This is a genomic window from Roseibium album, from assembly GCF_965233825.1.
GTDB lineage: Bacteria > Pseudomonadota > Alphaproteobacteria > Rhizobiales > Stappiaceae > Roseibium > Roseibium album.
In genome coordinates this window covers 1-115,343 of the sequence record NZ_OZ247583.1, presented here as the reverse complement: position 1 = coordinate 115,343, position 115,343 = coordinate 1, and the positions used below count along the sequence as shown (strand labels likewise).

Annotated in this window: 102 protein-coding genes (1 of these 102 running past the window's edge); 55 read left to right on the top strand and 47 right to left on the bottom strand. The window is 57.2% G+C overall.

The genetic code is table 11. The annotated features are described in order from the left end of the window. Together ACO6TI_RS00510 and ACO6TI_RS00505 are read left to right on the top strand one after the other, a co-directional pair. On the top strand, nt 1-843 hold the 3' portion of the coding sequence (locus ACO6TI_RS00510; protein WP_422384149.1) for a phosphotransferase. Its footprint begins 75 nt before the window's first position; the window shows 843 of its 918 coding nt (coding positions 76-918); its start codon lies beyond the left edge, outside the window; it ends in the stop codon at nt 841-843. Between the two features lie 59 nt (nt 844-902). Further along, entirely contained in the window at nt 903-1,949 is a 1,047-nt protein-coding gene (locus ACO6TI_RS00505; protein WP_196901142.1) for an ATP-binding cassette domain-containing protein, read from the top strand. An 11-nt stretch (nt 1,950-1,960) separates the two neighbouring features. Here the strand turns inward: ACO6TI_RS00505 and ACO6TI_RS00500 are convergent, their stop codons facing one another. After that, the gene (locus ACO6TI_RS00500; protein ID WP_422384148.1) at nt 1,961-3,682 is read right to left on the bottom strand and encodes an ABC transporter permease; all 1,722 of its coding nucleotides are present in this window, start codon (nt 3,680-3,682) and stop codon (nt 1,961-1,963) included. A gap of 67 nt (nt 3,683-3,749) precedes the next feature. Continuing rightward, nucleotides 3,750-4,730: an ABC transporter substrate-binding protein gene (locus ACO6TI_RS00495; RefSeq protein ID WP_104700927.1), complete on the bottom strand. Its 981-nt coding sequence runs from the start codon at nt 4,728-4,730 to the stop codon at nt 3,750-3,752. Nucleotides 4,731-4,951: 221 nt separating this feature from the next. Here ACO6TI_RS00495 and gndA point away from each other — a divergent pair, with 221 nt between their 5' ends. Next, nucleotides 4,952-6,376, top strand: a complete 1,425-nt coding sequence (gene gndA / locus ACO6TI_RS00490) for an NADP-dependent phosphogluconate dehydrogenase (RefSeq protein ID WP_422384147.1) — start codon at nt 4,952-4,954, stop codon at nt 6,374-6,376. Nucleotides 6,377-6,433: 57 nt separating this feature from the next. Here the strand turns inward: gndA and ACO6TI_RS00485 are convergent, their stop codons facing one another. The 5 genes from ACO6TI_RS00485 to ACO6TI_RS00465 all read right to left on the bottom strand — a co-directional run bounded on the left by ACO6TI_RS00485 (nt 6,434) and on the right by ACO6TI_RS00465 (nt 11,320). Beyond that, nucleotides 6,434-6,856: a thioredoxin domain-containing protein gene (locus ACO6TI_RS00485; RefSeq protein ID WP_422384146.1), complete on the bottom strand. Its 423-nt coding sequence runs from the start codon at nt 6,854-6,856 to the stop codon at nt 6,434-6,436. 22 nt (nt 6,857-6,878) lie between these two features. Then, a complete protein-coding gene (locus tag ACO6TI_RS00480; RefSeq protein WP_422384145.1) occupies nt 6,879-7,595 on the bottom strand; it encodes a cytochrome c biogenesis CcdA family protein in 717 nt (238 codons plus the stop codon). Nucleotides 7,596-7,750: 155 nt separating this feature from the next. Continuing rightward, nucleotides 7,751-8,569, bottom strand: a complete 819-nt coding sequence (locus ACO6TI_RS00475; protein WP_422384144.1) for a sugar phosphate isomerase/epimerase family protein — start codon at nt 8,567-8,569, stop codon at nt 7,751-7,753. Between the two features lie 81 nt (nt 8,570-8,650). Beyond that, a complete protein-coding gene (locus ACO6TI_RS00470) occupies nt 8,651-9,598 on the bottom strand; it encodes a 2-hydroxyacid dehydrogenase (protein ID WP_055113698.1) in 948 nt (315 codons plus the stop codon). 117 nt (nt 9,599-9,715) lie between these two features. Then, nucleotides 9,716-11,320 carry a TolC family outer membrane protein gene (locus ACO6TI_RS00465; RefSeq protein ID WP_422384143.1) on the bottom strand — a complete coding sequence of 535 codons (1,605 nt, stop codon included), beginning with the start codon at nt 11,318-11,320 and terminating at the stop codon, nt 9,716-9,718. A gap of 768 nt (nt 11,321-12,088) precedes the next feature. On the opposite strand from ACO6TI_RS00465, the gene ACO6TI_RS00460 reads away from it, so the two are divergent. Continuing rightward, a complete protein-coding gene (locus tag ACO6TI_RS00460; RefSeq protein WP_196878656.1) occupies nt 12,089-12,760 on the top strand; it encodes a GntR family transcriptional regulator in 672 nt (223 codons plus the stop codon). Nucleotides 12,761-12,821: 61 nt separating this feature from the next. Here the strand turns inward: ACO6TI_RS00460 and ACO6TI_RS00455 are convergent, their stop codons facing one another. After that, a complete protein-coding gene (locus ACO6TI_RS00455; RefSeq protein ID WP_196878657.1) occupies nt 12,822-13,859 on the bottom strand; it encodes a LacI family DNA-binding transcriptional regulator in 1,038 nt (345 codons plus the stop codon). A 248-nt stretch (nt 13,860-14,107) separates the two neighbouring features. Between ACO6TI_RS00455 and ACO6TI_RS00450 the strand changes: the two genes are divergently transcribed. The 10 genes from ACO6TI_RS00450 (at nt 14,108) to ACO6TI_RS00405 (ending at nt 25,959) form a co-directional block, all read left to right on the top strand. Next, nucleotides 14,108-15,475 (top strand): ABC transporter substrate-binding protein, encoded by a 1,368-nt coding sequence (locus tag ACO6TI_RS00450; protein WP_055113694.1) that lies wholly within the window; start codon nt 14,108-14,110, stop codon nt 15,473-15,475. Nucleotides 15,476-15,616: 141 nt separating this feature from the next. Beyond that, nucleotides 15,617-16,858 (top strand): carbohydrate ABC transporter permease, encoded by a 1,242-nt coding sequence (locus ACO6TI_RS00445; RefSeq protein ID WP_055113692.1) that lies wholly within the window; start codon nt 15,617-15,619, stop codon nt 16,856-16,858. Beyond that, nucleotides 16,858-18,006: a carbohydrate ABC transporter permease gene (locus ACO6TI_RS00440; protein WP_055113689.1), complete on the top strand. Its 1,149-nt coding sequence runs from the start codon at nt 16,858-16,860 to the stop codon at nt 18,004-18,006. The genes ACO6TI_RS00445 and ACO6TI_RS00440 overlap by 1 nt, the downstream gene beginning before the upstream one ends. Nucleotides 18,007-18,039: 33 nt before the next feature. Continuing rightward, a complete protein-coding gene (locus ACO6TI_RS00435; protein ID WP_055113687.1) occupies nt 18,040-19,131 on the top strand; it encodes an ABC transporter ATP-binding protein in 1,092 nt (363 codons plus the stop codon). A 653-nt stretch (nt 19,132-19,784) separates the two neighbouring features. Then, entirely contained in the window at nt 19,785-20,573 is a 789-nt protein-coding gene (locus ACO6TI_RS00430; protein ID WP_196878658.1) for a DeoR/GlpR family DNA-binding transcription regulator, read from the top strand. Continuing rightward, nucleotides 20,573-21,643, top strand: coding sequence for an ABC transporter ATP-binding protein (locus tag ACO6TI_RS00425; protein ID WP_197000032.1), 1,071 nt, complete (start codon nt 20,573-20,575; stop codon nt 21,641-21,643). The genes ACO6TI_RS00430 and ACO6TI_RS00425 overlap by 1 nt, the downstream gene beginning before the upstream one ends. 67 nt (nt 21,644-21,710) lie before the next feature. Beyond that, nucleotides 21,711-22,994, top strand: coding sequence for an ABC transporter substrate-binding protein (locus tag ACO6TI_RS00420; protein WP_196878659.1), 1,284 nt, complete (start codon nt 21,711-21,713; stop codon nt 22,992-22,994). Nucleotides 22,995-23,124: 130 nt separating this feature from the next. Next, entirely contained in the window at nt 23,125-24,012 is an 888-nt protein-coding gene (locus tag ACO6TI_RS00415; RefSeq protein WP_197000033.1) for a carbohydrate ABC transporter permease, read from the top strand. Next, entirely contained in the window at nt 24,009-24,830 is an 822-nt protein-coding gene (locus ACO6TI_RS00410; RefSeq protein ID WP_422384142.1) for a carbohydrate ABC transporter permease, read from the top strand. Before ACO6TI_RS00415 ends, ACO6TI_RS00410 begins: the two co-directional genes overlap by 4 nt. Before the next feature lie 220 nt (nt 24,831-25,050). Beyond that, nucleotides 25,051-25,959, top strand: coding sequence for a sugar kinase (locus ACO6TI_RS00405; protein WP_422384141.1), 909 nt, complete (start codon nt 25,051-25,053; stop codon nt 25,957-25,959). Nucleotides 25,960-26,086: 127 nt separating this feature from the next. Here ACO6TI_RS00405 and iolB read toward each other — a convergent pair whose 3' ends face one another. From iolB to ACO6TI_RS00365, 8 genes are all read right to left on the bottom strand, one after another. Then, the gene (gene iolB, locus ACO6TI_RS00400) at nt 26,087-26,908 is read right to left on the bottom strand and encodes a 5-deoxy-glucuronate isomerase (RefSeq protein ID WP_055113677.1); all 822 of its coding nucleotides are present in this window, start codon (nt 26,906-26,908) and stop codon (nt 26,087-26,089) included. Next, on the bottom strand, nt 26,905-27,801 hold the full coding sequence (iolE, locus tag ACO6TI_RS00395) for a myo-inosose-2 dehydratase (RefSeq protein WP_108875942.1): 897 nt from the start codon (nt 27,799-27,801) through the stop codon (nt 26,905-26,907). The genes iolB and iolE overlap by 4 nt, the downstream gene beginning before the upstream one ends. Before the next feature lie 20 nt (nt 27,802-27,821). After that, nucleotides 27,822-29,663, bottom strand: coding sequence for a 3D-(3,5/4)-trihydroxycyclohexane-1,2-dione acylhydrolase (decyclizing) (gene iolD / locus ACO6TI_RS00390; protein ID WP_422384140.1), 1,842 nt, complete (start codon nt 29,661-29,663; stop codon nt 27,822-27,824). Continuing rightward, nucleotides 29,660-31,606, bottom strand: a complete 1,947-nt coding sequence (locus ACO6TI_RS00385; protein ID WP_422384139.1) for a bifunctional 5-dehydro-2-deoxygluconokinase/5-dehydro-2-deoxyphosphogluconate aldolase — start codon at nt 31,604-31,606, stop codon at nt 29,660-29,662. The genes iolD and ACO6TI_RS00385 overlap by 4 nt, the downstream gene beginning before the upstream one ends. Nucleotides 31,607-31,633: 27 nt before the next feature. Beyond that, a complete protein-coding gene (locus tag ACO6TI_RS00380) occupies nt 31,634-32,413 on the bottom strand; it encodes an ATP-binding cassette domain-containing protein (RefSeq protein WP_055113425.1) in 780 nt (259 codons plus the stop codon). Between the two features lies 1 nt (nt 32,414). Beyond that, a complete protein-coding gene (locus ACO6TI_RS00375) occupies nt 32,415-33,542 on the bottom strand; it encodes an ABC transporter permease (protein WP_055113424.1) in 1,128 nt (375 codons plus the stop codon). A 230-nt stretch (nt 33,543-33,772) separates the two neighbouring features. Beyond that, nucleotides 33,773-34,714, bottom strand: coding sequence for a sugar ABC transporter substrate-binding protein (locus tag ACO6TI_RS00370; protein ID WP_055113422.1), 942 nt, complete (start codon nt 34,712-34,714; stop codon nt 33,773-33,775). 137 nt (nt 34,715-34,851) lie between these two features. After that, nucleotides 34,852-35,709 carry an SIS domain-containing protein gene (locus tag ACO6TI_RS00365; protein ID WP_104704841.1) on the bottom strand — a complete coding sequence of 286 codons (858 nt, stop codon included), beginning with the start codon at nt 35,707-35,709 and terminating at the stop codon, nt 34,852-34,854. Nucleotides 35,710-35,828: 119 nt separating this feature from the next. Here ACO6TI_RS00365 and iolG point away from each other — a divergent pair, with 119 nt between their 5' ends. The 5 genes from iolG (at nt 35,829) to ACO6TI_RS00340 (ending at nt 41,731) form a co-directional block, all read left to right on the top strand. Further along, nucleotides 35,829-36,827: an inositol 2-dehydrogenase gene (gene iolG / locus ACO6TI_RS00360; protein ID WP_055114285.1), complete on the top strand. Its 999-nt coding sequence runs from the start codon at nt 35,829-35,831 to the stop codon at nt 36,825-36,827. Nucleotides 36,828-36,998: 171 nt separating this feature from the next. Continuing rightward, a complete protein-coding gene (locus ACO6TI_RS00355) occupies nt 36,999-38,129 on the top strand; it encodes a Gfo/Idh/MocA family protein (protein WP_422384138.1) in 1,131 nt (376 codons plus the stop codon). Nucleotides 38,130-38,514: 385 nt separating this feature from the next. Then, nucleotides 38,515-39,132, top strand: coding sequence for an NAD(P)H-dependent oxidoreductase (locus ACO6TI_RS00350; protein WP_422384137.1), 618 nt, complete (start codon nt 38,515-38,517; stop codon nt 39,130-39,132). Then, nucleotides 39,132-41,033, top strand: a complete 1,902-nt coding sequence (locus tag ACO6TI_RS00345) for a monovalent cation:proton antiporter-2 (CPA2) family protein (RefSeq protein ID WP_422384136.1) — start codon at nt 39,132-39,134, stop codon at nt 41,031-41,033. The genes ACO6TI_RS00350 and ACO6TI_RS00345 overlap by 1 nt, the downstream gene beginning before the upstream one ends. A 26-nt stretch (nt 41,034-41,059) precedes the next feature. Continuing rightward, complete coding sequence (locus ACO6TI_RS00340; protein WP_197000802.1) at nt 41,060-41,731, top strand: DsbA family oxidoreductase; 672 nt, start codon at nt 41,060-41,062, stop codon at nt 41,729-41,731. A gap of 46 nt (nt 41,732-41,777) precedes the next feature. Here the strand turns inward: ACO6TI_RS00340 and ACO6TI_RS00335 are convergent, their stop codons facing one another. The 9 genes from ACO6TI_RS00335 to ACO6TI_RS00295 form a co-directional block, all read right to left on the bottom strand. Then, on the bottom strand, nt 41,778-43,679 hold the full coding sequence (locus ACO6TI_RS00335; RefSeq protein ID WP_422384135.1) for a beta-galactosidase: 1,902 nt from the start codon (nt 43,677-43,679) through the stop codon (nt 41,778-41,780). 8 nt (nt 43,680-43,687) lie between these two features. Beyond that, on the bottom strand, nt 43,688-44,527 hold the full coding sequence (locus ACO6TI_RS00330) for an SMP-30/gluconolactonase/LRE family protein (RefSeq protein ID WP_422384134.1): 840 nt from the start codon (nt 44,525-44,527) through the stop codon (nt 43,688-43,690). Between the two features lie 5 nt (nt 44,528-44,532). Continuing rightward, on the bottom strand, nt 44,533-45,147 hold the full coding sequence (locus ACO6TI_RS00325; RefSeq protein WP_422384133.1) for a 2-dehydro-3-deoxy-6-phosphogalactonate aldolase: 615 nt from the start codon (nt 45,145-45,147) through the stop codon (nt 44,533-44,535). Further along, the gene (locus ACO6TI_RS00320) at nt 45,144-46,064 is read right to left on the bottom strand and encodes a 2-dehydro-3-deoxygalactonokinase (protein WP_422384132.1); all 921 of its coding nucleotides are present in this window, start codon (nt 46,062-46,064) and stop codon (nt 45,144-45,146) included. The genes ACO6TI_RS00325 and ACO6TI_RS00320 overlap by 4 nt, the downstream gene beginning before the upstream one ends. Further along, entirely contained in the window at nt 46,061-46,825 is a 765-nt protein-coding gene (locus ACO6TI_RS00315; protein ID WP_104704850.1) for an SDR family NAD(P)-dependent oxidoreductase, read from the bottom strand. The genes ACO6TI_RS00320 and ACO6TI_RS00315 overlap by 4 nt, the downstream gene beginning before the upstream one ends. A 61-nt stretch (nt 46,826-46,886) precedes the next feature. After that, nucleotides 46,887-48,965, bottom strand: coding sequence for an alpha-galactosidase (locus ACO6TI_RS00310; RefSeq protein ID WP_422384131.1), 2,079 nt, complete (start codon nt 48,963-48,965; stop codon nt 46,887-46,889). Nucleotides 48,966-49,019: 54 nt separating this feature from the next. Continuing rightward, complete coding sequence (locus ACO6TI_RS00305; protein WP_055113650.1) at nt 49,020-49,868, bottom strand: carbohydrate ABC transporter permease; 849 nt, start codon at nt 49,866-49,868, stop codon at nt 49,020-49,022. Nucleotide 49,869: 1 nt separating this feature from the next. Then, on the bottom strand, nt 49,870-50,787 hold the full coding sequence (locus tag ACO6TI_RS00300; protein ID WP_055113648.1) for a carbohydrate ABC transporter permease: 918 nt from the start codon (nt 50,785-50,787) through the stop codon (nt 49,870-49,872). Between the two features lie 85 nt (nt 50,788-50,872). Further along, nucleotides 50,873-52,132 (bottom strand): ABC transporter substrate-binding protein, encoded by a 1,260-nt coding sequence (locus ACO6TI_RS00295; protein ID WP_055113646.1) that lies wholly within the window; start codon nt 52,130-52,132, stop codon nt 50,873-50,875. A 118-nt stretch (nt 52,133-52,250) separates the two neighbouring features. Here ACO6TI_RS00295 and ACO6TI_RS00290 point away from each other — a divergent pair, with 118 nt between their 5' ends. Further along, entirely contained in the window at nt 52,251-53,039 is a 789-nt protein-coding gene (locus tag ACO6TI_RS00290; protein ID WP_055114279.1) for an IclR family transcriptional regulator, read from the top strand. Nucleotides 53,040-53,063: 24 nt separating this feature from the next. Beyond that, nucleotides 53,064-54,125: an ABC transporter ATP-binding protein gene (locus tag ACO6TI_RS00285; protein WP_422384130.1), complete on the top strand. Its 1,062-nt coding sequence runs from the start codon at nt 53,064-53,066 to the stop codon at nt 54,123-54,125. Between the two features lie 204 nt (nt 54,126-54,329). Here the strand turns inward: ACO6TI_RS00285 and ACO6TI_RS00280 are convergent, their stop codons facing one another. Beyond that, complete coding sequence (locus tag ACO6TI_RS00280) at nt 54,330-56,675, bottom strand: putative bifunctional diguanylate cyclase/phosphodiesterase (RefSeq protein ID WP_422384129.1); 2,346 nt, start codon at nt 56,673-56,675, stop codon at nt 54,330-54,332. 536 nt (nt 56,676-57,211) lie between these two features. On the opposite strand from ACO6TI_RS00280, the gene ACO6TI_RS00275 reads away from it, so the two are divergent. From ACO6TI_RS00275 to ACO6TI_RS00250, 6 genes are all read left to right on the top strand, one after another. After that, nucleotides 57,212-58,411, top strand: a complete 1,200-nt coding sequence (locus ACO6TI_RS00275; RefSeq protein ID WP_422385356.1) for a substrate-binding domain-containing protein — start codon at nt 57,212-57,214, stop codon at nt 58,409-58,411. A gap of 132 nt (nt 58,412-58,543) precedes the next feature. Then, complete coding sequence (locus ACO6TI_RS00270; protein WP_282047603.1) at nt 58,544-59,314, top strand: ABC transporter ATP-binding protein; 771 nt, start codon at nt 58,544-58,546, stop codon at nt 59,312-59,314. Further along, on the top strand, nt 59,314-60,039 hold the full coding sequence (locus tag ACO6TI_RS00265) for an ABC transporter ATP-binding protein (RefSeq protein WP_422384128.1): 726 nt from the start codon (nt 59,314-59,316) through the stop codon (nt 60,037-60,039). Before ACO6TI_RS00270 ends, ACO6TI_RS00265 begins: the two co-directional genes overlap by 1 nt. After that, nucleotides 60,036-61,064, top strand: coding sequence for a branched-chain amino acid ABC transporter permease (locus ACO6TI_RS00260; RefSeq protein ID WP_422384127.1), 1,029 nt, complete (start codon nt 60,036-60,038; stop codon nt 61,062-61,064). Before ACO6TI_RS00265 ends, ACO6TI_RS00260 begins: the two co-directional genes overlap by 4 nt. A 9-nt stretch (nt 61,065-61,073) precedes the next feature. After that, complete coding sequence (locus ACO6TI_RS00255; RefSeq protein WP_104704858.1) at nt 61,074-62,135, top strand: branched-chain amino acid ABC transporter permease; 1,062 nt, start codon at nt 61,074-61,076, stop codon at nt 62,133-62,135. Then, nucleotides 62,132-62,926, top strand: coding sequence for an alpha/beta fold hydrolase (locus ACO6TI_RS00250; protein ID WP_104704859.1), 795 nt, complete (start codon nt 62,132-62,134; stop codon nt 62,924-62,926). The genes ACO6TI_RS00255 and ACO6TI_RS00250 overlap by 4 nt, the downstream gene beginning before the upstream one ends. A 139-nt stretch (nt 62,927-63,065) precedes the next feature. Here ACO6TI_RS00250 and ACO6TI_RS00245 read toward each other — a convergent pair whose 3' ends face one another. The 10 genes from ACO6TI_RS00245 to hemA form a co-directional block, all read right to left on the bottom strand. Next, nucleotides 63,066-63,317: a hypothetical protein gene (locus tag ACO6TI_RS00245; RefSeq protein WP_055113631.1), complete on the bottom strand. Its 252-nt coding sequence runs from the start codon at nt 63,315-63,317 to the stop codon at nt 63,066-63,068. Beyond that, complete coding sequence (locus ACO6TI_RS00240) at nt 63,314-64,081, bottom strand: hypothetical protein (protein WP_422384126.1); 768 nt, start codon at nt 64,079-64,081, stop codon at nt 63,314-63,316. The genes ACO6TI_RS00245 and ACO6TI_RS00240 overlap by 4 nt, the downstream gene beginning before the upstream one ends. Then, a complete protein-coding gene (locus ACO6TI_RS00235; RefSeq protein WP_422384125.1) occupies nt 64,078-65,145 on the bottom strand; it encodes a Rieske 2Fe-2S domain-containing protein in 1,068 nt (355 codons plus the stop codon). The genes ACO6TI_RS00240 and ACO6TI_RS00235 overlap by 4 nt, the downstream gene beginning before the upstream one ends. Next, nucleotides 65,142-65,315 (bottom strand): hypothetical protein, encoded by a 174-nt coding sequence (locus tag ACO6TI_RS00230; protein ID WP_422384124.1) that lies wholly within the window; start codon nt 65,313-65,315, stop codon nt 65,142-65,144. Before ACO6TI_RS00230 ends, ACO6TI_RS00235 begins: the two co-directional genes overlap by 4 nt. Next, nucleotides 65,312-65,533, bottom strand: coding sequence for a hypothetical protein (locus tag ACO6TI_RS00225; protein ID WP_422384123.1), 222 nt, complete (start codon nt 65,531-65,533; stop codon nt 65,312-65,314). Before ACO6TI_RS00225 ends, ACO6TI_RS00230 begins: the two co-directional genes overlap by 4 nt. 76 nt (nt 65,534-65,609) lie before the next feature. Continuing rightward, on the bottom strand, nt 65,610-67,586 hold the full coding sequence (locus ACO6TI_RS00220) for a thiamine pyrophosphate-dependent enzyme (protein ID WP_422384122.1): 1,977 nt from the start codon (nt 67,584-67,586) through the stop codon (nt 65,610-65,612). A 30-nt stretch (nt 67,587-67,616) separates the two neighbouring features. Beyond that, nucleotides 67,617-69,227 (bottom strand): glutamate synthase-related protein, encoded by a 1,611-nt coding sequence (locus ACO6TI_RS00215; RefSeq protein ID WP_055113620.1) that lies wholly within the window; start codon nt 69,225-69,227, stop codon nt 67,617-67,619. 69 nt (nt 69,228-69,296) lie between these two features. Beyond that, on the bottom strand, nt 69,297-70,550 hold the full coding sequence (locus ACO6TI_RS00210; RefSeq protein WP_196901464.1) for a cation:proton antiporter: 1,254 nt from the start codon (nt 70,548-70,550) through the stop codon (nt 69,297-69,299). Nucleotides 70,551-70,693: 143 nt separating this feature from the next. Continuing rightward, complete coding sequence (locus ACO6TI_RS00205; protein WP_281931178.1) at nt 70,694-71,449, bottom strand: DUF1194 domain-containing protein; 756 nt, start codon at nt 71,447-71,449, stop codon at nt 70,694-70,696. 194 nt (nt 71,450-71,643) lie between these two features. After that, the gene (gene hemA, locus ACO6TI_RS00200; RefSeq protein ID WP_055113615.1) at nt 71,644-72,861 is read right to left on the bottom strand and encodes a 5-aminolevulinate synthase; all 1,218 of its coding nucleotides are present in this window, start codon (nt 72,859-72,861) and stop codon (nt 71,644-71,646) included. 359 nt (nt 72,862-73,220) lie between these two features. Between hemA and ACO6TI_RS00195 the strand changes: the two genes are divergently transcribed. The 7 genes from ACO6TI_RS00195 (at nt 73,221) to ACO6TI_RS00165 (ending at nt 77,819) form a co-directional block, all read left to right on the top strand. Beyond that, nucleotides 73,221-73,847, top strand: a complete 627-nt coding sequence (locus ACO6TI_RS00195) for a TetR/AcrR family transcriptional regulator (RefSeq protein WP_104704868.1) — start codon at nt 73,221-73,223, stop codon at nt 73,845-73,847. Then, nucleotides 73,844-74,629, top strand: coding sequence for an enoyl-CoA hydratase/isomerase family protein (locus ACO6TI_RS00190; RefSeq protein ID WP_196879898.1), 786 nt, complete (start codon nt 73,844-73,846; stop codon nt 74,627-74,629). The genes ACO6TI_RS00195 and ACO6TI_RS00190 overlap by 4 nt, the downstream gene beginning before the upstream one ends. Nucleotides 74,630-74,670: 41 nt before the next feature. Further along, nucleotides 74,671-76,218, top strand: coding sequence for an AMP-binding protein (locus ACO6TI_RS00185; protein WP_422384121.1), 1,548 nt, complete (start codon nt 74,671-74,673; stop codon nt 76,216-76,218). Beyond that, nucleotides 76,215-76,601 carry a MaoC/PaaZ C-terminal domain-containing protein gene (locus ACO6TI_RS00180; RefSeq protein WP_196879900.1) on the top strand — a complete coding sequence of 129 codons (387 nt, stop codon included), beginning with the start codon at nt 76,215-76,217 and terminating at the stop codon, nt 76,599-76,601. Before ACO6TI_RS00185 ends, ACO6TI_RS00180 begins: the two co-directional genes overlap by 4 nt. Next, nucleotides 76,598-76,969: a hypothetical protein gene (locus tag ACO6TI_RS00175; RefSeq protein ID WP_055113605.1), complete on the top strand. Its 372-nt coding sequence runs from the start codon at nt 76,598-76,600 to the stop codon at nt 76,967-76,969. Before ACO6TI_RS00180 ends, ACO6TI_RS00175 begins: the two co-directional genes overlap by 4 nt. An 84-nt stretch (nt 76,970-77,053) precedes the next feature. After that, nucleotides 77,054-77,401, top strand: coding sequence for an ArsR/SmtB family transcription factor (locus ACO6TI_RS00170; RefSeq protein WP_055113603.1), 348 nt, complete (start codon nt 77,054-77,056; stop codon nt 77,399-77,401). Beyond that, nucleotides 77,394-77,819 (top strand): SRPBCC family protein, encoded by a 426-nt coding sequence (locus ACO6TI_RS00165; protein ID WP_055114274.1) that lies wholly within the window; start codon nt 77,394-77,396, stop codon nt 77,817-77,819. Before ACO6TI_RS00170 ends, ACO6TI_RS00165 begins: the two co-directional genes overlap by 8 nt. Before the next feature lie 232 nt (nt 77,820-78,051). Here ACO6TI_RS00165 and ACO6TI_RS00160 read toward each other — a convergent pair whose 3' ends face one another. Beyond that, nucleotides 78,052-78,441, bottom strand: coding sequence for a DUF427 domain-containing protein (locus ACO6TI_RS00160; RefSeq protein ID WP_196879902.1), 390 nt, complete (start codon nt 78,439-78,441; stop codon nt 78,052-78,054). A gap of 205 nt (nt 78,442-78,646) precedes the next feature. On the opposite strand from ACO6TI_RS00160, the gene ACO6TI_RS00155 reads away from it, so the two are divergent. The 4 genes from ACO6TI_RS00155 to ACO6TI_RS00140 all read left to right on the top strand — a co-directional run bounded on the left by ACO6TI_RS00155 (nt 78,647) and on the right by ACO6TI_RS00140 (nt 82,551). Next, a complete protein-coding gene (locus ACO6TI_RS00155) occupies nt 78,647-79,903 on the top strand; it encodes a glycerate kinase type-2 family protein (RefSeq protein ID WP_196879903.1) in 1,257 nt (418 codons plus the stop codon). A gap of 60 nt (nt 79,904-79,963) precedes the next feature. Next, nucleotides 79,964-81,145, top strand: coding sequence for a GAK system CofD-like protein (locus tag ACO6TI_RS00150; RefSeq protein ID WP_196879904.1), 1,182 nt, complete (start codon nt 79,964-79,966; stop codon nt 81,143-81,145). Nucleotides 81,146-81,428: 283 nt separating this feature from the next. Further along, nucleotides 81,429-82,025: a VPLPA-CTERM sorting domain-containing protein gene (locus ACO6TI_RS00145; protein ID WP_422384120.1), complete on the top strand. Its 597-nt coding sequence runs from the start codon at nt 81,429-81,431 to the stop codon at nt 82,023-82,025. Nucleotides 82,026-82,179: 154 nt separating this feature from the next. Beyond that, nucleotides 82,180-82,551: a VOC family protein gene (locus tag ACO6TI_RS00140; protein ID WP_055114272.1), complete on the top strand. Its 372-nt coding sequence runs from the start codon at nt 82,180-82,182 to the stop codon at nt 82,549-82,551. A 75-nt stretch (nt 82,552-82,626) separates the two neighbouring features. On the opposite strand, the gene ACO6TI_RS00135 is transcribed toward ACO6TI_RS00140, so the two are convergent. Continuing rightward, the gene (locus tag ACO6TI_RS00135; protein ID WP_196901456.1) at nt 82,627-83,352 is read right to left on the bottom strand and encodes a hypothetical protein; all 726 of its coding nucleotides are present in this window, start codon (nt 83,350-83,352) and stop codon (nt 82,627-82,629) included. Nucleotides 83,353-83,584: 232 nt separating this feature from the next. On the opposite strand from ACO6TI_RS00135, the gene rbsD reads away from it, so the two are divergent. From rbsD to ACO6TI_RS00100, 7 genes are all read left to right on the top strand, one after another. Further along, the gene (rbsD, locus tag ACO6TI_RS00130; protein WP_108875101.1) at nt 83,585-83,995 is read left to right on the top strand and encodes a D-ribose pyranase; all 411 of its coding nucleotides are present in this window, start codon (nt 83,585-83,587) and stop codon (nt 83,993-83,995) included. A gap of 417 nt (nt 83,996-84,412) precedes the next feature. Beyond that, nucleotides 84,413-85,519 carry a substrate-binding domain-containing protein gene (locus ACO6TI_RS00125; protein WP_196901455.1) on the top strand — a complete coding sequence of 369 codons (1,107 nt, stop codon included), beginning with the start codon at nt 84,413-84,415 and terminating at the stop codon, nt 85,517-85,519. Between the two features lies 1 nt (nt 85,520). Next, nucleotides 85,521-86,870: an ABC transporter substrate-binding protein gene (locus ACO6TI_RS00120; protein WP_348316276.1), complete on the top strand. Its 1,350-nt coding sequence runs from the start codon at nt 85,521-85,523 to the stop codon at nt 86,868-86,870. Nucleotides 86,871-87,072: 202 nt separating this feature from the next. Continuing rightward, on the top strand, nt 87,073-88,377 hold the full coding sequence (locus tag ACO6TI_RS00115; RefSeq protein ID WP_055113589.1) for a carbohydrate ABC transporter permease: 1,305 nt from the start codon (nt 87,073-87,075) through the stop codon (nt 88,375-88,377). After that, nucleotides 88,374-89,606 (top strand): ABC transporter permease subunit, encoded by a 1,233-nt coding sequence (locus ACO6TI_RS00110; protein WP_108875044.1) that lies wholly within the window; start codon nt 88,374-88,376, stop codon nt 89,604-89,606. Before ACO6TI_RS00115 ends, ACO6TI_RS00110 begins: the two co-directional genes overlap by 4 nt. 40 nt (nt 89,607-89,646) lie before the next feature. Next, complete coding sequence (locus ACO6TI_RS00105) at nt 89,647-90,936, top strand: MGH1-like glycoside hydrolase domain-containing protein (protein ID WP_422384119.1); 1,290 nt, start codon at nt 89,647-89,649, stop codon at nt 90,934-90,936. A 20-nt stretch (nt 90,937-90,956) separates the two neighbouring features. Next, entirely contained in the window at nt 90,957-92,015 is a 1,059-nt protein-coding gene (locus ACO6TI_RS00100) for an ABC transporter ATP-binding protein (protein WP_422384118.1), read from the top strand. 51 nt (nt 92,016-92,066) lie between these two features. Here ACO6TI_RS00100 and ACO6TI_RS00095 read toward each other — a convergent pair whose 3' ends face one another. From ACO6TI_RS00095 to ACO6TI_RS00085, 3 genes are read right to left on the bottom strand one after another with little or no spacing between them, the layout of a single operon-like run. Beyond that, nucleotides 92,067-92,942: a transglutaminase-like domain-containing protein gene (locus tag ACO6TI_RS00095; RefSeq protein ID WP_196879909.1), complete on the bottom strand. Its 876-nt coding sequence runs from the start codon at nt 92,940-92,942 to the stop codon at nt 92,067-92,069. 42 nt (nt 92,943-92,984) lie between these two features. Next, nucleotides 92,985-95,390 (bottom strand): circularly permuted type 2 ATP-grasp protein, encoded by a 2,406-nt coding sequence (locus ACO6TI_RS00090; protein WP_422384117.1) that lies wholly within the window; start codon nt 95,388-95,390, stop codon nt 92,985-92,987. Nucleotides 95,391-95,431: 41 nt separating this feature from the next. Beyond that, complete coding sequence (locus tag ACO6TI_RS00085; RefSeq protein WP_422384116.1) at nt 95,432-98,764, bottom strand: DUF2126 domain-containing protein; 3,333 nt, start codon at nt 98,762-98,764, stop codon at nt 95,432-95,434. Nucleotides 98,765-99,088: 324 nt separating this feature from the next. Between ACO6TI_RS00085 and ACO6TI_RS00080 the strand changes: the two genes are divergently transcribed. From ACO6TI_RS00080 to ACO6TI_RS00035, 10 genes are all read left to right on the top strand, one after another. Further along, nucleotides 99,089-100,111, top strand: a complete 1,023-nt coding sequence (locus ACO6TI_RS00080; protein ID WP_422384115.1) for an ABC transporter substrate-binding protein — start codon at nt 99,089-99,091, stop codon at nt 100,109-100,111. Nucleotides 100,112-100,328: 217 nt separating this feature from the next. Beyond that, nucleotides 100,329-101,126: a tryptophan 2,3-dioxygenase gene (gene kynA, locus ACO6TI_RS00075; RefSeq protein WP_055114267.1), complete on the top strand. Its 798-nt coding sequence runs from the start codon at nt 100,329-100,331 to the stop codon at nt 101,124-101,126. A gap of 549 nt (nt 101,127-101,675) precedes the next feature. Beyond that, a complete protein-coding gene (locus ACO6TI_RS00070; protein ID WP_055114265.1) occupies nt 101,676-103,412 on the top strand; it encodes an ABC transporter substrate-binding protein in 1,737 nt (578 codons plus the stop codon). A 125-nt stretch (nt 103,413-103,537) separates the two neighbouring features. Continuing rightward, complete coding sequence (locus ACO6TI_RS00065; RefSeq protein WP_104704884.1) at nt 103,538-104,602, top strand: ABC transporter ATP-binding protein; 1,065 nt, start codon at nt 103,538-103,540, stop codon at nt 104,600-104,602. 12 nt (nt 104,603-104,614) lie between these two features. Next, entirely contained in the window at nt 104,615-105,706 is a 1,092-nt protein-coding gene (locus tag ACO6TI_RS00060) for an ABC transporter ATP-binding protein (RefSeq protein ID WP_422384114.1), read from the top strand. Continuing rightward, entirely contained in the window at nt 105,703-106,569 is an 867-nt protein-coding gene (locus tag ACO6TI_RS00055) for a carbohydrate ABC transporter permease (RefSeq protein ID WP_055113570.1), read from the top strand. The genes ACO6TI_RS00060 and ACO6TI_RS00055 overlap by 4 nt, the downstream gene beginning before the upstream one ends. A gap of 11 nt (nt 106,570-106,580) precedes the next feature. Continuing rightward, nucleotides 106,581-107,378: a carbohydrate ABC transporter permease gene (locus tag ACO6TI_RS00050; RefSeq protein ID WP_029064752.1), complete on the top strand. Its 798-nt coding sequence runs from the start codon at nt 106,581-106,583 to the stop codon at nt 107,376-107,378. After that, nucleotides 107,378-107,656 (top strand): DUF2160 domain-containing protein, encoded by a 279-nt coding sequence (locus tag ACO6TI_RS00045; RefSeq protein ID WP_196917667.1) that lies wholly within the window; start codon nt 107,378-107,380, stop codon nt 107,654-107,656. The genes ACO6TI_RS00050 and ACO6TI_RS00045 overlap by 1 nt, the downstream gene beginning before the upstream one ends. Before the next feature lie 144 nt (nt 107,657-107,800). After that, nucleotides 107,801-108,196, top strand: a complete 396-nt coding sequence (locus ACO6TI_RS00040) for a BlaI/MecI/CopY family transcriptional regulator (RefSeq protein ID WP_055113567.1) — start codon at nt 107,801-107,803, stop codon at nt 108,194-108,196. After that, nucleotides 108,183-109,340, top strand: coding sequence for a M56 family metallopeptidase (locus ACO6TI_RS00035; RefSeq protein WP_104704885.1), 1,158 nt, complete (start codon nt 108,183-108,185; stop codon nt 109,338-109,340). Before ACO6TI_RS00040 ends, ACO6TI_RS00035 begins: the two co-directional genes overlap by 14 nt. A gap of 18 nt (nt 109,341-109,358) precedes the next feature. Here the strand turns inward: ACO6TI_RS00035 and ACO6TI_RS00030 are convergent, their stop codons facing one another. The 6 genes from ACO6TI_RS00030 to ACO6TI_RS00005 are packed head-to-tail and all read right to left on the bottom strand — an operon-like array spanning nt 109,359 to nt 115,212. After that, nucleotides 109,359-109,634: an amphi-Trp domain-containing protein gene (locus ACO6TI_RS00030; protein WP_422384113.1), complete on the bottom strand. Its 276-nt coding sequence runs from the start codon at nt 109,632-109,634 to the stop codon at nt 109,359-109,361. Continuing rightward, the gene (locus ACO6TI_RS00025; protein WP_422384112.1) at nt 109,631-110,980 is read right to left on the bottom strand and encodes a metallophosphoesterase family protein; all 1,350 of its coding nucleotides are present in this window, start codon (nt 110,978-110,980) and stop codon (nt 109,631-109,633) included. Before ACO6TI_RS00025 ends, ACO6TI_RS00030 begins: the two co-directional genes overlap by 4 nt. Before the next feature lie 21 nt (nt 110,981-111,001). After that, entirely contained in the window at nt 111,002-111,703 is a 702-nt protein-coding gene (locus tag ACO6TI_RS00020; RefSeq protein ID WP_422384111.1) for a histidine phosphatase family protein, read from the bottom strand. After that, nucleotides 111,700-112,800: an HprK-related kinase B gene (locus tag ACO6TI_RS00015; RefSeq protein ID WP_422384110.1), complete on the bottom strand. Its 1,101-nt coding sequence runs from the start codon at nt 112,798-112,800 to the stop codon at nt 111,700-111,702. The genes ACO6TI_RS00020 and ACO6TI_RS00015 overlap by 4 nt, the downstream gene beginning before the upstream one ends. Beyond that, the gene (locus ACO6TI_RS00010) at nt 112,797-113,687 is read right to left on the bottom strand and encodes a GAK system ATP-grasp enzyme (RefSeq protein WP_422384109.1); all 891 of its coding nucleotides are present in this window, start codon (nt 113,685-113,687) and stop codon (nt 112,797-112,799) included. The genes ACO6TI_RS00015 and ACO6TI_RS00010 overlap by 4 nt, the downstream gene beginning before the upstream one ends. Next, nucleotides 113,680-115,212 (bottom strand): phosphotransferase, encoded by a 1,533-nt coding sequence (locus ACO6TI_RS00005; RefSeq protein ID WP_422385355.1) that lies wholly within the window; start codon nt 115,210-115,212, stop codon nt 113,680-113,682. Before ACO6TI_RS00005 ends, ACO6TI_RS00010 begins: the two co-directional genes overlap by 8 nt. Between the last annotated feature and the right edge of the window lie 131 nt (nt 115,213-115,343).

The window sequence follows — 115,343 nt, the reverse complement described above, 5'->3', positions numbered from 1 at the left end:
GCACGTTTGCGGCCGCTGCCGGTCAATTATACCAGTCGATTCTGGCGCCTTGATACTCCTGAACGCATCTTCGTGGTGAAGGAATTCTTTCCTGACAATGAGGAAAATCCGCTCTATCCGACCTTGCCGGACCAGGAGGCAGAGGCGCTGACTTTTCTGGCACGCTATGATCTTGCTCCTGCGCTTGAAATCTATTCGCATAGTCCCGTCGGAACGCCTCTGCTTGTCTATGGTTATGGCCTTCCGAAAAACGACGAGATCGATGTTGGCGAAGCCGCGGATCTGATCGGCCGCATTGCAGCTCTCAGGGAACCTGTCCCGGGTCACCAGGTTGTGCCTGCGGGATTTCATGAGGTCCTGGAGGGAGGTGATGCGATGCTGGCGGCCATTCCCGAAAGCCCCAAGGCCGTCAACCTCAAGCGGTTGCGTCCGGCTGACGATCTGGTCAAACGGCGCGCGGTCGAACGCACGCTCGTGCACCGGAGCTTTTGTCTCGGGACCATCCAGTCGACACCAGAAGGAGCGCGGATGATCGACTGGCAATTTGCCGGATATGGTGATCCCGTTGAAGACATCTGCGGTTTCGTGTCGCCGGGACTATTGAAGTTGTACGGGCTGCATCCGCTGGTCGCTTATGCGGAAGACATGTTCCTGAAACACTACCCGAACCAGGATACGGTGGAGAGGTTTCTTGAAGAACGAAGTGCCTATCACTGGCGCCTTGCCGCCTATTGCCTGTTCCGGCACGAAACACTTGGCCAGATCAACGCACCGGCCGCGCGTGCCTATGGACGCGCACTCGAAGAAGAGGTCGATCTTTTGCTGAGACTTCGCGTCAAATGACGTCTTGGCTTTCCGGACCTGTGTAATCTGGCTGTCACACGAGAGGGATAACGGGAGGCATGTCCATAACCGTTACCTCCGTTTCCAAGTCATTCGGTTCACACCCTGCCTTGAACAACGTGTCGCTCGGGATCGATGACGGGATGTTTTTCGTCGTGCTCGGGCCTTCGGGATGCGGCAAGTCAACGCTGCTGCGTGCGATTGCCGGTCTTGAGCCAATCGACGCGGGCGAAATCCTTCTGGATGATGTTCCCGTTGCGCACGGGACCCTGCATGTCTCGCCCGAAGATCGGCGCGTCGGTGTCGTTTTTCAATCCTACGCGCTGTGGCCGCACATGAGTGTTGCGCGCAATGTTGCCTTTCCCCTGGAGACCGCGGGAAAGCGGCGATCTCAGGTGAACGAGCGTGTTGCGGAGTGCCTGGAGACAGTCTCGCTGTCACAGTTTGCCGAAAGAAGACCGGCAGCACTTTCCGGCGGGCAGCGCCAACGGGTTGCGCTTGCAAGATGCCTTGCTCAGGGAGCAGAAACGGTCCTGATGGATGAGCCGCTTGCCAATCTCGACCCGCATCTGCGCAGCACCATGGAAGAAGAACTGGCTGCTTTTCACAAGGCGAGCGGCGCAACGACCCTTTTCATTACCCATGACCAGCGCGAGGCGATGGCGCTCGCCGATCAGGTTGCGGTGATGTGGGAAGGAGAAATCCTTCAGGTTGCCAAACCGGACGTGATCTACCAGCGCCCGAATTCAAGACGTGTGGCCGGGTTCATCGGACAAAGCAGCCTGGTGCCCGTCACGGTGGACAAGGTGCAGGGCGGTTCGGCGCGGGTTTCGTTTGCCGGCGTTTTCGCCGACGTTGATTGCCCCATGACCGTGAAAACGGGACCTGCAACGCTGGTACTGCGTCCCGAGCACCTGGTGCTTGCACCTGGCGGGTCCGGTTTTCAGGCCACCGTGCTTCGCACCGTCTACCGGGGTGGTTCGTGGGATGTGTTCGTGAAAGTGAAAGGGTTGCAGGAACCGTTGAGGATGACACTGGATCGGCGCGCGGATCCCGGCGAGCCCTTGCATGTGTCGGTTCTGCGGGGCTGGGTGTTGCCGAACTGAGGTTCCTTGCCTCAATCCTTCCAGGGAATCGTTCCGGCGGGCACTCGTTTGGCCAAGACATTCATCGCGAGCATGATGAGGACTGTTGCTGCGACCACAACAGCCGACATCGCGGCAGCCAGTGTGGTGTAACCGCCGTCCTCGTAGTTGAAAATCGTGGTTCCGATCGTTTCATTGCCGGTTGACCAGAGTAGCGCCGAGACGGTGACCTCGTTATAGGCGGTCAAGAAGACGAGAATCGCACCTGATGCGGCTGACGGAGCGGTTAGCGGGGCAAAAACCCTGGTTATTCGCCGGAAAAAACCAGCTCCCGATACTTTTGCGGCGTCCTCCAGTGAACCGTCCATTTGCAGAAAGGCGGCAGCGACCGGTTTCAGACCGACGGCCAGAAACACGGACAAGTAGGCGAGCAGGATGATCCACAACGAGCCGTATAGAGAGACATTCACCAGGGGGAGCGGTCGGATGAACGCCAGAATGAAGGCGATGGACATTACCAGGCCGGGTACGGCGAATGCGATTTCGGTCTGGGTCAGCGCGAACTCGGCCCACCGTCGGTGTGCTCGGTGCCTGTGCGATAGAAAGTATCCGAGCAGCAGGCTGGTACCTGCAATGAGCACGGCGGCAGCCGCTGCGACAAACGTGGAGTTTGCAAAGGCCCTGAGGGTTACGGTCTGACGCCAGAGCACTTCGACGAAATTTTCCAGCGTGAGTGTGTCGAGCGACAACGGCAAGCCATAGGTTCTGACCAATGATGTTGCCAGGAGCGAGGCTGCGGGCAAAAGAAGCACACTGGCGACAAGCAACCAAATGAGCGCTTCGATACAGGGTCGCTTGCGTCCCAGTGAAATGGCAAGAGGGTCCTGCGGCAACCCGATCAGGCTGGCCCGCATGCGTCGTTGCAAGAGGCTTTGAAGAAGGATTGCCGTGAATGCGACAAAGGCAAGGATAACCGAGATCACCGCCACGTTCGGCAGGATGTCGGGGCCAAAGCTTGCCAACCGCCGCCAGACCAGAACGGGCAGTGTCGTATAGCGAGCCGGAATACCGATCAGCGCGTTGATGCCGAAATTGCCAAGTGCTGCGACGAAGGCAAGTGCAAAGCCGGCAAGCAATGCGGGGCCAAGAAGGGGCAGCGTGATCCGGCGCAGCATCGTGAATGCGCCGGCGCCGGATATGCGCGCCGCGTCGGACAGTTCACGCGGAAAGGATCTCAATGCTGCTCTTGTCAGCAGAAAGACGAGCGGACTGTGTTGAAGCGTCAGCAGCAGAACCAGACCTTCGCGGGAATAGAGCGGGTGTGTGGAGCCGAGTTCGGGCGCCAGACCAAGCCAGCGCAAGACGGGGCTGGCGGGGCCGAGTGCCTGGATCCATGCAATTGCCGTTACGTGGGGCGGGATCATCATCGGCAACAGGATCAGGAAGACGAGAAGCCCCTTTGCACGGATGTTTGTGAGGCCGATGAGCAGCGCAAGTACGGTTCCAAGCACCGTCGCCGCCAGCGCCGACAGGAAACTGGACTCGATCGAATGCCAGAGAGCCCGTTTTACCGACCGGTTTTGCAGGGCTTCCAGAAGCGGTCCCACATTCAGGCCGGTGGTGTCGGTAAGACCCGTCTTGAAGAGCAGCAGCAAAGGCAGACCACAGATGAGCGTCGCACCGGTAACCACCAGCAGGAGTGTAACTTTTTCGGATGATGACGCTGATTGCATACGCGTGCGACTGTCGGACAAAATATTCCCAAGGCAGGCAGCGCGAAGCCGGTCGCGCTGCCTGCAATCATGTCTGTAAAAAATTGCGTCAGCCGCCGAAGATCTCGGTGAACTTGATCTTGTTGGCCTGATCCTGTTGCAGGGCCTGGGCGGGGTCAAACTCCATCAGCTTGATGTCTTTACGCTCCGGGAAACCTTCAGGAGCGGCGACGGACGGGTGCGCAGGGAGGTAACCCTGGGACGAAGCCAGTTTCTGGCCGTCTTCCGACAGGAGGAAATCCACAAACGCCTTGGCAGCGTTCGGGTTCTGGGCCGTTGACAGGATTGCGACGGGCTCGGTGACTGCGGAGACGCCTTCTTCGGGAAACACGAACTCAACCGGGGCGCCTTTGAGTTTTTCGCGGATCGGCAGGAAGTCGACAACGAAGCCGTAGAGTTTTTCACCGCCTGCAATCGCCTTGTAGGTACCACCGTTGCCACCCTTGGGATTGGCACCCTGGTCGGCAAGGCCTTCATAAAGCGCCCAGCCTAGATCCGGATTTGAGGTCAGCGCGGTCATGTGGATGGTTGCCGCGCCGGACGTCAGGGGGGACGGCATCGCCAGCTTGTCCGTGGCTTCTTCCTTGAGGAGATCCTTGTAGGATGTCGGCACCATCGGCGCGTTGGTGTTGTAGATAATGCCCGTGGTGATCAGTTTCGTTGAGAAATAGGTCTTGTCGTCGTCCATGATCGCCGGATCGTAGGCAGAAGTATCTGCGCCTTCGTGCGCCATCAGGCGCCCTTCCTTTTTCAGACCTTCCATGGTGACCATGTCGGCGATCAGGAGGACGTCCGGCTTCGGAGCCCCGGCCTCGAATTCGGCACGGAGCTTTGCCATCATCTTTGTGGTGCCGTCGCGAACCCATTCAACATCAACACCGGGGTGCCTGACCTTGAACGCATCAACGGTTGCCTGGGCATCCGCATTTGGCTGGGAGGTGTACAGCACCAGCGTGCCGGTTACGTCCTCGGCATAAGCTGTCGCAGTCGCTGCGGCCAGAAGGCCGGCTGCAATCAGAAAGTTCTTCATCAGACAAATCCTTTGAGCAGAACCGCAGGAGGATGCGGATGCCAAGGTGGTTAGCAGTCTTATGTGACAGTAATTTTCGAGTGCCGCAGAAATCTCGCGTTTGAAGGTATTGGTCAAAAAAATGGATGGATCGAGGGGGCGAGCTAGGCATTGCCCCGAGAGGACGGGTCGGATATCACCGCGTGACCAAAAGTTAAATCGATTTGAGAAAGGCACCGTCTATGAGTTCACAAGGCGCTATTGCGGAAATTGGGCTGATCGGTCTTGGAACGATGGGCGGGAATCTTGCTCTCAACATTGCCGAAAACGGCTTTCAGATCGCGGTTTACAACAGGACGGGCGAAAAGACGGACCAGTTCATGGCCAAGGCGGGAGAACTCGCCGGCAAACTGGTGCCATCGAAAGACCTGAAAGACTTTGTCGGTTCGATCAAGTCACCGCGCGCAGTCATTTTGATGGTTCCGGCCGGTGAGGCCGTCGACGCGCAGATCGAAGTGCTGCGCCCCTTGCTTGATGCCGGCGACCTTATCATCGATGCCGGCAATGCCAATTACCACGACACCAACCGGCGTGCCGAAGCAGCTGAAAAGCAGGGACCCCGTTTCATGGGCATCGGTGTTTCAGGTGGCGAGGAAGGTGCCCGGTTCGGACCGTCTGTCATGGCGGGTGGGCCCACTGATGCCTGGGATCAGGTCGGGCACATCCTCGAAGCGATCTCTGCAAAGCATGACGGAGAACCGTGCGCTGCCCATCTGGGCGAGGCCGGGGCGGGTCACCTGGTCAAAACCGTGCATAACGGCATTGAATATGCCGATATGCAGATGATTGCCGAGGTCTACGGCGTCATGCGCGACGGTTTCGGCATGACTGCCGGAGAGATCGGTGAGGTACTTGAGAACTGGAACGGCGGTATCCTGCAGTCCTATCTGATCGAAATCTCCGGAAAGGTAGCCAAGGCGGCGGATCCGCAGACCGGGAAACCTATGCTCGATATTATCCTTGATCGGGCAGGGCAGAAGGGCACTGGCCGTTGGACAGCGATAGAGGCACTGATGCTCGGAACGCCGGCAAGCACCATCGAGGCAGCGGTCGCGGTACGCAACATGTCCTCCAGGCTTGATGAGCGCAAGGCAGGCGAGGCGGAATTCGGCGCGGCGCCTCAGCCGATGGACCGGAATGTTCTCGGCATCGATGCTCTCGAAGCGGCGCTCGTTGCTGGCAAGATCGTCTGCTATGCGCAGGGGTTCGGTCTCATTCTGGAAGCTGCAAAGCAATACGGATGGGCCATGCATCTGCCGAAAATTGCCATGATCTGGCGGAACGGTTGCATTATCCGGTCTGCAATGCTGAACGACATGTCGGCGGCGCTGACGGATGATCCGCAGCGGAACCTGATGTTTGCGCCGTTCTTCTCGGAGAAACTGAAGGAGACCGAAGGCAAATTGCGCCAGGTCGTGGCGCAGGCGGCGCTTCACGGGTTGCCGGTTCCGGCGCTGTCATCGGCTCTGTCCTATTTCGACATCATGCGCACCGCCCGTTCAACCGCGAATATGCTTCAGGGACAGCGCGACTTCTTCGGAGCGCATGGCTTTGAACGAACCGACAAGGACGGTGGCGGGTACCACGGTCCCTGGGCAATGGGCTGACACGACAAGACCTCCGCGGGCAACGCGGAGGCCGGTTCTTGTCCGGTCGAGAGCTGGTCAGCTTCCCGCCTGAAGTCCTACATCGAGCAGGGACTTGATCTGTTTTTCGCTGGTTCCGGCTACTACGCGTCCCAGTTCCTGATCACCTTTCAGAACAATGAGCGTCGACCGGCGCGGAATTTTGCGGGACTTGGTCACTTCGTGGCTGCTGTAGTCATCCCAGTCGACACGCACGAAAACCAGAGCCTGGTCGTAGGCCGGGTTTTCGGATCTGAGAGCATTGATCACACGCTCCTGGCGTGCGCAGGTACCGCACCAGGAGGCGGCGTAATCGACGAAAACGGTCTTGCCGTCGGCAAGATGCTTCTGGATAAGCCCCGGAGAATAATCGAGAGTTCCTCCGGCACGTGCGGTTGCCGGGAGCATCACAGCGGTTAATGCGGCACCGGCGGTCGAAGCAAGAAAATGGCGACGATTCATAAGACTTCCTTTCCCGATAATATCAAAACCGGACTGACAAATCCTGCAGCCAGACGGGCATGACGCTCATGGCCCATGCGTCGATCATGTGATGGACATTGAGCAAGAGTAACAAGCCGACTGCGATAAATACGATTCCCATGACGGATTTGGATTTCTCGGCAATCCCGCGCAGTTTGTCGGCCCTCATCCTCAGCGTCTGTCCAGCTCCGAGGCCAAGGCCGACAATCAGGGTCGAGACGCCCAGAGCAAAAGAGCACATGATGAGCGTGGCCCAAAGCAGGTTCTCGCCCTGGGAGGCAAGCGCTATTGCGCCGCCAAGTGTCGGTCCGATGCAAGGCGACCAGACAGCGCCCAGCAATACACCGCCAAGGAACTGGCCTCGAAGGCCACTCGTGTCGGTGCTCTGCAGTCTTTGACCTGCGGAACCCGAAATCCCCGCGGTGGCGAGCTCGAACCGCTGGCTGAAGGAGGGGACCAGCAAAACAATTCCGAAGACGATCATCAGGCTGGCACCGACCTTCGACATGACGTCTTCCGTCAGACCGATGGCGTAGCCGAGCGTTGAAATCAGCATGCCCACAGCGACGAAGGAAACGCTCATTCCTGCTGCCAGCGCAAACGGCGCCTGCCGGTTTGCGTTGAGTGCAGAAGCGAGAACGATCGGAAGAACCGGCAGCACGCATGGGTTGATCAGCGTCAGGAGACCAGCGAGATAAGCCAGCGGAAGTTCGAGCATCTGGTTTGAGTACCCTTGCTGAAATCTTTGGATCCAGGAGGCGTGAAGACCGGCCCTGAGCCTGTTGCGCCTTACTTAGGCAAAGGGTGTGTTCTTGTCCGATAAAACCTCATCACAAGTTTGTGGGGTCGCGTCGCTTCCGAGCAAGCAAGCACTTACTGAGCCAGTCCGAGTGCGGCCATGTTGGCTATGGAGGCCGGAAGCCCCGCGTGATCACGGAGCTCAATGATCAGCCTCGGGTTGCTGTCGAGTTTCGCAAGCGCATCAAAGACGGCATGCCAGTTGATCGTGCCTTCACCGAGCGTCCAGTGGCGGTCTGCATAACCATCGGCGTCCTGAAGGTGGATGTGACGGAGCGCGTTACCGGCAGCCTTGACGTAATAATCGACCGGGGGAGCACCGGTAGAACCGTGGGCATAATGCGCGTGGCCAGTATCGATCGACACTTTCACGGCAGGCGAGTCGAAGCTTTCGGCGAGCTTGACCCGCGCATGTGGGTCCTTGTCCTCTATGTTCTCGATTACCAGTTCGCAGCCGATATCCTCCGCACGCCTGACAGCGTCCTTCATGGTCAGGTGGCAAAGCTCGACCTTGCGTTCGCGGGCGTTTTCGAAATTGTCGAGATTGTTGTAGTCCCAGGTGGAATAGGGACTGTGAACGACCATATGCGTTGCGCCAAGCGCTTCACAGACGTCGAGACCCTGGAGCAGGCGTTTCCTGACGACTTGCCGCACATCGACATCCACGGAATCGATGTTGAAACCCCAGAATGGGCCATGAATACCAACGCGACCTTCGTGGCCGTCAAGAAGTGACTTTGCGCGCTCGACCAGCGGCGTCCAGTCACCGTTGAGGACCTCTGCGGGCCAGAAATCCTGCAGTTCAAGATCCCGATGTTTGTCGAGCATCAGCCGGCGATGGGTTTCAAGAGCATTGACGTTGAGTGCTGCACCGAGAATCGGAAGATCTGACATTGTTCACCTGTTGAAATTGAAAACTTGAGAACCTGATAGATTGATTTCCTTGACACTGTTACGACGCGGCGACGTCATTGTTCAGTATCCCTGCATTCGGTCGACATGTTGCGGAATTCTTCCCGACTCCAGATACGCTCGTATGTTCCTGGCGACAATCATTGACGCTGTGCCGGTGATTGTCGGTGCAGAAATGTGCGGCAGCACCGTCACCTTGTCGTGCTGCCAAAGCGGGCTTTCCGGCGTAAGTGGTTCTTCATCGAATACGTCGAGAACGGCGTGAGAAAGATGCCCCCGATCGAGCGCTGCGACAAGCGCATCGACATCAAGGATAGGTCCCCGGGCAAAATTGATGATGGCTGCTCCCTTTTTGCAGCCATTCAGTTCTTCAGAACCCAACATTCCACGCGTTTCGGAGGTAAGCGGCACCAGAATCACAACAATGTCGGACTGTCCGAGGAGGTTGAACAATCCCTCCTTGCCATGAAAGCAGATGATGCCATCACGGGTTTTTTCACCACGGCTCCAACCCAGGACCCTGAAACCGTTGGCACTCAGACGCTGGGCAGAGGCACTTCCCAGTTTCCCCAGGCCGAGAACGCCAACCGTGCGTTCCTGCGGTGTTTTCAGAAGCTGCTCCTGCCAGACCTTATCGCGTTGCTGATGCATGTAGCGCGGCATGTCGCGATGAACGTAGAGCGTCCAGGCAAGCACGGCCTCGGACATGGTGTCCGCCATCTGCGGGTCGGCCAGACGCACGATCAGCGGTCCATCCTGCGGCAATTCGGCGGTCAGGCGTTCAACGCCGGCCCACAGGCTCTGTACCCAGACAAGATTGGGGAGAGCAGCAACATCGGCCGGATCCGGATTTGCGACAATTGCCACCGTGGCAGTTTGGCGTTCATCGTCGGTCAGCTTTTCGAACGGTTTGACGGTGGCATATGGGGCCAGTGTCCTGCCAAGTTCTTCCTGCCACATATCCCGTTCGTGAGAAGTTGCTTCGGGTACGAAGGGAACAACCGGCTTCATCTTCAACTCTCTCCTGAAATCGCGGCAGACACTGAAGGAGGACCGAGCCTGCAACAAAGGGCAATGAAAGAGACTTATTTCAAAAGATGAGGCGCAGACAAGGGGATCAAGGGATGATCAGAAGTGGTGGAGACCAAGAGCGGCAAGAGAATTCCAGAGTTTCCGTGTCCGATTCCTTGGTGCAGCCGGCCGAGTTTCATTTTCAGTGCCGTTGCGATATGGCCAGTTGACCCAGTTGATGGAACCGTTTGCCTGAGATTGATAGCCAAGCGGTTCAACATGAGAGGAAGTTGCCACCTGTGTCTCTAACGTATCGTTTTCTGTTGGACCCAGTTCCAGGTTTTCAGGAGGGAATTCGGGAACGAGCCGACTGACCGGAGCCGGGCGCGTTTCGATGATCGCAAAGTGCCTGGGAGCCAACCGGCCGATGTTTGCCAACAGGAAGAAATCGGCAATCCGCGCATCGTAACGGGCACGGACATAGTCGACCTGGCTCAAGAGGAGTTCCCGTTCACCGTCCAGCACGTCGAGCAGTGTGCGCTGACCGCCGTCAAACTCGATCTGAAGACCTTTGACGGCTCTTTTGTTCGCCTCGATCGCTCTTTTGCCTGCCTGTGCACGTAGCCTTGAAGCCGTGCGTTGCTTCATTGCCCGGATGACGTTTTCCCGAATGATCTGCTGCGTGTCATCAAGCTCATACTCTTCCTGTGAAGCTGTGAATTTCGCGCGTCTGACGGCAGCAATGTTCCGACCACCGGTGAACAGCGGTGCGGACACGCGCACACCGAACCTGAATTCTTCATCGTCCTGGCTGGAAAGATTGTCCTTGTATCCGTTTTCCCATTCGCTCTCGAGCGAGACACGCGGCAGCATGTCGCCAACCGAGGCACGAGCCGCGTAACGGGCTGCTCTTGCATCCGCCGTGGCGGCGCGAATGGACGGATTGTTCTGAAGCGCAGTTGATATGGCGTTGTCCAGATTTGCCGGCAGGATCGATTTGGGAACGGCTGGCCATCCGAGTCGTTTCGGGATTTGACCGGTCAGGCGCTCATACAGGGCTTCCGATGCCTCCAGGTCACCGACTGCCTGATCGCTGTTGCCCTGCGCTTCCGCCAGACGAGCAAGTGCCTGTTCGATGTCGGTCCGGGTCGCATCGCCGGACCTGTAACGGGCCCTTGACGCAGTCACCTCGCGCTGCACCACGGCGGTATAAGCCCTCAGCCGGCCAAGAATTTCGAGGTCCCTTACGACGCGGAGATAGGCATCGGCGGTATTCAGCATCAATGTCTGTTCAGCACCAATCAACTGGTTGCGTCCGGAAACGGCCTCCTCATGCGCCTGGTTAAGACGGTTCACACCTGCAAAGCCCTGAAAAAGGGTCTGCGAGACGGAGAGGTTCAGTTCGTGTGAAAAATCGCGATCGCGGTTTTTTGTGCTGTTCAGGCTGCGTGCGTTGTGCTCCCCCAGGTAGGAACCGGTGACGGTCGGAAGGAATTCCGACCGCGCCGTCCAGACACCCTGGTTTGTCGCCTGATAGCGTGAGCGCTCTGCCTTGAGGCGTGGATTGACGGCGTAGGCAGCCGACATGGCTTCCTCGAGCGATTGTGCCATGGCGGGCGCATGCGCAAGGAGCAGGCTGACCAGAGACAGTCCGGACAGCATAATTGCCAGGTTGAAACTGATCCCTCGCAGCAATTTCAGAGGGGCGAAAAAAGGTGTCATCAATGCGCCGTTTTGTTATCTGCGCAAAAAGTAAATTTATATGGTTAACCAATGGTAAGCGACGGGGGATTTGCTGGTGAAAATCATGTAAACTCTCCAAAGGCAAAAATACGAATTATTGAATAAAATGCCGATTATCTGATAATCTTAAATAAACTTGAATATAGAAATTCACGTTTTGATGAACTACGAGATTTATCATGATGATGAATTAGTTTATGTTTCATAAATGCATAAATATATTGCTCGTTCTTCAGTTTTATTCTTGGGATTCTGTAGATTTTGAGTGAATATTTGAATCGAATGAAAGCGCGGTCGCCGATATTTTATTGGCGCGAATCTGAATGACCTCACAGTGGGCAAGCTGTTGGACATGGCAACCGTCTTGGCGCGATCGGCAATCTGGTCAAACGGTATTGCCCGCCAAATCCCGATGCGGTGTCGAAAATGCAAAAGAATTCTCGAGCAAGACGGGGGTCAAATGATCTTGTTCAGCTTTCTTCAAGGAGATCATACGTATTTTTGACGATGGCATCTTCGGGTGTCGTGCGAAATTTCATTTTAAAAACAAAAGGATAATGTTCGGGCAGTATTGCCGGCGGGCAATCTCATTCGACAAAACCGGCATTTGTGTAAAATTTTATCGATTTAATTATCAATGATGAATTGATTTGCTTGCAAAAAAGGGTCTTCCCGGCCGGGTTTGCCCGCCGCCGGATTTCCTGCGCAATCATCTGGTCACCGCAAAAGGTTTGAAAGCTTCAGGCAATGTTAGCGAAAGCCAAGTCCACACGGGTCGACAATGCATATGAACGGCTGAAACGCGAGATTCTACACGGCGTCCTGCCACCAGGATATCAGGCGCCCGAACCGGACATTGCCAATCGGCTCGGCATGAGCCGGACGCCGGTGCGTGAAGCTCTGATCCGGCTTGAAGCCGAAGGTCTGATTGATCTTGTGCCGCGTAGAGGGGCCAAGGTTGTTGCGATATCCCGTAAAGATTTTTGTGAGATATTTCAGATTCTGGCTGTCCTTGAGGCGCTTGCGGCGCGCGAGGCGGCCTGTCGGGACGACCGAGGCCGGGCCCTGGAAGAATTCGAGCATCTGCTTGCGGAAAGTGACCTCGCGCTGGAAGCTGAAAATATCGGCGACTGGGCCAAGCTGGACGACAGTTTTCACAGGCTGATCGCTGAGCTTTGCGGGAATGACCGGCTTGAAATCGAGATCACGGGCCTGCTCGACCAGATCTACCGTGCAAATTCAGTATTGCTGCGTCTGAGCGGGGCGCCGGCCGCCAATTCAGAAGATCATCGAAGGATCGTGGAGGCGATCGCCGCAGGTGAAGCCGAGACAGCCTCCGAGATCGCCAAGACGCATCGGCTGCATGGGTTGAACACCATGAAAAACCTGATGCAAAACAGTGGATTGTCCCAAGTCTAGGTCTGCAAAACGACGAAATTCACCGCTCCGTTGGAACCGCCGAGTATTACGGTCGACCCTTTTACCTGCCCGGTACCGGACCGGTGGATTGACCGATGATCAACTCCGCGTCGAGATGGAGTGACGATGGTTCCCGCTGCGGACTCGCGATTATGTCGAGGAGCAGTTCGGCAGCCCTTTGTCCGGCGAACCGCACGGATGATCGGGTGCAGGTGAAAATCGGCACTTCACCGCTGTTGGGCAGGAAGGAAAGCGCATCATCATGAGTGATGATCGAAACGTCTTTTCCGGTTTCCAGGCCACACTGTCCGATAGCACGGGCAACGCCGATCGCAGAGATCATTGACGAAACCAGAAAGGCTGTCGGCGGGTTGTCCGACTTCAGCATCTCCATGGCGTTGTCGCAGCCAAAAGGCTCCGTCATGTCGGAACTTCGCATGATCGCGTTGTCCGCCGCCAGACCGCGCGCGGCCAATGCATCTTCGAAACCCTTTCGCCTGCGCCTGGCAAAATCCATGTGTTCGAGGCCGTTCAGAAGCGATATCCGCTGGTGTCCGAGATCGAGCAGAAGGTTGGTTGCCCGCTCGAAGGCGCGCCGGTTGTTCATGTCGACCCAGGTTGTCTCGCTTTCGGCGCCGGGAATGCGCCCGTGCACGACGAATGGCAGATTTATTTCCTTCAAGAGCCTGTGACGGTGTTCATCGGCCGCAGGGCCGTGAACAATCACGCCGTCGGCTTTCTTGCGGGTGGCGATTTGCCGGTAGGCATCTTCTTCGTGATCATCCTCCACAACGGAAATGATCATGTCGTAGCCGTGTTTTGAGTAGGTTTCACCAGCACCGGCAATGAATTCCAGAAAGATCGGATTCATCATTTCGTGGATCGACCTCGGAATGACGTGACCGATCGCCATCGAACGCCCGGTTGCCAGTCTCCTTGCCTGGCTGTTGGGGGCGTAGCCGAGCTCATCGGCCATTTCCGCAACACGTTTGCGGGTCTCCGCGCTGACTTCCGGATAGCCGTTCAGAGCACGGCTGACTGTCGTCTGCGAAAGGTTCAGACGATTTGACAGTTCCCTGAGATTCACACCCTTGCTCATGATACCCAAAACGCTTTGAAAGCGACCTCCAAACAAGCTGTTATTGAAATGCAACATTAATTCGCGAGTTGTTCGCTTGACAAGACCGAAGTGTGACGACATGTTTAGAGTTAAATCCAAAGCGGTTTGGATGCCGGATACCGGTGAGTTTGCTGCCGGGGGAAGAGGCTTCGGTGTTGATACCGGTGGGTGAGGTATGCCACTTTAAATGGAGTGTCCCGGTAAAGGGACAATCTGGGAGGACTGACATGAAAACACGTTTGATGGCCTGCGCGGCAGGCTTGGCGCTGGGCGTTTCAATCGGCGCAAGCGGTTCCCTTGCAGCTGACCTGAAATTTGCGCCGGGCGAAGGACCCTTTGACTGGGACAGTTACAACAGCTGGGCTGAAAGCGCTCCGGATCTGAAAGGGCAGACCGTCACGATTGCCGGCCCCTGGCTGCAGCCTGAAGACGGGTACTTTCGCAATGTGCTCGCCTATTTCTCCGAGGCGACGGGAGCTGAGGTCATATACACCGGCTCGGATTCCTTTGAACAGCAGATCGTGATCGATGCCGAAGCCGGGGCCGCCCCGAATATTGCGGTTTTTCCGCAGCCAGGTCTTGCCTCGGACATGGCGTCCCGGGGTCTGTTGAAACCTCTTCCTGAAAGCATGGGTAACTGGGTTGCAGACAATTACGGGGCAGGTGACAGCTGGGTGAACCTCGGCACATACAAGGATGCCGACGGCAATGATCAGCTCTTCGGTTTCTTCTACAATGTCAACGTCAAGAGCCTCGTCTGGTACGTGCCGGAAAATTTTGAAGACGCCGGTTACGAAGTTCCCGAATCGATGGAAGACCTCAAGGCGCTGACGGAGCAGATTGTCGCCGATGGTGAAACACCGTGGTGCATCGGGCTTGGATCGGGCGCTGCAACCGGCTGGCCGGCCACCGACTGGGTGGAAGACATGATGCTGCGCACGCAGCCTGCAGACGTCTATGATCAATGGGTCACAAACGAAATCCCGTTCGACGACGAGCGTGTCGTTGCGGCAATCGAGGAATTCGGCTGGTTCGCCCGCGACGACGACAAGGTTGCCGGAGGTGCCGATGCGGTAGCCTCGACCGACTTCCGCGACAGTCCAAAGGGCCTGTTCTCGTCTCCGCCGCAGTGCTATCTGCACCGTCAGGCATCCTTCGTTCCGGCGTTTTTCCCAGACGGGGTCGAATTTGGTGCGGATGTCGACTTCTTCTATTTCCCGTCCTATGCGGAAAAAGACCTCGGCAATCCGGTTCTGGGCGGCGGCACGTTGATGGCCATCACCGAACCATCCGACGCAACCACGGAAGTGATGAAATTCTTCCAGCTTCCGCTCGCGCATGAAATCATGATGGCACAGACCGGCTTCCTGACACCTCACAAGGGCGTCAATCCAGAGGCCTATCTGAACGACACCCTGCGCGGACAGGGCGAAATCCTGGTCAACGCAACGACATTCCGCTTCGATGGTTCCGATCTTATGCCGGGCGGTGTTGGTGCGGGCACATTCTGGACCGGGATGGTCGACTACACTGGCGGCAAGGATGCTGGTGCTGTCGCCGGAGAAATCCAGAACAGCTGGGACGCTCTCAAGTAATGTAACAACGGCCGGACCTCGCGCGAGATCCGGCCGTTGTCGTTTGATACGAAAGCGCACTTTACGCTCCTTTTTCCCCAAGACAGGTTCTGCCCGGAAATTCCGGGAAGGAACTGCAATGACTAAAGGGATGGAACGGCCATGTTTTCGAACAACCCGGCGCTCTATGGGCTGACGGTAATCATAATTGGTGTCGGCGGCTGCCTCGGATACTTCTTTTTGTCGAACCTGTTCCTCGACAAGGTGCTCTTTCCGGCATCCGGTCCGAATGCAGGACGGAACATCAATCGTGCGAACATGATCCGCCCCTGGCTGTTTCTGTTTCCGGCATTGTTTGCACTGGTTTTGTATCTAGCATACCCGGTTTTTGAAACGCTTCGGCTTTCACTCACCGACAGGGACCAGGGTGGCGCCTTCGTCGGACTGGCAAACTATCGCCAGATGATGGATGAACCGAAATTCTGGGAAGCGGTCCAGAACAACATGCTCTGGCTGATTGTCGTCCCTGCCATATCGACCGCATTCGGTCTGCTCGTTGCGCAGTTGACCGACCGGATCAGATGGGGAAACCTAGCCAAATCCCTCATTTTTATGCCGATGGCAATATCCTTCGTCGGCGCTTCGGTCATTTTCAAACTGATTTACGACACGCGTCCGGAGGACCAGAACCAGATCGGTATCCTGAACGCGATCTGGTTGAAACTCGATGGTGGCATCGGATCTATCCTGATGTTGCAGGTGTTGCCGTCAATCCTGCTTGTCGGGTTTGTCGTCATTGTCGCCTCCGTTGCATGGTCGTTCGTGCGCGGGATCATCGCCAAGGGTGAAGACAAGTCGGTTTGGCTGCTTCCGCTGCGCCTGCTTGTCGCCGGCGGCGCCCTCTGGCTGATCTGGGTGTCCATAAGCTCCTTGCTTGGGCTCTGGATCGGCGGCCTGCCTTACGGCGAAGCACAGACATGGCTGACGATTCCGCTTTGGAACAACTTTTTCCTGATGGTCGTCCTGATCTGGATCCAGACCGGTTTTGCGATGGTGATCCTGTCCGCAGCCTTGCGGGGCATTCCGGAGGAGACAGTCGAGGCAGCCATCATCGATGGCGCGAACCCCTTTCAGATCTTCTTCAAGATTAAGGTTCCGCAGATCATGGGAACCATTGTCGTTGTCTGGACCACGATCACGCTAACTGTTCTGAAGGTCTTCGATATCGTATTCGCGATGACAAACGGTCAGTGGGAAACGCAGGTTCTGGCCAACTACATGTACGACAAGCTGTTTCGCGCAAATGACTGGGGCATCGGCTCGGCGAGCGCGATCGTCATCATGCTGCTTGTGACGCCAATCCTCGTCTGGAACGTCTACAACGCCCGGAAGGAGATGAAGTGATGGCCAGCATTGCCGGCAAAAAATCCGCTTTGACATGGGCAGTTCATATCTCGGTTGCCCTGCTTGTGCTGCTCTGGTTGTTTCCGACGATCGGCCTGTTCGTATCGTCGTTCCGGACCGCTGACCAGATTTCGAGTTCCGGCTGGTGGGCTGCGCTGTTTCCAGCAGAACAGAACGAAGTCTATCGGGCCGCCGATCCGGACGACAACCGAGTGGCGGACGGCGACATGTTCGTCGTCAAGGGCAATATTTTCGAAGGTGACCCAAGGGACATCCGCTCCTGGGGTGTGTCTTCCCGCAATGTCTCCGCCTATCAACCCGGTGACACCGCGGAGATGAAGGACGGCGAAAGCGTGACCCTTCAGGCTGACGGCAGTTATGTCTGGCGCGGCAATGACAAACAACTTTCCGGGCGGGGGCAACGGATCTTCATCACCGCAACCGTGCCGCCTGAATTCACGCTCGGCAACTATACCACGATCCTGTTTTCCGGATCCGGCCAGGACAACATGGCCAAGGCATTCTTCAACACGCTGACGGTGACGATCCCTGCGACCATCATTCCGATCGTTGTTGCAGCGTTTGCTGCCTACGCGCTTGCCTGGATGGAATTTCCCGGACGGGCGCTGCTGATTGCGGCCGTGGTCGGGTTTCTGGTCGTGCCGCTCCAGCTTGCGCTAATACCTCTCCTGAGGCTGCATTTGGGAATAGGCATCGGGAAAGGGTATCTGGGGGTCTGGCTTGCCCATACGGCCTTCGGCATGCCACTCGCGGTCTATCTCCTCAGGAATTACATGGTTGGACTGCCCCGGGATATCATCGAAAATGCCAAGGTGGACGGCGCGACCGATTTCCAGATCTTCACCCGTATCATTCTGCCACTCAGTTTCCCGGCCCTGGCGTCGTTCGCAATCTTCCAGTTCCTGTGGACCTGGAACGATCTTCTGGTGGCCAAGGTGTTCCTGATCGACGCGACGGGGTCAACAACCGTCATGACCAACCAGATCGTCGAACTGCTCGGCACGCGTGGCGGCAATTGGGAAATCCTGGCAACGGCCGCCTTCGTTTCGATTGCCGTTCCGCTTGCCGTCTTTTTTGCGATGCAGCGGTATCTGGTCCGCGGCCTGCTAGCCGGATCGGTGAAGTAACATGAACACGAAACCTTTTGGAGAGCAGCCGACATGACCTCCTTGTCCTTGAAAGACGTCTGCAAGTCCTACGGTGAAATCGAAGTTCTGCGTGACATCAACCTGGAAATCGAACAGGGCGAACTGATTGTATTTGTCGGCCCGTCGGGCTGCGGCAAGTCGACGTTGCTCCGCATGATTGCCGGACTTGAAAAGATCACCGGTGGTACGCTTGAGATCGATGATGTCGTGGTCAACGACGTACCACCGGCGCAACGCGGCATCGCCATGGTGTTCCAGTCCTATGCGCTCTATCCGCATATGACCGTCTACGACAACATGGCCTTTGCGCTGAAACTCGCGCGCAAGTCCAAGGAAGAGATCGACGAGGCGGTCAAGAATGCGGCAGAAACGCTTCAGTTGACCGAATATCTCGACCGCCTGCCGAAGGCTCTCTCCGGTGGGCAGCGACAGCGGGTTGCCATCGGTCGATCCATCGTGCGGGATCCGAAGGTGTTTCTGTTTGACGAACCGCTTTCCAACCTGGATGCCGCCCTGCGGGTCGCAACCCGGATCGAAATCGCGCAACTCAAGGAGAGCATGCCGGAAAGCACGATGGTCTACGTCACTCATGACCAGGTGGAAGCGATGACACTCGCAAGCCGGATCGTGGTGCTGCATGGAGGCAATGTCGAGCAATTCGGTGCGCCACTGGATCTTTATGAACGGCCGGCAAACACCTTCGTCGCCCAGTTCATCGGGTCACCGGCGATGAACCTGATCGAAGCGAAGGTGACGGCAACCGGTGACACCACATCTGTGAAAATGGCCGACGGTGGGCATGCGGATGTCCCCATTGCATCGGTCGACGGTGATGTGGGCGGCACATTCAAGCTCGGCGTTCGACCCGAAGACCTCACAGTTACGGAGAGCGACGACTACCTCGTTTCCGCACACGTTGACATGGTGGAAGCGCTGGGCGAGACCACGGTTCTCTACTTCAGGTCACAAAACGGCGAACCGGGTCTGGTTGCCAAACTTCCGGGAATTCACCGCATCGCCAAAGGCACGAATATCCGGCTGAACTCGGTGCCGGAGAAACTGCATCTTTTCGACGGGGACGGGCGATCCTTGTTGTATCGGTGAAGGCAAGCCGACACGCAAGAGCGAACCGGCTGAAAGCATCGGAGAACCTGCGCATTTATCCCCCTCTTCCGGGGGATGGATGTCTTCGTGTCTCCGGTCGTTGCAAACAGCCGGTGGCCGGCTTGAACCATGGCCTGACAGCCGTTCCCCTGTGAGTGACGAGGGGCACCTTTTGGTCGAGGACCTCAAGGGCGGGAACAAGGCAGCCTTCGTGCAGGCTGCGGAGCCTGTGATTACCCGTGCAAGCATGGCTCCAATCTTCGCTTTCGGGACAATTCCTGGCAATGGTGAATGTTTTCGATCGTGACGTCGAAATGCCGGAATTCATCTTTTGGCAGATGACGGCAAAAGACGCTGAATTTCATCGTTTCAACATTTGCCGACCAATCTTCTCCCGTAAACTCCTTCAACCGCCCTTGCAGACTCCGTTTTAAGTCCCTGCAACGGTTCCGTTTTCATTAAAATTTCAGACTGACGGTTCGCGAGACGTCAAAAATGTCATATCATTTTCATATGAACGTCGAATAATGTTCATATGAAAATGATTTATCGCACTTCGAGGTTGATTGTTTTCGAGTCAACGCGAAGTGCTTGCAGTTCATCCGCTCTCGACTCCAGTCGTGGCGGCTCAGCAGATATCGGGTCGAAGGCATATGCTTGGGCAAGTTGACATTTCAAAACGTCAGGCGGAAATCGCAGACCTCGTGCAGAAAGCGGGCTTTGCGTCGGTCGAAGAGCTTGCCGAGCGTTTCGAGGTGACGACCCAGACCATCCGGAGGGACGTCAACGGGCTGTGTGAACTTGGCGTTTTGCGTCGGACACATGGTGGTGTCGAGCCGCCGGCCCCGGCCTCCAATATTCACTACTCTACGCGGCAGATTCTAAATCACCCTGAAAAACAACTGATTGCAGAGCAGGTTGCCACAAGGATCGAGAACAATCAGTCGCTTGCATTTTCGATTGGTACGACACCGGAGATCGTCATGCAGGCACTGACCGGTCATGAAAAACTTGCGATATTCACGAACAATCTGAATGTCGCCTTTACAGCGTCGAGCAACCCATCCTTTCAGGTGACCATCGCCGGTGGCCGTCTGCGCCACGGAGACAGGGATATCCTTGGGTCTGCGGCGCAGACGTTTTTCTCCAACTACAAGGTCGATGTCGGTATATTCGGTGTGGCGGGCGTCGATGAAGACGGAACGCTGCTGGACTTTCATGAGGACGAAGTCGCCGCCAGGCAGTCGATCCTGGCCAACTGCCGAAAGTCGTTCCTTGTTCTGGATCACAGCAAATTCGGACGTGGTGCACATGTTCGCGGCGGACAGCTGAAAGATGTTGACGCAATTTTTACCGACCGGCCCGTGCCCGGGGAATTCTTGGCAAGCCTCGAAGGAGAAGCGACCGAGTTTATCGTTGCGGGTGAAGGGAGTGGCTTGTGATGGTGAACGGTCAACTATCAATTTCCGGCAAACCGATCGGCCTAGAAAATGTTTCCCGCGTCTGGGGCGAAACGATTGCAGTCGATGCGCTGTCAATCGAGATCCCCGCCGGATCATTCACGGCGCTGCTCGGTCCTTCCGGGTGCGGAAAGTCTACCACCCTGAGGATGATCGCCGGCCTTGAGAGTGTGAGCGGCGGGCAGATCCTGATCGGCGGAAATGACGTTACCGGCAGGCCGTCCTCCAAGCGTGACCTGTCCATGGTTTTCCAGTCCTATGCGTTGTTTCCGCATCTGAGCGTAGCGGAAAACATTATTTTCGGCTTGAAGGTCCGGCGCATGAACCGCACCGAGCGTGACTCCCGGCTGAAAAAGGTTGCAGACCTTCTCGGCCTGTCGCAACTGCTCGAGCGCAAGCCGGGCCAGCTCTCGGGCGGGCAGCAACAGCGTGTTGCACTCGGGCGGGCGATTATCGGCGAAAAACCGATCTGCCTCATGGATGAACCGCTTTCGAATCTCGACGCCAAGCTCCGCCATGAAATGCGGCTCGAAATCAGGTCCCTTCAGCAACAGCTGGGCTTCACCATGGTCTACGTCACTCACGATCAGGTGGAAGCGATCACCATGGCAGATCAAGTCGTTCTCATGAACAATGGCCGGCTGGAACAGGCGGCGGCGCCCCGGGAGCTCTATGAAAAGCCGGCAAGCCCGTTTGCGGCCCGGTTTATCGGAACCCCGCCGATGAACCTTTTTCCGGCAAACGCATTCAAAAAACTCTGCACCGCACCGGATTTTCAGCTCGGTGTTCGTCCGGAAGCCATGCACCTTCAGGACAGCGGTCCCGTATCAGCCTCCGTCAGAGCCGTCGAGTATCTCGGTGCCGACATTCTCGCAGATTGTGTCGTTGCTGACACCTCGTTTCAGGTGCGGTTGCCGACAACGCGCCCGGTTGCACCGGGCGAGGCTATCGAATTGGGTTTCGAACCCGACGCGCTTCATGTCTTTGACGCCGACACCGGTCGACGCAGGGATGATCTCGTTTCAGAATTCGGAACGCTGTTGCGTTCCTGACCGACTGCGCGCGCCCGCGTAGACCAGCCGCTTTGTTGCGGATGTTCAAACCTTAGGAAGTAAACAGATGTTGAAGTCAACTTTCCTGAAAGCCGTTGCTGCAACGGCTCTTTCCTTCAGCACCTGGGCGTCCGCTCAGGCTGTTGATCTGCAATTTTATTTCCCGGTCGCTGTTGGCGGTAAGGCCGCCGAAACCATCCAGGAGCTGACGAACGAATATATCGCTCAGAACCCGGGTGTGAACATCGATGCTGTCTACGCCGGTTCCTACCAGGATACCGTGGCCAAGGCGATCACCGCGTCGCGCGGCGGCAATCCACCGCAGCTTTCGGTCATCCTGTCCGTCGACATGTTCACCCTGATCGATGAAGACCTGATCATTCCTTTCGATGATTATCTCACCACCGATGAAGACAAGAAGTGGGTTGAGGGTTTTTATCCTGCCTTCATGGAAAACAGCCAGACCGGTGGCAAGACCTATGGCATTCCCTTCCAGCGCTCGACACCGGTGCTCTACTGGAACAAGGAAGCTTTCAAGGACGCTGGTCTTGATCCGGATGTTGCACCTGAAACCTGGGACGAGATGGTTGATTTCGGCAAGAAACTGACCAAGAAGGATTCAAGCGGCAATGTTACGCAATGGGGTGTGCGTATTCCGTCTTCCGGTTTCCCCTACTGGCTGTTCCAGGGTCTTGCCATCGAAAACGGGGCGATCCTTGCCAATGCGGAAGGCAACAAGACCAATTTCGACGACCCGAAAGTTGTCGAGGCTCTTCAGTTCCTTGTCGATCTGAGCACGAAACATGAAGTAATGGCGCCGGGCATCATCGAATGGGGCGCAACGCCCAAGGCCTTCTTTGAAGGTCAGACGGCCATGATGTGGACTTCCACCGGTAACCTGACAAATGTGCGCAGCAACGCGCCATTCGACTTCGGTGTCGCCATGCTGCCGGCCAAGGAAACCCGTGGCGCACCGACGGGCGGTGGCAATTTCTACCTGTTCAAGGGTGCGTCCGACGAACAGTCGAAGGCTGCTGTCGAATTCGTCCAGTGGATCACCGCTCCGGAACAGGCCGCGAAATGGACCATTGCGACCGGATATGTCGCGCCGCGTGCGGAAACCTGGGATACCGATACGATGAAAGCCTATACAGCCGATTTCGCACCGGCTCTGGTTGCCCGGGACCAACTCGAGTTCGCCAAGGCAGAACTGTCCACTTACCAGAACCAGCGCGTGACGGGTCTCTTCAACGATGCCCTGGCTTCCGCGATCACCGGTAAGAAAGACCCTGCGACCGCTTTGAAAGAAGCCCAGGAGCAGGCTGACAAGATCCTCGCGGAATATCGCTGAATTGTCATGGGTCGGGGCACCGGTACTCCTGCCGGTGCCCTGTTCCTTCTTTCAATCAGGACTTGCCGGGGTCGGTGACACGAGAAGGCGGACCCGGGCGAAAGTCCAGAATTTTTGAAGTGTAATGAAGATGCGGGCACTCAAATTGAAGCGGGACTGGATCCATGGATGGCTGTTGCTCATGCCGGCATTGGTGTTCCTGTTCGCCTTCACCCACATTCCCGCAATCACGACGTTGATCAACAGCTTCTTTTCGACGCCACGCGGCCGCAGGTCGGCGAAGTTCATCGGCCTCGAAAACTACGATCGCATGGTCAACGATCCCGTCTTCTGGAAAGTGCTCTGGAACAATCTCTGGTTCGCGATCGGTACAATTCCGGCTTCCGTCGGATTGGCCATCGTGATGGCTTTGTGGGTCAACGAGAAACTGATGGGGCGCGGCTTTGTGCGCATGGCCTATTTCACGCCCACGGTCCTGCCGTTGATTGCCGTTGCCAATATCTGGCTGTTCTTTTATACGCCCGGCTTCGGACTGTTCGACCAGATCACCGGATTTCTTTTCGGCTGGCCCGCAAGCAACTATCTCGGCAATCCCGACACGGCCCTCAATGCCATCATCGTGGTGACGGTCTGGAAAGAAGCCGGGTTCTTCATGATCTTCTACCTGGCGGCGCTTCAGGCGATCCCGGTCTCGCTCAAGGAAGCGGCGCAGATCGAAGGGGCCGGGCGCTGGACGATATTCTGGCGCATAACCTTTCCGCTGTTGATGCCAACGACCCTGTTTGTCTGCGTAAACGCTGTAATCAACTCCTTCCGACTGGTTGATCACATCTTCATCCTGACCGACGGCGGCCCGGACAACGCCTCGGCGCTTCTGTTGTTTTACATCTACGAAGTGGCATTCCGCTTCTGGGAGACTGCATATGGAGCCACGCTGACAGTTGCGCTGCTTGCACTTCTGTCGCTGCTCGCCATCGGCCAGTTCTTCTTCTTCGACAGGAAGGTGCACTACAAATGACCCGCACCTCGGAGACGTTCGACCGTGTTCTCAATACCGGTGTCGCATGGGCGCTGGCGCTTATCTGGGTGCTGCCGCTCGCCTATGCTGTCTGGACCGCCTTTCATCCCGCCGCCTACGAGGCGCGGTTTGAATTGTTCGCCCCCCTTACGCTGGAGAACTTCTCCAAGGCCTGGGATGCGGCCCCCTTTGCCCGATATTTCCTGAACACCTTCATTCTGGTGACGATGATCCTCGCCGGACAGTTCTTTTTGTGCACATTGGCGGCCTTTGCGTTTGCGCGGTTCGAGTTTCCCGGTCGCAATATCCTGTTTGCCCTTGTGCTGCTTCAGCTTCTGGTGATGCCCGACATACTGATGGTCGAGAACTACAAGACCATGAGGCTTCTCAATCTGGTCGATACGATCCCTGCGATCGCCTTGCCGTATATCGCCTCCGGCTTCGGCATTTTCCTGTTGCGTCAGACGTTCATGACAATTCCCAAGGAACTGGACGAGGCCGCACGTATAGAAGGAGCGTCTTTCCTCGGTGTCCTCTGGAAAGTCTATATTCCACTCGCCAAACCGACTTATCTTGCCTATGGCCTGGTGTCCGTCAGCCACCATTGGAACAATTTCCTATGGCCACTGATCGTGACAAATTCAGTCGAAACGCGGCCTGTTACCGTCGGTCTCAGTATTTTCTCGGCGATCGACAGCGGCATCGAATGGTCCGTGATCAATGCAGCCACCCTGATGACATCGGGGCCGTTGCTGATTGCCTTCCTGTTGTTCCAGCGCCAGTTTGTTCAAAGCTTCATGCGCGCCGGAATCAAGTGATATCACCCGCCCCGACGTGAGACTGTTTTCCGCCACCTTGTCCCTGAAAGTGATTTCAAAAGGGCGTCAGTTTCCGGACCTGTCTAAAGTCTGATGGGAAAGGCGATTGACGCGTTCAACATTCGTGATATTAACTTAAGCCGAATTTAAATGGATTTAAATCGCAGAAAACAGCGATTTGTGTGCCTCTGGCACCATGATGATTCCTTGGGAGGAACTTGTGTCTAAAACGTTTCTGGCCGTCGGCGAGTGCATGGTTGAGATGGCTCCAACCGGCAACGGCACATTTTCGATGGGGTTTGCAGGAGATACTTTGAACACGGCGTGGTACGCGCGCAAGTGCCTTCCGGACAGTTGGAATGTTGGCTACCTCACCGCGGTCGGCCAGGATCAGGTGTCCGAGCAGATGCTTGGTTTTCTCAAGCAGTCCGGCATCGATGTCGACCCGGTTCGCAGACTGGATGACAGGACGGTCGGCCTCTACATGATTCAGCTGAAAGAGGGGGAACGCAGCTTTGCCTATTGGCGCTCCCAGTCCGCTGCGCGTTGCCTTGCTGCCGACGGCAATCATCTTCGCTCTGCCATCGGCGGGGTCGACCTGATCTATTTCAGCGGGATCACACTGGCGATCATGTCGCAGGGGGACCGGGAAACCTTCTTTGCGGTCCTGAAGGAAGCGCGGCTGGCCGGTGCGAAGACGGCCTTTGATCCCAATCTCCGGCCGCGTCTGTGGGAGAGTGCAGACATCATGCGCGCCTGCGTGACGAAGGCCGCCGGCTTGTGCGACCTGGTCATGCCGTCTTTCGAAGATGAACTTGCGTATTTCGGGGATACAACTGCCGACGTGAGTGCGGACCGGTATCTGGCGGCAGGTGCCGGCATGGTTGTGGTCAAGAATGGTCCCGAGGAAGTCATCTGCGCCTCAAGGGAAGACAGGCAGTCTTTTCAGCCGAAACCCGTTTTGGACATTGTCGACACCACCGCGGCTGGTGACAGTTTCAATGCGGCATTCCTTGCCGAATATCTGACCAGTGGCAATGTCAGGGCAAGCGTCGACGCCGGGGCGAGGCTTGCAGGAACAGTCATCCAGCATCGCGGCGCGCTGGTGGATTGTTTCGAAGCGGCTTAGCTTCAGCCACCTGAAACGACTTTCGGTCGAATGCACGGCCCCGGGCTTGATCCTGACTGCCGATCGCTTTGTTTTCAGGTGGTCCCGGATCAAGTCCGGAACCGCCTGAGATCTCAGTAACGGGCCTTCAGCCCGCGTCTCTTTGCGCAATCCAGTCGTGATCCGGATGGTTCTTGAAACGCCAGTTTCGCATCGGTCCTGCCATGACGTTGAGATAGTACATCTCGTATCCGTAGGGTGCGCCGCAGGGGTGGTGTCCCCTGGGAACGAGAACGACGTCGTGACTGTTCATTGAAATCGTCTCATCCAGGGAACCGTCTTCGGTAAAGACGCGCTGGTGTCCATAGCCCTGATCCGGATTGAGACGGTGATAGTAGGTTTCCTCCAGATAGGTCATGTCCGGAAAGTTGTCCTCGTCATGCCGGTGCGGTGGATAGGACGACCAGTTGCCGGACGGCGTGAAGACTTCGGTGACCAGGAGACTGTCGGCGACATCCGTCTCTTCCATTGCGATCGGGAAGATGTAACGGGTGTTGGCACCCTTGCCGCGCGTGACTTTTTCGGGAACCGGCAGAACCCGTGCCTCATGGCCGCCTTTTCCCGGTGCCGTGCACACGCCGATGGTGCAGTCGGTCGTTGCCGTTGCCGACCAGTCGGCGCTACTTGGCACATAGACACTGTGTGGCGGCAGCTGTTCGAACACGTTCATGCGCTCGCCCTGTTCGCCGAAGTCTTTCCCGCCGGCGGAGATCGACGCCTTGCCTTCCACCATCACCAGGATGACTTCCAGAGCGCCAGTCTGTTCCGACACTGTTTCCCCCGCCTTCAGCCGATACAGACCGAAACCGACATATCCCCAGTCGGACGACTTGGGGCCTTTGGCGTTTTCGATCGTGATGTCGTGAACCTTGCCGCCGTTTCCGGCTGGCTTGCGCAGAAGTTCGCTCATGTCAGGTCTACCTCCTGTGCTGCGGTCTTGAGCGTTTTCAGACCGAGGCTCTGGTAATGGAATGGATTGCGGGCAACCGGATCCTGTTCGGCTTCAATCACGATCCAGCCCTCGTATCCCGCGTCCTTCAGGATTTTCAGGAGGGGCGTGAAATCGATGCCGCCTTCTTCGTCTCCCGGCACCGTGAAAACACCGGCACGAACGCCGTCCATGAAGGATTTGCCTGTATTTCTGATGTCTTTCATGACACCCGGGCGAACATTCTTGGCATGAAAATGCCTGACCCTGTCAATGTATTTTTCCAGGATCAGAGCGGGGTCTTCACCCTTGCTGCCGAAGTAACAATGGCCGGCGTCGAACAGCAGTTTCGTTGCCGGGCCGGTTGCCGCCATGAAGGCGTCGATTTCGTCGGGAGTTTCGACGACGGTGCCCATATGGTGGTGATAGACGAGATCGATACCCTGGCCTGCGCAAAATTCCGCCAGTTCCTCCATCTTGGCGCCAAAGACTTTCATCCCGGTTTCGCTGAGCACAGGGCTCGTGGAGATATCGACATCAGCAGCCTGAATGGTGTTGGAGGTCTCGCAGGCAATGCAGACCTTGCAGCCATTGTGCTTCAACTTGTCCAGATGCGGCTGGATCGCTTTCTTTTCGTCCTCGACCGACTGGGCAAGGAGGTTAAGGGAATACCAGCCGGACACGAATTTCAGGCCATGATTGCCGAGAAGCTGCTTCAGCTCTTCCTTGTCATCGGGCCAGCGGTGACCGTTTTCGATGCCATCGAAACCGATTTCAGAAGCCTCGCCAAGGATCTGCTCGGTCGGGATGTGTGCGCCGAGGCTCTGGTCGTCGTCATTTGCCCAGGCGATCGGGTTGGTGCCGTATTGGATCATGCGTTTTGTCCTGAAGAAAATTAATCCGCGGCGCGCTGATGCTTCAACGCCGCCACATAACCCTCGCGCGCGGTCCTGACCGCCTCGCGGGAAGAAACCTCTGGGATGGCAACATCCCACCAGTGACCACCACCGTTCTCTCCCGGGCCGTGCATCGGGTCGGTGTCGATAACGATGACGGTCGGGACCGCCCGGTCACGGGAGGCCAGAATCTGGACTTCCAGATCCGCAATGTCCCGTGCCTTGACGGCGTGCGCACCCATGGAAGCAGCATGGGCGACAAAGTCGATATCCGGCTGAACTTCGACATTGCAGTTTTGATAGAGATTGTTGAACTGCTCTCCACCGGTGCCCATTTGAAGTCGGTTTATGCAGCCATAACCTCGGTTGTCGGTTAGAACGACCGTAAAAGGGACCCGGCGCATGACCGCAGTGGCAAGTTCGGAATTGGCCATCATGTAGGAACCGTCTCCGACAAAACAGACAACATCCCGGTCCGGTTTCGCCAGTTTGACACCCAGGGCTCCGGCAATTTCATATCCCATGCAGGAATACCCATACTCCATGTGGTAACCGCCTTGCGGTGCCTGCCACAGCAGCTTGAGCGCTCCCGGCATGGTGCCGGCGGCGCACATGGCGATGGTCTTTTGCGTTGCGGTGCGCTGAACAGCACCGATGACTTCCGCATCGAGCGGAAGATAGTCTTCCGGGATATTTGTGCGGGCGGTGCAATGGGCATCGACCCTTGCGAGCCAGTCAAGACGGGATTGCGGGTCGAAGGCGCCGCTGTTGTAATCTCCGAGTGCACTGGAGATCTTCTCAAGCGCGGCCTTGGCATCGCCGACAACGGCTGTGGCACCATGCTTGCATGCGTCATAGCCCTTTACGTTGATGGACACGAGTTTGCGGCCGGAGTTCTTGAACAAGGCCCAGGATCCGGTGGTGAAATCCTGAAAGCGTGTACCGACACCGATGACAAGATCGGCAACTTCGGCCAGCTTGTTGGCGCACTCGGCGCCATCGACACCTGCGGCACCGAAGTTCATCGGATGGGACTGGGCCAGGGCGGATTTGCCGGCCTGTGTCTCCAGGACCGGAATGCCGTGCCGGGTTGCGAAATCCGCGAGCGTCTCTTCTGCCTGCGAATAGACAACACCGCCACCGCATATCAGGACCGGATTGTCCGCAACCTTGATCATCGCTGCGACGTCGTCGATATCACGGCTGTCAGGCTCCGGGCGCCGAATGCGCCAGACCTTCGGCTCGAAGAAGCTCTCCGGGTAGTCGAAAGCCTCGGCCTGGGTGTCCTGACAGAATGCAAGTGTGACCGGTCCGCAATTGGCAGGATCGGTCATGACCTGAAACGCGCGTGGCAAGGCCGTCAGCAGGTGTTCAGGTCGGCTGATCCTGTCGAAGTAACGCGACACGGGACGGAAACAGTCATTCGCCGACACCGTACCGTCGTCAAAGTCCTCCACCTGTTGCAGAACCGGGTCCGGAGCGCGGTTTGCAAAGACGTCACCGGGAATCAGGAGCAGGGGAAGTCGATTGACATGGGCGAGAGCTGCTGCGGTGACAAGGTTGGTCGCTCCCGGGCCGATGGAGGACGTGACGGCCATTGCGCGGGTCCGCTTGTTGGCCTTGGCATAGGCGATTGCCGTATGAGCCATTGTCTGCTCGTTCTGACCGCGCCAGGTGGGCAGCGCATTGCCCGCCTGTTCAAGTGCCTCTCCAAGGCCGGCGACATTGCCGTGGCCGAAAATAGCCCAGACGCCGTCAATGAAACGGTTGCCGTCCTCAGTCATCTGCGCCGCCATGTAACGGACCATCGCCTGTGCGGCGGTGAGGCGGATCGTGCTCATTCGTGAATTCCTTGAGGTTCGTTCAGCCGCGCTTTGCTGCGTGCTTCGTCCCAGATGTGGCAAAGCCGTTCATAGCGACTGCTCATATCCGCGACAGCTTCTTCATTTGTCATCCTGTTCGCAAGCCATTTGCGGGCGGCATCGGCAAAGATCGTGCGGCCAACCGCGAATCCCTTCACGAGTTGAAACTGAGCAGCCTGGGCAAAGCTTGCCGCCAACTGATCTTCAGGTGCATCGAGACCAAGAACGACAATGCCCCGTGTGTAGGGGTCGTTGTCTGTGATCGCTGCACAGGCCTTCGACCACGCCTCTTTTGAGGTCATGGGTTCGAGTTTCCACCAGTCCGGATAGATGCCGATCTCGTACATGCGCCGAATGATTGTTGCGGTCGTGTCGTCGTCGATTGCGCCGACCTTTGACGGTATCACTTCCAGCAACAACTCGAGGCGGTTGCGCCGACAGGACGCGAACAGTCGTTTCAGGATATCTTCCTGTTCGGTTCTCATCTCTTCGGAATCGTCCGGGTGATAGAAACACAGCACTTTCACCACGTGTTCGGTGGGCCATTCCGCCAGACCACCGAAATCAGGACCGATTTCGGGTTCCAGGGTGAGTGGACGCGAGGCCGGCCATTCGACAGGGTGACCGATCCACAACCCGGTTCCGGCGGCCCGGTAAAGCGCGTCGCGGCCGTGCCGGCTGTCGCAAAGGATGCCGTAGCCTGACCGGTCGTGTGCAACGCTGAGCGCCGCGTCGAGGCACAGGTTCTTGAAAAATCCGATATGCTCATGGGTGACGCCTGCTTCATCCGCCATCTGCTCGATCTGGATACGGTGATCGAACGCAAACACGCGCATGGTCGACCAGTCACCCCCATGGGAAAACTGCCGGTTGGTCGACCAGTGGATCTGATCCAGTTCCGGGTCCTTGCGCAGCGCTTTCGTCTTTACGCCGCGTTTCAGGAAAAACTGGAGTTCCTCCCAACTCGGATAGGCCGGCGTGCAGCCGTGACGGGAGACAGCGAAGGCGCCACAGGCATTGGCGTAGGTCAGGCTGGTGACCCAGTCCTCGCCCTTTATCCAGCCTCTCAAAAGGCCTGACATGAAGCCGTCGCCAGCGCCCAGAACATTGAAGACTTCAATGGGGAAACCGGGCCCGGAAATACCGTCATCGAGGCTATCGGGGATGCCGCCCTCGAATGCGGTGGCTCCCATGGGTCCGCGTTTGCAGACAAGTGTTGCCCCGGACACATTGCGCACGTTCCGGAGGGCCTGAACCGTGTCGGTTGTGCCGCCGGCAATGTGGAATTCCTCTTCCGTGCCGACGATCAGGTCGAAGAGATGCAATGTTGCTTGCAGTTTCTCGGTGACCTTGGCGGACGCAATGAAGCGGTTTTCACCGTCACCATGCCCGGAAAGCCCCCACAGATTGGGCCGGTAGTCGATGTCGAGTGCTGTCCGGCCACCACTATCGCGGGCGAGTGTCAGGGCTTTCGTCACCGCCGCTTCGGTTTGCGGATGGCTCAGATGGGTTCCTGTTGCCACCACGGCCTTTGCAGAGGCAATGAACTGCGGATCGATATCATCTTTGCACAGGGCCATGTCGGCGCAGTTCTCGCGATAGAAAATGAGCGGAAACTGTTCCTGGTCCCGGATGCCGAGCAGAACCAGGGCTGTCAGGCGCTCCCTGTCGGTAACGACACCGCGTGTTTCCACGCCGTGCCGCTCCAGTTCTTCACGGATAAAGCGCCCCATGTGTTCATCGCCAACCCGGGTAATCAGCCCGGACTTCAGGCCGAGCCGCGCCGTCCCGGTCGCCATGTTGGTGGGCGAACCGCCGATATACTTGTTGAAGGATGCCATATCCTCCAAGCGGCCGCCGGCCTGTGCTCCATAGAGATCGACCGAGGAGCGGCCGATGGTGATGACATCGAGTTTTTTCACGACTTTATCCCGTCAATTATTCTTCACTCAGACAGTTCCGCCGAGAGAACCTTCGAGTTGAGCGAGTTCCTGACCGCCAGCCATGAGTTCCTGCAGTTCCTCGGCCTGTATGTTTCCGCGTTCTGCTGTGCCGAGGGTTTTTCCCCGGTTCAGGACCGTAAACCGGTCCCCGACGGCCATTGCGTGGCGCACGTTGTGTGTGATGAAGACAACGCCGATGCCCTTTTTGCGGACCTTGTCGATTGTGGCGAGCACGTTTGATGTCTGTCTGACGCCGAGGGCGGAGGTCGGTTCGTCGAGGATGAGGACCTTTGCGCCGAAATAGACCGCCCTTGAGATGGCGACGGTCTGGCGTTCTCCGCCCGACAGGGTGCCGACGGCCTGGTCTGGCGAGCGCAGATGAATGCCCATCTTGGCCATCTCGCTCATGGTGACCTGGTTGGCCCTGGTGAAGTCGAAGAACTTGAGCGGGCCGATGCGCTTTTCCGGCTCGCGTCCCATCCAGAAGTTGCGTGTGACCGACATCAGCGGGATCATCGCCAGGTCCTGGTAGACCGTGGCGATGCCGGCGGTCATGGCATCGCGGGGGCTTTCGAAGTTTACTTCCCTGCCTTCGATCAGGATCTTGCCATGGGTCGGCTTGTGGACACCGGACATGGTCTTGATGAAGGTCGACTTGCCCGCGCCGTTGTCGCCCAGAAGGCAGTGGCATTCTCCGGCCTTGACCGACACGGTGACCCCGTTGAGGGCGATGACCGGGCCGAAGTGCTTCTGGATGTCGACGAGTTCGATCAGTGCATCGCTCATGTCAACGTTCTCCCGTGATCATGCGGCGGATATAGGTGTTGAGGATCACCGCGAGCAGCAGGATCACGCCGAGGAAGACGCGGAAGAGCGAGCTCTCGACGCCGGCAAAGAACAGGCCCTGCTGGACGACACCGAAGATGAGGGCGCCGAGCGCGGCGCCGATGACCGAGCCGTAGCCGCCGGTCAGCAGTGCCCCTCCGATGACGACGGAGATGATGGCCTCGAATTCCTTGAGCAGACCGCGGTCGGCGGCCGCGGAGCCGAACTCCATCACCTGGCAGGTGGCGAAGATGGTGGCGCAGAAGGCGGTGAACATGAACATCGAGATCTTGACCCGGTTGACCGGCACACCGACATAGCGGGCCGCCTGGGCATCGCCGCCGGAGGCGAAGATCCAGTTGCCGAACTTGGTGCGGGTCAACAGGAAATGACCGAAGATGATCAGGATCAGGGCCCAGATCATCAGCATCGGAATGCCCTCGACCACCGGCTGTCCGGCCTTGGGACCGGCAACGAACTTGCCGACCACGCCCAGATCGGCCAGCCAGACGAACAGCCAGTTGAAGACCTTGCCGCCGAAGAGCCAGGCGATGGGATCGCCCTCGGCCGCATCCTTGACGCCGCCGATGATGGTCTTGCGGGTGGTGGCAATGGCAATGAAGATCGTCAGACCGCGCAGGATGTACAAAAAGGCCAGGGTGACGATGAAGGAGGGCAGGCCGGTCTTGACCACCAGATAGCCGTTGAGGGCGCCGATGGCCAGCGCCAGGGCAAAGGCGACCAGAATGGCAAACCAGGTGGGAAAGCCCCACTGGACGCTCATCAGGGCAATGATGATGCCGGAAAAGCCGATCATCGATCCGACGGACAGGTCGAACTCGCCCGCGATCATCAACAGACAGGCGCCGACGGCGATGATGGCGAACTGGGCGGAAACCGTGCCCCAGTTGAAAATGCCTTCAGGCGCGAACATGCCGCTGTCGCTGGCAATACTGAGAAAGAACACGAAAACGAGTATTGTGCCGCAGATCGCGCCCAGCTCGGGACGGATCAGGGCCTTGCGCAAGGATGACATCTCGCGGACGCGTTCATCCTTTTGAGGCGCGGCGGTCGGTTGGGACTCAGCCATGGATTTCCTCCTGCGTGCCGTGTGGCCGGCCGCTTCACTGCGGCCCTGCCGCAAGACCTTTATGTCCTGGGTTGGTCGACAAGGCGGGACAGCGCCAGCCCGGTCTCTTGTGTGCTGTCCCAGGAAACGGACCTGCAAACGCGGTCGTTCCGGTTCGGGTCCGTGCCCTGAAGGGAGAGGCAGCGTACCGCCTCTCCAGGTGACCGCCACGCGGCGGTCACAAGACGCTCCTAGCGATACTCGCCGGCAAACTCTTCAACCTTGGCAAGGGCATCCTTGGTGATGAAGCCCGGGCCGGAGTTGATGTTGTTGCCCGGCAGAACCCCAAAACGCTGGTAGTTCGCAAGAACGATCACCGGCAGGTAGGCCTGCAGGAAAGGCTGCTGGTCAATGCCCCACTGAATGGTGCCGTCCTTGATGCCCTTGACGATCTCGGTGCCCAGATCGAACGTGCCGAAATAGATCTCGCCGGCCTTGCCGATGTCCTGAAGAGCGCCGATGGTCGGGTCCGCAGAGGTCGGGCCGAGGGTCAGGATCGCGTCCACGTCCGGATTGGCAGACAGATACGCCTTGACCTTGTTCTTGATCTCGGCCGGATCCTGGCCGCTGTCGATCATGCTGTCGCCAAGATCAACACCAAGACCGTCGGCAAAACCGCGGCAGCGCTCGCCGACAACCGGGTTCGATACAACGTGGTTCACACACAGGAACGAACCAACACCATCCCGCTTGGCGCGCTGTCCAGCCGCCAGACCGGCATCATATTCCGGCTGGCCGACATACATCAGCGCGCCAACCTCGGCGGCCTGCTCGGGCGTGCCGGAGTTGATGATGATCACCGGAATGCCCTTGGCAACCGCATTCTGGATCGGGCCGCTCAGAACATCAGGATCGGCAAGCGTGGTGATGATGCCGTCAGGGTTGGACGCCGCCGTCTGCTCGATGATCCGCGCCATGTCGGCAATGTCACCCGTCGGCGGATTGCGATACTCAACCTCCGCACCAACCTGCTCACCCGCAAGAGCCAGACCGTTCTTGATCGTGTTCCACCAACTGTCGCTGTCAGGCGCATGGCTGACAAGAACAAAACGCTCCCCTTCAGCCAGAGCCGGTGTCGACAAACCCGTAAATGCAACAGCTGCTGCAGCCATCGCAAACAATGTCTTCTTCATCCGTTCCTCCCAGAACAATTTCGCGGACCAAGTCTCCCGTCCGCGATTTCAGAAATCAAAGGTGGCATCGGGAGGTCCCGGCCACAAATGGAATATAAATTCTAAAATTCATTGATTGCAACACATTTTTTCTAAAATCAGTTTATTCTGTTGCGCTGCGCACCCACGGAAACGGCCAAAGTGATTGCAAGAGAAAGACTTGCGGACAAAGCACGGAACGCACCGACGTCGAGATCGGAAACCAGCAGCTGGATAGCCTTGAAGCGTGCAAGCGGACTTGTGACCATATCGGTGATCGCCACGATATCCGCTCCAGTTTCGCGGGCTCTTGCGACAATATCGAGTGTCATCTGGGTGTAAGGGGCGAACGTGACGGCGATCACGGCGTCATTGGGTCTGATCAGATGTTCCATGTTGATATTTGCGAGCCCGGAGTGAAGGACCGCGGGGACATCCATTTTCTCAAAGGCGTATGCAAGATAGGATGTGACAGGGAACGCGCGGCGAAAGCCGATCATATGGATCGTTTCCGCGCGGGCCAAAACATCAACGGCCTGTTGAAGAGACCGTGGTTCGACCGTGGTCATCAGGTTTTCAAGAGATGCCCGCCCGACCTCGACGAATTCCGCAAGCAGGGCCGACGGGGATTCAGCGCCGTGTTCGCGCAGTTTGTCGAGACGCGTTGCATAGTCCGGCCATTTCCGGGAATAGCCGGATCGGAAAAGCTTTTGCATCTGGGAAAAGCCCGTGAACCCCATTTCCTGGCAAAAGCGCATGACCGCAGAGGGCTGGACATCGGCGCCTTCGGCCAGTTCGGCGACCGTTGAAACGGCAACGCGATCGGGATTGGCTGCAATGAAATCCGCAAACTGTTTCAGTCTTTTCGGAAGGTCGTCGGCCGTATTGCCAAGGCGATTGAAAAAGGCATCTATTGTGTCGGGAGCTGAACCGTTCTCATTCCGAGATTCGTCAGTATCCTGCTTGGCATCTTTCATTGTATGGTTCTTTTCCGACTTGACACATTCCGTGGAAAGTGATTTTGGAATTTTTATTCTAAATTGGCAAGCCGCCGTTTGGGCCGATTCCGCGCCCTTTAGTCTTGAAAGGAAACATCATGACCGTGAATGTCGCCCTGCTTGGGGCCGGACGTATCGGAAAGGTTCATGCAAAGGCTGTCGGTGCGACGGATGGCGCCAACCTGGTGGCAGTTGCCGATGCTTTTGAAGATGCCGCCATTGCTCTTGCAGGAAAACATGGCGCCCGTGTGAGCACGATAGACGCGATAGCGGCGGCAGACGACGTTGATGCCGTCATCATCTGCACACCGACGAACATGCATGCGGACCTGATCGAGCAATTCGCGCGTGCGGGTAAGGCGATCTTCTGTGAAAAGCCGATCGACCTGTCTCTGGAACGCACGAAGTCCTGCCTCAAGACGGTCGAGGAGTGTGGCGCGGTGCTGATGCTCGGCTTCAACCGCCGGTTCGATCCACACTTCCGGGCCGTGCGCGAGGCAATTGACGAGGGCCGTATCGGAGATGTCGAGATGGTCCAGATCATTTCCCGCGACCCGGGGGCGCCTCCGCCAACCTATATCCAGTCCTCCGGCGGCATCTTCCGCGATATGACCATCCATGATTTCGACATTGCCCGTTTTCTGCTGGGCGAAGAGATCTCCACGGTCTACGCGACTGCATCCGTCCTGGTCGATCCGGAAATCGGAAAACTGGGTGATTATGACAGCGCGACAGTGGTACTGATGACGGCCTCCGGCAAGCAGTGTTCGATATCCAATTCCAGACGGGCGACCTACGGCTACGACCAGCGCATCGAAGTGCATGGATCAAAGGGAGCGGTCGCCGCGGAAAACCAGCGTCCGGTCGGCATCGAGGTCGCTACGGCAGAAGGTTACGCGAGGCCGCCATTGCACGATTTCTTCATGACGCGATACACCGAAGCCTATGCGGCGGAAATTGCCGCCTTTGTCAATTCCATTGAAAACAAGGTTGCTCCTTATCCGTCAGGTGAAGATGGCCTCAAGGCTCTGACACTGGCAGAAGCGGCCCTGAAGTCGGTCGCAGAACGGCGGTCGGTCGGGTTGGATGAAGTCTAGACCAACTGCAAACGGGCATTCTCCCGAGGCGGACACTCAGGTCGGTCGCGGCGGATGGCCTGAACAATCGGAACAAGCTGTCATCGTCCCGAGAAAGCGCTGTGCGTCTCTTCCGGGTGACGGCGATCGGCGATCGGGTCAGGCTGGTCGCAGAAACGGGAGAACCACGGGATGAACAGTCTTGGCGTCGGACTTGTCGGCACAGGATTCATGGGCAAGTGTCATGCGCTGGCCTATGGGTCGGTAAAGGCTGTCTTCGGCGACGTGCCGGATATTCGTCTCGAGGTTTTGTGCGACGTGCCGTCCGACAAGGCCGACAGTTTCGCGAACCAGTTCGGATTTGCCAGGGGAACAGCCGACTGGAGAGATCTTGTCGCAGATCCCAATGTCGATATCGTCTGCATCACAACGCCCAACAAGGTGCACAAGGAAATGGCCCTGGCGGCCCTGGCTGCGGGCAAGCACGTGCACCTTGAAAAGCCCATGGCCCTCACGCTGGAGGATGCAAAGGCACTGCTGAACGTTGCCGAAGGCTCCGGGGCCAGGACAATCGTGGGCTATAACTACCTTCACAATCCCGCAATTGGCCATGCGCGCAAACTGATCGCCGATGGCGCGATCGGCCGGGTGGTTCATTTCCGGGGCATGGTGGACGAGGACTATCAGGCTGATCCCGAACTTGCATGGACATGGCGGGCAACCAAGGCTGACGCGGGACTTGGAACGCTCGGCGATCTGGGATGCCACCTGATTTCCCTGGCAGCCGCTCTCGTCGGCCCGATTGAAAGCCTCGTCGCGGAAACGAAAACCGTTCATGCGACACGGCCGGTGGGCGAGGGGTCCAGCGAGCGCCGTGAAGTGGAAAACGAGGATATCGCCTCCGCACTGCTGACATTTGAAAACGGTGTACACGGCGTCGTTTCGACGTCTCGCAGTGCCTGGGGACGCAAGAGTTACATCGGGTTTGAAGTCCATGGTACGGAAGGCATGATCACCTTCGACCAGGAACGGATGAACGAGTTGCGTCTCTACCAGAACCGGGGTCCGCTTGCGGAACAGGGCTTCAAGACCCTGCTGAGCGGTCCGGCGCATCCTCCCTATGGTCAGTTCGTGCCGGCGGCAGGTCATCAGCTCGGCTTCAACGACCTCAAGGTGATCGAAGTGTACGAATTGCTTCGATCCATCGTGGAAGACCGTCAGGCGATTCCGTCCTTCAAGGATGCGCTCCACTTTGAGGCCGTTATCCACGCGATCGCGAAATCCGGCGAGACCGGGAGCCGCGTTCAGATCAGCACCCTCTGAGATTCGGGCGGGTTCTGCTCCAGTCCCGGGGTTCGACGCTCAAATTGCGGTCGGCTGCCCCGTGTTCTCGACACGTGATCTAAAAACCAGTGGTCGTTCAAGCGGCAAACCCGGTGTGGATCCATTTGAATCCCGGTCGCGCATGCCGCATGCTTGCCAGCGACTTGAGGAATGCATAACGATTGTCGGAGCGCCACCGGCTCCTATAACTTCAGGAAATGCCGGAATGGATTTCAGGCGGCCGACTGGGTCGGTTGAGTGTTCACAATCCTCCCCTTGAGATGCGGGCGGGCCATGAGATCCGCTTTCCGATGGGCGGTAGTTTCGTTGTCATGAATACCGGGTGGTAAAGCCGCCCTGGACATCTGGAGAAACGGGGGTTTTCTTGGCCAAGGTACTGGTTCTTTTCGCACATCCAAGGCCGGACAGGTCAGAGGTGAATTTTCCACTGTTTGAAACGGCACAGGCGGTGCAGGGCGTCACGGCTGTCGACCTCTATGCGGAGTATCCGGATTTCGATATCGACGTCGACAGGGAGCAGGCCAGGCTGGTCGCTCATGATGTCATCATCTTTCAGCATCCCCTCTACTGGTATTCTGCGCCGGCGATCATGAAGGAGTGGCAAGACCTGGTCCTCGAACACGGCTTTGCCTACGGTCTTCATGGCCACTCACTGGACGGCAAGACATTCCTGAATGCAATTTCCACCGGTGCAAAGCCGAATGCCTATTCAACGGACGGCATGAATCATCTGGATCTCAGAAGCTTGCTCGCACCATTCGAAAAGACAGCGGATCTCTGCGGCATGCGTTATCTTGCGCCGTTTGTCATTTTCGGTGCCGGGCGCGCTGTTCAGGACAATCGCCTTGATGTGCATCGAAACGCCTATGATGACCTTCTCAAGGCTCTCGTCGCAGACCGGTTCGATCTTCAAAAGGCGGCGAAAGCAGCGCTGTTGAGCGACGTTCTGGACGATTTCATCTTAAAAGGGGAGGCCGGCTGATGGGGTTGCTCAGCGATGCATTCGTCTATCTTTGCGCGGCCGTCATCGCCGTTCCGCTGGCAAACCGGCTCGGTCTCGGCTCCGTCCTGGGATATCTGATTGCCGGCGTCGTCATCGGCCCGGTTCTGGGTGTCGTTGGGTCCGAGACCACCGAAGTGCAGCATTTTGCAGAGTTCGGTGTGGTCATGATGCTGTTTCTCGTCGGGCTTGAACTGAAGCCGGCGATGCTCTGGAAAATGCGACAGCAGCTGATCGGTCTGGGCGGTCTCCAGGTTGTGGGAACAACAGCAGTCTTTGCCGGTATCGGTCTTGCTGCGGGACTCACCTGGCAAAGCGCCGTTGCGCTCGGCATGATCCTGGCGCTTTCCTCCACCGCAATCGTGCTGCAGACGCTGAATGAAAAAGGCTGGATGAAAACACAAGGTGGCCAGAATTCGTTTTCGGTTCTTCTGACGCAGGACATTGCCGTCATTCCGATGCTGGCCATACTGCCACTCCTGGCAGGTGCTCACGGAGGCAGCGGCGAATCCGAGGCTCATGCCGGCGGCGAGCACGGCGACGCAGCCGCACATGGCGGGGAAGCCTTGGCGGCGCTGCCCGGCTGGGCCCAGGCATTGATCATTCTGGCAGTGATTGCCGCGATCATCTTTGCCGGCCGTCATTTGCTCAGGCCCGTATTCCGGTTCATCGCTGAGGCGCATCTGCGCGAAATCTTTACCGCAACGGCTCTGCTGCTTGTGATCGGCATTGCCCTCCTGATGGATTTTGTCGGCCTGTCACCGGCGCTCGGCACGTTCCTGGCCGGCGTTGTCCTGTCCGACAGTGACTATCGCCACGAACTGGAAAGCGACATCGAACCCTTCAAGGGATTGCTTCTGGGCCTGTTCTTCCTGACGGTGGGCGCCGGTATCGATTTCGACCTGCTGTTCGGCGCGCCCGTAACCATTTTCGGGCTTGCCATCGGTCTGATAGCGGTAAAGTTCGGACTGCTGTTCGCGCTTGGAATGGTTTTCAGGCTCAGGGGCGCGGACCGCTGGCTGTTTGCGCTTGGCCTGGCGCAGGCGGGCGAATTTGCATTCGTGCTGTTCGGATTTGCATCCGGTGCCGGTGTCCTGGAGCAAACCCTTCTGCAGACGATGACACTGGTTGTCGCCATCACCATGCTGCTCACGCCGGCACTTTTCATATTTTATGAGAAAGTGGTTGCTCCGAGAGCCGTTTCGAAATCCGAGCGTGAGCCGGATGTGATCGATAGCAGGGGGCGGGTGGTTGTGGCCGGAATGGGACGTTTCGGGCAGATCGTCTCCCGGCTGCTGCTGACGAGTGGCTACGATGTTGTCATTCTCGATCATGATCCGCAAACGGTAGAAAACCTTGGTCGGATCGGCATGAGGACCTTTTACGGCGATGCCACGCGGCCCGATCTTCTGCATGGTGCCGGACTCGGCGAAGCAGATCTTTTCGTTGCAGCGATCGATGACCGGGACAAGCAGACCATGGTGGTCGAACATGTCGCGAAAACCTATCCGAAGGTCAGGATCCTTGCGCGGGCCAGAGACCGCCACCATGTTTATGAACTTGAAATGGCGGGGGCTCACCGTGCCGAGCGTGAACTCTTCGAAGGAGCGCTGGCCCTTGGCCGCCGCGCGTTGATCGAGCTTGGATCGCACCCGTTTCGTGCCCGGACCCGGGCGAAGAATTTCCGCAATCACGATCGTGAAATGCTGGAGGGATTACGCGAAAACTATAACGATGGCGGTGTCGACAAGTCCTATATTGATGCCATGCGTGCCCATTCCGAAACGCTTTACGAAATCATGCGTGCCGAACAAGGCGACGATCGCCATGAACGGACCGAACGTGGTTGGAACCCGCCGCCAAAAGGTGATGCTACACTTTGATTGTGCACTGAAAGAAAGAATCCCGAATGAGTGAAATTTCAGACCTCGACATGGAAGATGCCCTGCAGATCGATATCGTCTCCGATGTTGTCTGTCCCTGGTGCATCGTCGGCTTCAAACAGCTGGAAAAGGCGATCGAGCAAACAGGTGTGACGGCAGCTGTCAAATGGCATCCGTTCGAACTCAATCCGGAAATGCCTGCCGAAGGCGAGAACCTGCGCGAACATATCATGCGCAAATACGGGTCTACGGAGGAGCAGTCCCAAAGTGCGCGCGACAGGCTGACCGAAATCGGCAGGGAACTCGGCTTTGATTTCAACTTCACGGACGACATGCGCATGGTGAATACGTTCGAGGCGCATCAGTTGCTGCACTGGGCGGCGCATGAAGGCAAGGAACATCCGTTGAAGATGGCACTTTTCGAAGCCTATTTTGCCAAGCGACTGAACTTGAACGATAAAACGGTGCTGGCGGATGTTGCAGAAAGTGTCGGCCTTGACCGGGCAGAAGCACTCAATGTTCTGGATGACAACCGGTATGCGGACGCAGTTCGCCAGGAAGAAACCTTCTGGACGCAGAACGGCATCCAGGGTGTTCCGGCGGTTGTTTTCGAACGGCGCCACCTTATTACCGGCGCGCAGGGTGTCGACAATTACACCGCGATCATCCGGCAACTCATGGATGGCGAAGCGGCTTGAAACTCCGTTCACGCGGGAGCGGTGCTCTTGAAATGGAGAGGCTTTCTCAAAGCTCCTCAAAGAGCACACCGGCCGCCTCGATCCGGCCTGCCGGCGTCTCGGCAGGTTCCGAACCATAGTTGGTCCAGATCCTGAGATCGCCCGCCTCGCGGCAGCGCACGCCGCCAGTCAGGGGCATGGTCGGTATTCCCGCTTCAGCGCAGAGGTTTTTGAACAGGCGTGTCGAGGCGCTTTCGTCACACAGGCCGCCAACATAGGTCAAGTTGCCTGACCGCATTGCTGCCGGCTGGCCTGCTTCCGTCTCCAGAACAATGTCCGCTGATCCCTCGAGTTCTTCCCGGTAGCCGACGAAACTGCCGCCACCTTTCAGCGGCATCGGCATGTCCGGGCGAACGCTTTCAACGCGTGAAACGGTCACATCGAGACCGGGCATGTCCGGCGGCAATGGGACGGGTATCGCCATATCTGCGGTGCGCGCGGCTGTTCGCGGCCCAAGAACAACGTGGGCATCTGCCTCCGACAATGCGCTCTTCAGATCCTGCGGCATGTAAATGAGGCCTGGGGCGAGAACCAGTTTGTAGCTGGAGAAATCGCGTGTCTCAGCGCGGATGATATCGACCGAAAGTCCCAGTTTTCGCAGCGCCTTGTAGGTGTCGAACACGATCTGGAAATAGTTGAGACCGGCCCCGTGCGGCTGGGTCGCCCAGGCGAAATCTGCATCGAAATCGAAGATCAGGGCAATTTCGGACCGTGCGATGAAAACGTCAGGCGTATCTTGTAGTTCTTCCGCGACCTGTCTGGCTTCAAGCAAGGCAGGCGCGTCGGCGTTGTCGGGACGCAGCATTCCGGCATGCATCTGTTCCTGGGCGAACGGAGCCTGCCTCCAGCGGAAATAGCAGACTGCCTCCGCACCGTGAGCGAAGGCTTCCCACGCCCACAGGCGCATCATGCCGGGCAGTGGTGCCGGGTTGTAGGGAGCCCAGTTAACGGGGCCAGGCTGCTGTTCCATGACCCACCACCGACCCTTGCCGACAGACCGGTAGAGGTCGTGATGGAAGGCCTGGAAATCCGGGTCTCCCTGGCGGGCAAAAGCCCGCTGATGCGCTTCATCTGCGCCAACCCTGTCTTCCAGGAAGCCGAGCGGGTAGCTGTCCCAGGTCGCTATATCGAGGTCGTCGCCAACCTTGAAATGATCGAACTCGGTAATCCGGCCCATGAAATTGTGACCGATCGGAGCATCCGAATAGGCTCGGATGATATCCGTCTGACGCCTGTTGAAGCTTGCAACCTGGTCGGAGGAAAACCGGCGAAACGCGAGCGCGTGTGATGGGTTCGGTTCCGTAACCGTCAGGTTCGGCAAGTCGATGTCGTCAAACGAGCCATACTCCATCGACCAGAAGACGTTGCCCCATGCCCGGTTGAGGGCTTCGATTGACCCGTACCTTTCCCTGAGCCACTCGCGGAAAGCCTCACAGGCTGCCTCGGAATAGGAGAGCGTCGTATCATGGCAGCCGTATTCATTGTCAGTCTGCCAGGCGGCAACATGTGTGTTACCGCCATATCGCTTCGCAAACAGCTGGACGATCCGGTCGCATTCTTCCCGGTAGCCTTCATGGGAGAAGCAATAGTGACGGCGCGAGCCGAAGCCGCGAGGACGGCCTTCGGCATCAAGGGCAAGCATGCCGGGGTGTCTTGCGACCAGCCACCTGGGCGGTGTTGCAGTTGGCGTGCCCAGCACGATCTTGAGCCCTGCCTGGCCGAGTACGTCGATCGCACGGTCAAGCCATTCAAACTGCAGATCGCCGGGGGAGGGTTCCAGGCGCGACCAGGCAAACTCACCTATGCGAACCCAGGTCAGCCCGGCATCCGCCATGCGGCGCGCATCCGCGGCCCACATTTCCTCCGGCCAGTGTTCCGGATAATAACAGGTTCCAAGCGTGCGCTTCATGTGACTTCCTAGAGGATGACGCGGTGTTCGGCCTGTCCGCGGACGTTCGTCTCGGCAAAGAATGTCTTGCCTTCCCATATGCCTTCCAGGCCTTCGGCCGCTGTCGTTGCAAACAGGGTCTGAAGGTCCGTGCCGCCAAAGGCGGGGCAGGAGACCTGTGCAGCCTGGACCGCGATGTCTTCGACAAAGTTTCCGTTCGGATCATACCTTGCGATGCGGTTTGCCCCCCACTGCGCATTCCACAGATGACCTTCGTCATCAACCACTGCACCGTCGGGATTGTAACCATCTCCGGAAAGATCTGCGAACAAGGTCGGGGTTCCGGCAGGCCACCCTTCTTCGTCCAGTGAAACCTGCTGGATCGTCTGAGTTGCGGTATCAGCGAAGTAGGCCGTCGTCCCGTCCGGAGAAAAGCAGATCGCGTTGGAAATCGTGATCCCGCTATAGAGCCTGCGCAATTCGCCCTTGAAAAACCGGTAAATTGCGCCTGCCCCCTGTTCGGCTTCAATTCCCATCGTGCCGATCCAGAACCCGCCTTTCGGATCCGCGCGGCCATCATTGGACCGTGTTACCGGATTGTCCGCCTCAAGGTCGCACAACTTGGTCCGGGCTTCGGTTTCAAGATCAAAGAGAAAGAGCCTGCTGGCACTTGCAATCAGCATTTCAGTGCGACTGACCCACCCGGCCGCCGAGACATATTCGTCGAATTGCCACGACCTTTCAGTCTCGTCTTGCCGGGTCAGCAATTGCCTGTTCATGATGTCGAACCAGTAGAGCTGCCGGCGTTCGGGATGCCAAAGAGGTCCTTCACCGAGCGTGCATTGCCGCCCGTCAAATACGTTGCTCATGAACCCTATCCGTGTGCTTCCATTGCCGCATCATAGGCGCTGACGATTTTCTCGGCCCGTTCCTTGACTTCCGCGACCGAAAACCCGGGCTTGTAAAGAGCGGTGCCAATTCCAAAGCCAGTCGCACCGACCTTGATCCAGTCACCGAAATTGTCCGGTCCGGCGCCGCCGACGGCATAGGTGGCGGTGCCTTTGGGCAGAACAGCCAGCATTGCCTTGAGACCGTCGGGACCGATGAGCGAGGCCGGGAAAAACTTCAGCCCGTCCGCACCGTTGCGGAGCGCGGTGAATGCTTCGCTCGGAGTCATGACGCCCGGATAGGAAAACATGTCTTCGGCCTTGGTCGCAAGGATTACATCCGGATTGCAATCCGGCGAAACGATCAGAGAGCCGCCTGCGGCTTTCACCTGCAGCACCTGCTCTGGCGACAACACGGTTCCAGCTCCAATCCGTGCGTCAGCGGAATGGGCCTTGACCATGGCGTCAATACTGGTGAGAGCGTCCGGGGAGTTGAGCGGCACCTCGATCCAGGTAATGCCTGCCTCGATAAGGCATCCGGTGACCGGGAGCGCTTCTGCGGGTGTCAGGCCTCGTAGAATGGCGATCAGATTTCTGCTCATGAGGAAACCTTGGAATAGGAAGAGTAAGCAAGCACGAGACCGTTCAGAGTAATGGTCTCCGCGTTAAGGAGTGTTGCCCGGTATCCGAGCCGGCCCAGCGCCGAATGGTACGCCTTGGAAATCTGGTCACTGCCAAGGAGCGTGATCGCGGCAAGATCAAAACCATCCCTGACGGCGGCAAGCTCAGCACCGATCAGGTAGCCTGACAAGCGCCCTCTTGCAGCTTCCCCTGTCAGACCCGCAATCAGACCGGCGGCCCGTATACCAAAGAGGCTCGCCGCAATTTCCTGAGGATTTTCAGCAGCGTCGGCAACAGCTTGCTCGAACGTATCGTGATCGATCTCACGAGCGGACAGACTATGGCGAAGAACAGATCGACTGGACAGGAGCGCGAACATTTCGCCGGTCATGAATGTCCTGAAATGTTCAACAACGCCGTCCCTGACTGCAACCCATTTGGTATGCGTTCCGGGTAGGCACAGCGTTCCGCTATATCCCGGATTGTCCGCAAGAAAACCGGAAATCTGGGTCTCCTCGCCCCGCATGACATCTGTCGGGTCGCGCTGCTTGATTCCCGGAAGGATGCGCACGTCAAGACGGGAATCGGCTGCATGGACAACGGTCGCGTCTTCCAGGGAAGGCGGTGTACAGGGCGTTGTCTTGTAAGGTGCTTCCGCCCAGCCCTGACGCGAACCGGCCATTCCGCAAACGATCACCGGCGTTTTGATCTCCGGCGCGAGCAGGTCTGCGACAAGCTCGAGAAGCGCGGGTTCAAATTCGTTTGCGGCCAACCTGCCCATGCCTTTGTCGGAGGAACGGTGGATCATTTCGCATCCGCTTGAATCCAGCGCCCAGACACGCAGATTGGTTGTGCCCCAATCCACCGCGATCCAGTCCGCTTTTGCCTGAAGGCTCATCCCGTCACCACTACTCCGCCGTCCACTACCAGGGACTGCCCCGTCATGCCCCTGCTGGTTTTCGCCGCCAGGAAGAGGACCGGATCTACCATGTCTTCCGGTGAAAGCTCGAACTTCAGACACTGGCGGTCAAGATGTGCTGCGAGGGCTTCCGGCGTAACCCACAGGTCCTTTTGCCGTTGTGTGAGAACCCAGCCGGGTGCGATCGCGTTGACCCTGATGTTGTCGGGTCCGAATTCGCGTGCAAGGCTTCGGGTCATGCCGTTGATGCCGGAATTGGCTGTTGTGTAGGCCGCATAGCCGGCATTGCCCATCATGTAGGAAATCGACGTGAAGTTGACGATCGACCCGCCACCGGCAGCGCGCATCCCCTGAATGACGTGCTGGCAGGCAAAGAAGTAAGCCTTGAGGTTGATCGCCTGGGCCCAGTCCCAGAAGTCCTCGTCCACCTCTTCAGTCTTGTGACGCTTGTCGTTGGCGGCGTTGTTGACCAGAACGGTGATTGCACCGTGCGCTTCAGCGGCTTTGTCCATAGCGCCCTTCAGTTCGGCAATGTTGGCTATGTCGCATTGCAGATAAAGCGGCCGGTTGCCGTGCTGACGTTCCATTTCGTCACAGAATTCTGTCGCGTCCGAACGCTGTACAAATGCCACCCTTGCACCCTGGGCCAGAAAACCGCTGCTAAGGGCAGCGCCAATGCCCGAGCCACCGCCGGTGATGAAAACCGACCTGCCCTTGAGGTCAGGATAATTCGCGTGCATGTGACGCTCCCTTTTTTGTTTTCCGGCACATTCGGTTCAGTGCCTTGAAAATTCTTTCTGTTCAGATCCGTTGTGCTTCCAGGACCCAGATCGTCTCCGGGAAACACCAGGGCAGATTGAGGCCGTGGGACATCAGGTACTGACCGCTCGCAACCAGATCGTTTTCCTTCAGAAACGGAGAGCCGCGGGAAAGGTCTGCAGCGTCTTCGCGATTGATCAGCTTGATCGTGTATTGTGCGCCAGCCTCCAGTCCAGTCAGACGAAGCGGTGGTTGCAGAATCTGGTTCGACGGACGCGTCAGGGCCGCAAAAACAACAAACCGGTTTTTGTCCTCGGCGAGTTGCTGCTCCGCAATCAGGGCCGGGTCAGGACTGTCGAGCCGCAATATGTCGGCGTGCACCATCCAGTCCCTGTTTGCCTTCCACCAACCGGTCACGTGTTTCAGGACGGCGGCTTCCTCGTCTGTCAGCTCGCGCGGGTCCATTTCGAAACCCATGTGCCGCTGGGCAGCGGTCCAGGCGCGAAACTTCATGTTGAGCGTTCGGCCGGAGGTGTGACATTTTCGCGGTCCGACATGCGAGCCGGTAACCGAGGCCGGCAAAAACAGCGCGGCGTCGTGCTGGATGCGCTGGCGCTCCAGAGCGTCATTGCTGTCTGAAAGCCAGACCCTCTGCGTTCGCTTCAGGATGCCAAAATCGACCCGTCCGCCGCCCGATGCACAGCTTTCGATTTCGACATGTGGAAAGTCCGCGCGCAGCCGATCGATGAGTGCGTATGTGCCCTCGGTCTGGGCGGCGTCGACGATTGGCAGTACCCTGTTGTGGTCCCACTTGATGTAACCGATATCGTTTGTAGAAAGCACTTCGGCAATACAATCGTAGAGATAGGTGCGGACATCGTCACGAGACATGTCGAGACAGAGTTGCTGCCGGCCCCTGACCTGGTTCAACGGGCCGAGGACCCATTCCGGACGTGATCTGAAAAGATCACTGTCCTCGTTGATCATTTCCGGCTCGAACCAGATGCCGAATTCAAGGCCGAGGCCCTTGACATGTTCGACAAGTGGAGCCAGCCCGTCCGGGTATTTCCTGCGGTCGATGCCCCAGTCACCAAGCGAGGACGTGTCGTTGTCCCGAAGACCGAACCAGCCGTCATCAAGCACAAAGCGCTCGGCTCCCAGGTCCGCCGCCCTGGAAGCGATTGATTTCAGTTCCTCGATCTTGTGATCGAAATAGACGGCTTCCCAGCAATTGTAGTGAACGGGCCGCGGTGATTTTTCACCGGACACGAGCCGGTTTCTGGCGTGCCTTTGAAAACGGACCGCGGCGCTGTTGAAACCTGAAGCCGCATAGGTTGCAAGGAGCGGGGCCGTGCAGAAGGTGTGGTTCCCTTTCATGCTGGCGGATGCATGCCCGAACTGAACGTGCCGCCGCCCATCGGCAAGTTCTTCGGCGACCATGCGATGTCCGCCGGACCACGCGTAATGAAATGCGTAGGCTTCGCCCGACGTGTTGTTTGTCTGAGCAGAGCACACGATGAGACCCGGAAAGTGTGCGTGATCGGAGCGGCCCGTCCGATTGTCCCTGACGCGCGCGCCTGGGGCAAAAGGCAGGCGGCGGGTTTGGAACTCCGCGCACCAGCGGCCTGAAAATTCGATCGTTTCGCCAGTGTGTGCCGGAACCGGCATGACAGGCGCCGCGAGCCAGTCGACCGTGATCCTGCCCTGGCTTTCCAGTTGGGTCTGCATCTGCAGAAGCGAGTTTTCGGGGGTGAGCCTCAGATCGAATACGAGACTGAGATCGAGTGCGGTATCTTCATAGGTAAGTGTCAGCCCATGATCGTTCGACGCTTCACCGGCAAACCGGAAATCAGGGGTCAGGGGATTGCCTTCGGCGTCGCGGCCGGCCAGCCCGGCCTGACCGGGGAAGGTGCGGGATGCTTCCGGGCTGAGGCTGATGGGGGCGTTGCTGTCCACCATGCCTCCGGTCACATCGGTGGCCGAAGCGGCTGCAAGCGATTGCAGCGACTCCTTTTCCGGAAGCGGTGGCCCCCAATAAACCGCTTCCGGCAAGCTGTCCCCGAAGCTGGCAAGCACCAGGCTTTGATGAGCATCGCCAAGATGCCAGGTCCTAGCCTGCATTCCCGTTTCTCCCTACACTCTTACTTGCATCTAGACCGGTCTGAGACAGACCGATCATTTGACAGCCCCGAGTGTCAGGCCGGCGATAAAGTGCCGCTGCATCAAAAAGAACATCGCGACCGGTGGCAGGGCCGCAACGATGGAGCCCGCGCTCATCAGATGATAGGCAGCGCGATACTGTGCGTTGAATGAGGTGATACCCGCAGTGACCGGTTGGCTTTCAACGCCTTGCGTCAGGACAATTGCCCAGAAATAGTCGTTCCAGATGAAGGTGAACATCAGGACGGCGAGTGCCGCGATTGCGGGTTTCATCAGCGGAAGGACCACGAACCAGAAAATCCGCCATTCCGAAATACCCTCGACGCGGGCCGCCTCGATCAGTTCAAAGGGAAGAGCGCGGATGAAATTGCGCATGAACAGCGTGCAGAAACCGGTCTGGAAAGCGACGTGGAAGAGCACGAGTCCCGTGATTGTGTTGTACAGGCCCAACTGAAGCGTGAGGTCGCGGACCGGAACCATCAGGATCTGAAACGGCACGAAGTTGCCGGCGACAAACATGAAGAAGATCCAGATGTTGGCTCTGAACTTGTAGATGCCGAGAGCGAAGCCGGTCATGCAGGAAAGGGCGACAGCGCCAATCACGGTCGGGATAGTGATCTTGAACGAATTCAGCAGATATTTCGGCATGTCAGATGCCGTAAACACCAGCCAGTAGTTGGTAAAACCCTTGAATTCAGATGGCCAGCCCCAGTAATTGGCATTCGCAAAATCCGTATCGGGCTTGATGGAGAATATCGCAACGGCGATGAGAGGCAGCAGCCAAAGGATCAGTGCAAGCGGCAAAAAGGCCTGATAGGTGATTTGCCAGGAGCGGGGCGAACGTTCGATCGGTGTCGGAAACATGTCAGCGCGCCCTTTCTTCTTTGTACATCGACCACAGGAAGTAGGCGATGAAAGCCAGCATGATCAGGAACAGCACCACGGCGATTGCCGCGCCATAGCCCATGCGGAAGCCGTATTCGGAGAGCGCAACCTCGAACATGTAGAAGCTGAGGACACGGCTCGCGCCGAACGGACCGCCATTGGTCATGACAGAGATAAGGTCAAAGGACCGCAGGGCGCCGATAATGGTAACCACGAAGGCAATGAAGGTGGCAGGACGCAGTTGTGGAACGATGATGTACCACAGCATCCTCCAGCTCTTGGCACCATCGAGCCGCCCGGCTTCAATCTGCTCCGGATCGACGGCATTCAGACCAGTGAGATAGAGGATCATGCAATAGGCGGTTTGCGGCCAGAGACCGGCCACGATGATCCCGACGGTTACCCAGTTCTCGTCACCGAGAACATTAATTGGCGGAAGACCGACCGAACCAAGCAGCACGTTGATAATGCCGAAAGTTGGATCATAGAACCAGGTGAAGACCAGACCGACGACGACCTGGGAGATCACGAAAGGAAAGAAGAAAAGCGACTTATACAGTCTGATGCCTGTAACGGTCTGGTTCAGGAAAAGGGCGATGAACAGACCTGCAGGAATGGCCAGCAGATACAGGACAAGCCAGACAACGTTGTTTTTCAAGGACGTGTAGAAAGCCTCGTCCCAATAGAGTTCTTCGTAGTTGTAGAGCCCGACATATTCCGCCTTGCCGAGGCCGTCCCATTCGTAAAGAGACAGATTGAAGGACTGGAAGATCGGGAAGATCACGTAAAACAGGAAGAACAGGATGCCTGGAGCCAGAAACAGCCACGGTGTGATTTGCTGCTGATTCTGGTGCCACCAGGAACTCTGGCGATTTTCGGCAACGGACGCTTGGGTCATGTTTGCCTCTTCAGGATTGGCTACTGGGACCTATTGAAAAGGACAGGATGCAGGCGCACCCTGTCCGGTTCTGTCGTAAGCGGACTTACTTGTAGATACGCTCGCGGGCGCGATCCAGGCGTGCCAGGATCTTGTCGAGATTGTCCGGCTTGACCATGAATTCCTGCAGGCCTTCCATGGCAACCTTTGCCATTTCCGCCGGCGCGTCACGGTCAAAGAACTGGGCGACGCCACCCGGGGAATTGCTCGACAGCATTTCAAAGCCTTCCACGAGGAACTTGTCGTCATCCACGGACGACTGGGCGTTGACCGGCAGCTGACCAAGATTTTTCCCGTTGTTGATTTCGGTCTGAACGTCCGGTGACGCGACGAACCTCAGGAACTCCCGTGCCGCTTCCTTGTTCTGGGCATTGGACGGAATGTGGAATGTATCTGTCGGCGCATCTTCTGCTTTTTCGACACCTGGCGTGATTTCAACGAACTGGTAGAAATCGAGCTGATCGTCACTCAGGCCAGCATCGCGCAATGGCGCAACTGCAAAGTTGCCCATCAGATACGCGGCTGCATCGCCTTTGACCATGAACGGCAGAGCTTCCTGCCAGCTGTAGGTCTGGTGGTTGTCGATAAATGCGCCCATGTCGATGAGTTCGCGCCAGTTGGCGAATGTCTTGCGGACTTCGTCCGACTGCCAGGAGGCATTGCCCGTGAGCAGGTCCATGTGGAAGTCGAAACCGTTCGTGCGCATGTTCAGGTAGTCGAACCATCCGCCGGCGGTCCAGAGAAACTTGGTGCCGATCGTGTAGCATTTCTTGCCGGCATCAATGATTTTCTGACAGTTTGCCTTTTCTTCTTCCCAGGTCGTCGGTTCGCTCAGACCCAGTTCGTCGAAGATGTCCTTCCGGTAGTAAACACCCCATTGATAGTAAGTGTAGGGAACGCCCCACTGCTTGCCGTCAATGGTCATCGCACCTTTGGTCGACGCCAGGTTGTCGGCAATTGCCGGTTCGGCCCAAAGGTCGGAAACGTCTTCGAAGAGACCTGCTTCCACATAGGGGCGCATGCGGTTGGCAGCATACCAGGTGGCAACGTCCGGCGCGTTGGCAGTCAGGAAGTTGCGAATCTGGGTTTTATAGGCTTCCCGATCGATCACGGTCGTTTCGACTGTCAGGTCCGGGTTCTTTGCCTGGAACTGCTCGATCATCCGTTCCATCGTTGCCCGCGGCGCCGGGTTCGATGTGTCGAGAAAGATCTTGAGTTCGCCTGTCAGGCCTTCAGCAGATACAGCGCCCATTGTGCTTGCCAGAATGGCGAAAGCAGCAGCGGACGTTTTAAACATGGAACGCATGGTGTCCTCCCTTTTGGTTCCATTATTTGAAACTTAGTTTTGTATATTGATACTTTGCGGCGATCGGGTTAAGTTGTCAACAGGTCCGGCGAAAAGAAACGGGCCGATGGAGGAAATCATGAACAAACAGGCGAGCCCGACAAGCGGCGACGGGACTGTCGGAAAAGCACTCGACGTGCTCGACAGGGTTGCGGCGATGGGTCGGCCTGTCCGGTTTACCGAGCTCCTGTCCGACAGCGTGCATCCCAAGGCGACGCTTTACCGTCTGCTGCAGACGCTGGTGAGCCAGGGCATGCTGGCCTATGACGAAAGCCAGCAGACCTATTCGCTCGGGATCCGACTGGTCCGGCTTGCGCATGCCGCCTGGCGACAGAGTTCCATTGCACCGATCGCGCGGCCTTTCGTGCGGGCGCTGTCCGAAGTCGTCGGTGAGACCGTTCATCTGGCGCAACTGGACGGGGGGCAGGTGCTCTATGTCGACAAGCGCAACGCGATCAATCCCATCGACATGTATTCCCAGGCCGGAAAGATCGGTCCGGGCTATTGTACCGGTGTCGGCAAAGCGCAGCTGGCGTTCCTGGAACCGGCAGAACTCGATGAGGCGATCAAGAAACAGTCCTTCTATCGGTACACGCCCGAAACACTGGCAACAGAAACGGCGCTGCGGGCAGACCTTGAAAAAATACGCAAGGAAGGTGTTGCCTTTGACCGGGAGGAGCATGAACCCGGGATCATCTGCATCGCTGCACCTGTCCTGTCGTCAAAAGGGCGGCCTATCGGCGCGCTCTCTGTCACTACTTCGACAACCCGCAAGGGGATGAAGGAACTTGTCGAAGTGCGTCCCGTCCTTCTGAAGACGGCTTCTGAAATCGCAGCGGCTGTCGAGGATTGGCAGTTTCCCGCTTAGAAAGTCCTAGGGAGAAGAAAATAGATGTCTGGCGTCACGCTGACCAAAGCTGTCAAGAAATATGCCGATCTGCAGGTGATTCACGGGGTGGATCTGCAGATCGAGCATGGTGAATTCTGTGTCTTTGTCGGTCCTTCCGGCTGTGGCAAGTCCACGCTTCTGCGCATGATTGCAGGCCTTGAGGAAACGACCACCGGGAACATTCAGATCGGCGGACGGGATGTCACCAGGCTTGATCCTTCCGAACGGGGTGTTGCAATGGTGTTCCAGACATATGCGCTTTATCCGCATATGTCCGTGGAAGAGAATATGGGTTTCGGGCTGAAGATGAACGGTCACGCCAAGGCGGAAATCGCCGAGAAGGTGGGAGAGGCCAGCCGTATTCTGAAACTCGATCCCTACCTGAAACGCAAACCGAAAGCGTTGTCGGGTGGCCAGCGCCAGCGTGTTGCCATCGGCCGGGCAATCGTGCGCGGGCCGGAGGTGTTCCTCTTTGATGAGCCGTTGTCGAACCTTGATGCGGAACTTCGTGTCGACATGCGCGTTGAAATCGCGCGGCTTCACAAGGATATCGGCGCCACCATGATCTACGTCACCCACGACCAGGTCGAGGCGATGACGCTGGCGGACAAGATCGTTGTGCTGCGCGCCGGCAAGATCGAGCAGGTCGGCTCGCCGATGAAGCTTTATTCCGACCCGGACAACAAATTCGTCGCGGGGTTCATCGGTTCGCCGAGCATGAACTTTGTCGAAGGTATTGCCGAAGACGGTGCCGTTACATTACCGGCCTTCGGTGGCATTTCGGTGGAGACGCCGGTTGCCCTGCCTGGCAAGGGCAAGAAGGTGCTTGTCGGGCTGCGCCCGCAGCAGTTGAAGATTGCCGCAAGCACGGAAGGTGCAACGGTCGATCTGTGCGAACAGCTCGGTGGTGTCGCCTACTCCTACCTGATCTGCCCGACGGGCGAGCGGATCATCGTCGAGACCAAGGGCGAGGATGCGCCGGTTTCAGATGGCAAGGTCGAGATTACATTTGAACCCTCCGCGGCAATGTTCTTCGATGCGGAATCGGAACAGCGTCTGCGGTGATGGATTGCCTGCCGACGCCCAACCCCGGTGGTTGACCGCCGGGGTGTGCGGGCGACGTGCGAATGCTTTTTGACTGATGGCTTGTAGTTGATTTGCCCCTGCAGCCGCAAACCTGCCCGGGAAGTTTTGTCCAGGTTCTGGGCTCCTGCCAGCGGTCCATTTAGATGAAAGACACGGCCCAGGCCTTCGGTAAGTGAAAGACGTCTAGCGCTGGCTCGCGACGGACGCGGTCTCCTGCGTGCCATAAGTTTCAAGGAACATCTCTGCCGACATTGGCCGGGCCAAGCCGTATCCCTGCAAGATGTCACACCCGATCGATGTGAGCGTTTCAATTTGCGAGGCCGTTTCCGCGCCTTCCGCGATGACCTCGACTTCCAAGGCGCGTGCAATATCGACGATCGATTGTACCAGGCTGGTCATCGCGTCGTCACGATCAACGTTCGAGACAAGCGTGCGATCAATCTTCAGGCGCTTGGGTCGAATATTCACCAGACTTGCTATGGAGGCGTAACCGCTACCGAAGTCGTCGATCTCCATTTCAACGCCAAGATCCTGCAGCTGCGCCAAGGTTTGTTTGACCTGTTCGCTCGTGTTGTCGAGATAGGTCGATTCCACCAGCTCGAAGGACAATCTGGAAACCTGGTCTTCAAAACCTTCGACTGAAAACAGAAGTCCCGGATCGGCCAGACGTTGGGATGAGACATTTACCGAAAGCCTCGGTAGCACAAGACCTGCCTCCCGCCAGTCACTCACAATGGCAAGTGATTTTCTAAGGACCTGCCGGTCGATTTCCGCGACGCAATTCATTTCCTCGGCAATGTGCAGGAACTCACCCGGTGGCAAGATACCTTTCCTGGGATGCTGCCATCGCACCAGAGCCTCTGCCCCGGCAAGTTCAAGGCTCCCAGCCAGAAATTGGGGCTGGAAATATGGAATGAAAGAAATACCGTCTTCAAGTGCACCTTGAATTTCTTCTTTCGTTGCACGCAAGCGGGCAGCCTGAATACGCATCTTTTCGTTGTAGATGGCGAAGGTGTTCTTCCCCGAACGCTTTGCCTGGTACAGTGCGTTGTCAGCATTTCTCAGCAAGTTCGAGGCGTCGTTCACATGTCCTTCCGACAGTGCGATGCCTATACTGACACCAATGTTGACGGATCTGCGCTCGACAAAAACCGGTTTTGACAGCTGCGTGATGAGTTTCTCGCTGAACGCAATAGATCTTTCCGCCGTGGGCAAGTCCTGCAGAATTGCAACAAATTCGTCACCGCCAATTCTTGCTATGAAATCGCCTTCTCCAGACAGTTCCCGCAACATATCCGCGACCAGACACAAAACCGTGTCTCCGGCAGCGTGGCCGAGCATATCATTTACGTCTTTGAAGTGATCGAGATCGATGTGCAGGAAGGATGCAGCGCGATCTTTGCCCAATTTCTGCTGCAGATTTTCTGCCGAAACCTGCTCCATGTACCTCCGGTTTGGCAAGCCGGTTAAACTGTCATGCAGAGCGGCATGTTCAACATTCTGCTTGGCTATCAGAAGTTCCCGATTTCGCTGTTCCAGCTCGGTCTTTGTTTCTATCAGGTCCGTTACGTCTGAATTTGTTCCAACAATCCGGATGGGTTCGCATGTGTCGCTTCGAACGACTTTTCCACGAGAGCGCCACCATCGCCATGACCCGTCTTCGTGCCGCATCCGGTATGTTACGTTGTACGGATTGTCGTCCTGAACGAGCTTTTCATAGTATTCCAGAACGCCGTCAATATCTTCGGGATGTACTCGATCCTGCCACCAATCAAACTCGGTCGGTGGATGTTCGTGGCTTTCGCCCAGCAGCTGGAAGTTCTGGTCCGAGAAATACACCTGACCCGTTACATAATCGAGATCCCAGACCCCGTCATAGGCAGCATCAATTGCGAGATCATATCGCTCGTTTGCCACCCTCGTCTTTTCGACCGCGTCCGAGAGCTGCTGATTGATATCCTCAAGTTGTCCAAACACCCGTCCGCGATCTTCCCGATCCATTGAGATGCCAAGCAGTTCGGCAATCGAGGCGGCAAATGCCATTTCATCCGGCGACCATGCGCGCCGGACATCCACCGTTTCAATACACACCACGCCCCGGGGCCCTGCTGCAGACCGAATTTGGGCATCCAGCATCGAAACGATGTGGTTGGCCCGCAGATATGTTGCCGCAAATTCCGACGTGCGAGGGTCCGTTTCCGCATCGTTTGCCGCAATGACCCGCTCGGCCAGGAACGCTTTGAAGTAGCCGGGGAAGTCATCGGCTGAAAGCTTGAGGCCAGAGACATGCGTATCTTCGTTCGCAAGATAAAGGGCGACGCAATCAATTGCCTTGTTGTCCGGGGTCAACGACCATGCGCTGCATCTCTGCGCATTGAGCAGGGCGGAGGCTTCCTTTGTAACGATGCGAGCGAACTCTGTACTGGAAGATTTGCCACTAGTATAAATTCGAATAAGGGCATCCAGAGAAGCATTGAACTTGCGGATTCGCGAGAGAACATCGGGTTCTTCGCCGGATGGCATATTCATCGGAAGCTCCATGACCAGTCATCAGTCTCCTGAAATCTACCGCAAAAAATATCAATAATAATTAATATATGATTCTTCTGAGACTCCGAAGAATTTACTTCCTGATCATTTTGATTCTGCCATTCAATCCGATGACTTTCTTCCAATCAGGGTTGTAATTCAATGATAATTGCGGGTCGTCAGGGTAGCGATGAGCCGGTATGGCCGCTTGACGCAACCTTCTCATGACGGTTGTTCGCACGACTGTTTGCTGCATCAGCACGTGAAGCGAAAGTGCCGGTTCTTGAACGATCCGATCCGGCGTTTTCATGTCATCACGGAAACCAAAACGAATTCGGCAGCCGTCTGGACGGAGGCCCGCTCGCTCACGCCTTTTGCGAGACACGCTCGGTTCCCTGCGCCGTATTCAGTCTTGACATGAATACTGATTCAGGTTTCATATACGGATCAGCATCAGGTGGAGCAAACGTGGTTTTCAGGTGTCAATGAAGCCTGAGAGTTCTCATCGGCCTGATTGCATACTGGGAGGAGATATGATGACCAAACGGGTTTACCGCTGGGCCCTGCCGCTTGTGGCGAGTGTCGGCCTAGTGGCTGCCGGAGCCGCAGGTGCCTTGGCTGAAGACATCAAGATCGCGCATGTGTATGGCAAGACAGGGCCGTTCGAGGCCTATGCCAAACAATCCCATACGGGACTGATGATGGGGCTTGAATATGCGACCGACGGCACGATGGAAATCGACGGTCGCAAGATCGTGGTTATCGAAAAGGACACACAGCTGAAACCCGATATCGGCAAGGCGGCGCTTGCCGAAGCCTATGGCGACGACGAAGTCGATATCGCTGTCGGACCGGTCTCTTCCGGGGTGGCACTCGCCATGCTGCCCGTGGCCGAGGAGTATGAAAAGCTGCTTATCGTGGAGCCGGCCGTTGCGGACTCCATAACCGGTGGAGACTGGAATCGCTATATCTTCCGCACGTCGCGCAACTCCTCTCAGGATGCGATAGCCAACGCTGTGGCACTGGGCCAGGAAGGCGTTTCAATCGCAACGCTCGCGCAGGACTATGCCTTCGGGCGGGACGGTGTTGCGGCTTTCAGGGAAGCTCTGGATGGGACGGGCGCAAAGCTTGTCTTTGAAGAATACGCGCCGACCGACACCAAGGACTTTACTGCGAACGCGCAGCGCATCTTCGACGCTTTGAAAGATGAGCCGGGCCGCAAGTTCCTGTTCGTAATCTGGGCCGGTGGCGGAAATCCGATCAGCAAGATCCAGGCGATGGAGCCGGTCCGGTTCGGTGTCGAAATCGCAACGGGCGGCAATATTCTGGCGGCCATGAAGGCCTACAAGGAATTGCCGGGCATGGAGGGGGCGACGTATTATTATTACGAGATCCCGAAAAATCCGGTGAATGACTGGCTGGTCTCGGAACACCAGAAACGTTTCGACGCTCCGCCGGATTTCTTCACTGCAGGGGGTATGTCCGCAGGGATTGCGATCGTCGACGCTATCCGCAAGGCCGGTTCGACCGAGACGGAAGACCTGATTTCTGCCATGGAAGGCATGGAATTCGAAACGCCGAAAGGCAAGATGATGTTCCGCGCCGAAGATCATCAGGCGCTGCAGCCCATGTACCACTTCAAGATCAGGGTTGATCCGGATGTCGCGTGGGGTATTCCCGAACTGGTGCGTGAGCTGAAGATCGAGGATATGAACATACCGGTTCGCAACCAGTAAGCTGCCCGGTGCGCACGCTGTGACGGAGCGCGCGCACCTTTTTCCCAATAGTTGTACGATTGCCTGGCCGGCTATATGCCGGCCGGCAGGGTCTGCTTGCCCGATTTCCTCAAGACAACAGGACGCCCGGCTTTGGCTGACGAACGCCCAATTCTCGAAACCAGTGATCTGACCATCCGTTTCGGCGGTCACGTTGCGGTCGACCATGTGTCCTGCAGCTTCGACCGGGGTACGCTTACTGCGATTGTCGGACCGAACGGAGCAGGAAAAACAACCTATTTCAATCTGATATCGGGTCAGCTGAAGGCAACGGACGGTGCCGTTACCCTGAATGGCGAGAACATTACCAGGCTCTCTGTGCCGGAGCGGACAGACCGCGGCATCGGGCGCGCCTTTCAGCTGACCAATCTGTTTCCCACCTTGAGCGTGCGCGAGAATGTCCGTCTTGTCGTTCAGTCCAGGGCACGCAAGGGATTTGATCTCTTTTCAATCGCCGAAAGTCACGTCGAGCTGCTTGAAAGGGCGAACCACGTTCTTGCCGAAGTCCGGCTCATCGATCAAGCAGACCAGGCAGTCTCGGCGTTGCCGCATGGAGACCAGCGCAAACTGGAAGTCGCGCTTCTGATCGCGCTTGGTCCGCAGGTCCTGATGTTCGACGAACCAACGGCCGGCATGAGTGTCGACGAGGTTCCGGTCATTCTCGAACTGGTCAGAAAACTGAAGGCGGACATGGACCGGACCATCCTGCTTGTCGAACACAAGATGGATGTGATCCGGTCGCTCGCCGATCGGATCATCGTGTTGCACAACGGGCAACTGGTTGCGGACGGGGACCCTGCTGAAGTGATCGCGCTGCCGGTGGTCCAGGAAGCTTATCTCGGCAAAGCTCCGGAGGCGGCGTGATGGCGGATAGCCTTCTGACCTTGTCCGGTGTGCATACGCTTATCGGTCCTTATCACATCCTGCAGGGCGTGGATCTGGTGGTGCCCGAGGGAGGTGTGACTGTTCTCCTGGGGCGCAATGGCGCCGGCAAGACGACGACACTCAGAACGATCATGGGTCTGTGGAACGCATCGCAAGGTGAAATCCGGTTCGATGATCATCTGATCACAGGCCTGGACACTCCCGACATTTCCAGGCGTGGCATTGCCTATGTGCCGGAGGACATGGGGGTCTTCACCGATCTGACGGTCGCCGAGAACATGACGCTGGCAGCGGCGAACGCGCCGATCGATCAAAAGCGCCTCGACTGGATCAAGGCGCTGTTTCCACCCATAGGCACATTCTGGAATGCGTCGGCCGGAACACTCTCGGGCGGACAGAAGCAAATGTTGTCTGTCGCCCGCGCCATCATCGAACCGCGACGCCTGATCCTGATCGACGAACCGACCAAGGGACTGGCGCCGGCGATCATCAAGGCCATGACCGATGCGTTGCGGGAGCTGAAGGAAACCGACACGACCATTTTGCTTGTGGAACAGAATTTTGCGATGGCCTCGACCATCGGCGATACCGTCGCCGTCATGGATGACGGGCACATTATTCATTCGGGCGTCATGCGAGAGCTGGCGGAAGATGACGCCATGCAGGAAAAACTGATGGGGCTGAGCCTGGAGGCGCACCAATGAGTGAAACGGCGATCAAACCGCGTATCGAAAAGGTGCCCCTCCGGGAGCAATTCTTCCAGAAGCTGCCTGTCCTGCTGGTGCCTGTGCTGGCCCTGCTCGGATTGATGGCGATCGGCAATCCGGCGAGCTGGCTTACGCTGACAGTGGCTGGTCTCGCGATGGGCATGATGATCTTCATCATGGCATCCGGCCTGACGGTCGTATTCGGGTTGATGGATGTGATCAATTTCGGCCATGGCGCCTTTGTCGCAGTCGGTGCATTCGTCGGGTTCACGGTTCTGGCATGGCTTGCCGGCTGGACCGCATCACCGAGCGTCATGTTGAACCTTGCTGCCGTCCTCATCGCAATCCTTGCAGCCATGGTTGTCACCGGACTGCTCGGATACGCGTTCGAACGGGTCATCGTCATGCCGGTCTATGGCGAGCATCTGAAGCAGATCCTCGTCACCATGGGCGGTCTGATCGTGGCCCAGCAGATGATTTATGTCGTCTGGGGGTCGGACGAGTTGCATCTGTCCCGTCCCGAAGCGTTCCAGGGTTCCATCGTCCTTGGCGAAGCCGCCATCGAGAAGTACAGGCTTGTGGCGGTGGCGATCGGGCTCGCTCTTTTCCTGGCCATGCGACACATCCTGAAAAACACGAAGGTGGGACTGCTTGTCAGGGCAGGGGTCGAAAACGGTGAGATGGTCGAAGCCCTCGGCTACCGAATCCGGCGCCTTTTCCTGATCGTTTTCATGACAGGTTCGGCCCTTGCCGGTCTCGGTGGCGTGATGTGGGGTCTTTACCAGGAGACGATCACCGCGCATATGGGCTCCGAAATCATGGTGTTGGTTTTCATCGTGGTGATCATTGGCGGGCTCGGATCCGTCGAGGGCTGCTTCATTGGCGCCTTGCTGGTCGGACTGCTGGCCAATTACACCGCCTTTCTCGCTCCAAAGGTCGCGCTGATATCAACCATTGCGCTGATGGTGGCGATCCTGATGTGGCGGCCGCAAGGCATTTATCCGGTCGTCAAGGCGAAGTGAGGAAAAGCCATGCTCACCAGACTTCTTTCCGGGGACACGCCACGCAGTGGCCTTCTGACCGTTCTCCTGCTGATCGTTCTGATCTCCCTTGCCTTCGCACCCTTCCTCTTTCCGGGAACCAAGTCGCTTGAGACTGCCGCCCGGATCTGCATCTTCATCGTGCTGGTGGCAAGCTACGATCTACTGCTCGGCTATTCAGGCATCGTCTCATTCGCTCACACAATGTTCTTCGGTATCGGTGCATATGGCACCGCGCTTGCGCTCAACACGTCCGGTCCGAGCTACGGCTCCCTCATCTGGGGGACACTTGCAGGTGCCCTGGTCGCGGCTCTTTTCGCGCTTGCCATCGGGTTGTTCTCGCTGCGCGTCAAGGCGATTTTCTTTGCGATGGTCACACTGGCGGTCGCGAGCGCATTTGCAGTTTTCGTCTCGCAGATGTCCTGGCTGACGGGCGGCGAGGACGGCCTCAACTACAAGATCCCGCGCGAACTGACACCAGCCTTCAAGCTCGTAAAGGAAAAGGTTCTCGGCGTCAGGATCAACGGCAAGCTCGTGGCTTACTATCTCGTTTTTTTCGCGTCTGCGGTCTTGTTCCTGGTTATGCTCAGGGTCGTCAATTCGCCTTTCGGGCGCACGCTGAAGGCGGTTCGCGATAATGCCTTCAGGGCGGAAGCTATCGGCTATCGTGTTGTCTGGTACCGGACGACCGCAACAGTGCTTTCCGCCGTGATGGCAGCACTGGCAGGGTCACTGCTTGCCATCTGGCTGCGCTATACTGGCCCGGCGACGACGCTATCGATGGAAATCATGATCGACATATTGCTGATGGTCGTGATTGGCGGTATGGGCACGCTTTACGGAGCCGTCCTCGGAGCAACACTGTTCATCCTGGCGCAGACCTATTTGCAGAACCTGATGGGGGTTGCCGCTGAGGCGACAAGCGCGGTCCCGCTGGTATCCACGCTGGTCGCACCGGAGCGGTGGCTGCTCTGGCTGGGTGTCCTTTTTATTCTCTCTGTGTATTTCTTTCCGAGCGGGATCGTCGGAAGATTGCGTGCGGGGCGTGCGTGAGCGAAGTCGGACTTCATATTCGGGACAAGGGGAACGGCCGGCCGCTGGTCCTCATTCATGGCTGGTCCTGTCCCGGTCAGTTTTTTCAAGGCCAGATCGATTGTCTTCACTCAGAAGCGCGCTGCCTCGTACCCGATTTACCGGGGCACGGAAAAACAGGCAACCGCCTTCCATTGACGATTGAAGCGGCAGCCGAGGCTCTCCACGCGGAACTGGTGACACGGGAGATCTTCGATGCCGTGGTTTGTGGCTGGTCGATGGGAGCGCTCGTCGCATATGCAATGATCGAGCGTTTCGGAGCAGATCGCCTGTCTTCTCTCGTCGCGATCGACATGACGCCGAAAGTCCTGAACACAGCGGACTGGCAGAACGGGACGCTCAACGGTCTGACGGCCGATCTCAACCAGGTCTTCCTCAATGCAATCGTCGCGGACTGGCCCAAGCTGCCCGGACGGATAGCTGGTCGATTATTTGCTGACGGGCTCACGTCGAAACCGGGTTCAAGGGAATTGGCGCGTAAGGAAATTGCGAAGGCCGACCCGGTTCTGCTTCGTCCGATGTGGGCGTCGCTGACCGCGCAGGATTTCAGGCAGCTGCTCGGAGAATTTCCGGTGCCTTTTCACCTTGCTGCCGGGTGCAGAAGCCAGCTCTACGGACCCGGTGTTCATCAATGGCATGAAGAGAATGTGCCTGACTTTCACCTTCATCTTTTCGAGCGATCGGGCCATGCACCTCATATGGAAGAGCCAGACAGGTTCAACGAGATGTTGCTGAAGCTGATTTCAGACTAGTGCTGCGAGGCAACAAAGGCCTGTACCATCCGATGGAACTTGCTATTTTGTCCTGTAGCTTGCCCGGACCTCCAGTCAAACCTCGGCAACCGCGAGCGCGTGCCAAGCGGTGCGGCGACGAACTTGTCCCGCGAGGGGCCTAGTGTTCGCCGCTGATTTTCGATTTCACGAAATTGATGATCCGATCGAGAACCGTCAGGGCAAGAAATACAGCGAGTAACCCGACAAAGAACCTCAAATCGGTCAAAAGCGTCCCTTTGGTATAGTCCGACTGGCGGACGCCGATATTGGCATAAATCCAGACATAATAGGCAACAGCAACAAGTGCTCCCGTCAGGACCAGGGAAATCAATATGGTTTGCCAGGCCGGCGCAGGCGTCGGTTCACTCATCTCAATATCCTCGCCTTTGCCAGATCGACCTTGAAGACCATCAGATCGTCAAGCCGCTCGACATCACCTTCCAACTCGACAAAAAGTGCGAGCAACGGCTTGATTTCGTCGCCGAGGAGATTGCCGTCCTTGTCCGCCATCAGGAAGAAATTGCGGTTTTCGACAGGCCCTGACGACACAAAGACCGGCGGAATGCCGCCAGTCAGGCAGAGATCGGCACAGGCCTTGTGGGCAAGGCCCTGACCTGGACGCATGGCACCGGCATAGCATTTGCCGTCGCAGATCTCTCCTGTCAGTTTCCAGCGCCCGAGTTGAACCGGTTCGGAGGGAGTGAAATCCGCGCCTTCGCCTTCAGCAGCCTCGATACGCCGGACATTAACCTGAATCATGGTGAGATCACCACGCTTGACCGGAATTCCACGCAGGATCACAGCGTTGTGGTGGTGCTGTTCCGCCTGTTTGAAGACACCGCGTTTTCCTTGCCCGGAGAGCATGTAGGTTCGGGCGGGGTTGTCTGCATCTGCTGCAACGCGCAGGACGGGGTAGGGGCGGAGCTCCATGATCCCGATATTTTCAAACCGGTTGCCCCACTGGAAGCCGCCGTCACCAGGATCATTCTGTGTGGAGGAAAGTGCCAGAGCGGCGATACCGAGACCACCGGCAAAGCAGACCGAAAAAACCAGCAGAAAGGTTACGAGCTGCTTTGGAACCGCGTTCAGATAACCGACAAAAAACGGTGCGTCCTTGGTTTGTTTCCAGCTCATGCCGCTTCTCCAATAACAACCGGGTCGACATGCGTGCCGGGTGGCAACGCGTTGGGATCGAGCAGGATGGTCGAGCCGATCAGTTTCAGCCGGTAGGTCGAAATCTTTTCGGTAAAGGGCGCGGGAGCGCGGCCGTCCGTCAGATTGTACTGGTAACCGTGCCAGGGACAGGTAATGCAGCCCCACAACACCTTGCCTTCGCCCAGGGGGCCGTTCTGGTGGGCACAGGCGTTGGTGATCGCCGACAGCTTGCCGTCATATTTGAAGATGGCAACCCGTTCATCGTCCGCCAGGGTCACGACCTTGGCGCAATCGACGTCGATTTCGTCAATCTCTCCCGCAACCAGCCAGCCTTTTTCCTGAAGAGAGGCTTTTGCGGTCTCGTCGCCGCGGTCCCGCCTTGCCTCCATTCGTCCGCTTGCGAAATGGAGTGCGGACACCAGTACAACGCTTGCGGCAACGACACTGGTGAAAATCGGGTCGCCGGTTCCCTGAAGCGCACCGAGAGCTACGTGAAGCACGACAAAGGTGTAGGCGGCATAGATGAACATATGCAGCGCCTTCCAGATCGGCGCGCCCAGGAAACTCAGCCAGAAATCATGGCTTGTTGCCGCCAGGACGAACAGGATCAGGAGGGCCGCGATACCGAGCGTTTCAAACGGAAATCCGAGGATCTGTCCGTAACTTGTGTTCGAAGAGAGCAACGCCACATACTGGTCGGTCGGCGAGAACGCATAGTACCAGCCAAGCACGTAGTTGGCGTGAACCGCTGCGATGCCGGCCGTCATCACGCCGAAGTGCCGACGGTTGTAGAGCAGCGGCAGGAACCGTCTGTCGAGGCGTGCCAGCGGGCCGATGCACAAGATGACAGTCAACATCAGGAAGGCGCAGCTGCCGAAGGCGCGCATACGCAGGATCGCGCCGTCAAGAGGCTTGGTCACATCCTCAAATCCGGGCGCAACACGAATGTAGATGTAAAGATAAAGTGCAACCGCAATCAGCAGAACGGCATCGTAAAGGATCTTGTTCCGGTTCCAGATGACCGGTGTGTATTGCACACTCATTGAGTGGTCTCCGTACCGCTAGTGCCAACCGTGGGCGCTTCAATCAGGACAGCCGGCCTGTCGGCAGGCGGAGACTGACGCAGGGCGAGAACAGTGAAAAAGGCCAGCGGAAGCAACACCACGAGAACGGTCCAGATGCGGGCATGCGCTGTGCGGTGCACGCGTTTCATCGCCGGTCCTCGCCATGTTTTTCAAGAACGAACCAGCGATACAGCACCAGCGGCCATATCAGGCAGATGCCCGGTATCAACAGTGGACGGAAGGCGTAGGAACCATGCGCAGAAGGCTCCACATGGTCGATGCCGATAACAAGGAACAACGCGGCAACGACACCGCCGGCCATCAGGTAGTAGCGGCCCAGATCAATGAGAAACTCTGCAGTTTGCAATATGCGTTCTCCCTCAGTTGTCGTCTTGTCACTGCTGCCTGACTGTGCCGCGGTGACAAGACTATCTCCTATTTCCTCACACTAAATCCGCGTCTGTTACTATTTCCACAAGGGACGGGCCGTCATGGGCAATTGCAGTCCTGATTGCGTCGTTCAACTCAGCTGAATCCGTGACCCGATGGCCGTGACCGCCGCAAAGACGTGCAAAGGCGGCAAAGGAGGGGTTGGTGAGGTTGGTTTCCCAGACAGGCCATTCACCCGACCTTTGTTCCTTGGAGATTTTCCCGAGCTCTGAATTGTTGAGAAGAATATGCGTTATGTTCATGCCGTATTTGACTGCGGTCGTAAACTCCATCGCATATTGACCGAACCCGCCGTCGCCGGAGATCGAGATCACCTTTCGACCCTTGTATTCCGCGAAATCCCGGGTCGCGCACCAGGCTCCGAGCGCGGCCGGCAAGCTGAAACCGATCGAGCCCAGGTAACCGGACATCAGGATGCGCTGGCCGCGCGGTTCGAAATACCTGCCGAAGGAATAGGTGTTGTTGCCGACGTCGACCGGGATGATGGCATCATCCGGGCAGAGCTCGGTCAAGGCCTTGAAAACGGCAGCGGAATGTATGCCGTGTCCGCTGTCTTCGGATAGTCTCGTTTCCTTTTCTTCCCGCCAGATCGCCCATCTCTCGACGAGTTCGGTCACCTGATCGACGGCATCGCCAGCCTTGTCCACCCTGGTTGCTATTTCATCGCAGAATGTGCCGATTTCCCCCCAGACCGGCAATGTTACCGGATGGAACTTGCCGAGCTGCATGCGCTCGAAATCCACCTGGATAATGGGCTTGTAGGGTGCGATCCCGGTGTGATTTGCAAAGGACGATCCGAGCGAGATGATCAGATCAGCTTCGTTCATGAACCAGCTTGCGATGGGAGTCCCGGAGCGCCCGAGCACTCCGGCGGCAAGCGGATGAGTGTCCGGAATGAGACCCTTGCCCTTGAAAGTGGTCATGACCGGCGCGCCGATTTTTTCCGCCAGTGCGATCACTTTCTCACGGACATCCTTGGCGCCGTAACCGAGAACGATCGTTGGCCTCTTTGCGCCGTTTATCAATTCGGCGGCCTTGGCGAGATCGCCTGCGGAAGGCGAAACTTCAGTTCCACCCATGCGCCCTTCCGGATGCCCCGCTTCCTTTTGGCTCGGGTTCGTCTGGACATCGTCAGGAAAGATCAGGTTGGCAACATCGCGCTCAACGATGGCCGTCTTGAGCGCCAGCGACATGAGTTCCGCGTGGTTGGATGTGCTCAGCACCGGCTGGGAAAAGCGGGAGACGGCTTCGAAGGCAGATTTCAGATCGATATCCTGAAATGCTCCGGGGCCGAAGACCTGGGTCTGAACCTGACCTGTGAGCGCCAGAACAGGCGCCCGGTCGACCTTTGCGTCCCAAAGACCCGTCATGAGATTTGTTGCCCCGGGGCCGGCGATGGTCAGGCAGGCCGCAGGCTTGCCGGTCAGCTTGCCGTAGGCAGACGCTGCAAAGGCAGCGGCACCTTCGTGACGGATGCCGACATAGTCCAGATTGCCCTTGTTGACCTGCAACCGGATCGCATCCGCCAGACCGAGATTGGAGTGACCGACCATGCCGAAGACGCGTTTTACACCCCAGTTGACCATTGTCTCGGCCATGACGTCCGTTACCGTGCGCTCGTGCTCCGGTTCGGCCTCGAGGCCGACGAAGATTTCACCGTCCTCGATCTTGAGCGGATAGAGGTCCTGGCCACTGTCTTCGTGGCCGCCTGGTGGTTTACCGGTCAGCGGGTCGAAATCCCAACCGTGCCAGGGACAGCGGATCCAGCACTTGCCGTCGCTTCCCTTTTCTATCGACCCTTCTCCGAGGGGACCTCGCTGGTGTGGACAATGATTGTCCATGGCCGCCCACTGCCCGTCGAAATGAGACAGGCAGATCGAGGTAGTGCGTGCGGTGACGGTTCTCACACGGCCTTCCGGCAATTCGTCGATGTGTCCGACCTTGATCCAGTCAAGCGGTTCAACAGTCATGATTTTCTCCCTCAAAACGTCCCGGCTAGGTCAGGAAATGCCGCCATAGGCAACGCCGGACAAGTCCGACATTTCGCGCTTCCAGGTTGTCAGATCATCCGGACAGAACTCGTTCAGATGCGAATAGCCGCAGGCCCTGGCCATCACCTGCATCAATTCAACCGAGGCTTCGAAGAAGTTGGTAAGCTGGCGTGCCGATTTTTCGATCTGCAGACGGCTGACCAGATGTGGTTTCTGGGTGGCGATACCCACCGGGCAGTTGTTGGTGTGACAGGCACGCATGGCGATGCAGCCGATGGCCTGCATGGCCGAATTGGAAATGGCAACTGCGTCTGCTCCCAGTGCAAGAGCCTTTACAAAGTCAGCCGGCTTTCGCAGGCCTCCGGTTATCACCAGGCTGATGTCATTTCGACCGAGTTTGTCGAGGTGACGCCGGGCGCGGGCAAGTGCCGGGATAGTGGGGACGGAGATGTTGTCCCTGAAGATGATCGGTGCTGCGCCTGTGCCGCCGCCGCGCCCATCCAGAATAATGTAGTCGACGCCGACCTCCAGTGCCGCATCGATATCCTTTTCGATATGCTGGGCGGATAGCTTGTAGCCGATTGGAATACCTCCGGTTCGGGTGCGCACTTCATCAGCGAATTCCCTGATCTGCGCATTTTCCGTCCAGTCCGGAAAGCGTGGCGGCGAGATCGCGTCTGTACCTTCCTTCAATCCACGCACCTCGGCGATCTTGCCCTTGACCTTTGCGCCGGGCAGATGACCGCCGGTTCCCGTCTTGGCGCCCTGACCACCCTTGAAGTGGAATGCCTGAACATTGTCGAGCTTGGCCCAGTCAAAGCCAAAGCGCGCGGACGCCAGCTCGTAGAAGTAACGGGAATTGGCTTCCTGTTCTTCAGGCAGCATGCCGCCTTCACCTGAACAGATGCCGGTCCCCGCAAGTTCCGCTCCACGGGCGAGCGCGACCTTGGCAGGCTCGGACAGGGCGCCGTAGCTCATGTCCGATACAAAAAGAGGAATCTTCAGACGAAGGGGCTTTTGCGCATTCGGTCCGATCACGACATCGGTGCCGACCGGATCCTCGTCCAGGAGGGGAAAACGTTGCAGCTGGGCCGTCAGGATCTGAATGTCGTCCCAGTCGGGCAACTGGTTGCGTGGCACACCCATGGCGTCAACCCGGCCGTGATGACCGGTCTTGGTCAGTCCGTCGCGCGCGTATTGCTGGATCAGGCCGTTGTACGGTTCTTCTTCCGTGCCATGACTGGTATCGGCATAAAGGCCGAGGTACTGATCGCGCTGGAACGGCTGCGGGTTCTGTTGTGCCCAGGCGGCAATCTCGTCTTCGTCGACAAGAACTTCATCGCCTTCAACCCAGCTCTGGAACTTTGGAAGCGCTTCGGAATTGTTGTATTCCGAGACCCCGCTGTCGACCTTGTAGTCCCAATAATGAACGCCGCAGATCAGATTGTCTCCCTGCACATAGCCATCGGACATCAGCGCGCCGCGGTGCAGACACCGGCCGTAGAAGACGGAGATCTCGTCGTCGAACCGGACAATCACGAGATCAACATCGGCGACCAGTGCATATTGCGGATCCCGGTCCGGCAATTCGCTCAAGGTGGCAACAACTTGTTTTTTCATTTCTTCCCCCGGCTATCGGCTTCGGACATGTCCTGAAACCCTGGCTGAATTATTGTAGGTGCGATGGGTCTAGGCTGGATCGGCAGGGTCCTCCGGTCGCATGGGCGGGACTGCTGCCATTTCAGCTGCGCCCTCCTGATCCGACATGCGGGCCCCGTACCATCTGGCGAAAGGAACTGCCGTGACACCGTGCAGAACGGCACTGATCCAGACAGCGTTCACGGCGAGGTTCAATAAATATTCGCCGATCTCGTGATCTATCTGGTCGACGATCAGGAGTGCGAAGAGGGCAGTCGCAAGGCCCCGTGGCCCGAACCAGCCGAAAAAGAGTTTCGTGAGCGGTGCGGCATCGGTTCCGGACAACGATATCCAGACGGCAAGCGGGCGCACCACGAAAAGACTGATCAGAATGATTGCCAGACTGGACGCGTCGAGATGCGCGAGGGCTTCCGGCAACACTGCAAGTCCGATCAGGAAAAATGCGCCCCAGGACAGCATCTGCCCTTCGCTTTCGGTGAATTCATAGATGAAGGCGCATTGACCCTTGATGACATTGCCGAAACACAGACCGGCGATGAAGGCTGAAATGAAGCCGTTGCCGTCTACCATTCCGGCAGAAAGATAGGCCGCGCCCGCCATCGCAATAGCGCCGATGCCTTCGATAGTCGCAGATGTCATCTTGCGGCGTTTTGCAGCGAGGAAAAGTATGCCGCCGACTGTCCCCATGACCCCACCGACGAGTGGTCCGAAGACAAGTTGCTTGGCTCCGAACAGCAGCCAGTTTGTTGCATCCTGATGCATCACTTCCGCTGTCAGGCTGGCGAAGAGCAGGATTACCGGCAGCGCAAGGCCGTCATTCAGTCCGCTTTCGAGCGTAAGCGCACGCCGCACCCGCTCCGGCACGGCCTCGTTGGTGACGACCGCCTGTCCCAGAGCCGCATCCGTCGGTGCGAGCAGCGCTGCCGCGAGTGCCGCGACAATCAGTGGATAAGTCGTCATGAAGGGCGCTGCTGCGGCCGTTCCGAGAAGGACGGCCAGTGGCAGGCCGATCAGCAGCATTCTGAAAGGCCACTGATGACGCTTCCTGAGTGCTTTCAGGTTGATCTGGGCGGCATCCAGGAACAGCAGAATGATCAGGGCAAGTTCAGCGACGATATGGAGGAGATGTTCTGCCTCCGCAAGTGGCATCATTCCGGTCATCGCCATCAGATAACCAAAACCTATGAACAGGATTGGTGCCGTCAGAATTCCGTTGTTCAGTTTTTTTGCCAGCAGCGTGTAGCAGACCGTAAACATCGCCAGCATCAATAGACCGGTGGCCATTACGTTCTTTCTCCCGAAGCCCACGGCACCATAAGTGCGGGCCACCTCACGCACTTTCAAATCATAAGCAGATGACACTCCCGTGTGGCAATTGTGAATTTACCGGAGAAGGAAAATGTGATCGCCGCGATCGATTGGTGTTGTCACCGGATCAATGCCCTTTTGTGCTGCACTCCGGTCAGTTGCAGCAGGATCCGCTCGGCATCTTGTGGCCGGGTCGCGATTTCGAGGATCAGTTTCTTGCGCACGGCGTCGGCGAAGGTTTCGGCGCTGTCCGCCGTCACGACGAATGCTGCAGGTCCACCGATTATCTCGTCGTAAAATCTCTGTTCCAGATCGTAGGACACAGGCCGGCCGGAACAATGCCGGCACAGGACAGCGAGGCCGTTGATAACAATGCCGGCGGAAACGACAATGTCCCTGGCTCCGCGGATCGGCGGTCCATTCCAGTTATTGGCGCTGTCCGCAGACAAATCGATAACCCGCCGCAAGCCCTGATAGGAATTTGTGTCGATGAGTTCCTTGCCCTTCAGCAGGGCTGCTCCAATGGCATTGCGTCCGTAGGCCTGGCGTGGCGCCTCCATCAGCTTTGCGGCGAATGCCTGCGCGGAAACCGGGCCATCGATCACCGTCCAGTCGACGACGACATCCTGCGAAAGCTGGTCGGCCCATTCGACATAGGTGACGACAATTTTGCCGTAAGCGTTGCTGGCGATTGCGTTGAGAACTGACGGATCCGTGATCGCCTCGGCATATCCGGCGCGCTGAAACCGGATTTCGGCCTCGTCAATCGATCCGGTGGCATCGGCAAGCAGAACGAGTTCGAGGTCGAGTTCTTCGGATATTGCCGGATTTACCAAGAGCAGGAACAAGGCGACGAAGGCAATTGCGATTCTCATAATACCGCTCCCCACAGTGCAGACACCTGGAGGTAGCTAGGGCAGGTGAAGGAAAAGGAAAAAGAATTGAGTCGGCTGGGCGCAGGAATTGACACTGATATAGCCGCAACCTCTCTTTCAGACCGTGCCGAAAAAAGAAACCCGCCCGTTAAGGGCGGGGTGAGGTTGAACCTTCCGGGAGGAGAAGGAGAATGTCAGGCCACTGCGCGCGCCAGTGCGCACTGCGACCACAGATCATTGATCGAATCGGCAAGATGCTCGATATCCGCAGCCGTGTGTAGCGGTGTCGGCGTGAAGCGCAGCCGTTCCGTGCCGACCGGGACGGTCGGGTAGTTGATCGGCTGAACGTAGATGCCGTAGGTCTCCAGCAGGATGTCGGAGATCCACTTGCACTTCTTGGCGTCGCCTACCATCACAGGGACGATGTGGCTCGGGTTTTCCATATGCGGAATGCCGCGCTTGTCGAGTGCCGCGCGAACCTGAGCGACCCGGTCCTTGTGTGCCTTGCGCTCGAACGGGCTGTTCTTCAGATGCTTGATGGATTCGGTCGCACCTGCTGCAAGAGCCGGCGGAAGCGCCGTGGTGAAGATGAAGCCGGAGGCGAAGGAGCGGACGAAATCAACAACAGTCTTGCTGCCGGTGATGTAGCCTCCCATGACGCCGAAAGCCTTGCCAAGCGTGCCTTCAATAACGGTCAACCTGTCCATCAGGCCTTCGCGTTCGGCGACACCGCCACCGCGCGGACCGTACATGCCGACTGCATGAACCTCGTCGAGATAGGTCAGGGCACCGAACTTGTCGGCGACGTCGCAGATTTCCCTGATCGGAGCGATATCGCCGTCCATGGAATAGACGCTTTCGAAAGCGACCATCTTCGGAGCGGCCGGATCGTCCGCTGCCATCAGTCGCTCGAGATCTTCATAGTCGTTGTGCTTGAAGACCCGCTTTTCGCATCGGGAATGGCGGATGCCTTCGATCATGGACGCGTGGTTCAGGCTGTCCGAGTAGACGATCATGCCCGGAACCTGGGACGCGAGAGTTCCAAGAGCAGCCCAGTTTGAAACGTAGCCGGATGTGAAGATCAGTGCAGCTTCCTTGGCGTGGAGGTCTGCAAGTTCACGCTCAAGAAGCACGTGATAGTGGTTGGTGCCTGAAATGTTGCGCGTACCACCGGCGCCTGCACCGCATTTGGTGATGACATCCTGCATCGCACCGACGACTTTGTCGTGCTGACCCATGCCGAGGTAATCGTTGGAACACCAGACAGTCACGTCCTGTACGGAACCGTCTTCGCGGTATCGGGATGCGCGCGGGAAGTCACCTGCGTGTCGTTCGAGATCGGCAAACACCCGGTAGTTGCCATTGTCATGAAGTTTGCTCAGGCGTTCTTCGAGATACGCATTCACATCCATGATACCGGTCCTCATATTCGCCGGCTTCTCGTGGCCGGCGCCTCTCCTGGTAACCCGCCTGAGATCGCGTCACAGCGGTTTCGTGCTTCAGGTCCCGTTTCCTCTGAAGTCAGACTAGCAGGTACCTTTAAACTATTCAAAACTGCATAATCAGACTAATTGCCTTGATCAAGGTCAATTCCTGTTGATGCGTCCAAACGTCATAGAGTCGTTGATCGAGAGCTGCAGGTTCGATCAGCAATTGCGGTCGAATGTCCAGCTTTCCTGAAATCAATGTTTTCAATCACTTGAAGAAGGCTATTGCTTTCGCAAACCAAACATGAATACTGATTCATGTTTCATGAATTTGGAGGGCAGACGTGAACAGGCCGATCGGAAAAACAGACGCGTCGCAAAAGACTCCGGTCAACCAGCCGAAAACCGCACGGGGCGAGGCGACCAGAAAGGCGATTCTCGGTGCCGCCGAACGTGTCATTGGCGCCAAGGGTTACAGCGATGCCTCCATCGGTCACATTACCAGCGAGGCCGGGGTCGCCCAAGGCACTTTCTACATCTACTTCAAAACCAAGGAAGAGGTCTTTTCCGAACTGGTTCTGGAGATGGGCCGGCTTGTCCGCCACACAATTTCCGAGGCAACACTGGGCATCGAGAACAGGCTGGAAGCGGAAAAGGCCGGTTTGCGAGCATTTCTGGAATTCGTAAAGGCTCATCCCGACCTCTACCGGATCGTTCAGGAAGCCTTGTTCGTAGACCCCGATGCCTACCGCGAGTATTACGGTGCATTTGCCGACGGGTATCGAACGGGCCTGACGGAAGCCGAAGCCGCCGGTCAGATTTCAATCGGTGACCCGGATACACGCGCCTGGGCGCTCATGGGGATCGCAAGAGCACTTGGTGAACAGCTCGTGGTCTTTAACTCCGAAACACCAATTTCCGAACTGGTTGCCAGCGCCTACGACCTGATTGAAAACGGGATCAAGCCGTGAATGACAGGCCACGACTTGTCGAGACAGAAGAAAGAGCCGGTGCTCTTTGGGTCTGGCTGAACAGGCCGGAGCGCCACAACGCGCTGGTCCCCGACTTGTTGTTCGATCTTCAGGACGCAATTGCCGAGGCAACGTCGTGTGCACCTGTCCCCCTTGTGATTTCAGGGCGCGGGGCGAGCTTTTCGACCGGGGGCGATATTGCCGCATTCCTCCGGCATTCCGGTTCGAAGCAGGAGTTGCTTGACTATTCTGAATTCCTGGTAGGTGCGCTGCATTCGGTCATTCTTGACCTTCTGAGTTTCCCGGCGCCCGTCCTGGCGGCGGTGAACGGTCCTGTGACAGGCGGATCAACCGGATTGCTTTTGGCGGCCGATATGAACGCAATGTCCGAAACAGCGTTCCTGCAACCCTATTATTCGGAGGTCGGCTTCGGACCGGATGGTGGCTGGACCGCCCTCTTGCCGAACCTTGTCGGAGCGTCGAAGGCCCTGGAGATCCAGTATCTTAACAAGCGGGTTTTCGCCAATGAGGCATTGGCTCTGGGTCTGACATCCTGCGTGTGTCCGTCGTCCCAACTCGATCAAGCGATCAAAGGTTGGGTTGGCGCAATCGGGCGTGGTTACCTGCAGACCCATCAGGCAACCCGACGACATGTCTGGAACGTATCCCGTCTTGATGAAGTTCGTGATCGGCTGGATCAGGAAAAGGCGAGCTTTCTCGATCTGATCGCCAGGCCGGAGACAATAGCCGGGATGGAGAAATTTGCCGGGAAACGCGGGTGAAACGCCCGGAAAATCAATGAACACCGGTGTTGGGAGCACACATGGAGTTTTTGACCGACATGGCCGCAAAACGGGCAGAGCTGACGCCCGGTGCCATTGCCTTCGTGGATCATGAGAGTGGGCGTGCCTTCACATTCTGCGAAATCAACAGTCGGGCCAGCCGGCTCGGCAATCTGTTGCTGGCAAAGGGGTTGCAAAAGGGTGACCGTGTTGGTGTGCTCTGTCTCAATCATCCGGATTTTTTTGTGCTTTTGTTTGCCGCTCAAAAGACCGGGATTCTGCTGGTTCCTCTCAACTGGCGCCAGCCAGTCGCGGAGATTGAGCCAGTCCTTTCCGCCGCCGGCATAAAGCTTCTGTTTGCCGATGAGCACTTCGCGGAGAATGCGCGGGAGTTAAGCGACAAATGCGGTATCGCGTTGCTGCCGATTGGCGCCGCAAGCAATGGTGAAAGCGCACTCGACGTCTTGCTGACCGGCTCAAGTGCCGCGGCGATCGGTTGCGGCAAGATTCAATCGGACGCGCCGTGGTACCTGCTCTTCACTTCGGGGACGACGGGTGTGCCCAAGGCTGTCGTCCAGACCGCCGGCATGGCCTATGCCAACATGATCAACTACTGCCAGGCAACGGGCTTGAGCATTGGCGAAAAGGGCATCAATTTCCTGCCGCTGTTCCACACGGCAGGCATCAACCTGCCGACATTGCCGATCTTTCTGAACGGAGGGTGTTCAATCATCCTGCGCAAGTTCGAGCCGGACATCGTACTTGATCTGATCGATGCCGGCAGCGTTTCAAGTTTCTTCGGTGTTCCAGCCATCTATCAGGCCATGGCGCTGTCTTCCAAAATCGACGGGACAGATTTTTCAAAGGTTCGGTCGCTGGGATGTGGTGGCGCGCCGGTTCCCAAACACCTGCTCGCCGATTTTCAGAAACGCGGTGTCACCATCTGCAATGGCATGGGCATGACTGAAACCGGGCCAACGGTGTTCCTGATGGATCCCGAACATGCTGCGAAAAAGGTAGGGTCCGTCGGAAAGCCACAGATCCTGACCGATGTGCGGCTGGCCGGTTCTGACGGCGAGATCGTCGAAGGACCCGGCGAAGGGGAAGTCCAGTTTCGTGGACCGAACATCACGCCCGGCTACCTGGACAACGAGGCGGCGACAACTGCAACATTTACGGGTGACGGCTGGCTCAAATCCGGAGACGTCGCCCGGCGTGACGAGGATGGGTACTACTACATCGTCGACCGTATCAAGGACATGTTTATCTCGGGTGGAGAGAACGTTTATCCAGCCGAGGTGGAAAAGGTTCTGGTCGGTCATCCCGCCATTCTCGAGGCAGTCGTTGTCGGCGTTCCGGACGAAAAATGGGGGGAGGTCGGGACTGCCTTCCTGATCCTGCGTCCGGGGGAACGCATTGAGATCGGAAATCTGCCCGGATGGTGCCGGAACCGCCTGGCACCCTACAAGATCCCGAAAAGTTTTGCCGTTGTCGAGGATCTGCCACGCACGGCCGCGGGCAAAGTCCAAAAGACCATGCTCAAAGATCGCATTTCAGCACAAACCCTGCCGGAGGATGCCTGCCCATGAGCCTTGCCGATGTTCTGACGCGCAACGAGTTCACGTGGACCCCGCGACAGGCCGATTTCGATGCCTTTGCCAGGATTTCGGGTGACGACAACCCAATCCATGTCGACCCCGCGTTTTCGGCCCGTACCAGGTTCGGGCGAACCGTTTCGCACGGGATGCTTCTCTATGCACGGGTGTTCGGGCACCTTGAGGCGCTTTATCCCGGACGGAAGCATGATCTGCAGACCCTCATGTTTCCAAATCCATCCTATGCCGACGAAGAACTGGTGCTTTCGTTTGCCGAAAGCCCGGATCAGCCTGGCCGGATCATGATCGAGATCAGGCGCAGTGGTGACGGCGCGGTCACGCTTTCAGGCACCTGTGACCTTGGAGACATGTCATGACCCTGGAAATCGGACAGACAGTGGAACTCGTGCGGACCTATACCGGCCAGGACATGCTGGAATTCGCAAATCTTTCAGGGGCGACAGCGCAGGCTCCGAAAACTGTGCCCGGCCCACTGATCGGCGGATTGTTTTCATATCTTCTTGGTGTCAGGTTGCCGGGACGCGGGACGAACTATCTGAAGCAAAGTCTTGAATTTCTGGCACCTGCGCCCGTCGGCAGAGAACTCACCGCTACCGTGACAGTCACGCGTCTGCGACCTGAAAAACACCTGGTCGACCTGGAAACCGTTTGCCGGACGTCGGACGGAACACGGATCTGCCAGGGCAGGGCGCTGGTCTATGTCGAGGATGTCGGCAGGGCATAAGCGAATGAGCCCATTCCTTGACGGTGGGTAAATTCATTCAACTAATCGGTTGACTAATTTTGTTGTTTGAGGTAATTCAACTAAATGGTTGAACGAAAGCCTGATGATCAGATGCTCACCGCGATCCTGAAAGCGGTGAGTGATCCGCGCCGGCGCGAATTGCTGACCCTTCTGGTGCAGCACGGACCGACACGGGTCACGGATCTCGCCAGGCATTTCGACGTCAGCCTGAATGCCGTGTCGAAGCATATCAAGGTTCTGGAAGCCGCCGGCCTGGTGCGCCGGCGAACCGAATGGCGTGAGCATCTGATCGAACCGGACATGGGGCCGGTTCGTGAAATCGATCGCTGGTTCCAGGACCTGCGATCCATCTGGACACAACGCCTCGACGCGCTCGACAAGATACTTGAAACGGAGCCGGATGATGAATGATCTAAGTGTTGTGGTCTCGCGCAAGTTTGCGGCCCCGGCCGAACGCGTGTTCGAAGCCTGGCTGAACCCGGAAGCGCTCTCCAAATTCATGACGCCCGGACCGGGCATGACGGTGCCGAAGGCAACGGCCGACCCGACTGTGGGCGGCCGGTTCGAAATCGTCATGCAGGCGGGTGACCAGCAAATTCCGCACGCCGGAACCTACAAGGAAATCACTCGTCACAGCCGGCTTGCCTTCACCTGGGAGAGCCCGTTTTCCGAACCGGACAGTGTTGTAACACTTGATTTCGTCGAAGTGGACGGCGGGACCGAACTCACGCTGACGCATGTGAAGTTTCCGTCGGAAGAAAGCCGGAGCAATCACGAGGGCGGCTGGATGCGGATCGTGGAATGCCTTGGTCCGGTCGTGGAGGGATAGTTGGCAACGTAAGGTGTGGAGTGAAAGAAGCGAAGACGTGGCAATGGTTATTCCGGACGCTGAACGGCGGAGATCCGGGACCCGGTACGCTGCAGTCGTTGCGAGGCGCCTTTGGGACTGTTGCCACGGGGTTGCCGCTTGCGCAGGGGTGACAATCAAGGGTGACGCTCCTCCCTTGTCAAATGCTTTTCAAGGGCTCCGGATCAGGTCCGGAGCAGCGCAGGAACAGATTTCAGTCTCCTTCAACCAGCCGGGTCTTGGCCGGCCAGAACGCGCAATGCGCCTTCAGGCGGTGAGTCATGGGGATGGGATTCCGATAGACCCAACCGACCTCTTCCCCATCAAGAGCAATGTAGCTGGCATCGCCCTTGATCGGGCAATATGTCGACTTTTCGATCGGCTCAAGCGAACCAACAAGGTCGTCCTCCGGAATATAGACGACAGGGTCATAAACCGACTTGCCGACCTCAATCACCCGGAGCGCGTTGCTGCTATCTGCAAGCAACACGTCGCCGGCATAGACACGGATGCGCCGCGGCACGTCCTTGATCACCATCATATGTGCCGGGTTGTCCGGATTTCTAATCGCTTCGCTGAAGGCAGGGATCGTCGTATCCATCATGCTACCGTCCTTTGTTGCATTGGTAAGTGATGTTGCCGACCGGAAAACTCAATTGATATTCCCGAAATTGCACCGTGCGCAAATGCGCAGAATCAATGTTTTGCTTGGCCTGAAGACGGATTTGCCCTGATCGGCCCTTGAATTTTTTTGCAAAACAGCGCTCAAGAAACCCAAACTGTCCAAAAGTTGAAGAGGTGAAGTCCTGATGAGCGAACAGCCTGCTGCCGTCCTGCGTCAATTGTTTCAGCGGGCTGTGGAAGTGGCCGATCCAATGAAAAGTCTCGCAGCCTTCCTGCCTGAAAAGCCGGACGGTCGTGTGGTTGTTATCGGTGCCGGCAAGGCATCTGCCCGGATGGCCGAAGCGGTTGAGGACGTCTGGGGTCCCTGCGAAGGGCTTGTGATTACGCGCTATGGCTATGGGCGACCCTGCCAGGGGGTCGAGATTGTCGAAGCGGCCCATCCGGTACCGGATGAGGCCGGTCTTGTGGCAACCCGCAGAATGCTTGATCTCGTTGGCAGCCTTGAAGACAACGACTTTGTTCTGGCGCTGATTTCCGGTGGGGCGTCTGCGCTCCTCATCGCTCCTGCAGGTGAAATATCATTGTCTGAGAAGCAGGACGTGAACCAGAAACTCCTGAACTCGGGAGCTCCCATCGGCCAGATGAACACAGTCCGCAAGCATCTGAGTGCGATAAAGGGCGGTCAGCTAGCCGCCGCCGCCAGTCCGGCACGGATGCTGGCGCTGCTCCTGTCGGATGTGCCGGGCGACGACCCGGCGGAAATCGGGTCGGGACCGACGGTTGGCGACGCCAGCCGATCTGAAGATGCCAAGGCGATCCTGGAGCAGTGGGGTATCGCAGTTCCCGTCTCGGTTCAGGACGTGTTGAATGGGAACACCGGTGTTCTGTCACCGCAAAGCGAAGCACTTTCCGATGTCACGAACACGATCTTTGCAGCACCTTCCCAATCGCTGGAAGCGGCGAAAGAGATGGCAGAGGCGACCGGATGTGATGTTGAAATTCTCGGCGACGCGCTGGAAGGCGAAGCACGCGATGTGGCCCGAACCCATGCCGACCTCGCCCTTGAGCGCAAGCGTCGACGCAGCGGTTCAGATCGTCCGCTGCTGCTGCTATCGGGTGGGGAGCTGACCGTGACGAGGAACGGAAATGGGGTCGGTGGTCCGAACGCCGAATATGCTCTTGCCCTGGCGCTCGCGCTTCAGGGCACCAAGGACATTCATGCAATCGCTTGCGACACGGATGGTGTCGACGGTGCGGCCGAGGTTGCAGGAGCTGTCATCGGCCCGGACACATTGGCAAAGGCCGAGGCAGCCGGGGTGTCTGCGGCGGATGCTCTTGCAGACAATGACGCCCATACATTTTTTGAAAAGATAAATGATCAAGTCGTCACCGGACCGACATTGACAAATGTAAACGATTTCCGTGCCATATGGGTCGGGTAGCAACCTGGTCCACCGGCAGCGGCAGTCCGCCAAGGGATGATTTCATCAGCAGGGGTTGGAATGTCCGAAGTCACCATCACCCGCGCAGTGCGCATGCCGGACCTGTTCCGTATCGAGCGGTTTCTGTCCAATCCAAAGCTGGGACCGCAGCTTCTGTTTTTCAGCGGGGGGTCGGCGCTCAACGGCGTGGCGCAAGGCTTGAAGCGCTACACGCACAACTCGGTCCACCTGGTTACGCCATTTGATTCCGGCGGCAGTTCTCAGGGCCTGCGCCTGGCCTTCGACATGCCGGCTATCGGTGATCTCAGAAGCCGCTTGATGGCCCTTGCAGACGAAACGGTTCTTGGTCATCCGGAAGTCTTCCGCCTGTTTACCCACAGGTTCGCAAAGTCCGCCAGACCTGACGACCTGAGAGGTCAACTCGACCGCATGATTGCCGGAACGCATCAGCTTGTCGAAGCAATCGAGGAGCCGATGCGCATGCTGATCCAGAACCAGCTGGGTGTCTTCCAGACCGCGTGTCCTGCGACATTCGATTTGCGCGGAGCCAGCATCGGCAATCTTATCCTGGCAGGTGGTTACCTCGGGCAGAACCAGCAACTCGAGCCGATCATATTCCTGGTTTCCAAACTGGTGGGTGTGCAGGGAACGGTACGCGCGATAACCGACGACAACCTGCATCTTGGGGCGGAACTGGCGTCGGGCGAGGTCATCATTGGCCAGCATCTTCTGACCGGCAAGGAGCATCCGGCGCTGACATCGCCAATCAAGGAGTTCTTCCTGAATAGCGGACTCAAGAGCAAGGATCCGGCAACCGCACTCTTTCCTGATCGCAACCGGTCACTTGTTCAGACGGCGGATCTGATCTGTTTTGCACCCGGAAGTTTTTACACAAGCCTTGTCGCCAATCTCCTGCCGAAGGGTGTCGGCAAGGCAGTTGCCTCACGCACTGTGCCGAAAGTCTATGTTCCAAGTCTCGGCGAGGACCCGGAAGCAAGGAACCTCAACCTCGCCGACAGGGTGCATACGCTTTTGACCTATCTTCGCCTGGACGCGGGTGCCGATTGTCCCACGCACAGGCTGCTCAATTTCGTGATTGTCGATAGCAGTGTTCCGGACGCTGAAACCGCAGAAATCAGCGCATGCGGGATTACAGTGCTTAAGCTCGATCTGATCACAATAAAGTCCGCGCCGTATTATGATGCGGTTCCTTTATGTGAGGCGCTGGTGTCGTTGGCGTGAAATGGAGCGGCTGCCGGTATGAGACTTCGCGGCAGGGCGCTCGTAGTTGCCCGTTTTTAACTCGCGCTTTCGACCAATGGCAAAATGCGATGTGCATCGGCTGATTTCACAGTTATGACACAGCCAAGGGTGTGTTTTCTAAATGTAGCCAATCCATGTTTTTCGCTGAACTTTCTTTCTAAGTGTTAGTATATGTTTGATTTTTTGATGTTGAATCTCAATAAAAGCAATGCTACCCAGGGTTTAAGAAATTTGGGGGTGTGCGATGAAGTTTTTGATGCGAATGGTTGTCGTTCTGGCAAGTTTTTTTCCGATTGCGCAGGGTGCAAACGCGATAACTATGACCGCGGATGTCAACAACCTGCTAACAGTTAAGTTTTCTGTTCCGGTGTTGACTTCTGCATACAATGGAATCGGTTTCAGTCTGGGAGCCACAATATCCAGGTCCGGTTTCGACGGTTTGTCATCTTTGTATGTTGGAAAGGACTTGATCGGGGTTCACAATGCCCCAAACGGTATCTATTCAAGATTTGTTGGATCTGACAATATTTATGCGCACCAGCCTCGCTTTGCGGCGGTTATCGATTTCGCACGCATTGCGAAAGGTACGACTTCTGGCGTCTATACCTATCAGATAACTTCTGCCTCTACGCCCGGTGCGTTTTTGAATTTTAAAGCCTCCGAGTTCGAGGTGACGGCGGCTGTGCAAAGCAATTATTATTATCCGGGCTACAGTCCCAGATACATGAAGCTTGTCGTTGACGAGATTACGGTATCCACGGTACCGGTATCGACCGTCCCATTGCCCGCATCGCTTCCGCTTCTCGCCGGTGGCGTCATGCTGATGGGCGTAGTCAGGCGGCGAACGCGACAGAACTGAAGCCTCGAGTTTTGACATTGTCAAACGGCCCCTCTCGGGGCCGTTCTTCGTTTTGGAAGCTGCAGTAACTTGCGAAAATTCGTTGGCACCCAGTCATGCCCGACTTATGATCCTTCGATGCGGGGCACCAGCGCAAGACAGAAGGCATGCGGATATGGCTCACGGCAGCAAAATCGACGGCATCGGCGGGGTTTTCTTCAAGAGCACAGACCCTGACAAGCAAGCTGCGTTTTACAAGAAACACTTCGACATCAGTCTGGGTAGCTGGCTGCACCAGAATGCAGGTCCTTCTGTTGTCGCGGCGTTCAAATCCGAGACGTCCTATTTCGGACCGGCCGAAAACCGGTTCATGATCAATCTGCGGGTCACGGATATCGACGCGTTGATGGCAAGCCTGAAGGCAGACGGGGTCACCGAACTCGGCTATGACGATGAGGAATACGGCAGGTTTTTCCGTTTTCTCGATCCGGAAGGCAATGCGATCGAACTCTGGCAGCCACCGGAAGGAGACTTGCCGGAGGAGTAGCGGCCAGGACCTGAGAGGTGCGATGCAAGGTGGCTTCAGGTACTCGTCAATGCAGCTGAAGTCGGTACAGTTCCACTATTTTTTGTCGAGTGTTTTTTCAGGATATCCCGTGCCGGAAAAGGAATGCTGAATCACGCCCGGAGCGGGCTCACTCGAGGACATTGACCTGGGAAATGGAAGGCGACGATCAAGCAGTAAATTGCCAACCAGAAACCGGAGCAATTCCACCAGGTGCACCATGTCGGACACGGCCTCGTCGGTTGCAAATAAGGCTCTCTTGACTGACGCGTCACCGGACTCCTCTTCCTGTAATTCAACGCGAAAAATGCCTTGGCCTGTCCAGCCCCTATGGAAATGCAATTCGTGATCTTCGAAATAAATGAACCACTTTTCTTCCATTGCCTCAGGGATCAGGCCGCGCTTCAACCTTGCGTACTCTTCAGCGGTAAAGTTGTCAGAGTACGGTATCTCGATCGCCCGCCCGAATGGTTTTATGTCCCAGCTCTTGGACGTGGCGGGATAGCTTCTTCTAGGGCCGGGCGGCATGTCCTTTAACCGTTTGCTGTGTTCCTTGATGAACGCCTGGACCTCATTTTCCCACTCGGCGTCCGTCTGATTCCGTCTTCGCAAAAGTGAACTGGATTTCTTCTCGCTCTTTCGCAGTCCGGTTCTTTCAGCAGTTTTCTCAAGCAGCCGGATTACGATTCTTTGTACAAAACTGGTCAGAAGTTTAATCCTCTCGCCAATTCGCCTGATGCCAGATTCAAACAAAACTTTAGGTTGTTTAATGAAGGTGGGCAAGCCGGCAATTCGATGCGGTAGAAATCTTGGGAAAGGCTTTCTGTGGCGATATTTTCGCCGACACCCAAGACCTTGAAACGGTCGATGATCCGACTGCCGAAGATGAGCGAATACGGAGCGGTTGTCGTGGCGACACGATCGGGTTGGCGGTTGTTCAGGAAAGGGTTAGGCTGGCCGATGAAAAACTTTTCCGGCGCGCTCCGGAAGACTGAAAAAGCTTGAAGTGAATGCCATGAAACGCACGCCTCTCCTCAATCGTCACCTCAGCAAGCTCGTGGCCTCGCTCGGGCACATGGACGAGATCGTGATCGCGGATGCAGGGCTTCCTGTGCCGCCCAATGTCAGAGTGATCGACCTGGCAGTCTCGCCCGGAATCCCAAGCTTTTTCGATGTGTTCGATGCGCTGTCCAGGGAACTGATCGTTGAAAAGGCGATTTTTGCCGAAGAAGCGGGGCCGGAGCTGGTTACAAGGATCGAAGTGAAGTTGGCGCACTGGGAGGCGGAAACCGGCAAGCCGATTGAGCAGATCCGTGTATTGCATGATGACTTCAAGGCACGCAGCCAGCGGGCTCGGGCTGTCGTGCGCACGGGCGAAGTCACACCCTATGCCAACATCATATTGGTTTCTTCCGTTCCCTTTTGAGCCTCGTATGGACCGGAAGACGGCAAGGTCGGTTTCTTTTCTCATTGCCGCTTGGGATGACTGTGTGAAGATTGAGACCAGGAAACAGGTCCCAACCTGGTGCAGCCACGCAAACAGTGTGACGCAATGAGGAATGGTCAGCCTGAATACGACTGACCGAACCGGTGTCGTCGCTGGTTGGCTTCAGATTGCCTCAAAGAACCATCCATAACCCCTGTTTTCCGAAACAAGTTTCAACAAGGTTTTGCTTTGTCGCCAGCACGTTGCCGCAATGCGAAAAATCTTTTCTTTCGTCACAAAACCGATTTTGTTGACTTACAAAACCGGTTTTGTGACACTTATTTTCAATAAATGCCGTTTCGGATCTCATTCCGCATGCGGTCGAAATCGGGCACCAAATGCCCATAGGGAGGAAATATGTCGCGTCTTCGCGGTTCCGTCACGATTGACGATGTGGCTCGCCATGTCGGCGTTGCCAAGGGAACCGTTTCGCGCGTCCTCAACAACTATACGGACATTTCGGAAAATACCCGCAAGCGAATCCTGAAGGCCGTGCAAGAGCTGGGTTACCAGCCGTCAGCGACGGCAAGAAACCTCAAGCGTGGGCGGCAGGATACGCTTGGCATCGTGATCCCTGTCGGGCATGGTAATGGCGCGGATCCGTTCCTGGCCGAATTCATTGATGGAATCGCGCGAGCTCTTGATGAACTTGGCCTGGATCTGCTGGTGACAACGGCACATTCTCGCGAACACCTGATCACGACGTTGAAACGGCTTATCGCGCGGCGGAAAGTGGACGGATTTATCGTCACAAGAACGGAAGTCGACGACCCGCGTATTGCCTACCTCATGGAACAGAAATTCCCGTTTGTCGCGCATGGACGAACCGGCGATCCGTCCAGCTACGCATGGTTCGATATCGACAACGAGACAACCTTCGCTGATGGCGTCCGGCATCTCTACAGTCTTGGCCATGAGCGAATAGGGTTTTTGGGTGGATCGCTTGACCTGAATTTTGCCCGCCAACGCCGCGACGGCTACAGGCAAGGACTGGAAGCTCTCGGACTGGCACACGACCAGAATCTGGAAACACTCCAGGCGATCAGCGAAAAAGGCGGCTTCAAGGGTGCGGAGACGCTACTTTCACTGGATGCACCGCCAACGGCACTCCTGTGCGCGACCGATGCGCTTGCCATAGGTGCCGTGCAGTTCTGCCGAAAACTCGGCCTTCAGGCAGGATCTGACGTAACCGTCATCGGATATGACGGATTGCCCGTGGGGGAGTATCTCGACCCGCCGCTGACCACGTTTTCACAGAGCGCACAGGAAGCAGGCGGCCGGGTTGCCCGCATGCTGATCGACGTGCTCGACGGCAAGTCACCTCAAAGTCTGCAGGCTCTTGCCAAGGCGAAACTAATCCGGCGCGCCTCTGACGGCGCACCGTCCATGACCTCGGAAGCGCTGGCACTTGCGCTCCGGAACCGGCTGAACCAACAGCCACTTTCTGGCAGTAAGGGAGAATGAAATGTTTGGGAGGAGTAAATTCCTGGCCTCGACCATCGCCGGCGTGCTTGCGCTCGGGTTGACTACGGCCGAAGCAGACACACTGCGCTTCTGGACGACGGAGGAACAACCCGAGCGTCTGGCCAAGCAGGAAGAACTGGCGGCAGCCTTCAAGGACAAGACAGGCATTGAAGTCGACGTCATTCCGGTGTCTGAATCCGATCTCGGCACCCGTGCCACGGCTGCCTTCGCGGCCGGCGACCTGCCGGATGTGATCTATCACACCCTGCAATATGCTTTGCCCTGGGCGGAAGCCGGTATCCTGGATACGGAAGCGGCGACCGAAGTGGTTGAAGCGCTCGGGACCGACACTTTCGCTCCCGGTGCCGTAGCAATGGCGGCAGTGGAAGGCGGGATCGCCTCGGTTCCTGTCGACGGCTGGACCCAGATGGTGGTCTATCGGAAAGACCTTTTTGAAGAGAACGGCCTGGCCGCTCCGGACAGCTACGAGAACATTCTGGCCGCTGTGGAGAAACTGCACAATCCACCGGAAATGTTCGCCTTCGTTGCCGCGACCAAGATCGACGAGAACTTCATGAGCCAGGTGCTCGAGCATGTTCTTCTCGCCAACGGCGTGACACCGGTTGACGGGAACGGCTTCAAGGCGCTGGATGAAAAGAAAACCATCGAAGCGCTGGATTTCTACAAGGCAATTGCCAAGGCTTCTCCTCCGGGCGATCTTTTCTGGAAGCAGTCGCGGGAACTTTACTTTGCCGGCAAAGCCGCAATGATCATCTGGTCCCCTTTCATTCTGGATGAACTCGCCGGTCTGCGTGACAGCGCGCCACCGACCATCACCGACGATCCGACTTCGAAGGAACTGGCGTCGAAGACCGGTGTCGTCACCACGCTGAGCGGACCGTCCAATCCCGATGGCGCAGCCTGGGGCGACGTCCGCTATTTCGGCATCACCAATGACGCGGATACGGAAGCGGCGATGCAGTTTATCGAATTCTCGATGGATGACGGCTACATGTCGACGTTGTCGATCGCGCCGGAAGGCAAGTTCCCGATCCGTCGCGGCAATGCGGACAATGCAACGGCATTTATCGACGGCTGGTCAAAGCTCCCGGTCGGCGTCGATCGCAAGGCACCGTTGACCGAACTCTATGATCCGGAGACCATCAAGACGATTGTTGCCGGTCTGGACACGGCCAGCCGATGGGGTGTCACAGAAGGCCAGCTTTCGCTTGCCTCCAAGATCATCAACAGTCAAGTGATCAACCGGCTCGTGCGCGAGTACATCGATGATGAGCGGGATGCGGCTGCAACCGTTGCCAAGCTCAACGAAGAGCTGGCCAAGATCCAGTAACGCCTGGAAACGTGCTGATCCGCCCGCGAGCGGGCGGATCGCTCCCATCTTCAAATCTTTCGGATCGGGCATGGAGTTTGCCCGCGCCCGATCCCGACACGAACTTCTTCCCGCAATCGTCTTTGCGGGAGGCCGGGGACGATTTGTTCCGGCGCTGCTCGAATTCGAGTGACATCTTATTCCAGAAAAGGGCTCTAGAGCCATGAGCGCACAGAACCAACAACAGGACTCGTCCGGACCGCCAAAAGGCATCGGTCCCATGCAGCGCCGTGAGATGTGGCTGGCCTATCTGATGCTCGCGCCGACATTTGCGATTATTCTTATAATTGTCGCCGGTCCGCTGCTGGCCAATTTCTGGATCAGCGTGAAGCCGGTGCAACTTGCCGATCTGCGTCCTCCCACAGTGCTGGTCAACGAGCGCGTGCGCGGCAAACCCGCGGCGGCCGGGGACAGCGCGGAAATCCAGTATCGCCTGCGCAATTCGTCCCAGGACGCGGAAGTTCGCAACGTCGTTCTGACCGATGAGGTGCCGGAAGGGTTCAACGTGACGGCACTTCCCGAGGATTGTGCGATGAGCGGACGGGATCTGACCTGCACAATCGGTACGGTTGACCCGGGGTGGCGCGAACGGCTGAAACTGGAAGGCACGGTAACGGATGCTTTCCTTGCCGCCAACAGACCCGAACGGGCAAGCAAGCCCGTCATAGAAGGGGATGCGGACAACATCCTCACCAATTTCGATTTCTCCCTGGAAAACTTCCGGAGGATTTTCAGCGCGGATGAATTCTGGTCGGTTCTGCGGGTGACGTTCTACTACACGATCTTCGGAACCGGGGGTGCTTTGGTGCTGGGCCTGTTCGCTGCGCAGCTGCTCCATACGACGTTTGTCGGCAGGGGGTTCGTGCGTGGATTGTTCCTGTTTCCCTATGTCTCGCCGGTGATTGCGGTGGCCTTCACGTGGGTCGTCCTGTTTGATCCGTTTTCCGGAACTGTGAATGCGCTTCTGACCAAGATGGGCGTTGTCGCGGACCCCATCAATTTCTTCGGCCAACGCGCAATCGAATATTCGCTGTTCGGAATCCCGATGGAGTTTCCGCTGGCGCTGACGACCGTGATCGCGTTCGAGGCCTGGCGTTATTTCCCGCTGTCCTTCCTGTTCATTCTGGCGCGTATGCAGTCGATCAACACCGACATGTACGAGGCAGCCGAGATGGACGGGGCAACACCGCTGCAGCAGTTCTGGTACCTGTCCCTGCCGCAGCTGATGGGCATCCTGTCCGTGCTGTTTCTGCTCAGGTTCATCTGGACCTTCAACAAGTTCGACGACATCTTCCTGCTTACCGGCGGCAACGCCGGAACACGGACACTCACTGTCGATGTTTATGAACAGGGTTTTGCGCTCTCCAATCTTGGGGCGGGCGCGGCGGTGGCCGTTGTGGTCTTTGTCGTCCTGGTCACCTTTGCAACCCTGTTCATCCGCTTTTCACCGAAGGAGGAAGGGCTATGAGACCGGGCAGTATCCTGATTGCAGCCGTTACGGGCCTTGTCTGGGGTGTTACTGCAATCGTCGTCATCGCTGTGACGTTGACGCTGATCACGGGCGAGGTTGCACTGCCACAGGCAACTGCAGCCGGGGTTGCCGGTCTGGCGAGCGCTCTTGTCTTCGTATGGCGGCAGTCTTCGGAGAAAAGCAGCGGCATGCCCGCCTGGGTATGGTCTGCCATCACGCTGTTCCTGATCCTCATGATCGGGTCCTTTGCCGCGCCGTTCAGTCTGCCAATTGGTATCGTGCCGGTCTGGCAGGGTCTGGCACTGATCTTGTTCGTCCTAGGTGCCACCTGGGCAACCAGTGTTTGCCTGTCCGGTGCCAGGCTCGGACCGATGAGCCGCTACGAACGCGAAGTGGTCTATATCCGTGTTGCCAAGGGCATCGGCTTTGTTGTCTTCACCATCATCGTGGCCTTGCCGTTCTACGTCATGGTGATGACGTCCCTGAAAAGCCAGCAGACGCTTCTGGCCAATCCGCTGGACCTTTCGATTGATTTTTCGCAGGGACTGGATGGCCTGCTGCGGTCCTATGTCGAATTGTTCACACAATTCAATTTCGGCCGTTACCTGCTGGTGTCCGCCTATGTTTCGGTCGCGACCGTGGTTCTGACGCTGCTCTTTTCTGTGCCCGGGGCCTATGCGGTTTCACGCTTGCGCTTTCCCGGGCAGGCGTTTCTGGCGCGCTCGGTACTCCTGATCTACATGGTCCCGGCAATCGTGCTTGTAATCCCGCTCTATGCGGTCTTCTCGCAGCTCGGTCTGCGCAACACGCTGACCGGCCTGTTGGTCGTCTATCCGGCGACAACCATACCCGTCGCGCTCTACATGCTGCAGGGCTATTTCCGCGGGCTGCCGTCCGAACTGGAAGAGGCGGGACTGATGGACGGCCTGTCGCGGGTCGGTGTGATCCTCAAGATTACGTTGCCGCTGTCGTTGCCGGCGCTCGCCTCCGTGTCGCTATACGTCTTCATGATTGCCTGGAACGAGTTCCTGTTCGCTTTCATGTTCCTGGACAATCCGGACATCTTCACCTTGTCACGGGGCGTCGTATCCCTGAATTCCTCCGAGGTGCCTCGTCAACACCTGATGGCGGGTGCGGTTATCGCGACCGTGCCTGTCCTCGTCATTTTCCTCTGGTTCGAACGCTTCCTTGTGCAGGGCCTGACGGCCGGCAGTGTGAAGGGTTAAGGCAAACAATGAAACGGCCGGAAAGGCCAAGGAGATTTCTGTGTCAATCGCAGAGTTAGATCAAACCGCCAGATCCATTCTGATCGAGAACGACCAGGGCGGATACACGGTGCCGACAAAGGGGCTTTATCCCTACCAGTGGAACTGGGATTCGGTCTTTGTTGCGCTGGGCTTTGCAACCTTCGATCAGGACCGGGCCTGGCGGGAGATCGAGATGCTGTTCGAAGGACAGTGGCACGACGGCATGGTGCCCCACATCCTGTTCAGAAAAGACGACCCGAGCTATTTTCCGGGCCCTTCGGTCTGGGGAACGAGTGGTGGACAGATCCCGAGCTCCGGTCATTCGCAGCCGCCTGTCGCGGCAACTGTCATACGGGACCTCGTCGAAGCCGACACATCCGGCAAATCGGAAGACCGTGCCGCAGCCCTCTTCCCGAACCTCATGGCGTGGCACCGATGGTTCCTTGCCTACAGGGATCCGGAAGGCGAAGGCCTGCTTGCCGTCATCCATCCCTGGGAGTCGGGGAGGGACAACCTGCCGGACTGGGACGACGCGCTTCGGGCAGTAGAAGTCAAGGACATCGGACCCTACGAACGCAAGGATACATCTCATGTCGATCCGGCCATGAGGCCCCACAAGGAAGACTATGACCGTTATCTGAGCATCATGGCTGCTTGCCGTAAGGTCGGCTGGGACCCGGCGGAAGTCGCCAGAACCTGTCCGTTCTTCGTGGCCGATCCCGGTGTGACCTTTATTTTCCTCCGTGCCTGCCGCGACCTGCTCGTGCTGGCCGAACGGCTCGGCAAGGATACTGATGCAGACGAGATCCGTGGCTGGATCACGCGCCTGGAAAGAGGTGCCAAAATTCTCTGGCAGGACAACTTGCAAGCACATGTCGCGCTGGATCGGCGATCCGGAAAACACACGAATGGCATTTCCAGCGCGTCTTTCCTGGCACTTTATGCAGGTCTTGCCGATCAGCAAACGCTTACGGCGCTGTGCGGTCATTTCGACAGGATCTCGGACAAGGTCCGCTACCTCATGCCCTCCTATGATCCAGATCACGAGAGCTACGAGCCGCTCAGGTACTGGCGGGGCCCCGTATGGGCGATGATCAACTACATGATTGCCCGCGGATTTGCCGAGATTGGCGATGGCGCGCGTGCGGACAAACTCCGCCGCGATACGGCAAGTCTTATCGAAACCAATGGCTTCGCTGAGTATTTCAGCCCTGAAACGGGAGCAGGCGCCGGAGGCGGCACTTTCTCCTGGACGGCAGCCATATGGTTGACCTGGGCATCGCCGACACGTGTGAAACAAGCAGCTTAGGAAGCCGGAGGACTCAAGAGATGGGCGCGATACAGCTCAACAAGGTCGAGAAATGGTTCGGCGAACTACAGGTCATCAAGGGCATTGACCTTGATATCCAGGAGGGCGAATTTGTCATATTCGTCGGACCGTCCGGCTGCGGGAAATCGACGTTGCTTCGTCTGATTTCCGGCCTGGAGGAAGCGAGCCGTGGCACGATCGAGATCGACAGCAAAGATGTCACGGCGCTGCCACCGTCAGGGCGTGGACTGTCGATGGTCTTTCAGTCCTATGCACTTTACCCGCACATGTCCGTTCGCGAGAATGTTGGCTTCGGCCTGAAAACGGCCGGAATTCCGAAAGCCGAGATCGACAGCAAGGTCAACGCGGCAGCAGAAGTTCTCAAGCTCGATGACTATCTTGACCGGCGTCCAAAAGCGCTTTCGGGCGGACAGCGGCAGCGCGTGGCCATCGGACGCGCGATCGTGCGCGAACCGAGTGCGTTTCTGTTCGATGAACCCCTGTCGAACCTTGACGCGGCGTTGCGCGTGGAAATGCGCTTCGAAATTGCGCGTCTGCACAAAAGTCTCGGCACGACGATGATCTACGTCACCCATGACCAGGTCGAGGCGATGACGCTGGCCGACAAGATCGTGGTGCTGCAGGCCGGACGGATCGAGCAGGTCGGTTCGCCGCGCGAGCTTTATGAACGGCCAGACAATCTGTTCGTCGCGCAATTTATCGGGTCACCGAAAATGAACGTGCTGCCTTGTTCGGTCGAGGGAGATCAGTTTTCATTGCAGGGTCACGGCGGAGGCCACTACCCGCATGCGGGACTTCCGCAGCGGCCTGTCCGGCTGGGCGCTCGCCCGGAGCACATGTCCATTGTCGGAGACGGCGAAGGGCATTGCAGCGGAACGGTGGAAGTTGCCGAATATCTCGGCGCGGACACCTTTCTCTATGTCGCACTTGATGGTCTGGAGACCATTCTCGTGCGCATCAGCGGCGCCGACACAATCGAGGAAGGCGCGCGGATCGGGCTCGTGTTCGATGAAACGCGCATGCATTTCTTCGATGCCGAAGATCGCGCCATTCGGTAAGTGTCGATTTCAGGTCAGGTACATGCGCCTGGATGCCAGCAACAATCCTTGTCAGCGCGGGATCACATCTACCTTGTGGTCGGTGGTCTGGGTGCCTGAGGTTCTCAGGACACCCTTCACCGGAGCCGTATCGCCGTAGTCCCGGCCTCGGGCAACAACGATATGGTCTTGTCCGACCCGAAGGGCATTGGTCGGGTCGTACTCGATCCAGCCAACATCGATGCCGCACCAGGCGCGTATCCAGGCATGCATCGCGTCGGCGCCTTCCAGGCGCGGTTTGCCTTCAGGTGGAATAGTCCTGAGGAAGCCGCTCACATAGCCCGCCGGAATGCCGATACTTCTGAGGCAGGCGATCATGATGTGGGAAAAGTCCTGGCAAACGCCGTGACGGCGTTCGAAGGCTTCAAGCGCAGGTGTGTCGACGGTGGTTGCATCCGCGTCAAAGTCCATATCGGCATGCAAGGCCCTGCCGATTGTCTCGACGGCGGAAATTGCGCTCATGTCCGGGGCCGCATGTTGCCGGGCATAAACGGCAAACGCCGGTGCAAGCGGCAGGCGCGGCGAGGCAGTCAGAAAATGAACGGGTTCATCCGGCTTGAGCGATTGTATTGCACGCAGCTCCCTTCCCAGGCTTTTCAGGGGTGGCGAGATATCGAACTCTTCGGGTGTTGCCGTCCGGTTGATCCTGGCGGCCAGACTGAAAACCAGTTCGCTATGCGGTCTTCGGTAGGCGACATCGGTGACTGCATTGCCGAAAAAGTCAATTCTGTCCCGGCGCTCAGACGGGCCCGGTGAAAGCCTGATGCTGGAAGACTCAAGATGCTGTTCGCCCGGTATCGTCGCGGGGACCAGCCGAAGTGCATGGCGCCCCGAGTTGGCCGGACTGGCGTAGTCGTATGTGATTTCCAGGTTCACGTCGTAAAGCAAGGTACACCCTTGATGTTGAGGTTTGACCCGTGGATTTTCAGACTACCGGATGTAGGCATCGGTAACCTCCACCGAAAGGAAAGCGATCTGGTCCTTGATTTCCTCCAGGGCTTCGGGCGTCAAAGTCTCCGGTGTTGCGACGGCGAGGTTGGTGTGAACCTGGAGAATCGCGCGCGCGAGATCTGACAGGTAACCACGGTCCGTCGCGCCCGGCAGCACGCTGATGTGCTCCTTCATGTCCGTCAGCTGGTACATGACCGAACGAGGATTCTTGGGATCCATGGCAAGCAGGTCCAGAACAGTTGCATGACTTAGCGAAACGGCGTAGCGGCGGCTCATCGACATGGCACTGTCACCGACTTCAAGCAGCATTTCCAGAGCCCCTTCCGGAGCGTTCGGACCAGTGAAGACCGAAAGAAGATCCGTCATGCGATTTGCGCGCTCAAGCGCGCGTCCTATGCTCAGGAATCGCCAGCCGGTGAACCGGTACATGTTTTCGTGTACCAACCCGGAAAAACCCGTGATCTTTCGCAGCAACAGGCTCATTGCTCGGGGAATATCGGCGTTTTCGTTCATGACACGTCTTGCGCCATTGGCGGTTTGCGCGAGATCGTTGAGAGCCAGCCATCCATCCACTGAAAAACGATCCCGGACCTTGCCGGCACTGTTCACCGCCGATTGCAGCATCTCACACAGACCCTCAGGTACAGGATTTTCCGGTGGAACACCGATCTTGTCCAGATAGTCAGCTGTCTTTGCCACAAGAGGTGCATCCGGGTCCGCTGTTTCCATCAGGCGTGCATGATAAGCACGCAGCAGTCGCACTGCGCCTTCCGCGCGCTCCACATAGCGGCCGAGCCAGAACAGATTATCCGCCGCCCGCGACGGCAGCGAACCGGGTTGTGATTTGAAGAAAGGAGACTCGGTCTGATGCAGCAGGGTTTCCCTGTAGGGTTTACGCTCACCGACAATCCAGACATCGGCTGCCGATCCCCCCGTCTGCATTGCGATCGCGCTGGCACTTTCCCCCTTGCCGATCCGTGCAAATCCTCCAGACATGACTTCCCACCCCTTTTGGGTGCGCGCCAGAAAGACGCGCAGGCTCATCGGTCGCGGGACAAGCAGGCCTTCGTCATAGGCCGGGGTTGTCGACAGAGTGACGGCCTCTTGTGCAACAAGATTGCCTTTTTCGGTGTCTATCCAGTTTTCTAGGATGCCTTTGCGGAATTTGTCGGAGTCCTTTCCGATGAAATCCGTCTGCGAAGAAGTGAAAGGCAGGGCAGTTGAGCGAGCCGGGCTGAACATCATGGTTTCAGCGTGCTCTTTCACATAGGAACGTGTCGTCTCTTCACCGCACCACCACGTGGCGACATTCGGCAGTTTCAGTCCCTCTCCCTGAAGGTGCTGGCAGATCCGCGGCAGGAACGCGAGCAGGGCGCGGGTTTCCAGAATGCCGGTCCCCAGGGCATTGATCATCGTCACGTTGCCCTCTCGGACGGCCTGCACCATGCCGGGCGTGCCGAGATGCGATTCCTCGTTGAGTTCAACCGGATCGGTCCATGCCGAGTCGAGCCGCCGCCACAAGACACTGACCGGCTTCAGTCCTGCAACCGTGCGGACCATCAAGTGCCCGTTTTCGACGGTCAGATCCTCGCCTTCCAACAACATGAATCCGAGATAGCGGGCAATATAGGCATGTTCAAAATAGGTATCGTTGAGCGGGCCGGGTGTCAGGATCGAGACCCGGCTGTCCTGTTCCCCGCGCAGATCCAGCAAATGATCGCGGAACCGGCGGAAGAAACCGGCAAGCCTGTGGACATTCGCCCTGGCGAAGAATTCATTGAACACGCGTCCGGTGGCAACCCTGTTTTCCAACGCAAACCCTGCGCCCGAAGGCGCCTGTGCCCGGTCGGAAAGAACCCACCAGGTTCCGTCAGGGCCGCGGCCGATTTCAAATGCAAGAAAGTGAAGGAAGTTGTCTGACGGCGGGGTAATGCCAACCAGGGGGCGTTGCCATTCCGTGCTTTCGGCAATCAGGCTTGCCGGAAGATACCCTTCCGACACAAGCCTGTTGTCGCCATAGAGATCACCGACGACCTTTTCCAGCAACTCTGCCCGCTGAACAAGGCCTTCTGCAATAATCTGCCAGTCGCTTTCGCTTATGATCACGGGGATATGGCTGAGTGGCCATTCCCGCTCCAGTGCTTCGTTCTGACCGTATTGCCGAAAATAAACACCAGCGTCATTCAGATACTGGTTCCCCCGCGCGAACCGGTCGCTGATGTCTTCCGGGCTCATGGATGACAGATGATCCAGAAAAGGACGCCAAACGGGCCGCACCTTGCCGGACGGATCCAGAAGTTCATCGGAAACACCCGGAAATGGCTGATAGGATTTCAACAATCCGTAGCCGTGATCGCCCACATTTTCTGTTTCATCCAAACGCATTCACACGAACCCTATCCGGTCTGCCCGATGTCAGGAACGCGTTATACACCCACTGGGCGCCTGAGGTCCAAGGTCATGGGAAATTCCGGATGCGGTCTTTCGGTTTCCGGGACGTAAAGCCCGGGTGTGTGCCCGTGCGGCTCGAAGCGGGACAGACGGCGTGCTTCCGCTTCGTTTCCGTTGACGGGAAACGTGTCATAACTGCGTCCGCCCGGATGGGCGACATGGTAGACACATCCGCCTATTGCCCGCCCGCTCCAGCGATCGAAAATATCAAATGTCAGGGGGGCATCGACCGGATGGACGGGATGAAGGGCCATGGACGGCTGCCAGGCCTTGTACCGAACACCTGCAACGGCGACACCGTTGGTTTCCGTTTTTCGCAAGGGCATCATTCGCCGATTGCATGTCACCGTATACCGCTCGGGATCGCTAGTGGTGAGTTTGACCTGAAGGCGTTCGGTTGAACTATCCGTATATCTCACAGTTCCGCCGATCGCACCGGTTTCGCCAAGCACATGCCACGGTTCGAGTGCCTGACGGAGTTCCAGGTGGACATCCTCGACCTCAATCTCGCCACAGAACGGGAACCTGAATTCGGCCTGTGCCTCAAACCATTCCGGCCGCATGGCAAAACCGTGATGTTTGAGGTCCTCAAGGACGTCCTGAAAATCGGACCAGACATGGTGCGGGAGCATGAACCGGTCATGGAGTGTTGTACCCCAGCGCGCGAGATTGCCGGAAAGCGGTTGCCGCCAGAGTCGCGCAATCAGGGCCCTGAGCAGAAGTTGCTGCGCCAGGCTCATGCGCGGATCCGGTGGCATTTCGAAACCGCGGAATTCAACAAGACCCAATCGCCCGGTCGGACCGTCGGGGGAATACAGCTTGTCGATGCAGATCTCCGCCCGGTGCGTGTTGCCGGTGACATCAACGAGAATGTTTCTCAGGAGCCGGTCCAACAGCCACGGGAAGGGTGCAGGACCCTCGTCGGGGCGATGGACCTGGGAAAGCGCGACCTCAAGTTCGTAGAGACCGTCGTGGCGCGCTTCATCCACACGTGGGGCCTGTGATGTCGGACCTATGAAAAGCCCGGAAAAAAGGTAGGACAGACTGGGATGGCGCTGCCAGTGCAGGATCAGGCTGCGCAACAGATCCGGACGCCTGAGGAACGGACTGTCGAGAGGTGTCGCCCCGCCAACAACAACGTGGTTGCCACCCCCTGTGCCGGTGTGCTTGCCGTCTATCATGAACTTGTCGGCGCCCAACCGGCATTGCCGCGCTTCCTCATAGACACCTTCGGTGATCGAGACGCATTCCTGCCAGCTTGTCGCCGGATGGATATTGACTTCGATCACACCGGGATCAGGAGCAACCCGGATAACGTTCATGCGTGGATCGGTTGGCGGCGGGTAGCCTTCGATATGGACGGGAAGGCCGAGTTCCTCCGCTGCCGCTTCGGCGACCGAGATCAGCTCCAGGTAGTCCTCAAGCTGTTCGACAGGCGGCATGAACACGCAGAGCCTGCCGTCTCTGGGTTCGACCGACAAGGCCGTGCGAACCGCGTCGTCGTCAAGATCGTCTTCAGGAAGTTCCTGTTCCTGCCTGACCTGATTAGGATCGTTCGCCGTGAACCGGGCAATGCCCTGGGGCCGCTCCGGACGGGGGTCTGCGGGGAATTCGGGCAGTGGCGGCCTCGGCACGGTCGGATCGAGTATATTTGTATAGGGATAGCTGGCCGGAGGTACATGGGGCAGGGATTCCAGAGGCAATCTGTATCCGACGGGGCTGTCACCGGGTATCAGGAACAATGCCTTGCGGCGCAGCTTCCAGTTTTCGGATCGCCAACGACCGCCATCTGCCTTGGACTGCCAGCGCTGGATCGGCAGAACGTATCCGGCAGGCGTCGCAAGTCCCCTGTCGAAAACGCGGGCGATCCGGTGACGCGCCTCCGCATCCTCCAGTTCCGAGTTGTCAGGCGTGACGTTTGCCGGAAGATTGGCTTCCTTCACCAGCCAGACCGCGGGATCCTCGTACGCCGGGACCACACAATCGGTTTCCAGGTCGAGGCGACTGGCAACCCGTTGCATGAAGGTCTGAGCCTTGTCCGCATCTATTCCGGTGTCCTCGCCTTCTTCGGCGATGAGGCCGGGATCGCGCCAGATCGGTTTTTCGTCGCGCCGCCAGTAGAGCGAAAATGTCCAGCGTGGCAGGGTTTCGCCCGGGTACCACTTTCCCTGGCCGTAGTGAAGAAATCCGCCAGGCGCGAACCGGTCACGCAAGCGGCGGATGAGAATATCCGCAAGTCCCCGTTTCGTGGGACCGACCGCGTCCGTATTCCATTCGTCGGCTTCAAAATCGTCAATCGACACAAAGGTGGGTTCACCGCCCATCGTCAGACGCACGTCTTCCTGTTCCAGAACACGGTCGACATCGGTTCCGAGCCGATTTAGGGCTGACCAGGATTCTTCGGAAAAGGGTTTTGTAATACGCGGGTGCTCCGCGATACGGGAAACCTGCATGTCGAAGGAAAAGTCGACTTCGGCCGCACTGGCAACGCCGACGATCGGCGCTGCATTCGAATAGTGCGGTGTAGCCGCCAGGGGAATGTGGCTTTCACCGGTGAGAAGACCGGACGTCGGATCCAGGCCGATCCATCCTGCACCGGGAAGGTAAACCTCGACCCAGGCATGAAGATCCGTAAAGTCATGATCGGTGCCGGACGGACCGTCCAGGGCTTCCAGGTCCGGTTTCAGCTGAATGAGATAACCTGAAACAAAACGGGCGGCGAAGCCCAGATGACGCATGGCCTGAACCAGAAGCCAGCTGGAATCCCGGCAAGAGCCTGTTCCCCTTTCAAAGGTCTCCTCCGGCGTCTGGACACCCGGTTCCATGCGGATGACGTAACCGATTTCGTTCGAGACGCGGGCATTCAAGGCGACGATGAAATCGATTGTTCGCAGACGATCTCTTGGAACCGATGCCAGGAACTGTTCCAGACGAGGACCCGGCTGTTCCGTCTTCCTGTAGATCTGAAGGTCGTCACGCAAATCTTCCGGGTATTCGAATGGCCATTCTTCGGCACTTTCCTCCACGAAAAAGTCGAACGGATTGTAGACCGTCATGTCAGCGACGAGGTCGACTTCGATCTTGAATTCGCGCACCGGTTCGGGAAAGACGAAGCGAGCGAGCCAGTTGCCGTAAGGATCCTGTTGATGGTTGACGAAATGCCCTGCAGGCGAAACCTTCAGTGAGTGGGACAGGACGCGGGTCCGGCTGTGCGGCGCAGGGCGAAGCCTGATTATCTGCGGTCCGAGAGTGACTGGCCTGTCATATCGATAGTGGGTCAGATGATAAATGCTTGCTTTGATCGACATCTGAAGATCCCGTTGAATTCTGAAAACACTGTGTCATCTTACGTTTTCACAAAATGAACGCAGGCACCACGTCAATTTGCAGGCAATCGGGCGACGCAGGTTCGCGGTGTCCGTTGTGGAATGCCGGCTGGGTGAAAAAAACGGTAAGTAAGTTGTTTCCCTTATTAGGAATAAGACGCCGGTGCAGATATTGTGAACGGTCAGGGTGACTTGTTTTTCAACGAAGTCCCGGCCTGACAAAAAAGGAAAAAAATGGTCGTTCGTTTCCTGTTATTCATGGTCTTCTGGATCTTAACCAGCGTCGCGTATGCTGCGGATTTCAGAGTGACGTTTATCAATCCGGGCGGCTCCAGCGGGTTCTGGGGCGAAGTCTCCAAGACAATGTCTGCCGCGGCAGCGGACCTGAATATCGACCTTGAAATCCTGAACGCCGATCGACAGCCTTATGGTATGGAGGAGCGGTTGCAGTTGCGGCTGGAGCAAGGAAATCTGCCCGACTATTTTATTCTCGTGAACGAATATCAGGCTGCTGCCCGTCTGGTTCAATTGCTGGATGGCAAGCCGAGCAAAGTTCTCTTTCTCCTGAACAATCTTACCCGGAAACAAAAAGCGATACTCGAATTGCGCAATATCGATCTGCGCAAGATCATCGCTTCCGTGGTGCCGGACAATGAGACTGCCGGCTATGAAATGGCCTTTTCGCTTTTTGAAAACGAACGCCTGCTGCATCCTGACCGAAAAAAGATCCGGTTGCTTGCCCTGACCGGAGACACGTCGACACCGGCAGGACTGCTACGTGAAACGGGTATGCAGCGCGCCGTCGCGGACAATTCCGACGTTGATCTCATACACGCCATCCCGGTGAACTGGAACGAGGAAACCGCGTATGCGCGCGCCAGGGACGTTCTCGCCCGTACGCCGGTGGATATCGTCTGGAGTGCAAATGACGCGATCGCGTTCGGTGCTCGCAAGGCGGTGGAAGAAACGGGATTGAAAGCAGGGGCGGACGTCCTCTTTGCGGGCCTCAACTGGTCCAAGCGCGCCATGGACGCCATTCAGCGCCGGGAAATGACCATGTCCCATGGCGGTCATTTTTTTGCCGGTGCCTGGGCGATCGTCATGCTCAGGGATCACTTCTACAGGATTTCGGCGGGTGAAGTTTACGTCGACGTCCGTTTCAAGATGTCGCCGATCACCGCAGACAATGTGGCGCTGTACCTGGAAAACCTTGGAGACGGCAACTGGGACAAGATTGACTTCAGCCGCTTTTGCAAAACCCGAAACGGTCGCAGCAACTACGACTTCTCCGCAACGGCAATATTGGAAGCGGCGGCTTCGACACAATAGTCTAGCAAGTTGCCTGCAGCCCAATCATCCAGGCATGCATGGTGGTATTTTCGAACCTGATTGCATCTTTAAGCTATTGAAATTGAAACTGTTCAAAGCCCTGCTTGTCGCAGTATAGATGGCTGGTCCAAGCAAGGCGCATGCAAGGTGGGAGCAGGAAGTGACGAAAGAGACCGGAAAGAGTGACGCTTATGATCCGGCATCGGAAGGTGCTCAAATGACCTTCTCGGACAAGATGTCCTATGGGGATTATCTTGGCCTTCCCAAAATTCTGTCTGCCCAAAAGGCCCTGTCGGATGCGCCGGACGAATTGCTGTTCATCATTCAGCATCAGACATCCGAACTCTGGATGAAGCTCATGCTTCACGAAGTCCATGCCGCTCGGGATGCGATTGCCAATGACCGCTTGCCGGAAGCAATGAAACTGCTCGCCCGTGTCAGCCGCATCATGGAGCAACTCAACTCTGCATGGGATGTGCTGCGGACAATGACACCCAGCGATTATACCCGATTTCGGGATGCTCTGGGGCAGTCTTCCGGCTTTCAGTCTCTTCAATACCGGCTGATCGAGTATGTCCTCGGCAATCGCAATCTCTCAATGGCAAGGCCACACGAGCATGATCCCGACAGTTCCGCTTTGCTGGAAGCCGAGCTGGAAAAACCCAGTCTATATCAGGTGGTGCTGGCCTTTGCCCGCCGCCAAGGCTTCAATGTGTCGGACGACATCACGGGCATACCGGCAAAAGAGCCACACCGGGAAATCGAGGAGATCAGGGACCTCTGGCAAGCGGTCTATCAGGATCCGACCCGATACTGGGCACTCTACGAGGTTGGAGAAAAGCTGGTTGACCTGGAAGACTATTTCCGGCGCTGGCGGTTCAATCACGTCACGACGGTTGAGCGTGTGATCGGCTTCAAGCGGGGCACAGGAGGCACGGGCGGGGTGTCCTATCTGAAACGTATGCTTGAAGTGGAGCTGTTTCCCGAACTTTGGCGGGTCAGAACCGTGCTCTGAAGTTTTCCAAAGGAACGACCGATTGGCAATGGCGGCGAAACCTGGCCGCGCCGGACAACGTGCGTCTTGCCGGAGTTGATCGGGTGAAGTTCCACTTGTGCCCCGCAGGTGGTTTTCCGTGAGTTTGAATTCATGACCAGCGCGGCGACGCGGTGCGGGTTCTCCAAGGAGGGGGCGCAGTCACCGCTATTGCCGGCGAGGCGATTTTGCACTGCAAAATATGACTTGTTTTTTCGTTTGCAGTGCAAAACGAATACCAAGTGAAGCTATTTTGCTAGCAATCCGAAAGACACGAAACTGAATTTTCCACTATGTGAAATGCCAAGATTGTGCCACACTCAGCTGTCCGAGCATCAATGTTTGATGAAATTCGATGCTTGCGAGCGTCGATTGGCCGGCCGAAAAAGACATTGATTTCAATATCTTGACTTTCTTTGGCAGCAACTGAAAAACCTACTAAAAAATTAGTTTGACATCATGGCAACGGTGTGGCCATGTATGCGAAGCCGGATAAACACGGCTCTTATTCTCACATGGGAGGAGATGCAGATGCGTAAGTATCTACTCTCCGCAGTTGCAGCTGGTGCTGTACTTGCGGGAGCAGGGTCCGCTTTTGCCGACGAAGCAGCGGCGAAGAAATGGATCGACCAGGAATTCCAGCCATCCGTTCTGACCAAGGACGAGCAGCTTGCAGAAATGCAGTGGTTCATTCAGGCGTCCGAACCGTTCGATGGAATGGAAATCAACGTTCTTTCCGAAGGTATTCCGACCCACTCTTACGAGTCGGAAGTCCTGGCGAAAGCGTTCGAGGAAATCACAGGCATCAAGGTCAATCACCAGATCCTCGGTGAAGGCGAGGTTGTTCAGGCCGTTCAGACCCAGATGCAGACCGGCCGGAACCTCTATGACGCCTATGTCAATGATTCCGACCTGATCGGTACTCATTCCCGTCTTCAGCTGGCTTACAACCTGACCGACTGGATGGGTGGCGACGGCAAGGGTGTGACAAACCCGGGTCTCGATCTGGAAGATTTCATGGGGACCCAGTTCACCACGGGTCCGGATGGCGATCTCTACCAGCTTCCCGACCAGCAGTTCGCAAACCTTTACTGGTTCCGCAAGGACTGGTTCGACCGTGAAGACCTGAAGACCGCGTTCAAGGACAAGTACGGTTATGATCTGGGTGTGCCGGTCAACTGGTCGGCCTATGAAGACATTGCCGAGTTCTTCTCCAAAGACGTGAAAGAAGTCGACGGCGTCACCATTTACGGCCACATGGACTACGGCAAGCGTGCACCGGATCTCGGCTGGCGCATGACCGACGCATGGCTCTCCATGGCAGGTGCCGGCGACAAGGGTGAGCCGAACGGTATTCCGGTCGACGAGTGGGGCATCCGCATGGAAGCGGGTACCTGCAATCCGGTCGGTGCCTCCGTTTCCCGCGGTGGTGCGGCGAACGGTCCGGCTGCGGTCTATGCGATCCGCAAGTGGGACGAATGGCTGCGCAACTACGCGCCTCCGGGTGCTGCAAGCTTCGACTTCTATCAGTCTCTGCCGGCTCTCAGCCAGGGTAACGTCGCCCAGCAGATCTTCTGGTACACAGCCTTCACCGCGGACATGGTGAAGCCGAAGTCGGAAGGCAACAACACGGTGGATGACGAAGGTACGCCGCTGTGGCGTATGGCTCCGAGCCCGCATGGTCCCTATTGGGAAGAAGGCCAGAAGGTCGGCTACCAGGACGTGGGTTCCTGGACCATCTTGAAGTCAACGCCGGAAGACCGTGCAAAAGCAGCCTGGCTCTATGCTCAGTTCGTCGTTTCCAAAACCGTCGACACGAAGAAGAGCCACGTCGGTCTGACCTTCATCCGCGACAGCACCGTCAACCACGAGTCCTTCACGGAACGTGCGCCGAAGCTGGGTGGCCTGGTCGAGTTCTACCGGTCTCCTGACCGTGTGGCATGGTCTCCGACCGGAATTAACGTTCCCGATTATCCCAAGCTGGCACAAATCTGGTGGCAGCAGATCGGTGACGTGAACTCCGGAGCATTCACGCCGCAGGAGGCCATGGACCGTCTCGCCGAAGAAATGGACATCGTCATGGGCCGCATGCAGCAGGCTGACGAGCGTGCCAATGTCTACGGTGGTTGCGGCCCGCGTCTCAACGAGCCGCAGGATCCGCAGGTCTGGCTTTCCAAGCCGGGTGCTCCCAAGGCCAAACTCGACAACGAGAAGCCAGAGGGCAAAACCGTGAACTACGACGAGCTTGTCGCCCGCTGGGGTCAATAAGCAAAAGCGTAGGGTTTAACTCGTATGGACCGGGGCATGTTCCCGGTCCATCACCGCACGGCAGGTGACGGGCGGCGAAACCGGTGTTTCGCATAAGGGGCCCGGTCCGGACTCGGGCAGAAAAAATGTCTCTAGAACTTAAAAACGTCAGCAAGCGCGTGCAGGGCATCACTCATGTCAAGGACACGAGCCTGACGCTTCATCCCGGCCACTTCAACGTTCTCCTTGGAGAAACGGGTGCCGGAAAAACCTCGCTGATCAAGCTCATGGCAGGTCTCGACAACCTTGCGTCCGGGCAGATCATCCTGAATGGCAAGGACGTCTCCAAGCTGACGGCGCAAAAGCGCAATATCAGCCTGGTGCACCAGTTTTTCGTCAACTATCCGCACATGTCGGTGTTCGACAACATCGCTTCTCCCCTGAAGATCGGCGGTGTCGCCAAGTCCGAGATCGAGGGCAGGGTTGAAGAGGCGGCGGATCTCATGAAACTGAAGCCCTTTCTGGGCCGCAGGCCGCACGAGCTTTCCGGGGGACAGCAGCAGCGAACCGCTCTGGCGCGCGCGATCGTCAAGGAAAGCGATGCAGTGTTTCTCGACGAGCCGCTCGCGAACCTCGACTACAAGCTTCGTGAAGAACTGCGTGATCAGCTGCCGGACCTGTTTGCGGGACGTGGCGCCGTAGTCGTCTACGCGACTTCAGAGCCTGAGGAAGCCCTGTTGCTCGGTGGACACACGGCCCTGATGACCGACGGCAACGTGGTTCAGTTCGGTCCGACTGCGGACATCTATCGCAAACCGAAAGACCTGGATGCCGCCAAGGTTTTTTCCAATCCGCCCATAAACATTGCACCCGTGAACAAGCAGGGCGACACGGTCGTCCTGACGGACGAGATCCGTTGGAAGGCCGCGGACAGCGTGGCACGGCTCAAGGATGGTCCCTACACGCTTGCGATCCGGCCAAACCACGTGTTGCCGGTGGAGTCTCTCTCTCACACCGTCCGGCTGGAAGGCCATGTTCTGGTGACGGAACTGAGCGGATCTGAAAGCAGCGCCCATTTTGACCTGCACGGACATTCATGGGTGTCCCTGTCACCGGGTGTCCATCCCTATTTCGTGGGCGAAGTCCATACGTTCTATCTGGATCCGAGCCATTGTTTCTTCTTCGCGCCTGACGGCGAGCTGGTGGCCTGAGGGGAGAACATCATGGCACAAATCAAACTCTCCAATCTGCGTCACAGCTACCTCTCCAAACCGGAGAGCGATGAGGACTATGCGCTGAAGAAGATCGACCTGACCTGGGAAGACGGAGGCGCCTATGCTCTCCTGGGACCATCGGGTTGCGGCAAGTCCACCCTGCTGAACATCATTTCCGGACTGCTGGTTCCTTCCGAAGGCAAGATCCTGTTCGATGATCAGGACGTGACCGCATTGCCGCCGGCAAAACGGAATATCGCACAGGTGTTCCAGTTCCCGGTCATCTACGACACGATGACGGTTTACGACAATCTTGCGTTCCCGCTTCGAAACCGGGGGCGGGACGAGGAGACTGTCAAGGAACGGGTGACGGCTATTGCCGAAATGCTCGAGGTCACCGACATGCTGACCACCCGGGCTTCCAATCTTTCCCCGGATAACAAGCAGAAGATTTCAATGGGCCGGGGACTGGTGCGCCAGGATGTGAATGTCGTCATGTTCGACGAACCCCTGACCGTGATTGATCCGCATCTGAAGTGGAAACTGCGTTCCAAGCTGAAAGAGCTGCATCAACGGGTCAAGGCAACAATGATCTACGTGACACACGACCAGACCGAGGCACTCACGTTTGCCGATCAGGTCGTGGTGATGCAGGACGGTGAAATCGTTCAGATCGGCACGCCAGTCGAACTCTTCGAGCGACCCGCGCATACGTTTGTCGGCCATTTCATCGGCTCGCCGGGCATGAATGTTCTGCCTTGCGATGTAAAAGACGGTGGAGCGTTTTTCGCAGGCGAGCGGGTCGGTCTTGAAGGGCCGCTGGAAGATGTCACCAACGGTGCCGCGGAAATCGGTATCCGTCCGGAATTCGTCTCCGTGTCGGGGTATGGGACAGGCCTTGCCGCGCATGTGCGCAAGGTTGCCGATATCGGCCGTCACAAGGTGGTGGAGGCGATTGCCAACAACAGCCGTATTCATGCGATCCTGGAAGGTGATGCACCAAACGCCGGTGACCAGGTGAACCTGGAATTCAAGCAGTCGCAGACACGGCTTTACAAAGACGGCTGGCTGGCCAGCACGCCAGGGGAGGGTGTCCAGTGAAAACCCAGAATCAACGTGCCTGGCTGTTCGTGACGCCAGTGCTGCTGCTGGTCGCGTTCAACGCGCTCATTCCGATGATGACCGTGGTGAATTATTCGGTCCAGGAAACCTTCGGCGACAACCTGTTCTTCTGGCAGGGGCTCGACTGGTTCGAACAGGTTCTCAGATCGGAGCGTTTTCACAACGCGCTCGGACGCCAGTTCCTGTTTACCTTCCTGATCCTGATCATCGAAGTGCCACTTGGTATCGCCATAGCGTTGTCGATGCCCAAACAAGGTCCCTGGGTGCCATTCTGTCTGGTAACGATGGCCTTGCCGATGTTGATCCCCTGGAATGTGGTCGGGGCGATGTGGAACATCTTCACGCTGCCCGATATCGGCCTGCTTGGCTACTTCATGAACCACACGCTGGGCATTTCCTACGACATGACCCAGAACCCGCTTGCGGCCTGGGTGACCATCATTGTCATGGATGTCTGGCACTGGACATCGCTGGTCGTGCTTCTTGCCTATGCCGGTCTTGTTTCCATCCCCAACGCCTATTACCAGGCCGCGGAAATCGACGGGGCTTCCAACTGGGCCGTATTCCGGTTCATTCAGCTGCCGAAGATGAAAACGGTTCTGACAATCGCAATCCTGCTGCGGTTCATGGACAGCTTCAATATCTACACAGAGCCGTTCGTTCTGACCGGTGGTGGACCGGGCAATTCGACCACGCTGCTCTCCATTGATCTCGTGAAGATTGCTCTCGGCCAGTTCGACCTCGGTCCGGCTGCCGCCATGTCTCTCATCTACTTCGCCATCACGCTGCTCGCCTCCTGGCTGTTCTATACGCTGATGACGATGAACGACAACAAGTCCTGAGGAGAACCATCATGCGTTTGAAAAGCCTGGTTCCCGTGATTTACATCCTCTTCCTGATGCTGCCGATCTACTGGCTCGTCGCGATGAGTTTCAAGACAACCAATGAAATCCTTGCCGGGTTCTCGCTGTTCCCGCAGACTTGGACACTGGCAAACTATATCGAGATCTTCACCGATCCGACCTGGTACTGGGGCTACATAAACTCCATCATCTACGTGACCATGAACACCGTGATTTCGGTCCTGGTGGCCCTGCCTGCTGCCTATGCGTTTTCCCGGTATTCCTTCGTGGGCGACAAGCACCTCTTCTTCTGGCTGCTGACGAACCGGATGGCTCCCGCAGCCGTCTTCGCCCTTCCGTTCTTTCAGCTTTATTCGGCGGTTGGCCTGTTCGACACCCATCTGGCGGTTGCACTCGCGCATTGCCTGTTCAACATTCCGCTGGCTGTCTGGATCCTGGAAGGTTTCATGTCGGGCGTGCCGAAGGAGCTGGATGAAACAGCCTATGTCGACGGTTACTCGTTTCCGCGTTTCTTCGCGACGATCTTTCTGCCCGCCATCAAGTCGGGTGTCGGGGTGGCTGCGTTCTTCTGTTTCATGTTCTCCTGGGTGGAAATGCTTCTATCCAAGACACTGACTGCCGTTGAGGCCAAGCCAATTGCTGCCGTGATGACCCGAACGGCTTCCTCCGCCGGATATGAACTCGGCCTCCTGGCAGCCGCCGGGACCCTGACCATCATCCCGGGCGCAATCGTGATCTATTTCGTGCGGAACTACATTGCCAAGGGCTTCGCCCTGGGGAGGGTATGATGCTGGGATGGATGGCGTGGACCCTGCCGACAGCGCTGTTGTTTGTCGGCATCTTTTCGGCAATCGGACTGTTGACCATAGTGGAGATCAAGTTTCCGGGCGGCCATGAACGGCGTGGCATTCTCGGGCTGACAACGACCCGCGGAGACCGTCTTTTCATTACGCTTCTCGGCACGGCCTACATTTTCCTGGCATGGCTCGGATTGGTGGGCACTCCGTTGTGGTGGCCGCTGGCTCTCAGCATCGCCTGGGGGTCATTCAGCTTCTGGAAAATTTAGGCACATCGAGAATACCACCAAGCCTATAGTATTTTCCGGACCAATCGTGCATGAATAAGGTTCGGGGGCGTGCATTCACAAGAATTCATAGAAGTTCGAGGCACGACCTGAGCCACATCCAGACCGCAATGGCGCAGGACTATAATGAGAAAGCGTAAAAGCAACGAGTTTCTGACCGAAGTCGAACTGGAGTTCATGACAGAACTCTGGAAACTCGGCGAAGGCTCCGTGCGGGATATACTCGCATCTTTGCCCTCGGAAAGAAAACTTGCCTATACGTCCTGCGCAACCATCATGCGGATCCTGGATGAAAAAGGCTTCGTGGACAGCCGGAAAGAAGGCAAAACATTCATCTATACCCCTCGGCTGACCAAGGACACCTACCAGTCCCGTTCCCTGAGAAACCTTTCTGAAAAACTCTTCGACGGCACGCCCGCATCGCTCGTGGCCCGTCTTGTCGACGAATATGAATTCTCAGATGACGACCTGGAGGAAATGAGAGCGTTACTGGACAGGAGGAGGACAGATGACGCTACTTAACCAGATCTTCGACATTTATGTCGATCTCAATATCACCCTGGCCTTGACGGCAATTATCTGGTTGTCGGCAAAGCTGGTTCTGGCTCGTCTGGGGAAAAGACTTGCCTTCAACTACCAGCTGGCCATCCTGAACGGCCTGTTCGCCGTCATGGTCCTGTCGCCTGTCGCGGTTGCTGCTTACCAGCAGATGCAAATGGCGCAGGTTGTCCCTGTCGCAGGTACCGTAAATCTGACCGACTATGCGGTTTCACAATATCTTCGGGGTGGCATAGCCATCCCGGCGGAAGATTTTCAGTCTATCCTTGGGCTTCGAAGTCGTCTGACGGAAAGCGTGCTCACGTTTGCACCAGGTGCGGGCATGGCAGTGGTCCTGTTTTTGCTCGCAGGCTTTACCTATTTCGGCGCGAAGCTGGCTGTCAGTGTCGTGCGGCTTAACCGCATGCTGGCGGCGTGTCACACATGGCGTTGTGCAGGGCGGTTGCATCTTCTGCTGTCGGACCGGGCTCTGGTTCCGTTTTCGGCACGCGGTCTGCGTCGCCACTATGTTGTGATCCCGTCCGATCTTCTGGCAAGATCGGAGGATCTGAAACTGGTGCTCAAACACGAGTTGCAGCATGTGCGTCAGGGCGACGTGACCTGGGAAATCGGATTGGAGTTGCTGCGTCCGTTCTTCTTCTGGAATCCGTTTTTCTATCTCTGGAAGTCCGAGGTCGAACGGCTTCGGGAACTGGCATGCGATCAGAAAGTAACCGACGACGCCAATGTCGATCTGAGGTCCTACTGCATGTGCCTGCTTCGCGCGGCTCAGGCCGGTCTCAGGAAGAGACAGAACCTGAGCGCGAAAGACCGTGTCGGCAATGTTGCCGCTGTTGCTCTCATCGAGGTGCAGAACCGGTTGCTGCGCAGGTCTCCGGCCCAAAAACTGCGGCGTCGGGTCGAGGCTCTTCTGGAACGGGACCGTCTGCGGCCTCACTGGGGTTTCGTCTGCCTTGCAGTCCTGCCGATGATTGCTGTCGTGTTTCTGTCGGCACTGTCGATCCAGAAACCTGCCGACTGGACCCAGGACCGGCTCATGCTCTCCACAATCATCAATCTGGAGCGCCTCGAGACGATCAACACGTTCGGACAACGCCCGCTGCGATAACGGGCCACAAGGGCGGGATCACCCGCCCTTGACCTTTAGTTTGCCGCTGTCTTTCTTTTCCTGGGTGTCGTTTGTCCAGGTGATGCGCAGATCCAGCTTCGACTGGCCGTCTTCATTGGTTGCGGTAACCCGCAGGTTCATCAGGCCATTCGGTTCGAGCGTGATATCGCCAGTGTCGTCACCGAACTGGAGTTCTCCCTTCGAGATCCCGCGTTTGACCGCGTCGAGCAGTTTCTGGATGGATTTCCTGTCCTGAAGCGACTGATGCCGGAAACGGCCCTTGCGTTCCATCATCGCGCCATCCCGTGCTGATGAAGTATCTGGACCGGGTTGAATAACTTGGCATGCGGATAGTCGCAGCTGATCCCGATGATATTGCCGTCCGGATGAATGATTGTGGCCCCCGTTCCAATGCCCTCCAGACCTTCATTGCTTCTGGAATGCCGGTCAAGGGTTATGTCCGCCTCCAGGTGCAGCAGACCGTGCCTGGATTTCAGTTCCTGGCCGCTGTGACGGTTTATGTGACCGTGTACAAGCATCCTGACGCCTGCCTGGTGAAGGTCTTCGACCCCCCTTTCTGTCAGTGGATGATCGATGTCGCGGTACTTTGTGCGCATCAGGTTCGCGATGGTGCCGGAATAGAAGACAAAGGGGTCCTTCCGGCTTTCCTTCCTGAAGCGCCGGTTCACGTGAGCGATGCCCCTGGCGGCGATCTGGTCTGCCATGTTGTCATCGACGCCTGCATGAACGAAAAGGAGCGAACCGCTTTTGTGAACGGCCTTCATGGACTGGAAAAACCAGGCGTAGCGCCCGGCGGGATTGATAAACAGGTCTCTGCATGTCAGAGCAGCGGCATAGAGTTGCCGGATCGACAGGCCGGCTTCTTCCACATGATCCGTGAACTTTTCCATTTTCTTTTTCAGCCGGCGCATTTCCTTGCGGATCGCGGCCTCATTGAGATAGCCCGCGGCGGCCCTGGGAAAGTGTTTTTTCCATTTCCTGCCCGGAAGCATGCAGGCCAGACAGGTTTTTTCGTCCGGAAGGCCTGCCATAGCTGTTTCCTCGTCGACATGACGGTCGAAGATCTCTCGCATGAGCGGCAGGACCTTTTTCCCCATACGGACAAACATGTGCGCATTGATCGACTTTCGGCTTCCCGCAAGGGATTCCAGTCCGAGGAAGAGGCGCAAGTCGTGATTGCCTGCCAGAAGCACCACGTCTGCACCGGACTTCATCAATGCGGCGAGACAATCCAGCAGGTCCAGATTGCTTGGCCCCTTGTCGAGACAGTCGCCACCTATGATGATCTGGCAGCTTCTGCCGAACCCGGTGAGACCGAACTCCGTCAATCCGGTTCCGATGCGGTCGACGACACGGGCTGCAACAAGGGATCTGAGGAGACTTTCCGCATCGGCGTGCGGATCTGAAATGAAAACGACCGGCTTTTCCGGCCAGTCCCATGGCCCGAGCGCGTTTGCCCTGACCAGGCTCGCGGCAAGATCCGGTTCCGCGTCCGCAGAGGGCATGAAGTCGTGATCCGTACCGAGCGGCCAGGGCACGAAACTCTCCGGTATACCGAAGCTGTCGGAAGCACCGGCAGCGATCGGCGGGAGAAACGGGGTCAGGGTTCTGTTTGTCATCTTTGTTCTTTGCCGTGAATCTCAGTCCGTCGTGTTTTCCAGCAAACTTCGCTCCTTCCAGGCACCTGTGTGGTGATGCCAGGTTTTGTCCTGTGCGCGCTTCAGCACCACGGGTCTGGCGTGATGCATGCTGAGGCGGCGAATATCCTCAAATCCGAGCACACCAAGATGATGGGCCGCATGGCGCAAGGCAGCGCCATGGCCAACAAAAATCTGTGCGTTTGCGTCAGCTAGATTATTCAATACGCTTAGCCGGTTCTTCAGAAAATCAGCGACACGTGTGCCGGCCTCCAGCAGGCTTTCAGCCCCTTGGGCAGGCAGTCGGTAGTGACTGTCGGCTTTCCAGTTTTCCGGTGGTATCGGGTAGCGGGGGTCTTCTTGCAGGGTTCGTTCGATTTCGGGGATAGTCAAATTGGCAAGAGCGCCGACGCTGCGTTCGGCAAGCGCTTCGTCTTCCGTGATCCGAAGATCAACACCGGTCGCATCGGACAGTGAATGGCTCAAAAGTGTCGCAGTTTGCCAGGCCCGCAGCTGCCTGGAGCAGAAGATTTCCCCTGCCAGCCGCCACTTTTGGCTTTGCGCGAGAGCTGCAACTTCCCGGCCTGCAGCCATTGCCTGTTCCTTGCCGGCATCTGTAAGCCCAAATGGTTGAAGTGCACTCGGCGTTCCCGTTTTTTGATGATAAGCGGCGTGGCGCACAAGGATGGCAAAACGATCAGTCATCCGCGTTGCCCCAGGAGTTCGGTGCCTGCATCGAAGAGTGCATCGAAATCGATATGTCCCGTGACTTCCCAGACCTGGATGCCTTCCAGGGCTGCAAGATACGCGTTGCGTTCCACGGAAGACCGGTCCGTCCAGAACGGCCCGGCCTTGGTCTGGTAGAAAGGTCCGGGGTTTTTCATGATAGCGGACAGGAGATCCGACCGGTCGCCGAGCTTCACCCTGGACACGTTGGTCGGTGCCCTGCTGTCTCTCGACCAGTTCAGGACCCAGAAGTCAGTCAGGCGAGCATCGTGGGAAATGCGTCCGGGCCCGTAAATGTCATCGATGAAAAGATCGTACTTTTCCTCAAGATGCCAAAGCTCGTCGGGTTCCATGTTCCTGAGTTCTTCTTCGCGCTCTTCGTCGATGAGGCCGAACAGGCGCGTGTTGGTAACGATGGTACCGGGATTGATGCGCGGGAGCTTCGGAACACCGAGTGCGTTCGCCCCATCCTGATTCCCGCGCACAAGCAGCCTGTCGTTGGTGACATATTGAGTGTCGGCCACTTCCATCAGGCGTAGCATCGTGGTTGATTTGCCGCCGCCGGAAAGGCCGGCGATCGCGAGACCTTTGTCTGCGGTCTTCACTGCCGCCGCATGACAGGCAACCCAGCCGTTTCTTTGAAAATGGTTGAGGATCTGGGTGTTGATGAAGTTGATGACCTGGTTGGAGTTTGTGTCTGTCGGGCCAAAGGCAATTGCCCAGTCCGGCGATTGCAGAAATTGCACGCCGGTGCGCACCTTGTGGACCAACCTACCGTTTTCCAGATCGCAGATCATATCCTTCCGGTTGGTCTTGCCGGGCTCGCGAACCCAATCTTTGTATTTGAAATCAAACGGGAATTCTGCCGGACCAAGAGCATACACCGTCATGTCCGGTTCGGATGGCGCGGTGATGACATGCTGAAAATATCTCAGAAGTTCGGCAAGGAGCGCACCGGATGTACAACGGATCTCGAGGACGTAGCCGCCGACCGACAGGCAAAACGGGTCGGAGGCCATTGTCGCCCGGACCGGTGCCAGTGTGTCGACCAGATCCCTTACGCTGATACCGGTCATTTTCGGAGCCTTGAAACCATGTGACCTGCATAGAGCTTGGCGGCGTCGATGGATGCACCTTCCAGAGCCCCCTTGAAACCACCGAAGGCGGAGACTTCGAAAACGATCGGCTCGTCAGCCGTCAGTCCGACATCGACCGTCGTGAAATCAAGTTCGAAGGGAGCCTGCGCCCTTTCAGCCAGGTCGATCACGTCCTGATCCGGCTCGAAGGGCTCATATTTGCCACCATGGAGGATCGTGGTGTTCCAGCTGTCGGTCTGCGAAACTCTTGCGTAGGTTCCCAGGTACTTTCCGCCAAGGAACACCATGCCGAGATCCCGGCCGGACAGATTGACTTTCTTCTGAAGATACATCACCGGATTTTCGGCCTTGAAGGCGGAAATCCCATCCCTGAGAGCGGCCACACCCATGCCGGCGTCCATCAGCGTCATGCCACGTGCCTTTGTGGAGAACAGCGGCTTGAAGACGGCGCTACCGAAACGCTGCACGGCGGCAAGCGCTTCGCTTGTACTTTCCGTCACGCAGGTTGCCGGCATCGGTATGCCCGCATTCGAAAGAGTTACCGTGCAGCTCAACCGGTTGACCAGACCCAGGATCGAGGACGTTCTGGAAAAGATACGTACACCGGCGCTTTCGGCTACCCGCAGCATCTCGAGCCGGTCCAGCATAGCCGGGTTGTAGTCCTGACTGATCTTCTTGATCACCAGGCCGTCCAGGTCGCACAAGTTTGTATCGCCGGCCATCAGGGCGCGGTTTTGCAGGTCAAGCGCAACGTCTGCCATGTCGACCACGCAACGGTAACCTGTTTCCGCTTCCAGAGCATCTGCCAGTGTCTCGGTGGACCATCTGCCGGGAATACCGACAACCCCGATTTTCAGATCAGTCAACAAAGATCTCCTTCATGGGGAGCCGGAGCCTTGCTTCCTCGCCGGCCTTGCAGGCGATCGTCTGTTCGATCAGATAGCGCGCCCTCAGCCACATGCGCCTCGAGAGTTGCTTGTCGAAAATGAACCGGGTGGAGCTGGCAAAGGATCGTGCAAGTCCAAGCGCGAGGCGAAACTCGAATGTATCGTCGCCATGCTTGCGGGCGAAGGCCTTGGCGGATTTATGAAAGTCCAGGCAAAGCCGCATGATCCGATGTCGCGTGTCCCGGTCGCGCACCTGAAGCCGATAATTCGATACCAGGAAGACCGAGACGTCCTGGACATAGTCCATGTAGCGGGAGCGATGCAGGTCGATGAAGTGGATCCTGTTTTCATCCGGATCGTAAATGATGTTGTCGACATTGAAGTCGCCGTGAATATAGACGGAAAACGGCGCCGACACTTTCATTTCGCGCGCATTTGCTTCAGCGACAAGCTCATCCAGGCAAGGCAGCTTCTGGCCGGCAAAGCGTGTGGCAGGATCCTTGAATTCAGGATGAATCCGACGCACTTCGTCCAGGCGTTCCGCCAATTGCTGCATGCTGCCAAGCTCGGCCGGTTTTGACGTCTTTGTCTGTTTCCAGACGTCCTTGAGTGTAGTTGAAAGGCTCGCGAGCGCCTTTTTGCAGATTTCCTCGGACCCGTTGAGGACGATGTGCTCGAACGTCGTGCCGGGCAGGTGCTCGATCAGCAACGCTGCGGACTGGTCGCGTTTTTCGTAGGAAAGGATCTTCGGTGCCAGACCGGGATAGATTTCGTGCCAGCTCTTCACGCCCGCCCGTTCTTCCCTGACCTTGCTTTTTTCACCATCCTTGAAAACGGCGGCGACTTCTTCGGTCTTCTTGTTCTTGAGGGCAGAGACGGAACTTCCCGAACGCGTTTCGGCGATTGTTTCGATCTTGAGGCCACCACCTGCACCCTCTAGATCCGACTTCAAGCTCTGCAGGGAGAAATAGCGTTCAAGATTGACCGCCTGGCCGATATTGGCCGAAATCAGCGCTTCGCTTATCGTGTTTAGTGAATCTCCCATTCTCTGGAATTCGTTTGCCACCAGAAGACTGTTGGCAATGTCCGCGGGCCTGAGCTTCGGATTTCCCATGTCCCTGGTGTAAGCCTTGAACAGCTTCCGATAGTCGGTCTCGATCTTTTTCTGAAGCTCGCCGATCTCGATCGCCTGCTTGCTGTCATTGTCGAAAAACGCGTTTTCGATCTTGCCGACGCCCTTGCGCACGGACCTGACGACCGCCGGATACCTTTCAGGTAAAAGCGTTGCAAATGCATCGATGCGCTCGACATGCCGCAGCGACTGACGCGCGAGGTTGGCGATCCGCTGCAGATCGGTTGCGACGAGTTCCAGGCTGCGCAGAGTGAGGTGTTTTCGATTGTCTTTTCTGGTGTTTGCCAGCTGACGGACGCAGGCGGCATGAATGCGGGCCTTCAGATTATGGGCATAGCCTGCGCGCTCCAGGATCCGTCTGGCACGCGCAATTGTCGGCTCCTTGAAGAAAGCCTCAAGCTGTAGCAGCTGACCGTCGATCTCCGCGCACAGAAAATGGAGATTTTCCCGGATGGTTTTTGGCAGGTTAGACATAAAAGGATCCGAGATAGACTTCGAGGTCC

Bases quoted from the DNA above. Each gene is read 5' to 3' on its own strand.
- ACO6TI_RS00495 (WP_104700927.1), bottom strand. From the start codon at position 4,730: ATGAAGAACTTTCTGATTGCAGCCGGCCTTCTGGCCGCAGCGACTGCG.
- ACO6TI_RS00370 (WP_055113422.1), bottom strand. From the start codon at position 34,714: ATGAAGAAGACATTGTTTGCGATGGCTGCAGCAGCTGTTGCATTTACG.
- ACO6TI_RS00065 (WP_104704884.1), top strand. From the start codon at position 103,538: ATGTCTCTAGAACTTAAAAACGTCAGCAAGCGCGTGCAGGGCATCACT.
- ACO6TI_RS00295 (WP_055113646.1), bottom strand. From the start codon at position 52,132: ATGCGTTCCATGTTTAAAACGTCCGCTGCTGCTTTCGCCATTCTGGCA.
- ACO6TI_RS00025 (WP_422384112.1), bottom strand. From the start codon at position 110,980: ATGACAAACAGAACCCTGACCCCGTTTCTCCCGCCGATCGCTGCCGGT.
- ACO6TI_RS00365 (WP_104704841.1), bottom strand. From the start codon at position 35,709: ATGAAAGATGCCAAGCAGGATACTGACGAATCTCGGAATGAGAACGGT.
- ACO6TI_RS00210 (WP_196901464.1), bottom strand. From the start codon at position 70,550: ATGGCCACCGGTCTATTGATGCTGGCGATGTTTACGGTCTGCTACACG.
- iolE (WP_108875942.1), bottom strand. From the start codon at position 27,801: ATGATCCAATACGGCACCAACCCGATCGCCTGGGCAAATGACGACGAC.
- ACO6TI_RS00100 (WP_422384118.1), top strand. From the start codon at position 90,957: ATGGGCGCGATACAGCTCAACAAGGTCGAGAAATGGTTCGGCGAACTA.
- ACO6TI_RS00340 (WP_197000802.1), top strand. From the start codon at position 41,060: ATGAGTGAAATTTCAGACCTCGACATGGAAGATGCCCTGCAGATCGAT.
- ACO6TI_RS00175 (WP_055113605.1), top strand. From the start codon at position 76,598: ATGACCCTGGAAATCGGACAGACAGTGGAACTCGTGCGGACCTATACC.
- ACO6TI_RS00410 (WP_422384142.1), top strand. From the start codon at position 24,009: ATGACCCGCACCTCGGAGACGTTCGACCGTGTTCTCAATACCGGTGTC.
- gndA (WP_422384147.1), top strand. From the start codon at position 4,952: ATGAGTTCACAAGGCGCTATTGCGGAAATTGGGCTGATCGGTCTTGGA.
- ACO6TI_RS00120 (WP_348316276.1), top strand. From the start codon at position 85,521: ATGTTTGGGAGGAGTAAATTCCTGGCCTCGACCATCGCCGGCGTGCTT.
- ACO6TI_RS00260 (WP_422384127.1), top strand. From the start codon at position 60,036: ATGAGTGAAACGGCGATCAAACCGCGTATCGAAAAGGTGCCCCTCCGG.
- ACO6TI_RS00425 (WP_197000032.1), top strand. From the start codon at position 20,573: ATGGTGAACGGTCAACTATCAATTTCCGGCAAACCGATCGGCCTAGAA.
- ACO6TI_RS00470 (WP_055113698.1), bottom strand. From the start codon at position 9,598: ATGAAGCCGGTTGTTCCCTTCGTACCCGAAGCAACTTCTCACGAACGG.
- ACO6TI_RS00320 (WP_422384132.1), bottom strand. From the start codon at position 46,064: ATGAGCCTTCAGGCAAAAGCGGACTGGATCGCGGTGGATTGGGGCACA.
- ACO6TI_RS00090 (WP_422384117.1), bottom strand. From the start codon at position 95,390: ATGCGTTTGGATGAAACAGAAAATGTGGGCGATCACGGCTACGGATTG.
- ACO6TI_RS00140 (WP_055114272.1), top strand. From the start codon at position 82,180: ATGGCTCACGGCAGCAAAATCGACGGCATCGGCGGGGTTTTCTTCAAG.
- kynA (WP_055114267.1), top strand. From the start codon at position 100,329: ATGACCTTCTCGGACAAGATGTCCTATGGGGATTATCTTGGCCTTCCC.
- ACO6TI_RS00480 (WP_422384145.1), bottom strand. From the start codon at position 7,595: ATGCTCGAACTTCCGCTGGCTTATCTCGCTGGTCTCCTGACGCTGATC.
- ACO6TI_RS00180 (WP_196879900.1), top strand. From the start codon at position 76,215: ATGAGCCTTGCCGATGTTCTGACGCGCAACGAGTTCACGTGGACCCCG.
- ACO6TI_RS00275 (WP_422385356.1), top strand. From the start codon at position 57,212: ATGACCAAACGGGTTTACCGCTGGGCCCTGCCGCTTGTGGCGAGTGTC.
- ACO6TI_RS00230 (WP_422384124.1), bottom strand. From the start codon at position 65,315: ATGAAACGCGTGCACCGCACAGCGCATGCCCGCATCTGGACCGTTCTC.
- ACO6TI_RS00255 (WP_104704858.1), top strand. From the start codon at position 61,074: ATGCTCACCAGACTTCTTTCCGGGGACACGCCACGCAGTGGCCTTCTG.
- ACO6TI_RS00330 (WP_422384134.1), bottom strand. From the start codon at position 44,527: ATGAGCAACGTATTTGACGGGCGGCAATGCACGCTCGGTGAAGGACCT.
- ACO6TI_RS00485 (WP_422384146.1), bottom strand. From the start codon at position 6,856: ATGAATCGTCGCCATTTTCTTGCTTCGACCGCCGGTGCCGCATTAACC.
- ACO6TI_RS00020 (WP_422384111.1), bottom strand. From the start codon at position 111,703: ATGACTGATCGTTTTGCCATCCTTGTGCGCCACGCCGCTTATCATCAA.
- iolG (WP_055114285.1), top strand. From the start codon at position 35,829: ATGACCGTGAATGTCGCCCTGCTTGGGGCCGGACGTATCGGAAAGGTT.
- ACO6TI_RS00170 (WP_055113603.1), top strand. From the start codon at position 77,054: ATGGTTGAACGAAAGCCTGATGATCAGATGCTCACCGCGATCCTGAAA.
- ACO6TI_RS00035 (WP_104704885.1), top strand. From the start codon at position 108,183: ATGACGCTACTTAACCAGATCTTCGACATTTATGTCGATCTCAATATC.
- ACO6TI_RS00345 (WP_422384136.1), top strand. From the start codon at position 39,132: ATGGGGTTGCTCAGCGATGCATTCGTCTATCTTTGCGCGGCCGTCATC.
- ACO6TI_RS00045 (WP_196917667.1), top strand. From the start codon at position 107,378: ATGCTGGGATGGATGGCGTGGACCCTGCCGACAGCGCTGTTGTTTGTC.
- ACO6TI_RS00305 (WP_055113650.1), bottom strand. From the start codon at position 49,868: ATGTTTCCGACACCGATCGAACGTTCGCCCCGCTCCTGGCAAATCACC.
- ACO6TI_RS00160 (WP_196879902.1), bottom strand. From the start codon at position 78,441: ATGATGGATACGACGATCCCTGCCTTCAGCGAAGCGATTAGAAATCCG.
- ACO6TI_RS00505 (WP_196901142.1), top strand. From the start codon at position 903: ATGTCCATAACCGTTACCTCCGTTTCCAAGTCATTCGGTTCACACCCT.
- ACO6TI_RS00465 (WP_422384143.1), bottom strand. From the start codon at position 11,320: ATGACACCTTTTTTCGCCCCTCTGAAATTGCTGCGAGGGATCAGTTTC.
- ACO6TI_RS00355 (WP_422384138.1), top strand. From the start codon at position 36,999: ATGAACAGTCTTGGCGTCGGACTTGTCGGCACAGGATTCATGGGCAAG.
- ACO6TI_RS00040 (WP_055113567.1), top strand. From the start codon at position 107,801: ATGAGAAAGCGTAAAAGCAACGAGTTTCTGACCGAAGTCGAACTGGAG.
- ACO6TI_RS00445 (WP_055113692.1), top strand. From the start codon at position 15,617: ATGTTTTCGAACAACCCGGCGCTCTATGGGCTGACGGTAATCATAATT.
- ACO6TI_RS00030 (WP_422384113.1), bottom strand. From the start codon at position 109,634: ATGATGGAACGCAAGGGCCGTTTCCGGCATCAGTCGCTTCAGGACAGG.
- ACO6TI_RS00165 (WP_055114274.1), top strand. From the start codon at position 77,394: ATGAATGATCTAAGTGTTGTGGTCTCGCGCAAGTTTGCGGCCCCGGCC.
- iolB (WP_055113677.1), bottom strand. From the start codon at position 26,908: ATGAGCGAACTTCTGCGCAAGCCAGCCGGAAACGGCGGCAAGGTTCAC.
- ACO6TI_RS00115 (WP_055113589.1), top strand. From the start codon at position 87,073: ATGAGCGCACAGAACCAACAACAGGACTCGTCCGGACCGCCAAAAGGC.
- ACO6TI_RS00205 (WP_281931178.1), bottom strand. From the start codon at position 71,449: ATGAGAATCGCAATTGCCTTCGTCGCCTTGTTCCTGCTCTTGGTAAAT.
- ACO6TI_RS00050 (WP_029064752.1), top strand. From the start codon at position 106,581: ATGCGTTTGAAAAGCCTGGTTCCCGTGATTTACATCCTCTTCCTGATG.
- ACO6TI_RS00285 (WP_422384130.1), top strand. From the start codon at position 53,064: ATGTCTGGCGTCACGCTGACCAAAGCTGTCAAGAAATATGCCGATCTG.
- ACO6TI_RS00310 (WP_422384131.1), bottom strand. From the start codon at position 48,965: ATGCAGGCTAGGACCTGGCATCTTGGCGATGCTCATCAAAGCCTGGTG.
- ACO6TI_RS00085 (WP_422384116.1), bottom strand. From the start codon at position 98,764: ATGTCGATCAAAGCAAGCATTTATCATCTGACCCACTATCGATATGAC.
- ACO6TI_RS00280 (WP_422384129.1), bottom strand. From the start codon at position 56,675: ATGAATATGCCATCCGGCGAAGAACCCGATGTTCTCTCGCGAATCCGC.
- ACO6TI_RS00420 (WP_196878659.1), top strand. From the start codon at position 21,711: ATGTTGAAGTCAACTTTCCTGAAAGCCGTTGCTGCAACGGCTCTTTCC.
- ACO6TI_RS00325 (WP_422384133.1), bottom strand. From the start codon at position 45,147: ATGAGCAGAAATCTGATCGCCATTCTACGAGGCCTGACACCCGCAGAA.
- ACO6TI_RS00145 (WP_422384120.1), top strand. From the start codon at position 81,429: ATGGTTGTCGTTCTGGCAAGTTTTTTTCCGATTGCGCAGGGTGCAAAC.
- ACO6TI_RS00155 (WP_196879903.1), top strand. From the start codon at position 78,647: ATGAGCGAACAGCCTGCTGCCGTCCTGCGTCAATTGTTTCAGCGGGCT.
- ACO6TI_RS00415 (WP_197000033.1), top strand. From the start codon at position 23,125: ATGCGGGCACTCAAATTGAAGCGGGACTGGATCCATGGATGGCTGTTG.
- ACO6TI_RS00315 (WP_104704850.1), bottom strand. From the start codon at position 46,825: ATGCACGCGAATTATCCTGACCTCAAGGGCAGGTCGGTTTTCATCACC.
- ACO6TI_RS00290 (WP_055114279.1), top strand. From the start codon at position 52,251: ATGAACAAACAGGCGAGCCCGACAAGCGGCGACGGGACTGTCGGAAAA.
- iolD (WP_422384140.1), bottom strand. From the start codon at position 29,663: ATGAGCACGATCCGCCTCACCGCCGCACAGGCGATGGTCCGTTACATG.
- ACO6TI_RS00235 (WP_422384125.1), bottom strand. From the start codon at position 65,145: ATGAGTGTGCAATACACACCGGTCATCTGGAACCGGAACAAGATCCTT.
- ACO6TI_RS00220 (WP_422384122.1), bottom strand. From the start codon at position 67,586: ATGACTGTTGAACCGCTTGACTGGATCAAGGTCGGACACATCGACGAA.
- ACO6TI_RS00335 (WP_422384135.1), bottom strand. From the start codon at position 43,679: ATGAAGCGCACGCTTGGAACCTGTTATTATCCGGAACACTGGCCGGAG.
- ACO6TI_RS00125 (WP_196901455.1), top strand. From the start codon at position 84,413: ATGTCGCGTCTTCGCGGTTCCGTCACGATTGACGATGTGGCTCGCCAT.
- ACO6TI_RS00110 (WP_108875044.1), top strand. From the start codon at position 88,374: ATGAGACCGGGCAGTATCCTGATTGCAGCCGTTACGGGCCTTGTCTGG.
- ACO6TI_RS00455 (WP_196878657.1), bottom strand. From the start codon at position 13,859: ATGAGCAAGGGTGTGAATCTCAGGGAACTGTCAAATCGTCTGAACCTT.
- ACO6TI_RS00450 (WP_055113694.1), top strand. From the start codon at position 14,108: ATGAAAACACGTTTGATGGCCTGCGCGGCAGGCTTGGCGCTGGGCGTT.
- ACO6TI_RS00185 (WP_422384121.1), top strand. From the start codon at position 74,671: ATGGAGTTTTTGACCGACATGGCCGCAAAACGGGCAGAGCTGACGCCC.
- ACO6TI_RS00380 (WP_055113425.1), bottom strand. From the start codon at position 32,413: ATGAGCGATGCACTGATCGAACTCGTCGACATCCAGAAGCACTTCGGC.
- ACO6TI_RS00265 (WP_422384128.1), top strand. From the start codon at position 59,314: ATGGCGGATAGCCTTCTGACCTTGTCCGGTGTGCATACGCTTATCGGT.
- ACO6TI_RS00430 (WP_196878658.1), top strand. From the start codon at position 19,785: ATGCTTGGGCAAGTTGACATTTCAAAACGTCAGGCGGAAATCGCAGAC.
- ACO6TI_RS00245 (WP_055113631.1), bottom strand. From the start codon at position 63,317: ATGAGTGAACCGACGCCTGCGCCGGCCTGGCAAACCATATTGATTTCC.
- ACO6TI_RS00435 (WP_055113687.1), top strand. From the start codon at position 18,040: ATGACCTCCTTGTCCTTGAAAGACGTCTGCAAGTCCTACGGTGAAATC.
- ACO6TI_RS00440 (WP_055113689.1), top strand. From the start codon at position 16,858: ATGGCCAGCATTGCCGGCAAAAAATCCGCTTTGACATGGGCAGTTCAT.
- hemA (WP_055113615.1), bottom strand. From the start codon at position 72,861: ATGGATGTGAATGCGTATCTCGAAGAACGCCTGAGCAAACTTCATGAC.
- ACO6TI_RS00015 (WP_422384110.1), bottom strand. From the start codon at position 112,800: ATGACCGGTATCAGCGTAAGGGATCTGGTCGACACACTGGCACCGGTC.
- rbsD (WP_108875101.1), top strand. From the start codon at position 83,585: ATGAAACGCACGCCTCTCCTCAATCGTCACCTCAGCAAGCTCGTGGCC.
- ACO6TI_RS00460 (WP_196878656.1), top strand. From the start codon at position 12,089: ATGTTAGCGAAAGCCAAGTCCACACGGGTCGACAATGCATATGAACGG.
- ACO6TI_RS00060 (WP_422384114.1), top strand. From the start codon at position 104,615: ATGGCACAAATCAAACTCTCCAATCTGCGTCACAGCTACCTCTCCAAA.
- ACO6TI_RS00300 (WP_055113648.1), bottom strand. From the start codon at position 50,787: ATGACCCAAGCGTCCGTTGCCGAAAATCGCCAGAGTTCCTGGTGGCAC.
- ACO6TI_RS00240 (WP_422384126.1), bottom strand. From the start codon at position 64,081: ATGAGCTGGAAACAAACCAAGGACGCACCGTTTTTTGTCGGTTATCTG.
- ACO6TI_RS00375 (WP_055113424.1), bottom strand. From the start codon at position 33,542: ATGGCTGAGTCCCAACCGACCGCCGCGCCTCAAAAGGATGAACGCGTC.
- ACO6TI_RS00475 (WP_422384144.1), bottom strand. From the start codon at position 8,569: ATGTCAGATCTTCCGATTCTCGGTGCAGCACTCAACGTCAATGCTCTT.
- ACO6TI_RS00215 (WP_055113620.1), bottom strand. From the start codon at position 69,227: ATGAAAAAACAAGTTGTTGCCACCTTGAGCGAATTGCCGGACCGGGAT.
- ACO6TI_RS00150 (WP_196879904.1), top strand. From the start codon at position 79,964: ATGTCCGAAGTCACCATCACCCGCGCAGTGCGCATGCCGGACCTGTTC.
- ACO6TI_RS00070 (WP_055114265.1), top strand. From the start codon at position 101,676: ATGCGTAAGTATCTACTCTCCGCAGTTGCAGCTGGTGCTGTACTTGCG.